This is a genomic window from Salipiger marinus, assembly GCF_035481585.1.
GTDB classification, from domain to species: Bacteria; Pseudomonadota; Alphaproteobacteria; order Rhodobacterales; family Rhodobacteraceae; genus Salipiger; species Salipiger marinus.
Map to the genome: position 1 here is coordinate 227350 of NZ_JAYKSL010000004.1, position 93225 is coordinate 320574.

At 66.7% G+C, this 93225-nt stretch carries 90 protein-coding genes, 2 tRNA genes and 1 riboswitch (1 of these 93 only partly in view); of the genes, 40 read left to right on the forward strand and 52 right to left on the reverse strand.

Annotated elements, in window-relative coordinates:
- From VK682_RS07600 to VK682_RS07615, 4 genes are all read right to left on the reverse strand, one after another.
- Positions 1-62, reverse strand: partial view of an exodeoxyribonuclease VII small subunit gene (locus VK682_RS07600; protein ID WP_089845879.1) — the start only. 181 nt of this gene lie to the left of the window's left edge; 62 of the gene's 243 nt are visible here — the first part of the coding sequence; the start codon lies at positions 60-62; the stop codon falls past the left edge of the window.
- A complete protein-coding gene (locus tag VK682_RS07605; RefSeq protein ID WP_230797369.1) occupies positions 59-985 on the reverse strand; it encodes a histone deacetylase family protein in 927 nt (308 codons plus the stop codon). Before VK682_RS07605 ends, VK682_RS07600 begins: the two co-directional genes overlap by 4 nt.
- Before the next feature lie 137 nt (positions 986-1122).
- Entirely contained in the window at positions 1123-1824 is a 702-nt protein-coding gene (locus VK682_RS07610; RefSeq protein ID WP_089845881.1) for a response regulator, read from the reverse strand.
- The gene (locus VK682_RS07615) at positions 1821-2330 is read right to left on the reverse strand and encodes a MarR family winged helix-turn-helix transcriptional regulator (RefSeq protein WP_089845882.1); all 510 of its coding nucleotides are present in this window, start codon (positions 2328-2330) and stop codon (positions 1821-1823) included. The genes VK682_RS07610 and VK682_RS07615 overlap by 4 nt, the downstream gene beginning before the upstream one ends.
- Before the next feature lie 156 nt (positions 2331-2486).
- Between VK682_RS07615 and VK682_RS07620 the strand changes: the two genes are divergently transcribed.
- A complete protein-coding gene (locus tag VK682_RS07620; RefSeq protein WP_230797370.1) occupies positions 2487-3356 on the forward strand; it encodes a branched-chain amino acid aminotransferase in 870 nt (289 codons plus the stop codon).
- 69 nt (positions 3357-3425) lie between these two features.
- On the opposite strand, the gene VK682_RS07625 is transcribed toward VK682_RS07620, so the two are convergent.
- The 5 genes from VK682_RS07625 to VK682_RS07645 form a co-directional block, all read right to left on the reverse strand.
- Positions 3426-4652 (reverse strand): PAS domain-containing protein, encoded by a 1227-nt coding sequence (locus tag VK682_RS07625; protein ID WP_324781625.1) that lies wholly within the window; start codon positions 4650-4652, stop codon positions 3426-3428.
- A gap of 107 nt (positions 4653-4759) precedes the next feature.
- Entirely contained in the window at positions 4760-5947 is a 1188-nt protein-coding gene (locus VK682_RS07630; protein ID WP_089845885.1) for an ABC transporter permease, read from the reverse strand.
- Positions 5948-5951: 4 nt separating this feature from the next.
- On the reverse strand, positions 5952-7586 hold the full coding sequence (locus VK682_RS07635; protein WP_324781626.1) for an ABC transporter permease: 1635 nt from the start codon (positions 7584-7586) through the stop codon (positions 5952-5954).
- Between the two features lie 95 nt (positions 7587-7681).
- Positions 7682-8788, reverse strand: a complete 1107-nt coding sequence (locus VK682_RS07640) for an extracellular solute-binding protein (protein WP_230797373.1) — start codon at positions 8786-8788, stop codon at positions 7682-7684.
- Positions 8789-8903: 115 nt separating this feature from the next.
- On the reverse strand, positions 8904-10007 hold the full coding sequence (locus VK682_RS07645; protein ID WP_089845888.1) for an ABC transporter ATP-binding protein: 1104 nt from the start codon (positions 10005-10007) through the stop codon (positions 8904-8906).
- Between the two features lie 419 nt (positions 10008-10426).
- Here VK682_RS07645 and VK682_RS07650 point away from each other — a divergent pair, with 419 nt between their 5' ends.
- Both VK682_RS07650 and argE read left to right on the forward strand, forming a co-directional pair.
- Positions 10427-11620, forward strand: a complete 1194-nt coding sequence (locus VK682_RS07650; protein ID WP_230797374.1) for a M24 family metallopeptidase — start codon at positions 10427-10429, stop codon at positions 11618-11620.
- The gene (gene argE / locus VK682_RS07655) at positions 11617-12777 is read left to right on the forward strand and encodes an acetylornithine deacetylase (protein WP_230797375.1); all 1161 of its coding nucleotides are present in this window, start codon (positions 11617-11619) and stop codon (positions 12775-12777) included. Before VK682_RS07650 ends, argE begins: the two co-directional genes overlap by 4 nt.
- An 84-nt stretch (positions 12778-12861) precedes the next feature.
- Here argE and VK682_RS07660 read toward each other — a convergent pair whose 3' ends face one another.
- Both VK682_RS07660 and ribA read right to left on the reverse strand, forming a co-directional pair.
- A complete protein-coding gene (locus VK682_RS07660; RefSeq protein WP_230797418.1) occupies positions 12862-13383 on the reverse strand; it encodes a L,D-transpeptidase family protein in 522 nt (173 codons plus the stop codon).
- Complete coding sequence (gene ribA / locus VK682_RS07665) at positions 13383-14474, reverse strand: GTP cyclohydrolase II (RefSeq protein WP_230797376.1); 1092 nt, start codon at positions 14472-14474, stop codon at positions 13383-13385. The genes VK682_RS07660 and ribA overlap by 1 nt, the downstream gene beginning before the upstream one ends.
- 160 nt (positions 14475-14634) lie before the next feature.
- Between ribA and VK682_RS07670 the strand changes: the two genes are divergently transcribed.
- Together VK682_RS07670 and VK682_RS07675 are read left to right on the forward strand one after the other, a co-directional pair.
- Positions 14635-15321 (forward strand): response regulator transcription factor, encoded by a 687-nt coding sequence (locus tag VK682_RS07670; protein WP_089845891.1) that lies wholly within the window; start codon positions 14635-14637, stop codon positions 15319-15321.
- 487 nt (positions 15322-15808) lie between these two features.
- The gene (locus VK682_RS07675) at positions 15809-16579 is read left to right on the forward strand and encodes a DUF2711 family protein (RefSeq protein ID WP_230797377.1); all 771 of its coding nucleotides are present in this window, start codon (positions 15809-15811) and stop codon (positions 16577-16579) included.
- Positions 16580-16594: 15 nt separating this feature from the next.
- Here VK682_RS07675 and VK682_RS07680 read toward each other — a convergent pair whose 3' ends face one another.
- The 4 genes from VK682_RS07680 to VK682_RS07695 all read right to left on the reverse strand — a co-directional run bounded on the left by VK682_RS07680 (position 16595) and on the right by VK682_RS07695 (position 20918).
- Entirely contained in the window at positions 16595-17002 is a 408-nt protein-coding gene (locus VK682_RS07680; protein WP_230797378.1) for an ester cyclase, read from the reverse strand.
- Positions 17003-17119: 117 nt separating this feature from the next.
- Positions 17120-19267, reverse strand: a complete 2148-nt coding sequence (gene pnp, locus VK682_RS07685) for a polyribonucleotide nucleotidyltransferase (RefSeq protein WP_089845893.1) — start codon at positions 19265-19267, stop codon at positions 17120-17122.
- 267 nt (positions 19268-19534) lie between these two features.
- Positions 19535-19804: a 30S ribosomal protein S15 gene (gene rpsO, locus VK682_RS07690; RefSeq protein WP_089845894.1), complete on the reverse strand. Its 270-nt coding sequence runs from the start codon at positions 19802-19804 to the stop codon at positions 19535-19537.
- Positions 19805-19940: 136 nt separating this feature from the next.
- Positions 19941-20918 (reverse strand): calcium-binding protein, encoded by a 978-nt coding sequence (locus VK682_RS07695; RefSeq protein ID WP_230797379.1) that lies wholly within the window; start codon positions 20916-20918, stop codon positions 19941-19943.
- Between the two features lie 157 nt (positions 20919-21075).
- Here VK682_RS07695 and VK682_RS07700 point away from each other — a divergent pair, with 157 nt between their 5' ends.
- Positions 21076-22050: a threonine ammonia-lyase gene (locus VK682_RS07700; RefSeq protein ID WP_230797380.1), complete on the forward strand. Its 975-nt coding sequence runs from the start codon at positions 21076-21078 to the stop codon at positions 22048-22050.
- Positions 22051-22065: 15 nt separating this feature from the next.
- Here VK682_RS07700 and VK682_RS07705 read toward each other — a convergent pair whose 3' ends face one another.
- The 13 genes from VK682_RS07705 to miaB all read right to left on the reverse strand — a co-directional run bounded on the left by VK682_RS07705 (position 22066) and on the right by miaB (position 33799).
- Positions 22066-22257, reverse strand: a complete 192-nt coding sequence (locus tag VK682_RS07705) for a Trm112 family protein (RefSeq protein WP_089845897.1) — start codon at positions 22255-22257, stop codon at positions 22066-22068.
- Positions 22254-22907 carry an LON peptidase substrate-binding domain-containing protein gene (locus VK682_RS07710; protein ID WP_089845898.1) on the reverse strand — a complete coding sequence of 218 codons (654 nt, stop codon included), beginning with the start codon at positions 22905-22907 and terminating at the stop codon, positions 22254-22256. Before VK682_RS07710 ends, VK682_RS07705 begins: the two co-directional genes overlap by 4 nt.
- Positions 22908-22934: 27 nt before the next feature.
- On the reverse strand, positions 22935-23846 hold the full coding sequence (locus VK682_RS07715; protein ID WP_230797382.1) for a thioredoxin family protein: 912 nt from the start codon (positions 23844-23846) through the stop codon (positions 22935-22937).
- A gap of 90 nt (positions 23847-23936) precedes the next feature.
- On the reverse strand, positions 23937-24725 hold the full coding sequence (locus VK682_RS07720) for an exodeoxyribonuclease III (RefSeq protein WP_089845900.1): 789 nt from the start codon (positions 24723-24725) through the stop codon (positions 23937-23939).
- 64 nt (positions 24726-24789) lie between these two features.
- On the reverse strand, positions 24790-25692 hold the full coding sequence (locus tag VK682_RS07725; RefSeq protein WP_230797383.1) for an EamA family transporter: 903 nt from the start codon (positions 25690-25692) through the stop codon (positions 24790-24792).
- A gap of 106 nt (positions 25693-25798) precedes the next feature.
- Positions 25799-26971 (reverse strand): methionine adenosyltransferase, encoded by a 1173-nt coding sequence (gene metK / locus VK682_RS07730; RefSeq protein ID WP_089845902.1) that lies wholly within the window; start codon positions 26969-26971, stop codon positions 25799-25801.
- 3 nt (positions 26972-26974) lie between these two features.
- A riboswitch (SAM-SAH riboswitch) is annotated at positions 26975-27023 on the reverse strand.
- A gap of 43 nt (positions 27024-27066) precedes the next feature.
- Complete coding sequence (gene lnt / locus VK682_RS07735; RefSeq protein ID WP_230797419.1) at positions 27067-28572, reverse strand: apolipoprotein N-acyltransferase; 1506 nt, start codon at positions 28570-28572, stop codon at positions 27067-27069.
- A gap of 16 nt (positions 28573-28588) precedes the next feature.
- The gene (locus VK682_RS07740; protein WP_324781627.1) at positions 28589-29554 is read right to left on the reverse strand and encodes a hemolysin family protein; all 966 of its coding nucleotides are present in this window, start codon (positions 29552-29554) and stop codon (positions 28589-28591) included.
- A 31-nt stretch (positions 29555-29585) separates the two neighbouring features.
- The gene (gene ybeY, locus VK682_RS07745; RefSeq protein ID WP_089845906.1) at positions 29586-30107 is read right to left on the reverse strand and encodes an rRNA maturation RNase YbeY; all 522 of its coding nucleotides are present in this window, start codon (positions 30105-30107) and stop codon (positions 29586-29588) included.
- A 68-nt stretch (positions 30108-30175) separates the two neighbouring features.
- Complete coding sequence (locus tag VK682_RS07750; RefSeq protein WP_089845908.1) at positions 30176-31156, reverse strand: PhoH family protein; 981 nt, start codon at positions 31154-31156, stop codon at positions 30176-30178.
- Positions 31157-31307: 151 nt separating this feature from the next.
- On the reverse strand, positions 31308-31625 hold the full coding sequence (locus VK682_RS07755; RefSeq protein WP_089845910.1) for a hypothetical protein: 318 nt from the start codon (positions 31623-31625) through the stop codon (positions 31308-31310).
- 13 nt (positions 31626-31638) lie between these two features.
- On the reverse strand, positions 31639-32250 hold the full coding sequence (locus tag VK682_RS07760; RefSeq protein WP_089845913.1) for an OmpA family protein: 612 nt from the start codon (positions 32248-32250) through the stop codon (positions 31639-31641).
- A 241-nt stretch (positions 32251-32491) separates the two neighbouring features.
- Positions 32492-33799, reverse strand: coding sequence for a tRNA (N6-isopentenyl adenosine(37)-C2)-methylthiotransferase MiaB (gene miaB / locus VK682_RS07765; protein WP_230797384.1), 1308 nt, complete (start codon positions 33797-33799; stop codon positions 32492-32494).
- Positions 33800-33912: 113 nt separating this feature from the next.
- Between miaB and VK682_RS07770 the strand changes: the two genes are divergently transcribed.
- Positions 33913-34782, forward strand: a complete 870-nt coding sequence (locus VK682_RS07770; protein ID WP_230797385.1) for a hypothetical protein — start codon at positions 33913-33915, stop codon at positions 34780-34782.
- Positions 34783-34795: 13 nt separating this feature from the next.
- Here VK682_RS07770 and VK682_RS07775 read toward each other — a convergent pair whose 3' ends face one another.
- Together VK682_RS07775 and irrA are read right to left on the reverse strand one after the other, a co-directional pair.
- The gene (locus VK682_RS07775) at positions 34796-35482 is read right to left on the reverse strand and encodes an FAD-binding oxidoreductase (protein ID WP_230797386.1); all 687 of its coding nucleotides are present in this window, start codon (positions 35480-35482) and stop codon (positions 34796-34798) included.
- Positions 35483-35568: 86 nt separating this feature from the next.
- Positions 35569-35985 carry an iron response transcriptional regulator IrrA gene (gene irrA, locus VK682_RS07780; RefSeq protein ID WP_089845920.1) on the reverse strand — a complete coding sequence of 139 codons (417 nt, stop codon included), beginning with the start codon at positions 35983-35985 and terminating at the stop codon, positions 35569-35571.
- Between the two features lie 181 nt (positions 35986-36166).
- Between irrA and fabA the strand changes: the two genes are divergently transcribed.
- From fabA to VK682_RS07835, 11 genes are all read left to right on the forward strand, one after another.
- Positions 36167-36676, forward strand: coding sequence for a bifunctional 3-hydroxydecanoyl-ACP dehydratase/trans-2-decenoyl-ACP isomerase (gene fabA / locus VK682_RS07785; RefSeq protein ID WP_230797387.1), 510 nt, complete (start codon positions 36167-36169; stop codon positions 36674-36676).
- Positions 36677-36692: 16 nt separating this feature from the next.
- Entirely contained in the window at positions 36693-37922 is a 1230-nt protein-coding gene (gene fabB, locus VK682_RS07790) for a beta-ketoacyl-ACP synthase I (RefSeq protein ID WP_089845925.1), read from the forward strand.
- A 14-nt stretch (positions 37923-37936) separates the two neighbouring features.
- Entirely contained in the window at positions 37937-38728 is a 792-nt protein-coding gene (locus VK682_RS07795) for an enoyl-ACP reductase FabI (protein WP_089845927.1), read from the forward strand.
- A gap of 657 nt (positions 38729-39385) precedes the next feature.
- A complete protein-coding gene (locus VK682_RS07800) occupies positions 39386-40009 on the forward strand; it encodes a hypothetical protein (protein WP_324781628.1) in 624 nt (207 codons plus the stop codon).
- A gap of 32 nt (positions 40010-40041) precedes the next feature.
- Positions 40042-42360: a UDP-forming cellulose synthase catalytic subunit gene (gene bcsA, locus VK682_RS07805; RefSeq protein ID WP_417750625.1), complete on the forward strand. Its 2319-nt coding sequence runs from the start codon at positions 40042-40044 to the stop codon at positions 42358-42360.
- The gene (locus VK682_RS07810; protein WP_230797391.1) at positions 42357-44585 is read left to right on the forward strand and encodes a cellulose biosynthesis cyclic di-GMP-binding regulatory protein BcsB; all 2229 of its coding nucleotides are present in this window, start codon (positions 42357-42359) and stop codon (positions 44583-44585) included. The genes bcsA and VK682_RS07810 overlap by 4 nt, the downstream gene beginning before the upstream one ends.
- Positions 44582-45655: a family 8 glycosyl hydrolase gene (locus VK682_RS07815; protein WP_230797392.1), complete on the forward strand. Its 1074-nt coding sequence runs from the start codon at positions 44582-44584 to the stop codon at positions 45653-45655. The genes VK682_RS07810 and VK682_RS07815 overlap by 4 nt, the downstream gene beginning before the upstream one ends.
- Positions 45652-47106 (forward strand): outer membrane protein assembly factor BamD, encoded by a 1455-nt coding sequence (locus VK682_RS07820; RefSeq protein ID WP_230797393.1) that lies wholly within the window; start codon positions 45652-45654, stop codon positions 47104-47106. The genes VK682_RS07815 and VK682_RS07820 overlap by 4 nt, the downstream gene beginning before the upstream one ends.
- 64 nt (positions 47107-47170) lie before the next feature.
- Positions 47171-48790, forward strand: coding sequence for an FAD/NAD(P)-binding protein (locus tag VK682_RS07825; RefSeq protein ID WP_230797394.1), 1620 nt, complete (start codon positions 47171-47173; stop codon positions 48788-48790).
- A gap of 80 nt (positions 48791-48870) precedes the next feature.
- Positions 48871-49800, forward strand: a complete 930-nt coding sequence (gene htpX / locus VK682_RS07830) for a zinc metalloprotease HtpX (protein WP_230797395.1) — start codon at positions 48871-48873, stop codon at positions 49798-49800.
- Positions 49801-49892: 92 nt separating this feature from the next.
- Entirely contained in the window at positions 49893-50618 is a 726-nt protein-coding gene (locus VK682_RS07835; protein WP_230797396.1) for a hydratase, read from the forward strand.
- A gap of 20 nt (positions 50619-50638) precedes the next feature.
- On the opposite strand, the gene VK682_RS07840 is transcribed toward VK682_RS07835, so the two are convergent.
- From VK682_RS07840 to VK682_RS07870, 7 genes are read right to left on the reverse strand one after another with little or no spacing between them, the layout of a single operon-like run.
- Complete coding sequence (locus VK682_RS07840; protein ID WP_230797397.1) at positions 50639-51376, reverse strand: aspartate/glutamate racemase family protein; 738 nt, start codon at positions 51374-51376, stop codon at positions 50639-50641.
- 11 nt (positions 51377-51387) lie between these two features.
- The gene (locus tag VK682_RS07845) at positions 51388-52719 is read right to left on the reverse strand and encodes an amidase (protein WP_324781630.1); all 1332 of its coding nucleotides are present in this window, start codon (positions 52717-52719) and stop codon (positions 51388-51390) included.
- Complete coding sequence (locus VK682_RS07850) at positions 52716-53603, reverse strand: polysaccharide deacetylase family protein (RefSeq protein ID WP_230797399.1); 888 nt, start codon at positions 53601-53603, stop codon at positions 52716-52718. Before VK682_RS07850 ends, VK682_RS07845 begins: the two co-directional genes overlap by 4 nt.
- Positions 53604-53607: 4 nt before the next feature.
- The gene (locus VK682_RS07855) at positions 53608-54408 is read right to left on the reverse strand and encodes an ABC transporter permease (RefSeq protein WP_089845947.1); all 801 of its coding nucleotides are present in this window, start codon (positions 54406-54408) and stop codon (positions 53608-53610) included.
- Positions 54405-55235: an ABC transporter permease gene (locus tag VK682_RS07860; RefSeq protein WP_324781631.1), complete on the reverse strand. Its 831-nt coding sequence runs from the start codon at positions 55233-55235 to the stop codon at positions 54405-54407. Before VK682_RS07860 ends, VK682_RS07855 begins: the two co-directional genes overlap by 4 nt.
- On the reverse strand, positions 55232-56308 hold the full coding sequence (locus tag VK682_RS07865) for an ABC transporter ATP-binding protein (protein WP_089845950.1): 1077 nt from the start codon (positions 56306-56308) through the stop codon (positions 55232-55234). The genes VK682_RS07860 and VK682_RS07865 overlap by 4 nt, the downstream gene beginning before the upstream one ends.
- 13 nt (positions 56309-56321) lie before the next feature.
- Positions 56322-57374 carry an ABC transporter substrate-binding protein gene (locus VK682_RS07870; RefSeq protein WP_324781632.1) on the reverse strand — a complete coding sequence of 351 codons (1053 nt, stop codon included), beginning with the start codon at positions 57372-57374 and terminating at the stop codon, positions 56322-56324.
- A gap of 227 nt (positions 57375-57601) precedes the next feature.
- Between VK682_RS07870 and VK682_RS07875 the strand changes: the two genes are divergently transcribed.
- Positions 57602-58912, forward strand: a complete 1311-nt coding sequence (locus VK682_RS07875) for an amidohydrolase family protein (RefSeq protein ID WP_324781633.1) — start codon at positions 57602-57604, stop codon at positions 58910-58912.
- 12 nt (positions 58913-58924) lie between these two features.
- Here VK682_RS07875 and VK682_RS07880 read toward each other — a convergent pair whose 3' ends face one another.
- A complete protein-coding gene (locus VK682_RS07880; protein ID WP_089845956.1) occupies positions 58925-59617 on the reverse strand; it encodes a GntR family transcriptional regulator in 693 nt (230 codons plus the stop codon).
- A gap of 135 nt (positions 59618-59752) precedes the next feature.
- On the opposite strand from VK682_RS07880, the gene VK682_RS07885 reads away from it, so the two are divergent.
- Together VK682_RS07885 and VK682_RS07890 are read left to right on the forward strand one after the other, a co-directional pair.
- Positions 59753-60688, forward strand: a complete 936-nt coding sequence (locus VK682_RS07885; protein WP_230797404.1) for an ROK family protein — start codon at positions 59753-59755, stop codon at positions 60686-60688.
- Entirely contained in the window at positions 60682-61776 is a 1095-nt protein-coding gene (locus tag VK682_RS07890) for an N-acetylglucosamine-6-phosphate deacetylase (RefSeq protein ID WP_230797405.1), read from the forward strand. Before VK682_RS07885 ends, VK682_RS07890 begins: the two co-directional genes overlap by 7 nt.
- Before the next feature lie 34 nt (positions 61777-61810).
- On the opposite strand, the gene VK682_RS07895 is transcribed toward VK682_RS07890, so the two are convergent.
- From VK682_RS07895 to VK682_RS07910, 4 genes are read right to left on the reverse strand one after another with little or no spacing between them, the layout of a single operon-like run.
- Positions 61811-62584, reverse strand: coding sequence for an HpcH/HpaI aldolase family protein (locus tag VK682_RS07895; RefSeq protein ID WP_089845960.1), 774 nt, complete (start codon positions 62582-62584; stop codon positions 61811-61813).
- A complete protein-coding gene (locus tag VK682_RS07900; RefSeq protein ID WP_230797406.1) occupies positions 62581-64101 on the reverse strand; it encodes a tripartite tricarboxylate transporter permease in 1521 nt (506 codons plus the stop codon). The genes VK682_RS07895 and VK682_RS07900 overlap by 4 nt, the downstream gene beginning before the upstream one ends.
- A gap of 12 nt (positions 64102-64113) precedes the next feature.
- Positions 64114-64569, reverse strand: a complete 456-nt coding sequence (locus tag VK682_RS07905) for a tripartite tricarboxylate transporter TctB family protein (protein ID WP_089845963.1) — start codon at positions 64567-64569, stop codon at positions 64114-64116.
- Between the two features lie 12 nt (positions 64570-64581).
- Complete coding sequence (locus tag VK682_RS07910) at positions 64582-65562, reverse strand: tripartite tricarboxylate transporter substrate binding protein (protein ID WP_089845965.1); 981 nt, start codon at positions 65560-65562, stop codon at positions 64582-64584.
- A 159-nt stretch (positions 65563-65721) separates the two neighbouring features.
- On the opposite strand from VK682_RS07910, the gene VK682_RS07915 reads away from it, so the two are divergent.
- The 7 genes from VK682_RS07915 to VK682_RS07945 all read left to right on the forward strand — a co-directional run bounded on the left by VK682_RS07915 (position 65722) and on the right by VK682_RS07945 (position 74255).
- Positions 65722-66738 (forward strand): LacI family DNA-binding transcriptional regulator, encoded by a 1017-nt coding sequence (locus tag VK682_RS07915; RefSeq protein ID WP_324781634.1) that lies wholly within the window; start codon positions 65722-65724, stop codon positions 66736-66738.
- A gap of 92 nt (positions 66739-66830) precedes the next feature.
- Entirely contained in the window at positions 66831-68444 is a 1614-nt protein-coding gene (locus VK682_RS07920; protein WP_230797409.1) for a BCCT family transporter, read from the forward strand.
- 138 nt (positions 68445-68582) lie between these two features.
- Entirely contained in the window at positions 68583-70082 is a 1500-nt protein-coding gene (gene arfA, locus VK682_RS07925; RefSeq protein WP_324781635.1) for an arabinosylfuranosidase ArfA, read from the forward strand.
- A 3-nt stretch (positions 70083-70085) separates the two neighbouring features.
- Positions 70086-71156, forward strand: a complete 1071-nt coding sequence (locus VK682_RS07930; protein ID WP_324781636.1) for an ABC transporter ATP-binding protein — start codon at positions 70086-70088, stop codon at positions 71154-71156.
- A 44-nt stretch (positions 71157-71200) separates the two neighbouring features.
- The gene (locus VK682_RS07935; protein WP_230797411.1) at positions 71201-72484 is read left to right on the forward strand and encodes an extracellular solute-binding protein; all 1284 of its coding nucleotides are present in this window, start codon (positions 71201-71203) and stop codon (positions 72482-72484) included.
- Positions 72485-72546: 62 nt separating this feature from the next.
- Complete coding sequence (locus tag VK682_RS07940; RefSeq protein ID WP_165616777.1) at positions 72547-73434, forward strand: carbohydrate ABC transporter permease; 888 nt, start codon at positions 72547-72549, stop codon at positions 73432-73434.
- Complete coding sequence (locus VK682_RS07945) at positions 73431-74255, forward strand: carbohydrate ABC transporter permease (RefSeq protein ID WP_089845976.1); 825 nt, start codon at positions 73431-73433, stop codon at positions 74253-74255. Before VK682_RS07940 ends, VK682_RS07945 begins: the two co-directional genes overlap by 4 nt.
- Before the next feature lie 46 nt (positions 74256-74301).
- Here VK682_RS07945 and VK682_RS07950 read toward each other — a convergent pair whose 3' ends face one another.
- On the reverse strand, positions 74302-75081 hold the full coding sequence (locus VK682_RS07950; RefSeq protein WP_089845978.1) for a FadR/GntR family transcriptional regulator: 780 nt from the start codon (positions 75079-75081) through the stop codon (positions 74302-74304).
- Positions 75082-75246: 165 nt separating this feature from the next.
- On the opposite strand from VK682_RS07950, the gene VK682_RS07955 reads away from it, so the two are divergent.
- Positions 75247-75330: transfer RNA gene (locus VK682_RS07955), tRNA-Leu, on the forward strand.
- 97 nt (positions 75331-75427) lie between these two features.
- Here the strand turns inward: VK682_RS07955 and VK682_RS07960 are convergent.
- Together VK682_RS07960 and VK682_RS07965 are read right to left on the reverse strand one after the other, a co-directional pair.
- Positions 75428-75503, reverse strand: a tRNA-Thr gene (locus VK682_RS07960).
- Between the two features lie 50 nt (positions 75504-75553).
- Entirely contained in the window at positions 75554-77209 is a 1656-nt protein-coding gene (locus VK682_RS07965; RefSeq protein WP_230798048.1) for an ABC transporter permease, read from the reverse strand.
- Between the two features lie 84 nt (positions 77210-77293).
- On the opposite strand from VK682_RS07965, the gene VK682_RS07970 reads away from it, so the two are divergent.
- Positions 77294-78175, forward strand: a complete 882-nt coding sequence (locus tag VK682_RS07970; protein ID WP_230798047.1) for a hypothetical protein — start codon at positions 77294-77296, stop codon at positions 78173-78175.
- A 106-nt stretch (positions 78176-78281) separates the two neighbouring features.
- On the opposite strand, the gene VK682_RS07975 is transcribed toward VK682_RS07970, so the two are convergent.
- Positions 78282-78539: a DUF2312 domain-containing protein gene (locus VK682_RS07975; RefSeq protein WP_089846064.1), complete on the reverse strand. Its 258-nt coding sequence runs from the start codon at positions 78537-78539 to the stop codon at positions 78282-78284.
- A gap of 121 nt (positions 78540-78660) precedes the next feature.
- Between VK682_RS07975 and VK682_RS07980 the strand changes: the two genes are divergently transcribed.
- The gene (locus VK682_RS07980; protein ID WP_089846066.1) at positions 78661-78876 is read left to right on the forward strand and encodes a hypothetical protein; all 216 of its coding nucleotides are present in this window, start codon (positions 78661-78663) and stop codon (positions 78874-78876) included.
- 78 nt (positions 78877-78954) lie between these two features.
- On the opposite strand, the gene VK682_RS07985 is transcribed toward VK682_RS07980, so the two are convergent.
- Positions 78955-79155, reverse strand: coding sequence for a hypothetical protein (locus VK682_RS07985; RefSeq protein ID WP_089846068.1), 201 nt, complete (start codon positions 79153-79155; stop codon positions 78955-78957).
- 209 nt (positions 79156-79364) lie between these two features.
- On the opposite strand from VK682_RS07985, the gene VK682_RS07990 reads away from it, so the two are divergent.
- The 4 genes from VK682_RS07990 (at position 79365) to VK682_RS08005 (ending at position 81616) form a co-directional block, all read left to right on the forward strand.
- The gene (locus VK682_RS07990; RefSeq protein WP_089846070.1) at positions 79365-80231 is read left to right on the forward strand and encodes an MBL fold metallo-hydrolase; all 867 of its coding nucleotides are present in this window, start codon (positions 79365-79367) and stop codon (positions 80229-80231) included.
- Between the two features lie 73 nt (positions 80232-80304).
- On the forward strand, positions 80305-80736 hold the full coding sequence (locus VK682_RS07995) for a YeeE/YedE family protein (RefSeq protein WP_230798046.1): 432 nt from the start codon (positions 80305-80307) through the stop codon (positions 80734-80736).
- A 1-nt stretch (position 80737) separates the two neighbouring features.
- On the forward strand, positions 80738-81175 hold the full coding sequence (locus VK682_RS08000; protein ID WP_230798045.1) for a DUF6691 family protein: 438 nt from the start codon (positions 80738-80740) through the stop codon (positions 81173-81175).
- Positions 81176-81184: 9 nt separating this feature from the next.
- The gene (locus VK682_RS08005) at positions 81185-81616 is read left to right on the forward strand and encodes a protein tyrosine phosphatase family protein (RefSeq protein WP_230798044.1); all 432 of its coding nucleotides are present in this window, start codon (positions 81185-81187) and stop codon (positions 81614-81616) included.
- Between the two features lie 17 nt (positions 81617-81633).
- Here VK682_RS08005 and VK682_RS08010 read toward each other — a convergent pair whose 3' ends face one another.
- The 5 genes from VK682_RS08010 to VK682_RS08030 all read right to left on the reverse strand — a co-directional run bounded on the left by VK682_RS08010 (position 81634) and on the right by VK682_RS08030 (position 87585).
- Positions 81634-82740 (reverse strand): flagellar motor switch protein FliM, encoded by a 1107-nt coding sequence (locus VK682_RS08010; protein WP_324781637.1) that lies wholly within the window; start codon positions 82738-82740, stop codon positions 81634-81636.
- 99 nt (positions 82741-82839) lie between these two features.
- Positions 82840-85521 carry an ATP-binding protein gene (locus VK682_RS08015; RefSeq protein WP_324781638.1) on the reverse strand — a complete coding sequence of 894 codons (2682 nt, stop codon included), beginning with the start codon at positions 85519-85521 and terminating at the stop codon, positions 82840-82842.
- A complete protein-coding gene (locus tag VK682_RS08020) occupies positions 85518-85793 on the reverse strand; it encodes a hypothetical protein (RefSeq protein WP_089846081.1) in 276 nt (91 codons plus the stop codon). Before VK682_RS08020 ends, VK682_RS08015 begins: the two co-directional genes overlap by 4 nt.
- Positions 85790-86176 carry a response regulator transcription factor gene (locus VK682_RS08025; RefSeq protein ID WP_089846083.1) on the reverse strand — a complete coding sequence of 129 codons (387 nt, stop codon included), beginning with the start codon at positions 86174-86176 and terminating at the stop codon, positions 85790-85792. Before VK682_RS08025 ends, VK682_RS08020 begins: the two co-directional genes overlap by 4 nt.
- 95 nt (positions 86177-86271) lie before the next feature.
- Positions 86272-87585, reverse strand: a complete 1314-nt coding sequence (locus tag VK682_RS08030) for a helix-turn-helix domain-containing protein (protein WP_230798042.1) — start codon at positions 87583-87585, stop codon at positions 86272-86274.
- 224 nt (positions 87586-87809) lie between these two features.
- Between VK682_RS08030 and VK682_RS08035 the strand changes: the two genes are divergently transcribed.
- The 5 genes from VK682_RS08035 (at position 87810) to VK682_RS08055 (ending at position 93044) form a co-directional block, all read left to right on the forward strand.
- Positions 87810-89171 carry a substrate-binding protein gene (locus VK682_RS08035; protein ID WP_089846128.1) on the forward strand — a complete coding sequence of 454 codons (1362 nt, stop codon included), beginning with the start codon at positions 87810-87812 and terminating at the stop codon, positions 89169-89171.
- Between the two features lie 83 nt (positions 89172-89254).
- Positions 89255-90286, forward strand: a complete 1032-nt coding sequence (locus VK682_RS08040; RefSeq protein WP_089846086.1) for a branched-chain amino acid ABC transporter permease — start codon at positions 89255-89257, stop codon at positions 90284-90286.
- A 2-nt stretch (positions 90287-90288) separates the two neighbouring features.
- The gene (locus tag VK682_RS08045) at positions 90289-91494 is read left to right on the forward strand and encodes a branched-chain amino acid ABC transporter permease (protein WP_089846088.1); all 1206 of its coding nucleotides are present in this window, start codon (positions 90289-90291) and stop codon (positions 91492-91494) included.
- Positions 91495-91504: 10 nt separating this feature from the next.
- Positions 91505-92260, forward strand: coding sequence for an ABC transporter ATP-binding protein (locus tag VK682_RS08050; RefSeq protein ID WP_089846091.1), 756 nt, complete (start codon positions 91505-91507; stop codon positions 92258-92260).
- Between the two features lie 28 nt (positions 92261-92288).
- A complete protein-coding gene (locus VK682_RS08055; protein WP_089846093.1) occupies positions 92289-93044 on the forward strand; it encodes an ABC transporter ATP-binding protein in 756 nt (251 codons plus the stop codon).
- Positions 93045-93225 lie beyond the last annotated feature (181 nt).

Below are 93225 nucleotides of genomic sequence, written 5' to 3' on the forward strand. Positions count from 1 at the left end.
ACCTGTTCCAGTTCGGCCATCGCCTGTTCAAAGCTCATGTCCGCGACGGGGGTATCAGTCATCTGCCTGCCTCGATCAGTTCCATCACATGCACCCGGGCGCTGTCCGCCAGAGCCGCCAGATCATAGCCGCCTTCCAGCACGGAGACCACCCGCCCCCGCGCCGTGCGTGCCGCAATCTCGCAGAGCCGCTGGGTGAGCCAGCCAAAATCCTCGGTCTGCCAGTTCAGCTCTGCCAAGGGATCGTCGGCATGGGCGTCAAACCCCGCCGACAGGATCAGCAGGCGCGGCGCAAACGCCTCCAGCCGGGGGAAGACCTGCGCCTCATAGGCGGCGCGCACCTCGGCGCCGGTGCTGCCGGGGGGCAGCGGGACATTCAGGATCGTGTCCTGCGCGCCGCGTTCGGAAGGATCGCCGCTGCCGGGCCAGAGCGGCATCTGCTGAGAGGTGATGACCAGCGCGCGCGGTTCGTCCCAGAGCAGCGCCTGCGTGCCATTGCCATGGTGCACGTCAAAATCGACGATGGCGACCCGGTCTAGCCCGTGATGGTCCAGCGCATGTTTGGCGGCGAGCGCGGCATTGCCGAAGATGCAGAAGCCCATGGGGGTTTCCGCCTCGGCATGGTGGCCGGGCGGGCGGGTGGCGCAGAAGGCATTGGCGAATTCCCCCGCGATCACGCCATCAACGGCGCGGAGCGCGGCGCCCACCCCGCGCCGGGCGGCGCGGACCGACCCCGGCGACAGCCATGTGTCGGCATCAAGCTGCGCATGGCCGCGCGCCGGTTCGGCGCGCGCCAGCCGGTCCAGATAGCGCTGGGGATGCAGCCGCAGCAGGTCGGCATCGCCCGCCTCGGGGGCGGCCAGCCGCAGCAGGTCCAGCGTCGCCAGCGCCTCCTGCACATGCCGCAGCCGCGCCACCTGTTCGGGATGGCCGGGGGGCGTCACATGCGCGAGGCAGTCGGCATGGGTGATCAGCGCGGTGGTCATGTGTGGCCCTCCTCCGGTTGCGCCAGCGCAGGCAGATGACCCCGGCGCGCGGGATCCGGCAAGCCCTTAGCCACAGATATGGCGCGGGACGGGCTGCAGAAAACCGCGCCGCCGCGGAAAATTGCACGAGGTGGCGGTCAGTCCGGGGCCAGCATGTAGCCCGCGCCGCGCACCGTCTGCAGATAGCGCGGCTGTTTCGGATCCGCCTCGATCTTGCGGCGCAGGCGGGTGATCTGCACGTCCACCGCGCGTTCCTGTGCCTGTCCGCGGTCGCGGCCCAGCTCCTCCACCAGCTTGGTGCGCGACAGCGCCTCGCCGGGGCGGGCAGAGAAAATCCGCATCAGCTGGCTTTCGGTGGCGGTCAGCCGCACCAGATCGCCGCCTTTCCACATCTCGCCGCGTTCGATGTCATAGCGGATCGGCCCCAGCGTCAGCAGCTTGGGCTGCGTCGCGTCGGAGGGCGCCTCGGGCATCCGGCGCAGGATCGCATTGATGCGCAGCAGCAGTTCCTTCGGCTCGAAGGGTTTGGACAGGTAGTCATCCGCCCCCGCCTCCAGCCCCTTGATGCGGTCCTCGGTCTCGCCGCGTGCGGTCAGCAGCAGCACCGGCATCCGGCCCGACTGACGGATGAAGCGGGTCAGGCTGATGCCATCCTCGCCGGGCATCATCACGTCCAGCACCACCATGTCGAAATCAAGCCCGGCCATCAGCCGCCTTGCATGGGCGGCCTCGCGGGCGGCGGTGACCATGAAGCCGTGGCGGATCAGGAACTTCTGCAGCAGACCCCGGATCCGTTCATCATCATCGACAATCAGCAGGTGGATGTCCGGATCGCTCATGTCCGGTTCTCCCGCAGCCGCAGATACTGCCGGTGCATGTCCGGATCCATCATCGCCTCCAGCACGCGGCGGAAGCCTGCCACCGCCTCCGGCCCGGCCTGGCGGAAGGCGGCGCGCATGCGGGCGCGCTGCGCATCCGACAGCTGCCGTTCCAGCTGGTCGCCCGCGGGGGTCAGGAACAGATGCCGCTCGCGCTTGTCGGCGCGGCCCACCCGGCTTTCCACCAGACCGTCCTCGACCAGCGTGCGCAGCACCCGGTTCAGCGACTGCTTGGTGACGCCAAGGATGTTGAGCAGGTTGTTCACCGTGGTGCCGGGGGCGCAGTGGATGAAATGGAGCGCGCGGTGATGGGCGCGGCCATAGCTCAGCCCCTGCAGGATGCGGTCGGGATCGGCGGTAAAGCCGCGATAGGCAAAAAACATCGCCTCGATCCCCTGCCGAAGCTGTTCGTCGGTCAGGTAAAGCAGCGCCTCGCCACCCTGTGCCTGCACGCCCGCTTCCGCCATCGTCGCCTCCTTCTGCCTGTCCAGCCCGTTTTAAGTCAGCCTTGTTGACATTCCAACAGCAAACTGCTAGCGAGTCTCAGTTTTTGCGCAATATTATGTCCTGAACGGACCTAACTGCCGCAACTTTTGAAAAGAACCCGAGGAAGGAGAGGGCTCATGGAAGGCGCATACGACAATCGCGACGGCAAGATCTGGATGGATGGCCAGATGGTGGAATGGCGCGACGCGCAGGTGCATGTGCTGACCCATGCGCTGCACTATGCCAGCTCTGTCTTCGAGGGGGAACGGGCCTATAACGGCAAGATCTTCCTCAGCCACGAGCATTCGAAGCGGCTGCATTTCTCGGCCGGCCAGCTGGATTTCGAAATCCCGTGGACGGCGGAAGAAATCGACGCCGCCAAGGATGCCGTGCTGAAGGCCAATGGCTTTACCAACGCCTATGTGCGCGCGGTGGCGTGGCGCGGCGCGGGTCCGGACATGGGCGTCGCCTCCAAGCGCAACCCGGTGCGGCTGTCGATCGCGGCATGGGAATGGGGCAACTATTATGGCGATGCCAAGATGAAGGGCGCCAAGCTCGACATCGCCAAGTGGAAACGTCCCTCCCCCGAAACCGAACCCAGCTTTGCCAAGGCCGCCGGTCTTTACATGATCTGCACCATGGCCAAGCACGCCGCCGAGGCAAAGGGCTGTTCCGACGCGATGATGTTCGACTATCGCGGCTATGTGGCCGAGGCCACCGGCGCCAACATCTTCTTCGTGAAGGATGGCGAGGTGCACACCCCCCTGCCCGACTGCTTCCTGAACGGGCTGACCCGGCAGACCGTCATCAAGCTGCTGAAGGAAAAGGGCGTCACGGTGCATGAGCGCCATATCGAACCCGGCGAGCTGGAAGGCTTTGAACAGTGCTGGCTGACCGGCACCGCGGCAGAGATCACGCCCGTGGGCCAGATCGGCGACTACACTTTCGAAGTTGGCGCGCTGACCCGCGACATTTCGGAAACCTACGAAAAGCTGGTCCGGGCCTGACGCCCTGACCCACTGAGACCCACTGAACAGGCCGGGGCGAGTCAGGTTTCGCCCCGGCCGCAGCGCCGGTCAGGTCATCGCGCGCAGCATTCCGGTATTGGACTGGATCACGGTGTTCAGTTCCACGATCTTGGCCAGCCGCGCCTCGATCTCGTCCTGCCCCGCATCCAGCTGATCGACGATCCCAGACAGCGAATCCCCGGTGCCGGTCAGTGCCGCACTTTCGATCTTGCACATCATGCGGGTGGAGCTGAGGCCGGTGACATAGCGTTTCATGTCCAGCACTGACCGGCCAAGCCGCATCGCCTCCATCTCCACGACCTTGAGCGCCTCCTGCGCAGAGCGCTGGAACATCCGTTCTTCGCCATCCAGCCGGGTCTTGTCATCGGCAAGATCGCTTGTGTTCTCGCCATGACGGGTGTCGTCGTTGAACATCTCGGACATTTCGCCCTGCATGGCCGCCGCGCAGACCAGAAACTGCCCGCGCTGGATGGTTTCGCGCATCCGCACATAGGTGCTGTCATCGCCATCGACAAAGCCGCGCACCCATGACGCCATTTCATCCAGCATGGAGCCATAGTTCACGGAAATGGCGCTGATCGGACCCCCGGCGTTTTCCAGCCGCGAGGCGAGGATCCGCATGTTCATCGGCACGGTGCGGATCGCCTTGATGATCTCTGTCATCTGGTCGGTCTGCGCCTTGATGTCCGCGATGGTGCGCGACATCACCAGAAACCGCTGCTGGCGCTGGTCCAGCTCGACGCCGATGCGCCGCGCCCGCTCCTCCATCTCTGTAGCGATGGCGGCGGCCATGAAGCCTTCGTAGCTGGCAAAACCGTGCTGGGCCAGCCGGTCCAGCAGCATCTGGGCGCTGCGTCCCGCCTGCAGCCCCTGTTCCTTTTCCGCCTGCAGCATGTCGGCATAGATGCCACGCACCTGCGCGAACAGATCCGACGACGGTTTCATCCGGACGGAGATATATCCGCCCTCAATCGGCCAGGCCACGGCAAAGACCCAGTAGAACCGCCCGTCCTTGGTGCGGTTCTTGACATAGGCGGCGACGTTCTTGCCGTCCTTCAGCCGTTCCCAGTACAGGTGGAACACGCCCTTGGGCATGTCGGGATGGCGCACGACCTTATGCGGGGCGCCCTTCAGCTCGTCCCAGGTGAAGCCGGAAACCCGCTGGAAGACGCTGTTGCCTTCCTGAATCACCCCGCGTTCGTCGGTGCGGGTGAAAAACAGTTCTTTCGCTTCGAAAGGCACCTCGCCCAGCGTGCTGTTCCGGGTCTGTGCCATGAGTTGCGCATCATGCTGCGTCATCGGTGCCTCGACTGCCATATCCCGCGTTCGAGGCACCATGCGCCGAGACCCGTTAGAGAATCGTTTAGACGCGCCGCTTTATGTCAGCCCGGAGACAGGCCGCGCAGCCGTTCGGAGCGGCGGCGCAGCATTTCCACCGTGGCCAGCAGGCAGATGGAAATGGCCACAAGGATGGTCGCGGCGGCAAGGATGGTGGGCGACAGCTGTTCGCGCAGGCCGGTGAACATCTGCCATGGCAGCGTCTGCAGTTCGGCGGATCCGATGAACAGCACCACCACCACTTCGTCGAAAGAGGTGATGAAGGCAAAAAGCCCGCCAGAGATCACGCCGGGCAGGATCAGCGGCATCTGCACCCGGAAAAACGTGGTGACGGGATTGGCCCCCATATTCGCCGCAGCCCGGGTCAGCGAGCGGTCAAAGCCCACCAGCGTGGCGGTCACCGTGATGATGACAAAGGGAATTCCCAGCACCGCATGGGCCAGCACCACGCCCCAGAGCGTGCCGACGATGTTGATCTTGGAATAGAAGAAATACATCCCCGTGGCCGAGATGATCAGCGGCACGATCATCGGCGAGATCAGGATCGCCATGATCGCCCGCCGCCCCGGCACATGCGACTGCGACAGGCCGATCGCGGCCAGCGTGCCCAGCGTCACCGAAATGATCGTGGCCAGCGGCGCGATGATCAGCGAATTGCGCACCGCCCGCGTCCATTCCGGGTTGGTCAGGAAATCGACGTAATGCTGCAGGGAATAGCCCGCAGGATCAAAATCCAGCATTTCCGGCGTGAAGGTAAAGAAGTTCTGCGCGTTGAAGGACAGCGGGATGATGACAAGGATCGGCGTGATCAGGAACACGAAGATCGCGCCACAGATCACCCGGAAGGTGTAGTGCCACAGCACCTGCCCCGCCGTGAGGTAAGGCACCAGCGGCATGCGGTAGCGGCGCCAGCCAATCCAGTAGACGAACCAGCCGAAGAACCAGCCGAAAAGCGCGCCAAGAATGGCGCCGGACACGCCGCTCATTGCATAGCCCGCCAGCAGCAGCAGCGCCACAAGCCCCCAGCGCAGCGGACGTTCCAGCGCGGCGGGCAGGGTCATGGCGGCAAAGCCCAAGGCCGCCAGCAGCAGCGCGCCGCCGAGGATGCCCAAGGGCACCGACCCGTTGGCCGCCCCCACGAACATCCCCGCAAGCGCGCCCGCGGCGGCCAGAGTGGGCAGGGTGAAAGACAGCGGCTGCTTGGCCGAGGGGGTGAGGATCACGGTGCTCATGTCTTTATCCCAGCTTCACGTTGTCGATGCCCACGATGCGGTCATAGGCCCAGTAGAGCACCAGCACGACCGCCAGCAGGATCGCCCCCAGCGCCGCCGCCAGCCCCCAGTTGAGCGAGGTGGAGATGTGATAGGCGATGCGGTTGGAAATGAAGGTGCCGGTGGTGCCGCCCACGATTTCCGGCGTGATGTAATAGCCGATGGACAGGATGAACACGAGGATGGACCCCGCGCCGATCCCCGGCACCGACTGCGGGAAATAGACCCGCCAGAAGGTGGTCCAGTTGGTGGCCCCCAGCGATTTCGCCGCCCGCACATAAGAGGGCGGGATGGTCGACATCACCGAATACATCGGCAGGATCATGAAGGGCAGCAGGATATGGGTCATGGCGATGATGGTGCCAAGCTGGTTGTTGATCATCGCGAGCCGCGCATCGTCCCCCACCAGCCCGAGCCAGACCAGCGTGTCATTGATGACGCCCTGCTGCTGCAGCATGATCTTCCACGCCGAGGTGCGCACCAGCAGCGAGGTCCAGAACGGCAGAAGCACGAGGATCATCAGCAGGTTGGCGCTGCGCGACGGCAGGTTGGACAGAAGATAGGCCACCGGATAGGCCAAGAGCACGCAGCTGAACGTGATGGCCAGCGACATGAACAGCGTGCGTCCGAACAGCAGCATGTAGATGCGTTCGTTTTCGGGCCGCTTCTCCATCCCCTCCGGCGTCAGCTGCATGTCCATCGCGTTCAGGAAATAGCCCGGCGTGTAATCGGGGGAGTATAGCTTCAGCGTCTGCCAGATCTGCGGCTGCACCCAGGCCTCGTCAATCTCGGCGAACCCGTCCCGGAAAGGCAGGCGGCTGAAGTCGGGGCTGTCCACCAGCGCATCGGCGGCGGCCAGCATCTCGGCCCGCGGGCCGTCATAGCCGGACAGATCCGCTGCGGCCAGATCCTGATAAAGTGCGGTATGCACGGCCGACCACGGCTCTTCTTCCAGCGGGCTGTCGCCCTCCTCGGTCTGGGTGAAGCGCGCAAAGGCCGCATAATGTTCGGCGCTGCGCGGCAGCAGGGTCTCTGCCCCCTCGCGCAGCTGGAATCTGGGCATGCGCCCTTCGCCGTCCCACGCGGCCTGTTCCGAAAGCCAGTCGGGATCGCCAAAGATCTCGGCCCAGGGTTCGGGCTCGTCCCAGTCGCCGTTCAGATCGGTGAACTGGTCCTGATAAAGCTCGCCCATATCCTCCAGCCCGCGGCCCGACTTGCGGAAGAGCGAGGAGGCGCCGGTCTGTTCGTAATTCAGCCGCGAGCCCAGCCGGGTATGTTCCTTGCGCTCTGCGGCCAGAAACAGGTCGTAATAGGCGGCTTCGAACACCGGCTCGTCGGGAACCCCCTGCCCGTCCCAGTCCGCCAGCAGGCGCGCGGTGCGCGGCATGGTGTTGGACACGATCTGGTTTTCCACCGACCGGAACAGCATGTCGGCGATGGGAGCGATGAAGGTGATCAGCACGAACAGCAGCAGCGGCGCGATCAGGGCCAGCGCGCGCATCTTCTGCATCCGCAGCGCGCGGGACAGGCTCTTTTTCAGCGGCGTGCCGTCAGCGGCCAGCATGGGCCCCCGTGATGCGGGTTGCGTGGCGTCGGTCATCCGGTCTCCGTGCGTTATCGGCGGGCTGCGGGAAATGGGGGTAAAGGGGGGATGCGGCGCGAAGGGCGCCGCATCCCGGTCAGCAGAGGGTCAGATCACTGCGCGAGCCAGGACTGGAACTTCGCGTCGATGTCGTCGCGGTAGTCGGCCCAGAATTCATACTGGGTGACATAGACGTTGGTCGCGTTGGCCGGGTCGGTCGGCATGTGCGGCGCCATCTCGATGCCCAGATCCGCATGCTTGCCCACCAGCGGTGCCGAGGAGGCGCGGGCCGGACCATAGGAGATGTAGGCGGACTGATCGGCCAGACGCTGCGTGTCGGTGGCGAATTCGAGGAAGTGCATCACACGGGCCAGACGGTCCTCGGGCAGACCTTCGGGCACGACCCAGCCGTCGAAATCCAGCATCTGCGCATCCCAGAGCATGCCGATGGGCTGGCCCTGCTCGGCGATGGCCGAGAACAGGCGACCGTTATAGGTGGAGCCCATCACGACCTCGCCATCGGCCAGCAGCTGCGGGGTTTCCGCGGCGGCGGACCACCAGATGGTGTCATCCTTGATGGTGTCGAGCTTGGCCAGCGCGCGGTCCTGCCCTTCGGGCGTGGCCAGCACGTCATACAGCTCTTCCTTCGGCACGCCGTCACAGATCAGCGCCCATTCCACATTCGCCAGCGGGCGCTTGTTCAGCGCGCGCTTGCCCGGATAGGTTTCGGTGTCGAAGAGCGCGCAGATGTCGGTGGGCGGCGTGTCGCCGACCATGTCGGTGCGGTAGCCCACCGTGGTCGAGAACACGATCTGCGGGATGAAGCAGTCGGAGACGAGCGAGTCGCCGAAATCGTCGGTGGGCGCGCTGCCGTCGTCGCCTTCGGCGAGCACCTCGTCGAAATCGATCTCCATCGCCAGACCTTCGTCACACAGACGGATGCTGTCGGCGGCTTCCACGTCCACCAGATCCCATGTGATGTTGCCGGCTTCGGTCATGGCGCGCAGCTTGGCCACCGCCTCGGCAGAGCTTTCGTCCCATGCGATGCTGACCTCGGGGTGCAGCGCCTGATAGGGCTCGGCATAGGCTTTGAGCTGGCTGTTCTGATAGGCCCCGCCCCACGACACGATGGTCATGGAATTGGCCATGTCCTGCGCAGCCACGGCGCCTGCCGCGACCGAAAGCGCGGTCGAGGCAAGAAGCGTCTTGGTCAGTTTCATCTGATACTCCCTTTGACACCCGTATTGTCGTGGGATCCGGGACACGGGCAAACCACCGGATCCTGTGATGCGCCGCAGGGCCGCCCTCCGCGGGGCAGCCGCGCGGGCCTCGATCTCAGAGCGCGTCCAGCGCGCGGCAGTCCTCGGGCAGCCAGCCGATCTCGATCTCCTGACCGGGCTTCAGCCGCACCTGATCGGGGGCGTTGCGGGTCTTGATGACGAAATCGGTATTGCCCGCCACGGCAAGCCGGGTGCGGAAAATGTCACCCATATAGATGAACTCCAGCACCTTGGCCTTCAGCGTATGGGCGCCGGGCCGCAGCCGCTCGCGGTTGTATTCCACCCGCTCCGGACGGATCGACACGCGGGTGCGTTCGCCCACCTTCGACACGTTCACGGGCTTGGCGTCGATGACCTCGCCATCGTCCAGCCGCACCGTGCAGATGTCGCCGCGCATCTCCTGCACCACGCCTTCCAGCGTGTTGTTCTCGCCGATGAACTGCGCCACGAAGCTGTTCTGCGGCTCTTCATAAAGCTCGGCAGGCGGGGCAAGCTGCTGGATGCGCCCGTCATTGAACACCGCCACCCGGTCCGACATGGTCAGCGCCTCGGTCTGGTCATGGGTGACATAGACCGTGGTGATGCCCAGCGAATGCGCCAGCGAGGTGATCTCGAACTGCATCTTCTCGCGCAGCTGCTTGTCAAGCGCGCCAAGCGGCTCGTCCATCAGCACCAGTTCCGGTTCGAAGACCAGCGCGCGGGCCAGCGCGATGCGCTGCTGCTGCCCGCCCGAAAGCTGCGCCGGACGGCGCCCGCCAAAGGCCCCCATCTCCACCATGTCGAGCGCGCGCTTGACCTTGGCCTCGCGGTCGGACTTGCCGATCTTGCGCACCTCCAGCGGGAAGGCGAGGTTTTCGGCCACGGTCATATGCGGAAACAGCGCATAGTTCTGGAACACCATACCGATGCCGCGCTTGTGCGGCGGGATGTTGTTGATGGGCTTGCCCGCCAGCTTGATCTCGCCATGGGTGGCGGTCTCGAACCCGGCCAGCATCATCAGGCAGGTGGTCTTTCCCGATCCCGACGGCCCCAGCATCGTCAGGAACTCGCCCTTGGGCAGGGTCAGGTTCAGATCCTTGACGACGAGCGACACGCCGTCATAGCTCTTTTGCACACGTTCGAAGGCGACGAATGCGTCGCTTGATCCGGTATCAGGCAAATCCGGCTCCCCGTTGATGTCCGCGGATTTTTTCCGCTGTCTTGTAGCCTGATAAAACCGCGTCGGAACCAATCTTGCAACCGTGTTGAGACAAAGCGCCGGGGATTCGGGCACTTGCGGGACAAGGCGACACATTTGCGGCACTTCGCAGTGAAAATGCGTCATCAGACAGACCCAAACGGGAAAACCGCCCGCACCCGTCCCGCGCTGCCCTAAGGTCACCCAGCAGGCTGCGGAGGGGATTTCTGCCCAGAATCGCCCCTGACCCCGCCATGACAGCCCCGGCGGCGCCCAATTCGGCGGCAGCGGGCGCTGAAAAGGTCAGAAAACGCGCAAGGATGCCGCGAAATGTCGTTTTCGGCGGGCCAAGCCCCCCTGTCATGGCGTGAACTGACCTCATCGGCAGCAAGGAGAGGCGCATGGACCACAAATTCCCCAAAGATCTTCCGTTCAGCGCGGCGGAATATGCCCGCCGCCTGTCGCTGACCCGCAAGGCCATGGATGTGGCCGGGCTCGACGCGCTCTGGGTCACCGATCCGTCGAACATGGCGTGGCTCACCGGCTATGACGGCTGGTCCTTCTACGTGCATCAGGGCGTGCTGGTGCTGCCCGATCAGGATCCGATCTGGTGGGGCCGCAATCAGGACACCAATGGCGCGCTGCGCACCGTCTGGATGTCCGACGATCATGTCTGGGGCTATGCCGACAATTACGTGCAGTCGCCCGACCGCCACCCGATGCGCGATCTCGCCGTGCGCATGGCGGGGCTTGGCCTCGAAGAGGCGCGCATCGGCGTCGAGACCGACAATTACTATTTCTCCGCCAAGGCGCTGATGGTGCTGACCGAAACGCTGGCCCGCGCGCAGTTCCCCGATGCCACGGCGCTGGTCAACTGGCAGCGCGGCATCAAATCCGCCGAAGAGATCACCTTCATGCGCCGCGCCGCGCGCATCTCGGAAAAGATCATCGACGGGCTGGTGGAGCGTGTCGAACCCGGCATTCCGAAAAACGAGGTGGTGGCAGAGATCCTGCGCGACGCGGTGATGGGGGCCGATGGCCACTGGGGCGATTACGCCGCCATCGTGCCGCTTTTGCCCTCGGGCACCGATGCCGCCGCCCCGCATCTGACATGGGACGGGCGCCCCTTCGAAAAGGGACAGGCCACCTTCTTTGAAATCGCGGGCTGCTACCGGCGCTATCATACGCCGTTCTGCCGCTCGATCTATCTCGGCACCCCGCCCGACTTCATCCGCATCGCCGAGGCCGCGCTGATCGAGGGGCTGGAGGCCGGGCTCGAAGCCGCCCGCGCCGGCAACCGCGCCTCCGACATCGCCCATGCGCTGGCAGCGCCGCTGGACCGGGCGGGCATCGAACGCGGCGCGCGCTGCGGCTATCCGATCGGGCTCAGCTATCCGCCCGACTGGGGCGAACGCACCATCAGCCTGCGCACCGAAGATGAAACCGTGCTGCAGCCCGGCATGACCTTCCACTTCATGCCCGGGCTCTGGATGGCGGATTGGGGGCTGGAAATCACCGAGAGCATCCTCATCACCGAAGACGGCGCGGCGGAATGTTTCTGCGACCGCCCCCGCCAGCTTTACGTGAAGCCATGAGCCTGCTGCCCCGTACCGAAGCGCTGCTGGCGCGCCTCATCGCCTGCCCCACCGTCTCCAGCGACAGCAACATGGAGATGATGGCGCTGATGGCCGACCATCTGGAGCATTTCGGCGCCCGGGTGGAGCTGTTCTCCGACAGCACCGGGCGCAAGGCCAATCTTTTTGCGACGCTTGGTCCCGACATCCCCGGCGGCGTGGTGCTGTCGGGGCATTCGGATGTGGTGCCGGTCACCGACCAGATCTGGTCCAGCGATCCCTTCACCCTCACCGAACGCGACGACCACCTCTATGGCCGGGGCAGCTGCGACATGAAGGGCTTCATCGCGGCGGCGCTGGCCTTGGCCGAACCCGTCTCGCAGACGCCGCTGCGCCGCCCGCTGCACCTGTGCTTCACCCATGACGAGGAGGTGGGCTGCCTCGGCGCCCGCGCGCTGGTGCCGGAACTGCAGCGCCGCGGCTATGCCCCGCGCATGGCGCTGGTGGGGGAACCCACCGGCATGCGGCTGATCGAAGGCCACAAGGGCTGCTGCGAATACACCACCCGCTTCACCGGGCTCGAAGGCCACGGCTCCGACCCCGATGCCGGGGTCAATGCGGTGCTTTACGCGCTGCGCTACACCCAGCGGCTGATGGATCTGGCGGAGGCGCTGAAAACCCGCGCCCCCGCCGAAAGCCGCTTCACCCCGCCCTGGACGACGGTGAATGTGGGTCGCCTCGCGGGCGGGGTCGCGCATAACGTCATCCCGGGCCGGGCCGAGCTTGACTGGGAAATGCGCCCCGTCCAGCCCGGCGATGCGGAGTACATGCGCGAGGCGCTGGCGCATTACGTCACCCATGACCTGCTGCCCGCCATGCGCGCCGTACATCCCGGCGCCGACATCACCACCGAGGTGATCGGCGAGGTGGCGGGGCTGATGCCCATGCCCGACAACGAGGCCCGCGACCTGATCTCGCGCCTGACCGGCAGCAACACCGCCGATGTGGTGCCCTTCGGCACCGAGGCGGGCCTGTTTCAGGACATGGGCATGTCGGTGGTGGTCTGCGGCCCCGGCGAGATCGCGCAGGCGCACAAGCCCGACGAATTCGTCACCCGCAGCCAGCTCGCGCAGTGCCTCGGCCTGCTCGAAGGCGTGGCCCGCAGCCTCGCCGCCTGAACCAGCCGGGCCCCCGCGCCCCCTTCATCTTGCCCCTAAACTCCACGGGGGTGCGGGGGTGTGAAACCCCCGCGGCGCAAGGCTTCAGCCCGCGCCGCGCCCGGCCAGATCCTGCGGCACCACCAGCCGCGTGCCATAGGTGATCCGCGTCACGATCCGCCGCAGATGCTCGGGGCGGAACGCGATGCATCCTTCGGTGGCAAAGCCGGGCCGCCGCCAGCGGTGCAGGAAGATCGCCGAGCCCCGCCCGCGCTCCGCGCGCGGCCAGTTCCAGTCGGTCAGCAGCACCAGATCATAAAGCGGATCGCCCCGCCGCAGCCTCTCGTGGCTGTGCGGATAGGGCGCGCGCACCATCAGGTTGTAATCCTCGTGGCGCGGGTCGTCGGACCACAGGTCGCCGGGCCGGATCGGCAGCGCCCAGTCCACAGGCCGCGCCATGCGGTCGGGCCGGTAAAGGCAGCCCACCAGCCGATGCACCCCCGCCGGGGTGGCGCCATCACCCTCGCGCTTGTCGGCCCGCACCCCGCCGCGCCCGATGCTGCAGGGCCAGAGCCGCCCGGCAAAGCGCAGCCCCTGTGGCGTCAGCACCATGTCCTCGGGCCGGATCACAGCAGATGCCCCGATTTTTCGGCCTTGGTCGCCAGATAGCGGGCGTTCTGCGGCGTATGCCCGACCTTCAGCGGCACGCGTTCGGCCACGGTGATGCCGCAGCGCTCCATCATCGCCATCTTCGCGGGATTGTTGGTCAGAAGCCGCACCGCACCAAAGCCCATGCGGCGCAGGATCTCGGCGCCCAGCCGGAAATCGCGCTCGTCATCCTCGAAGCCCAGCCGGTGATTGGCCTCCACCGTGTCAAAGCCCTGATCCTGCAGCGCATAGGCGCGCATCTTGTTGGCAAGCCCGATGCCGCGCCCCTCCTGATTGAGGTAAAGCAGCACCCCCGCGCCCTCGGCCCCCATCTGCGCCAGCGCCGCATTCAGCTGCGGCCCGCAGTCGCATTTCAGCGAGCCCAGCAGATCACCGGTGAAACAGGCCGAATGCAGCCGCGCCAGCACCGGCTGCGCCCGGTCGGGGCGCCCGATCTCGATGGCGTAATGCTCGTCGCTGCCATCCTCCGGGCGGAAGATATGCAACCGGGCATTCTCCGCCGCGCGCAGCGGCACCCGTGCCTGCACCACATGATCAAGCCGCGCCAGCGCCAGCATATGCGGCGCGGCAGCCTCCGCATCCACCAGCGTCAGCCGCTCGGCCTCGGCCAGCCGCTGCGGCGCGGCCAGTGGCAGCACCAGCGCTGCGGGCAGCAGGCGCGCGGATTTCACCAGCGTGATCGCCAGCCGGTGCAGCGCCACATCGCCGCCGCGCCGCGTCGCCAGCGGGCCCTTCATCGGCTTGTCCAGATCATCCGCCGGATCGGCGAGGGCCTGCAGCCAGCCCAGATCGGCCTCGGGCGGCAGGATCACCCGCGCCACGTCGCCGTCATAGGCGCGCGCCTTCAGCGTCTCGGCCCGGCGCGCGGTCAACACCAGATCGATCTCTCCGGGCTGGCTGCGCAGCACCGCAAGCCGCGCCGCCGACAGCGTCTCTGCCGCCACCACCAGCGCCCCGCCGCCCGCGCCTTCCAGCACCACGGGCACGCCCATGCGCAGGTCGGCGCGGGCGCGGGCAAGAATCTCTCCAAGGTCGGGGGCAAGCGGCATCTGTCGGTTTCCTGTCGCGGGGCGCGGGCGCTGCACCAAAGCAGGGCCACGGCTGTAACAAAACCCCGCCCTCAACACGAGGCCGTGAAAGGACTGCAGCAAAACTTGCCCACACGCAACGGTGTTTCCATTTGAAGGGGAAGGCAAATTGGAGACAGGCATGGCCCAGATCAAGAATATCCTTCTGGTGGACGACGACGACGACCTGCGCGAGGCGCTGGCCGAACAACTGGTCATGACCGAGGATTTCGAGGTGTTCGAGGCCGATGCAGGCGCCGCCGCCATGACCCGGGTCAAGGAACAGGTGCATGACCTCATCATCCTCGACGTGGGCCTGCCCGACACGGACGGGCGCGAGCTGTGCAAGCTGATGCGCAAGCAGGGGGTCAAGTCGCCCATCATCATGCTGACCGGGCATGACACCGACGCCGACACCATCCTCGGGCTCGACGCGGGCGCCAATGACTATGTGACCAAGCCGTTCAAGTTTCCGGTGCTGCTGGCCCGCATCCGCGCGCAGCTGCGCCAGCATGAACAGTCCGAAGACGCGGTATTCACAGTGGGGCCCTATACCTTCAAACCCGCGATGAAACTGCTGGTGACCGAGGATGACCGCAAGATCCGCCTGACCGAGAAAGAGACGAACATCCTCAAGTTCCTCTACCGCTCCGCCGAGGGCGTGGTGCCGCGCGACATCCTGCTGCACGAGGTCTGGGGCTATAACGCGGGCGTCACCACCCATACGCTGGAAACCCATATCTACCGGCTGCGCCAGAAGATCGAGCCCGACCCCTCGAATGCCCGGATTCTGGTCACCGAATCGGGGGGCTACCGGCTCGTCGCCTGAGAGTTCGGCGGAAATGTCACGCCTTTGGCGGATCCGCGCTCATCTCATGGATCGCGCATTGGTTGATCTGGGGGCTGGTGATACGCTTGTGGAACCTTTTGAGGGATCACGGGTTGACCCAGCGCCCCGGACGCAGACCCCAAGGCATCACAGATCCCGTTGCATGTGCGGGTTATCACATGCACCTCCCTGTTGGACCTGGCCGGGCGATCATGCCCGGCCTTTTTTTAGGCCCCGCACAGGCTTGCCCCCGCCGCGCCCTGCTCCGTGTTCCCGCGACGCCGCTCTGCATCCGGGGCTCCGGCATCCCCTCCGGAGCCCCGCAGGCCCGCCCTGTCCCCTCTGGCGTCCCCGGCTTGCGGCGGAGAGTTAGGGAAGAATGGTTAAAACTTCGCTAACCATTCGTCGGCCCCCGCACGCGCCTGCCCTGTGCAGCCCGGCCAAGCCGTGTTAGACACCGCCCGCTTCCGCCCGAAAGGACCGCATCTTGAACGATACGCCGCGCAGACTGACTCATCCCAACCTCAACGCCCCGGTGCTGGACTGGTGGGCGCGGGATTACGACCATGTCTTCGTGGTGCTCAACCCGTTCTTCCGCGTGCCCGGCACGCCGCCGGAATCCGTGCGCTGGACCACGGGCGGCGGCAGCATGCTGCTGGCCGACACCCCCGATGCCCTGACCGCCGAAGCCCCCGACGGGTTTGACGAGGTGGTGAAGACCACCGGGCGCCCGGTGCGCTGGTCGCATGTGGCCCAAGGCGTGGGCGCGATGGATTTCACCCATTTTGCCCGCACCGTCTGGCTGTGGGTGATCGGCGCCGAGGCGCCGGATCACGATCTGGCGCTGGCCGAAAAGCTTGCCCGCTACTGTCAGGCCGAAGGGCTCTACAAACCCGAGGAAGACTGGCTGCCGCTGGTGCTGGAACCGGCACTGGCCCGCTATCTTCAGGCGGTGGGCATCGACGAGGTGACGCTGTGGGACGAATGGCGCGAAACCTCGCTGCTCTGTCCTTCGGAGGCCTTTTCCCGGGACGAGCCGCCGGTGACGCTGGTGGATGAAGGCCCGGTCTCTGCCGTCTCGGCGCCGGGGCTGCTGCTGAGCTGGGCACAGAGCGATGTGGCCGGGCTGCTGGCCATCACCGAGGACATGCGCGCCCGCGTCGATCCCGCCCGCCATTTCGAAGGCTTCTGGGCCAGCGCCCGCACCGGCTCTGCGGTGTTCGATCCCGAAGAAACCGCCCCCGCCCTGCTGCACTGACCGCAGGCGCAGGGATCAGCCTGCGGACGGCGCGGCCCCGATCTGCGCCGCCACGTCGGCCTTGTCGATCACCGACCAGACGGCGCCGATACGCCCCCCGGCGATGTCGTAAAAGACATTTTCGGAAAACTGCACGCGGCGCCCGTTCACCGGCAGACCGAACAGCAGGCCGGTGGGGGTGCAGTCAAAGCCAAGCCGCACCGCCACCACCGGCGGCTCGCAGACCAGCTGCAGGAGGGTGAAGCGCAGGTCGGGAATGGCCCGCACATCCGCGACCAGCATCGCGCGATAGCCCGCAAGCCCCAGCAGCGCGCCGTTATAGCGGACATCCTCCGCCACGAAGCGGGGCAGATCGTCCCAGTCCCGCCGGTTCAGGCAGTCGATATAGCCGTGATAGAGGCCCGTCAGGTCTTGCGGTGTCATGGGCATCTCCCTCCTCATTCAGCGCAGACAGAAAGGCCCGGCAGTCTCCTGCCGGGCCTTGCGAAGATCGAACCGGGCCGCGCCTCCCAACGCGGCCCGATGAGGCCGGATGGCGGATTACTCCGCATCCTCCTTCTTCTGCTTCTCTTCCTCGGGCATGGCCTCTCCGGTGTCCTGATTGACAACCTTCATGGACAGGCGGACTTTGCCACGATCGTCGAAGCCCAGCAGCTTGACCCACACGTCCTGGCCTTCTTTCAGCACGTCGGACGGATGGTTCAGGCGGCGGTTTTCGATCTGGGACACATGCACCAGACCATCCCGCTTGCCGAAGAAGTTCACGAAGGCGCCGAAATCGACGATCTTCACGACCTTGCCCTTGTAGATCCCGCCCTCTTCAGGCTCGGCCACGATGGACCAGATCATGTCATAGGCCTTCTGGATCGCCTCGCCGTTGGCAGAAGCAATCTTGATGATGCCGTCATCGTTGATGTCGACCTTGGCACCGGAAACCTCGACGATTTCGCGGATGACCTTGCCGCCGGACCCGATCACTTCACGGATCTTGTCGGTGGGGATCTGCATGGTCTCGATGCGCGGCGCGTGCACGCTGAACTCGCCGGCTTCGGACAGGGCCTTCGACATCTCGTTCAGGATGTGCAGACGGCCGTCACGCGCCTGTGCCAGCGCCTGCTTCATGATCGCGGGCGTGATGCCTGCCACCTTGATGTCCATCTGCAGCGAGGTGATGCCCGTTTCGGTCCCGGCCACCTTGAAGTCCATGTCGCCAAGGTGATCCTCGTCGCCAAGGATGTCCGACAGCACGGCCCAGGATCCGTCATCTTCCAGCACCAGACCCATGGCCACACCGGCCACCGGCGCCTTCAGCGGCACGCCCGCATCCATCATCGACAGCGACCCGCCGCAGACCGAAGCCATCGAGGAGGAGCCGTTCGATTCCGTGATCTCGGACACGATGCGGATGGTGTAGGGGAAATCCGTCGCGGCGGGCAGGACCGCCTGCAGCGCGCGCCATGCCAGCTTGCCATGGCCGATCTCGCGGCGGCCCGGGCTGCCGACGCGGCCCACTTCACCCACCGAATAGGGGGGGAAGTTGTAATGCAGCAGGAAGTTGGATTTGAAGTTGCCGTGCAGCGCGTCGATGAACTGTTCGTCATCGCCGGTGCCCAGCGTGGTCACGACCAGCGCCTGCGTTTCACCGCGGGTGAACAGCGCCGAGCCATGGGTGCGCGGCAGCAGGCCGGTTTCCGACACGATGGGACGGATCTGGTCCAGCGCGCGACCGTCGATGCGGCGCTTGTTCTTCACCACATCCGAACGCAGCACGCTCGATTCCAGCTTCTTCAGCGCGGAGCCCAGATTGGCGTCAGCCAGCTGCTCTTCGTTCAGTTCCGCCTTGATGGCATCCTTGGCCGCCGACACGGCAGCAACGCGCGCCTGCTTGTCGCTGATGGCATAGGCTTCCAGCATCCGCGCTTCGCCCACGGCTTTGACCGCAGCGTAAAGCTCGGAATAATCCGGCGGGGTGAAGTCGAACGGCTCTTTCGCGGCGGCTTCGGCCAGCGAGATGATGAGGTCGATCACCGGCTGGATCTGCTCGTGGGCAAAGACCACGGCGCCAAGCATCTCGTCCTCGGTCAGCTCGTAGGCCTCCGATTCCACCATCATCACGGCGTCTTTGGTGCCGGCAACCACCAGATCCAGACGCTGTTCAGGGTTGGCGCGCAGCCCCTGCATGTCGTCCACGGTGGGGTTCAGCACATAGTCGCCGTTCACATAGCCCACGCGGCAGCCTGCGATCGGACCCATGAAGGGCACGCCCGACAGGGTCAGCGCGGCGGAGGCGGCGATCATCGCCACCACGTCGGGGTCATTGACCAGATCGTGGCTGAGCACGGTGCACATCACCAGAACTTCATGCTTGAAGCCGGGAACGAACAGCGGGCGGATCGGACGGTCGATCAGGCGGGCGGTCAGCGTCTCCTTTTCGGTGGGACGGGCCTCGCGCTTGAAAAAGCCGCCGGGCACTTTGCCCGCGGCATAGTATTTCTCTTGGTAGTGGACGGTCAGCGGAAAGAAATCCTGACCTTCCTTGGCTTCCTTGGCGAACGTGACGTTGGCCATGACGGAGGTTTCGCCCAGAGTGGCGATGACCGTGCCGTCGGCCTGACGGGCAACCTTGCCCGTTTCCAGCGTGAGCGTCTCTTCGCCCCACTGCATCGTTTTCGTCGTAACGTTGAACATTTCTGCATCCTGTAAGGGAGCACTCCCGGCCCTCCGGGTCTCCCGTTTTGCGTGGCGGCCCCATTGCCGCCGCCCCCAAATCCTGTCGCATGTGCCCGGGGGCCTTGGGCGTCACGTCTCAGATGTTGCGCGCATACAGGTTTTTCCCTCTCTTGGGAAGGGTGCAAACCGGCGCGCCCCTTTGACACAAGGGCTTTGCGCGCCCCTGAAACGCAAGACGCCCGCACCTTGCGGTGCGGGCGTTCAATCTGCCGTCAGGCGCGTCGCTTAGCGGCGGATGCCCAGACGCTGGATCAGCGAGGTGTACCGCGCCTCTTCCTTGGCCTTCAGGTAATCCAGCAGCTTGCGGCGCTGTGCCACCAGCTTCAGAAGGCCACGACGGGAGTGGTTGTCCTTCTTGTGGGTCTTGAAGTGTTCGGTCAGCGTGGTGATCCGGTTGGTCAGGATCGCAACCTGGACTTCGGGCGAGCCGGTGTCACCGTCCTTGGTCGCAAACTCTTTCATCACGCGGGTTTTTTCTTCGGGAGTGATCGACATCGGGATCTCCTTTCGGGTTGGAGGAATGGCGCAAGCCGGGATGTCGTCCAGCAGGGCCCATGGAGAAGTCCGGCGCGCATCGCCGGATGGGCGCCTTTACGTCAGATCGCCCCAAAAGAAAAGCCCAAAGCGCGGCTCAGCCGTCAAACTCCACCTCGCTTTCGCCGACCAGCAGGATCGCGTCCAGCGCGGGGGCGTCTTCGCTGGGCAGGACCGCCACCACGGCGCCATCCACCACCAGTTCCGTCAGCGCCGGATCCTCCGCGCTTGGCCGCAGCTCCAGCTCCGGCAGCGCAGCACCTTCGGTGTCGGGATAGACCACGATCATGCAGTCCTCGTCGGGGTCGAAATCCATCAGCTGCGCCGGATCGCCGTCGCTGCCCCAGTGCCCCAGCAGGAAATCATCGGCCCCGGCCCCGCCGCTGGCCACATCCCCCGCGCCGATCAGCAGGCTGTCATCGCCGTCATTGCCGTTGAGGTAATCCAGCACGGCATCCTCCTGCCCCGGCGCGGCCCCGAACAGAAGATCCGCGCCAGTGCCGCCGAACAGCGTGTCCTGCCCCGCCCCGCCGCTGAGCGTATCGTCGCCTTCGCGCCCGTGCAGCGCATCGTCGCCGCCACCGCCCAGCAGGCTGTCGCTGTCGAGCCCGCTTTGCAGCGTATCGGCGCCCTCGCCCCCGTCCAGCGTGCCGCCGCCATCATGGGCGAAAAGCAGGTCATCGCCATCAAGCCCCCGCACCAGATCGGTGCCGGCATCGCCATGCAGCGTGTCATTGCCATCGCCGCCCAGCATGGTATCGGCCCCGGCACCGCCCACCAGTTCGTCATCCGCGCCCAGCCCGTCCAGCAGGTCATCGCCGCCCGCGCCGCCCAGCTGGTCGGTCTGCGGCGTGCCGGTCAGGGTATCGTCGCCTTCGGTACCAATGGCGATCACCCCGCCGGGCGGGGCCTGATCGCTGTCGTCCAGCACCAGCGGGTCGCCCTCTGCCTCTGGCGCGTCATCGTCGGGCAGATCATCCCGCTCCTCGTCGTCTTCGGGCGTGGGGTCGGGAAAGCCGATGACCGCAAGCGATCCCAGCACCATCATGCCCACCATTCCCGCCAGCCAGACCATGACCCGAACCCCGCACAGACCCTGCCCGACATTGTCCCGCAGCCCACCTCCCCGGGCAACGCAAATCGCGGAGCAGGGTTAACGGCGGGCAGGCGTTGACACGCCTTCCAGTGCGGCCCAACGTCGCCGCAGACCAGAGACAAGAACAGGATCCCTCATGGACATCACCGCGATCGAAGCCGCCGCAGAGCGGCTCAAGGGCCATGCCCGGCGCACGCCGCTGCTTTCCTCGCCGTTTCTGGACCGGATCGCCGGACGGCGCCTGCTGGTGAAGGCGGAATGCCTGCAGCATACCGGCAGCTTCAAGTTCCGTGGCGCGTGGTCGGCGCTGTCCGCGCTGGATCCCGACACCCGCGCCAAAGGGGTCATCGCCTTTTCCTCCGGCAACCATGCGCAGGGGGTGGCCGCCGCCGCGCGCGCCTATGGCGTGCCCGCCGTCATCGTGATGCCCGCCGACGCGCCCGAAGCCAAGGTGGCGGGCACGCGCGGGCTGGGGGCGGAGGTGGTGCTGTATGACCGCGCCACGCAGGACCGCGACGCGCTGGGGACCCAGCTTGCCGCCGAACGCGGGCTGACGCTGATCAAGCCCTTTGACGAGCCGCTGGTGATCGCGGGGCAAGGCACCTGCGGGCTGGAGATCGCCGAACAGGCCGCCGAGGCGGGCGTGACGGAGGCCGACGTGCTGGTCTGCTGCGGCGGCGGCGGGCTGACATCCGGCATCGCGCTGGCGCTGGAGGCGCGCGCCCCCGGCCTGCGGGTCCGCCCGGCAGAGCCCGAAGGCTTCGACGACGTGAAACGCTCGCTGGAGGCGGGGCGGATCGAACGCAACGCCGCGCTGTCGGGGAATATCTGCGACGCGATCATCACGCCGCAGCCCGGCAACCTGACCTTCCCGATCCTGCACCGGCTCTGCGGTCCGGGGCTGGCGGTCAGCGAGGAGGAGGCGCTGCGCGCCATGCGGCTGGCCTTCCGCCATCTGAAGATCGTGGCGGAACCGGGCGGCGCCGTGGCGCTGGCGGCGGCACTGTTCCGCCCCTCGGAGATCAGCGGCGATGCGGTGATCTGCACCGTCTCCGGCGGCAATGTCGATCCGGCGATCTTTGCCCGCGCGCTGGCCCTGCCCGACGAATGACCGGGAAGCGGCGGATCAGTCCGCGATCCGCCGCGCCTCGTCCAAGAGCATGACCGGGATGCCGTCGCGGATGGGAAAGGCGAGCCCGGCATTGCGGCTCAGCAGTTCCTGCCGCTCCACATCATATTCCAGCACAGCATGGGTCACCGGACAGACCAGCGCCTCCAGCATCCGGCGGTCGAATCCGGCGTCATCGGCATGGGTCATTGCATCCGCTCCTCTTCGCCACCGCCACCCCGCAGGGCATATTCGATCAGGGTCACCAGCGTTTCGCGCCGCGTCTCCAGCCGGGGGGCTTCCAGCAGGGCCTGTTTGTCCTCGGGGGCGAAATCCAGCAGCATGGACAGCGAGTTGATGAGCAGCTCATCCTCGGCATCCTGCAGCGCGCTCCAGTCCGCCGACAGGTTCCGGGCGGAAAAATAGCGGTTCAGCAGCCGCATCAGCGCCTCGCGGTCAAAACCCTCGTCGCCCTCGGCGCCGGTGGCCTGATCGCGTTCGAACCCGTCCCAGCTGACCTTGCAGCGGCGATAGGGGGTAAAGCCCGTCACCTCTTCCAGCACCCGGTAGCGGGAAATGCCGGTCAGGGTGAGCATGTAGCGGCCATCCTCGGTTTCGGAAAACTGGGTGATCCGGCCCGCACAGCCGATGCGGTGCAGACCGGGATCGCCATCGCGTCCCGCCACCGCGTTCGGCTGGATCATTCCGATCACCCGCGTGTCGGTTTTCAGCACGTCATCGAGCATCGCCAGATAGCGCGGCTCGAACACATGCAGCGGCAGGCGGGAGCGCGGCAGAAGCAGCGCCCCCGGAAGGGGGAATACGGGGATAACTCCCGGCAGATCACGTCGTCGCACCATGCCTCCCCAGCTAGAGCGTCAGGCCGCTCAGGCAAATATCATCGAGCTGAGTTTGCGCCGACCGTTCAGCACCACCGGGTCATTGGCCTTCATCGCTTCGAAAATGGTGAAGAGCTGCGCCTTGGCGGCACCTTCATTCCAGTCGCGGTCGCGGCGGAACAGGTCCAGAAGCTGGTCGACCGCCTCGGCCACATCGCCGTGGGCATGCAGCGCCTTGGCCAGATCGAAACGCGCCTGCAGATCGTTGGGATTGGCCTCCACCTGCGCCTGCAGCTCGGCCACGGGACCGGCATTGGCGGCCTGCTTGGCCAGTTCGATCTGGGCATGCGCGGCTTCCAGCTCGGGCGCCTTGGAGATGGCCACGGGCGCGCCGTTCAGCACCGCCTCCGCCTGTTCGACATCCCCCAGCGCCAGCTGAACCCGCACCAGCCCGCCATAGGCGGCGGCATGTTCCGGCTGTTCTTCCAGAATGGCGGCGAAGATCGCGCCCGCATCTTCGGCGGCACCCTGCTCCAGCATCTCTTCGGCGGCGGCGATGGCCTCATCCAGCCCGCCAGAGGCATCACCCCCGGCCGCTTTCACCACACGTTCGATGAAGGCCTTGACCTCGGAGGCGGGCAGCGCGCCCTGAAACCCGTCGATCGGCTGACCCTTGTAGAAGGCGTAAACCGTGGGGATCGACTGGATGCGCAGCTGGCCTGCGATCATCTGCGCCTCGTCCACGTTCACCTTGGCCATGCGCACCGCGCCCTTGGCCTCTTCCACCGCCTTTTCCAGTGCGGGGCCCAGCGTCTTGCAGGGGCCGCACCACGGCGCCCAGAAATCGACGATGACGGGAACCTGCATCGACAGGTCCACCACCTCGGCCATGAAATCGGCCTCGCTCACATCCTTGACCAGCTCCTCTTTCGGAGCCTGCGTCTTGCCCAGTTCCAGCATCTTGCCCTCCGCCGGTTGCGGTCACGTTCCGGAGACAGATGGCGCAAGCGGCCTTGGGTTGCAAGGGGAAGCGCCCCGAAGCCGCAGTCCCTAAAGATCGAAGCTGGCAAAGACCGGCGCATGATCCGAAGGCTGGTCCCAGCCGCGCACCGCCCGCAGGATGCGCGACCCGTGTCCCGCCGACGCGATGTCCGGCGTGGCCCAGATGTGATCCAGACGGCGGCCCTTGTCGGCGGCATCCCAGTCCTTGGCCCGGTAGGACCACCACGAATAGAGCAGCCCCTCGGGGATGTCCTGCCGCGTGATGTCGACCCAGCCGCCCGCGTCCTGCACCTGCGCCAGATGCTCCACCTCGACGGGGGTGTGCGACACGATCTTCAGAAGCTGCTTGTGCGACCACACGTCATCCTCGCGCGGGGCGATGTTCAGATCGCCGACAAGGATCGACTTTTCCGGCGGCGCGCCATGGAACCAGTCGCGCATGCCGGTGAGGTAATCGAGCTTCTGGCCGAATTTCTCGTTCACGGCGCGGTCGGGCACGTCGCCGCCGGCGGGGACGTAGAAATTATGCACAGTCACGCCGTTTTCCAGCCGCGCCGCCACATGGCGGGCATGGCCCAGCGTGGCGAAATCCTGATCGCCCGCGTCCAGCAGCGGCAGCTTGGACAGGATGGCCACGCCGTTATAGCCCTTCTGCCCGCGTGCGACGACATGGGTGTAGCCAAGCGCCCGGAAGCCGTCGAGCGGCATCTTCTCCAGCGGCGTCTTGATCTCCTGCAGGCACAGCACGTCGGGCTGTTCCTCGGTCAGCAGACGGCTGACCAGCGCCTCGCGCAGGCGGACGGAGTTGATGTTCCATGTGGCAAGGGTAAAGGGCATGGCGGTCTCCTGATCTGGCGGGAAACTGGCAGGGCGCGGGGCCGGGCGCAACCCGGAAGCGGCGCTACAGCACCAGCACGAGGATCAGCACCGACAGCGACAGCACCCCGATCCCCACCAGTTCGCGCCGCGTGATCCGTTCGTGGAAGAACAGCACCGAGGCCATGAGCGAGAACACCAGCTCCACCTGCCCCAGCGCCTGAACATAGGCGGCGGTCTGCAGCGTGAAGGCGGTGAACCACGACAGGCTCCCCGCCATGGAGGCAAGCCCCAGCCAGATGGCGCGGCGCCGCGCGGCCCAGACGGCGGTGATCTGCCCCGGCTCCACCAGCCGCAGCCACAGCGCCATGGCAAGGCTCTGCGACAGGGTCACGCAGACCAGCGTGACCCCCGCCCGCAGGAACGGCGCATCCGACGCGATCTGCAGCGAGGCGCCGCGATAGCCCACCCCGGAAAAGGCAAAGAAGAACCCCGAAGCCAGACCCAGCGCCACCGACCGCGTCGCCATGCGGCGCAGCCAGTTGCCCGAAAGGCCCGGCGTTTCCGACAGCAGCAGCACCCCCACCAGCCCGACAAGGATCGCGCCCCAGCCAGCAGCGGACAGGTTTTCGCCAAGGATCGCCAGCCCGACCAGCGCGGTCTGGATGACTTCGGTCTTCTTGAAGGTGATGCCCACGGCAAAATTGCGCTGCTGGAACAGCATCACCACACAGATGGTGGCAAGGATCTGCCCCAGCGCGCCCATCATCGCATAGGCCCAGAAGGCAGGCGTCAGATGCGGCCAGTCCTGCCCCGTCCAGACCAGATAGCCCCCCACCACCAGCAGCGCCCCCGGGGAGGCATAGGCGAAGCGGGCAAAGGTCGATCCGGTGCTGCTGAGCGCACCCGTGCTGAGCACCTTGTGCAGCATGAAGCGCAAGGTCTGGAAAAACGCGGCAGAGAGCGTGACGGCGATCCACAGGTCCATCGCCGTGGCATGGCATGTGGCTCCGGGATTGACCAGATGCGCCAGATAAGGAAAGGGCCGGAGGTGTCCCCCCGGCCCCTGTCCCTGCGGTGGCGATAGCGGTGGCTCAGACCTCGCGGGCCAGAGCCTCGGCCAGATCGGTGCGTTCCCAGCTGAACCCGCCATCCGCCTCCGGCGCGCGGCCGAAATGGCCATAAGCGGCGGTGCGTTCGTAGATCGGCTTGTTCAGATCCAGATGCGTGCGGATGCCGCGCGGCGTCAGGTCCATGATGCGCGGAATGGCGCGTTCGATGGCGGCGGCGTCCACCTCGCCGGTGCCGTGGGTGTCCACATAGATCGACAGCGGCTTGGCCACGCCGATGGCATAGGACAGCTGCACGGTGCAGCGGTCGGCCATGCCCGCCGCAACCACGTTCTTGGCCAGATAGCGCGCGGCATAGGCGGCGGAGCGATCGACCTTGCTGGGATCCTTGCCCGAGAAGGCGCCGCCGCCATGCGGTGCGGCCCCGCCATAGGTGTCGACGATGATCTTGCGCCCGGTCAGGCCCGCGTCGCCATCCGGCCCGCCGATGACAAACGTCCCGGTGGGGTTCACCCACCATTCCGTCGCATCGGTGATCCAGCCCTCGGGCAGCACCTCGCGGATATAGGGCTCCACGATGCGGCGGATATCGTCCGAGGTCTGGCGTTCGTCGGTATGCTGGGTGGACAGCACCAGCGTGGTGATCCCCACCGGCCTGCCGCCTTCGTAGCGGACCGAGAACTGCGATTTGGCATCCGGACCCAGCAGCGGCTCCGCCCCCGATTTGCGCGCCTCCGCCAGCCGTTTCAGCACGGCATGGGAATAGAGGATCGGCGCGGGCATCAGTTCGGGCGTTTCGTTGGTGGCATAGCCGAACATGATGCCCTGATCGCCTGCGCCGTCACGGTCGCCGCTGACGCCTTGGGCGATATGCGCGGACTGTTCGTGCAGCAGGTTGGTGATCTCGCAGGTGGCGTGGTGGAATTTCTCCTGCTCGTAGCCGATATCCTTGATGCAGGCGCGGGCGATGTCGGGAATGCGCGCCATGACCCCGGCCAGCTTGTCCTGATCGGCAAGGCCGATCTCGCCGCCGATCACCACGCGGTTGGTGGTGGCGAAGGTTTCGCAGGCGACGCGGGCCAGCGGCTCCTCGGCCAGCAGGGCGTCCAGAACCGCATCGGAAATGCGGTCACAGACCTTGTCAGGGTGACCCTCGGAAACGGATTCCGAAGTGAAGATATAGTTCTGTCTGGACATGAGTGCTCCGTTGGATACCGACCGTCACGCCAGGAAGCCGTTGTGACGGGGATGTGAAGGCCCCTCGCTAGAGGTTTGCGGCAAGCGCGTCAATCTCAAACGCGCCGCCCCCAGACCGCCAGCGCGGCCCCCAAGAGCAGCAGCAGGGCAAGGGCAGGCAGATCGCCGGTCCGGCTGTAGGGGGTCACGCGCAGCGGCGGCGGCAAGAGCGCGTCCAGATGCCCGGCCTCGCCCAAGGGCAGCGACACCAGCACCCGCCCCGCCCCGTCGATCACCGCAGACACGCCGGTATTGGCGGCGCGCAGCAGCGGCAGGCCCTGTTCGATGGCGCGGATCCGCGCCTGCGCCAGATGCTGATAGGGGCCCGAGGCTTCGCCGAACCACGCGTCATTGGTGATCTGCAGCAGCAGGTCGGGCCGTTCGGCATAGCCGTTCACATCCTGCGGAAACACCGCCTCGTAACAGATGAGCGGCAGCGCCCGGCCCAGACCGGCGCCCAGATCCACCAGCTGCGGCCCCGGCCCGGCGCTGTAGCCGCCTTCGGCCCGCGCGGCGAGGCCGCTGAAATTCAGCCGCCGGAACAGCGGCTTAAGCGGCATGTATTCGCCAAAGGGCACAAGATGGTGCTTGTCATAGACCTGCAGCACCTCCGCCCCCTGCCCCACCAGCGCCAGCGAATTGTAGAAGGCCTCGTCCTCCAGCCGCTGGATGCCCAGCACGACCCGGGCGGGAAAGGCCGCCTCGGAAATGACGGCCAGCGCCTCTTCGGCATTGTGCAGCAGCGTGGGCACGGCGGTTTCCGGCCAGACGATCAGATCGGGCCGCGGCAGGCTGCCATGCGAGGGCGCGGCGGTAAATTCTACCTGCCGTTCAAAGAAGAACTGCATCCACGCCCGGTCCCATTTCTGGGTCTGCGGCGCATTGGGCTGGATCAGGCGCACCACCGGCTGGCCCTCCAGCGCCTGCAGCGGCGGGATCATCGCCTGCCCGCCCGCCAGCGCCGCGACCAGCCCGCCCGCGGTCAGCGCGGCCTGCAGGGCAGCGCCACGCCAGCGGCGCAATGCCGCGCCCCGCACAGCCCCTGCGGCCAGCGCCGCCAGCGCCAGCGTGGCCAGCGTCAGCCCGTGCGGGCCCAGCACCGCCACCCATTGAATCGCGGGGGTCTTTTCCCAGACATACCCCACCAGCCCCCAGGGAAAGCCGGTCAGCACATAGGCCCGCGCCAGTTCCGCCGCAGCCCAGGCCACGACCAGCCCCAGAAGCGGCGCGCGCCGCGCTTGGGCCCCGACCCAGAAAGCCAGCGTCCAGAACAGCGCCAGCCCCGCCGCCATGAGGATCAGCGCAAAGGGCGCCATCCACGCGGTGACGGCGGCATCCACCTGAAACGGCTCGGTGATCCAGTTGAGCGCAAGGCCGAAATAGCCAAAGCCCACACCCCAGCCCACAAGCGCCGCGCGCCGGGGGCCGGGCTGCGCTGCGTAAAGCGCCATGGCCCCGGCCAGCCCGGCCAGAGCCAGCAGCCACAAGTCCCATGGCGCCTGTCCCAGCGCCATGAGAAGCCCCGCCGCGATGGCCAGCGGCAGACGCGCCCAGTCCGGCATCCGCCGCGCCGGTCTGTCAGCCACGGGTGTCCCCGGCCCCGCTCTGCGCCGTTTCCGCCGCCGAAGGCGCGGGCAGCAGCGCAGGCGTGGCCGGCAGATCCGCCGCGTCAGAGGCGGGCGGGCGCACCCGCAGCCGCTTGATCCGGCGCGGATCGGCATCCACCACCTCGAAATCGATGCCCGCCGGATGGGGAATGACCTCGCCGCGCGCGGGCACGTGCCCGGCCAGCATGAAGACCAGCCCCCCCAGCGTGTCGATTTCTTCTTCGTCGATTTCGTCCGGATCGGTCAGGGCAAGACCGGTCTCCGCCTCGAACTCTTCGAGCGGGGTCTTGGCCAGCGCCAGCCAGCTGCCGGATTTTTCACGGAAGAAATTGCGACCCTCGGCGGTGTCGTGTTCATCCTCGATCTCGCCGATGACCTGTTCGATCAGATCCTCGATGGTCACGAGCCCGTCGACCCCGCCATATTCATCGATCACCAGCGCCATGTGCCGACGTTCCGTCTGCATCTTCTGCAGCAGCACGCCGATCGGCATGGAGGGCGGCACGAAGAGCAGCGGGCGCACCATCTTTTTCATGTCGAAGCTCTGCCCGGAGCCGTTGAAGCCGTGGCGCAGGGCAAAATCCTTGAGGTGAACCATGCCCACGGGCATGTCGAGCGTGCCGGAATAGACCGGCAGCCGGGTCATGCCGCTGTCGCGGAAGACCTTGACCAGCTCATCGCGGGTTGCGGTATCGGGCACGGCGATGATGTCCGCCTTGGGAATCGCCACATTCTCCACCCGCATGCGGCGGAGGTTGATGAGCCCGTGCGCGGGTCGCCACGCGCTGGTGCCAGAGGGCTGTTCCACGGCGTCGTCCGTATCGGCGCCACCGTTCAAACCCCCGAAAATCCGACGGAAAAATCCTGCCGGACGCTCTTGTTGCTCTGTCTGCTGCGCGCTTTGCGCTGCGTTAGACGAGCCGTCACTATCGCCCATGAGTCCTTCTGTTCCTGTGTGGTTGCGGGGCCTAACCGCCCCCGTCGCTGACATATGGGTCCGCGATGCCCAAATTGCCAAGTATTTCTGTTTCCAGACCTTCCATCAGCGTGGCATCCGCGTCACGTTCGTGATCATAGCCCAGAAGATGCAAGGTTCCATGAACGACCAGATGCGTGACATGGTCGCTCAGGCGTTTTTCCGCCGCCTCCGCCTCGCGCGCGCAGGTCTCATAGGCGATGGCAAGATCCCCCAGTTCGGTGGCGAAGGGTCCGTCCTCGGCCTCGGGCAGATCCGGCGCGGCCCCGTCCTCCTCTGCGCCGCGCTCTTCCGAGGGCCAGGACAGCACATTGGTGGGCACCGGCTTGCCGCGGAATTCGGCGTTGAGCTCGGCGATGCGGGCATCGTCGCAGGCCAGCACCGCGATCTCGAACCCGTCGGGATCAAGCCCGAGATGGGTCAGCGTGGCGCGGGCGGCGGTTTCCGCCAGCGGGGCGATCCCCGCCTGCTGCCAGCGGTCGTCTTCGATCAGGGTGTCGGTCAGATCTGGCATGAAACAAGCCGGGGGCGCTGCCCCCGGGCCCCCGGGATATTTGTGGTCAGAAGAAGCCGGGCGCGAGGTCAGACCCCGCGCTCCGCGTCTTTTTCGTAGGCTTCGATGATCCGGGCCACAAGGGGGTGGCGCACCACATCGGCGGAGGTGAAGTAGCTGAAGCTGATGCGCGGGATGCTGGTCAGCAGCCGTTCGGCATCGGCCAGCCCCGAGGCCACGCCGCGCGGCAGGTCGACCTGCGTGCGGTCGCCGGTGATGACCATGCGCGAACCTTCGCCAAGACGGGTCAGGAACATCTTCATCTGCATGGAGGTGGCGTTCTGCGCCTCGTCGAGCACGACGAAGGCATTGGCCAGCGTGCGCCCCCGCATGAAGGCCAGCGGCGCGATCTCGATCACCTTTTCCTCCATCATCCGGGCCAGCTGCTTGCCCGGCAGGAAGTCATTCAGCGCGTCGTAAAGCGGCTGCATGTAGGGATCGACCTTGTCCTTCATGTCGCCCGGCAGGTAGCCCAGCTTTTCGCCCGCCTCCACGGCGGGGCGGCTGAGGATGATCTTGTCGACCTGCCCGGTGATGAACATGTTCACCCCTGCGGCCACGGCGAGATAGGTCTTGCCGGTGCCCGCCGGGCCGATGCCGAAGCACAGCTCGTTCTGAAAGAGCTCGCGCACATAGGCCTTCTGCGCGTCGGTGCGCGGTTCGACCAGTTTCTTGCGGGTCTTGATCTCGACCTTGCCGCCCGCGAACATTTCCAGCTGGTCGCCGGTGTCGATCTCTTCGGCGCCAAGGCGGAATTCACGGTCGATGTCGGCGCGCCCCACCGGGCGCCCCTGTTCCAGCCGCTGATAGAGGGCAGACAGCACCGCCTGCGCGGCATCCTGCGCCTCGGCAGGGCCGTGCAGGGCAAGCTGGTTGCCGCGGCGCAGGATCTGCACCCCGGTGCGGGCTTCGATATCGGTCAGGTTGCGGTCGAATTCGCCGCACAGATCTATGAGGAGGCGGTTGTCCGGAAATTCCAGAATGGCTTCGGTCAGGGTGCCTGTGGTCACGCATGTCTCCTGCGCTTGGGACTGGCACAATGGTGCCAAGCCCCGGGGGGCGGGGTCAAGCCCACATCGGGAGGACCGGCGGGCGCGATAGACAAAAAGGCCGCGCGGAGCGGATCCACGCGGCCTGTGCAGAGGTTTGGGCGGGGGCAGGTCAGAGCGGGTCGCCGATGACCGAGGTGGAGCCACCCTTGAAATCCCCGGTGGCCACCGTGGGCGGGGCCACGCCGGAACAGACCGGCTTGCCGTATTTGTCGAGCCGCCGGGCCAGATAGCCTTCGACGCCGTCATCGGCGATCCAGTTGTCGCAGCCATCGGGATCGACCCAGACACCCCATTTGATCTGGCTCAGATCCTTGCGGTCCACCGAGTTGCGGTCCACGCTCTTGTCGGCGCCGATGGGCACATCGGTGGCGCAGGCGGAGAGCAGGGCAGCGGCGGCGAGCCCGAGGCTCAGTTTCACGAGTTTCATGTCCCGCACCTCCTCAGCGCACACACAGGATTTCGACGCGGCGGTTCTGCGCCATGCCCTCATTGGTGCGATTGGTCGCCACCGGGTAGACCTCGCCATAGCCGCGCACGTCGATCACGCGCGATCCGATATTGTTCGCGACGGCGGCCACCGAATTGGCGCGGTTGTAGCTGAGCCGTTCGTTATAGGCGTGGCTGGCGCGGGCATCGGTATGGCCCACGATGATGTAGCCGAAGGCATTGGCCTGCCGGAAGAACTGTTCCAGACGGGCGCGGGCCTGCGGATAGATCTTGTAGCTGTCGGTGGCAAAATACTGATCGGTGTTCAGCGTGCCGCAAACATTGATGTCGCGGCAGACCGGGCGGCCATCCCGGGTCACGCGGGACACGGCATAGCCTTCGACGCCGTCATCCATCACCCAGATTTCGCAGCCATCGGGCGAGATGGAAATGCCGGGGATATAACGTTCCCCGATGATGGTGCGGGTGTTCTGCGTCGAGATGACCGGATCGGCCATACCGCTGCTGTCTGCCGATGCGGGTGCCGTCGCCCCGGTGGCAGCCAGAGCGGCCAGTGCCACGGCGCAACAGGCGCCGCGGAAGGCTTTGGTAATGCGTTTTGCCACAGCCTCTGTCCCTATGTAAAAAGTTACGTCCCCCAAGCCGCGCGTGGCCCGGATTCGAGAGCGCGCGCAAACTCACTATATTCAAAAGAGTAGCAGTAAAATTGCGGCTGTGAAGAGAAAACCACCAGATATTGTGGCTCCCTGCGCAACAGCCCCGCAATGCTCTTCGCTCTGTTTCCCGAACGGGGGCAAAGCCCCACGATTTCAGAGGATCTGTGACAAAAACGCGGCAGGCCCTGCCTCAGACCAGCGCCGCTTTAAGCGAATTGGGGCCACTTTCCAGCACGCGCACGCGGCGCAGATCGCCGGGCGCCAGCCCTTCGGCGGTCACATGCACGGCGTGCAGGTAGTCGGATTTGCCCACCATCTGCCCCGGCATCCGCCCCGGCTTTTCGAAGAGCACGCTGACCTCGCGGCCCACCATGGCGTCCTGCAGGGCGCGCTGCTGGCGGGTCAGCAGGGCCTGCAGCCGCTGCAGACGTTCGTCCTTTTCGGCCTCGGCCACCTGCGGGCGTTCCGCCGCAGGCGTGCCGGGACGCGGCGAATATTTGAAGGAATAGGCCGAGCCGTATCCCACCGCTTCCACCAGATCGAGCGTGGCCTGAAAATCCGCCTCGGTCTCTTCGGGGAAGCCCACGATGAAATCGCCCGACAGATGCAGGTCGGGACGCACGGCGCGCAGCCGCCCGATCAGCGCCAGATACTGCTCTGCGGTGTGCTGGCGGTTCATGCGTTTCAGGATGCGGTCGGATCCGGCCTGCACCGGCAGATGCAGATAGGGCATCAGCTTGGCGCAGTCGCCATGCGCGGCGATCAGATCCTCGTCCATGTCATTGGGATGCGAGGTGGTGAAGCGGATGCGTTCCAGCCCGTCCACCCGCGCCAGATCGCGGATCAGCCCGGCCAGACCCCGGTCGTGCCCGTCATAGGCGTTGACGTTCTGGCCCAGCAGGGTGATCTCGCGCACGCCGCGTTCGACCAGATCGCGGGCTTCGGTCATCACGCGATCGGCGGGGCGCGACACCTCTGCGCCACGGGTATAGGGCACCACGCAGAAGGCGCAGAACTTGTCGCAGCCCTCCTGCACGGTCAGAAAGGCGGTGGGGCCGCGTTTCGCCTTGGGCCGCGCCTTGAGATGGACGAACTTGTCCTCTTCGGGGAAATCGGTGTCGAGCGCCCGGCGCCCCTGCCCCGCCTGCGCCTCAAGCTCGGGCAGGCGGTGATAGCTCTGCGGGCCCACGACCAGATCCACCAGCGGCTGGCGGCGCATGATCTCGGCGCCTTCGGCCTGTGCCACGCAGCCCGCCACGCCGATCTTCAGATCCGGTTTGGCATCTTTCAGATCCCGGTAGCGGCCCAGTTCCGAATAGACCTTTTCCGCCGCCTTTTCCCGGATATGGCAGGTGTTGAGCAGGATCATGTCGGCGTCTTCCGCCGAGGAGGTCTCCACATAACCCTGTCCACCCAGCGCCTCGGCCATGCGTTCGCTGTCATAGACATTCATCTGACAGCCATAGGTCTTGATATAAAGCTTCTTCGGCTGGGTCATCGGAGGCCTCCGGTCGCGGCGGTTCAAGCGCTGCGGATACCGCATTCCGCCCCCTGCTTGCAATGCACCAGATTTTTGCACAGGGTCGGCAGGGGTCGGGTGACGGGGATGTGATGCGGTATAGCGGGCTGGAGGCGTTCCTGCGGCGGGACCGGGGCCGACTGGGCGGCGGCCCCGTGGCGCTGATCTTCTGCGAGGATCAGGCCGAGATCGACACCACCCTGCGCCATCACCTGCAGCTGGGATTCCGCCCGGTGCTGGCCTTCATGGCGCCGCATCTGGCACTGGCACCGGATCTGACGGCGCAGGTGCTGCGCATCGACTGGGATCCGGCGGCGGACCGCGCCGTGCCGCATGCCGTCGACCGCCTGAGCGAGGCGGCGCCGGGGCTGTGGATGTTCTACTGCTACAATGCGGAATTCCTGTTCTATCCGTTCAGCGAAACCCGCTCCGTGCCGGAGATGCTGGCCTTTCACACCGAAGAACGCCGCGCGGCCATGCTGACCTATGTGGTCGATCTTTACGCGGGCGATCTGGACCGCAGCCCGGACGCGGTGTCGCTGGATGACGCATGGATGGACCGGACCGGGTATTATGCGCTGGCGCGGCCCGATCCCGCCCGCCACAACCACCCCAAGGAGCGGCAGCTGGATTTCTTCGGCGGGCTGCGCTGGCGCTACGAGGAACATGTGCCGCCCGAGCGGCGCAAGATCGACCGGATCGCGCTGTTCCGGGCCGCACGCGGGCTGCGCCTGCGCAGCGATCACACCTTCAGCGACGAGGAATACAACACCTATGCCTGTCCGTGGCATCACAACCTGACGGCGGCGCTGATGTCCTTCCGCACCGCCAAGGCGCTGAAGCGCAACCCCGGATCCAGCGAGAGCATCCGCAGCTTCCGCTGGCATGGCTCCGTCCGGTTTGACTGGCAGTCGCGCCAGCTGCTGGATCTGGGGCTGATCGAGCCCGGACAGTGGTTCTGAGCTAGGCGGCGGTTCAGTCAAAATCCTCGGTCACGATGCGGTCGGCGGGCACGCCGCGTTCCCGCAGCAGATCCGACATGTCCTCCAGCATGGCATCGGGGCCGCAGACGTAACAGGTGTCGCGGTCGGGCTGCAGGTAATCCTTGAGCAGCGCCGAGTCGATGCGCGGATGATAAAGCGCGCTGTCCTTGTCCTGAGTCACGATGAACCGGGTGCGCAGGCCGGGCATGTCCTCGAAAAAGCCCTTGAGGAAGATGTCCTGCTCGGTCTCGTTGGAAAAGATCAGCGTGTTGCCCTCCAGCGTTCCGGCCCGCGCGAGCTTGTCGCGCAGCACGGCGATGAAAGGCGTGACCCCTGCCCCGCCGGCAAGGAACAGACCGTCGCCCTCGTCCTTGATGGCGCCCCACGGATCCTCGACCAGCACGGCATCGCCGGGCTGCATCCGCGCGATGCGGGCAGTCATGCCTTCATGGCCCTCCGCATCCTCCGGATAGGTCTTGATGACAAACTCCGCAGCCTCTTCGGAGGGCAGCGAGGTGAAGGTGAAGGGATGCCGCGTCTCGCGCCAGCCATCGCGGTCCAGCGCCATGTCCACCGCCTGACCGGGGGTGAAGGCCAGCCCCTCGGGGCGGTCAAAGACAAGATGAAAAACGGAATGGTTGAGCGGCGTGATGCGCTGCAGGGTCAATCTGCGGGTCATGAAGTCTCCTTGCTGTAGGGCGCAAACGCGCCGCACTCCGGCAAGGTTCCTCTTCTACCGCTGCTGCCGCCGGTCCGGGGCCGCGCCTATTTGCGGCGCAGCCGGATCACCACGTCGACAGAGGCAATCTCTGCCCCTTCGGGCAGATCGGGCAGCTTGGCGATCACAAGCTGGTCCGAAGGCGCATCGGTCAGATGCCCGTCTTCTTCCCAGTAGAAATGCGGATGGTCATGGGTGTTGGTGTCGAAATAGCTGCGGCTGCCATCCACCGTGACCTCCTGCATCAGCCCCGCATCGCAGAAGGCGCGCAGCGTGTTGTAGACCGTGGCAAGCGACACGCTTTCGCCCCGCTCCTGCACGGAAGCGAACAGGCTTTCCGCTGTCACATGGCGGTTACGGCCATCGCCGACAAGCAGGGCGGCAAGCGCCACACGCTGCCGCGTCGGGCGCAATCCTGCCTGGTTCAGCCAGTCGCTGCCTCTTTGAATGGCGTCAGAAGTCATCGCCTCATCCGGTCACGTCGCTGCATCAGATCCATATAAGGTCTGAGCCTGTGGAATTTCAAACGGAAATGCGCAAAAGCTGGTGCGCACCCCGCGCCGATGCGCAGGCTTGCATGGCGCGGCGGCGCGGTGCTAGAGGGGGTCGAAACTTGAAACCCTAGGACTAAGAGGGCCTGCCTGCATGGCCGACTATCCCACCAGCTTCGGCAAGGAAGACCTGCTGAAATGCGCGCGCGGCGAACTTTTCGGCGCGGGCAACGCTCAGCTTCCTGCGCCGCCCATGCTCATGATGGACCGCATCACCGACATCTCTGGCGATGGCGGGCTTCATGGCAAGGGGCATGTGGTGGCGGAATTCGACATCACGCCGGACCTGTGGTTTTTCGAGTGCCATTTTCCCGGCAACCCGATCATGCCCGGCTGTCTGGGGCTGGACGGGCTGTGGCAGCTGACCGGCTTCAATCTGGGCTGGCGCGGCTGGCAGGGGCGCGGCTATGCTCTGGGCGTGGGCGAGGTCAAGCTGACCGGCATGGTCCGCCCTGACCGCAAGCTGCTGACCTACAAGATCGATTTCACCAAGGCGCTCCAGACCCGGCGGCTGACCATGGGGGTTGCCGACGGCATCGTCGAGGCGGATGGGGAAGTGATCTACCAGGTCAAGGACATGAAGGTCGCTCTGTCCGAGAGCTGATCCAGGGAGGATCAACATGCGTCGCGTCGTCATCACCGGACTGGGAATCGTCTCGTCCATCGGAAATTCCGCAACCGAAGTGCTCGCCTCGCTGAAGGCGGGCAAATCCGGCATCACCGCCAACGAGCAGATGAAGGAACATGGCTTCCGCAGCCAGATCGCGGGGGCTCCCGCCATCGACGTGGCGGATCATGTGGACAAGCGCGTGCTGCGCTTCATGGGCCCCGGTGCGGCCTATGCGCATATCGCCATGACGCAGGCCATCGCGGATGCGGGGCTGGAAGAATCCGACATCGTCAATCCGCGCACCGGTCTGGTGGCAGGATCGGGCGGGCCGTCCACCTCGGCGCTGCTGACCGCGCATCAGACCGTGCTGAAGACCGGCGGCACCAAGCGCGTCGGCCCCTTCGCCGTGCCGAAGGCGATGTGTTCGACCATCTCCGCCAACCTGTCGACCGCCTTCCGCATCAAGGGCATCAACTATTCCATCACCTCCGCCTGCTCGACCTCGCTGCATTGCATCGGCAACGCGGCAGAGCAGATCATGATGGGCAAGCAGGACGTGATGTTCGCGGGCGGCGCAGAAGAACTGGACTGGACCCTGTCCTGCCTGTTCGACGCCATGGGTGCCATGTCCTCCAAGTATAATGACACCCCCGAAAAGGCGAGCCGGGCCTTCGATGCCGGGCGCGACGGCTTCGTGATCTCTGGCGGCGGCGGCATCGTCGTGCTGGAAGAGCTGGAGCATGCCCGCGCGCGCGGCGCCAAGATCTATGCCGAAGTGACGGGCTACGCCGCCACCTCGGATGGCCATGACATGGTGGCCCCTTCCGGCGAGGGCGGCGAGCGGGCCATGCGGCTGGCGCTGTCCACCCTGCCCGAGGGCCGCAGCGTTGGCTACATCAACGCGCATGGCACCTCGACCCCGGTCGGCGATGTCGGCGAGATCGAGGCGGTGCGCCGCGTCTTTGGCGAGGGCAGCACGCCCCCCGTCAGCTCCACCAAATCGATGACCGGCCACAGCCAGGGCGCCACCGGCGCGCAGGAGGCGATCTATTGCCTGCTGATGCTGCAGGACGATTTTATCGCGCCATCGATCAATGTGGAAACGCTCGACCCCGCGCTGAAGCCTGCAGAGATTGCGACCACCCGCGTGGACAATGCCGGGCTTGATACGGTGATGACCAATTCCTTCGGATTCGGCGGCACGAATGGCTCGATGCTGCTGAGCAGATTTAACGGCTGAGGCAGGTTTAACGAATGAGCGAGCTTCTGAAGGGCAAGCGCGGGCTTGTCATGGGCGTGGCGAATGAGCGCTCCATTGCATGGGGCATCGCCAAGGCGCTGCATGGCGCGGGGGCAGAGCTGGCCTTCACCTATCAGGGCGAGGCTTTCGGCAAGCGGCTGGAGCCGCTCGCCGCTTCGGTCGGGTCGGATTTCATGGTCGATGTCGACGTGACCGACGACGCCTCGTTGGATGCGGCCTTTGCCGCGCTGGCGGACCGCTGGCCCAGCATCGACTTTCTGGTGCACGCCATCGCCTTTTCCGACAAGTCGGAACTGACGGGGCGGATCCTCAACACCAGCCGCGACAACTTCAAGCATTCGCTCGATATTTCCTGCTATTCCTTCATCGATGTCGCGCGCCGCGCGCATCCGCTGATGGTGGAAAACGGCGGCACCCTGCTGACCCTGACCTATGAGGGCAGCCAGCGCGTCGTGCCCAATTACAACGTGATGGGCGTGGCCAAGGCGGCGCTGGAATCGGCCACACGCTATCTGGCCAATGACCTTGGCCCCGAAGGCATCCGGGTCAATGCCATCTCTCCCGGTCCGATGAAGACGCTGGCGGGGGCGGCCATCGGCGGCGCGCGCAAGACCTACAAGTTCACCGACCAGAACGCACCGCTGCGGTCCAACGCGACGCTGGAGGCGGTGGGCGGCACGGCGGTCTATCTGGTGTCCGATGCGGGCGCCTGCACCACCGGTGAAATCATCCATGTGGATGGCGGTTTTCACGTGCTGGGAATGCCGCAATACGAATACCTCTGACCCGCTCCGGAGTGCGGCAGCAGCGGGCGACATAACGTCGCCCGAAAGTCATGCGGTATTGTTTGCATTATTTGCCCAAGCGGCATTATGATTTCTGATATAGTCTGAATGCTCCTGCGGTTCTGCAGGTAACGAGTTTTATTTTTTCCCGAAGCACGCCCGGTAAGCGGTCTTCGCCATTTTTGGTGAGTAATCAGGTGACGAACCGCAAAAACACGTCTCCGCCCAAGCGTCCGCGTCCCGACCGACCGGATTCGGACCCCAAGGGCAGGCCTTCCCGCCGCCATGCACCCGGCTGGTGGATCGCGCCTTTCGCGCTGATTGGGCTCTTGCTGTGGTGGGGTCTCTGGAAGCTGGTCCAGTACCTCTTTTTCTGATCCGCCCGCGCCCTGCCGCCGCGCCGTGGGACAGGCTTCGCTCCGGTCATTCCGCAACCGTCAAGAAATCACCACATTAACACCGCAAACTATGTGCTTCTGAATCCACAACTCTGCGAGAAGAGTGCGGCGCTGCTTACAAACACGGCCAAGATGTGAGTAGGTGATGCTAAGGGGTCTTATTCCAGTAGAGCATGGCGAGGGGCGTGGTTTGCGGAAATCTGCGAAGCAATCAACTGGACGTGCACGTCCTGCGCGCAAGGGTCTTCCCCGCGCGCTGATGACCTGTCTGGTTCTGCTGGCAGGTGCGGCCTGTTCCACCTTTCCCAAGACATGGAGCGAGTTTGACGACACGCTCGACCGCGCCCCCTATGTGCAGCAGGATCTGTCGCAGGCCTGGGTCGGCTATCCGGGGGCGCAGCTTGTGCTGGAACGCCGCTACCGCAATGTCAGCGAACAGCGCATCCTGCTGCCCAACACCACCACCCTGCCCGGTGACAATTTTGTCTTCATGATGACGCAGGGCAGCAACCTGACCTCGCTGGGCCGGTTCCAGCCGCTGACCATCTGGCGCCGCAATGGCGAGCCGCCGCTGCCCTTCACCAGCTTCCGCGATCTGACCATCACCACCGAAGAAGACGTGCTCGGCACCCTGCACTGGGCGCGCTGGACCAATGGCACGGATCTGACCTGCGTGCTGGCCTTCCGCAGGCTGGATGCCTCCTCCCGCGTGGTGCCCCCCGGCACCGGAGGGCTGGACGTGATGATGCGCAACTGTCTGCGCGGCAGCGTCGAAGAGGCGCTGCGACCGCTGGCCATGGCCAGCGCGGGCTTTGCCGGGGAACGTGGCGCATTGGATGGACGGCCTCAGATGCTGTCCCCGCTTGCGGCGCCCATCCCGTGAGCCGGACCGCGCGCAAAGCCCGGCCGGGGGCCATGCTGCTGATGCTGGTCTGGCTGGCCCTGCTGGTGCCGGTGCTGTTTCTGGCCGCGACCCCCACCGCAACCATCGTGCAGGGCCTGCTGGCGCTGACCGTGCTGGCGATCCTCTTCGCCCTGAAGCCGTTTGTGCAGAAAAGCCTGCGCGTGCGCTTTTTCGTCCTGGCGGCGGCCAGCACCTTGGTGCTGCGTTACTGGTTCTGGCGTCTGACCGAAACCCTGCCCTCGCCCGACGATCCGGTGTCCTTCATCGCGGCGCTGGTGCTGTTCGGGGCGGAATCCTTTACCGTGGTGCTGTTCTTCCTGACGGCCCTCATCACCGCCGATCCGACCACGCCGCCGCTGCCCAAGCGCATGCGCCGCAGCGAGGCGCCCACCGTCGACGTGCTGGTGCCAAGCTATAACGAGCCGCCCGAACTGCTGGCGGTCACGCTGGCTGCGGCCATGCAGATGGTCTATCCCGAGGGCCGCAAGACCGTGGTGCTGTGCGACGATGGCGGCACCGACCAGAAATGCGCCTCCCCCGATCCCAAGGCCGCCAAGGAAGCGCAGGAGCGGCGCGCGCAGCTGCAGGCCATGTGCGAACAGATGGGCGTGGTCTACACCACCCGCGCGCGCAACGAACACGCCAAGGCGGGCAATCTCAACTCCGCGCTGCACAAGCTGCGCGGCGAGCTGGTGCTGATCCTTGACGCCGACCACGTGCCGAGCCGAGAGTTTCTGGCCCGCACCGCCGGGTATTTTGTCGAAAACCCCAAGCTGTTTCTGGTCCAGACCCCGCATTTCTTCACCAACCGTGATCCGATCGAGCGCAATATCGGCCTGCCCGAGACCTGCCCCTCGGAAAACGAGATGTTCTATACCGAAATCCATCGCGGGCTGGACCGGCTGGGCGGCGCGTTCTTCTGCGGCTCCGCCGCGCTGATCCGGCGCAAGGCGCTGGACGATGTGGGCGGCATTTCGGGCCGGACCATCACCGAAGACGCGGAAACCGCGCTCGACATCCATTCGCGCGGCTGGGAAAGCCTGTATCTGGACCACGCGATGATCGCGGGGCTGCAGCCGGAAACCTTCGCCTCCTTCATCACGCAGCGCGGCCGCTGGGCCACCGGCATGATGCAGATGCTGATCCTGAAGAACCCGCTGTTCCGTCCCGGCCTGACCATGCTGCAGCGCGTGTGCTACCTGAACTCCATGAGCTACTGGCTGTTTCCGCTGGTGCGCATGATCTTCCTGCTCAGCCCGCTCTTCTACCTGTTCTTCGGCCTCGAGGTCTTCGTGGTGACCTATGACGAGGTGCTGGCCTATATCCTGCCGCATCTTCTGGTGGGCTTCCTGATCCAGAACGCGCTGTTTTCAAAGGTGCGCTGGCCGCTGATCTCTGAAGTCTACGAGATTGCCCAGACCCCCTATCTGCTGAAGGCGGTGTTCAACACCGTGCTGCGCCCCAACGCCGCCACCTTCAAGGTGACGGCCAAGGACGAGACGCTGGACAAGGATTTTATCTCTCCGGTGTTCCAGCCGCTGCTGATGCTGAACCTGCTGCTGTTCGCGGGGCTGGTGGCGGCGGCGATGCGCTGGTCGCTGTTTCCCGGCGACCGCACCGTGGTGCTGATCGTGGGCGGCTGGAACCTTTACAACTTCCTGCTGGCGGCGCTGTCGCTGCGGTCGGTCTTTGAACGGCAGCGGCGGCTGCAGAAACCCCGCACGGTGATCCGCGCCCCCGCGCGGGTCTGGCTGGCCGGTCAGCCCGAAGAGACGGCGGCCCCGGCCCTCGTGCGGTCGGTCTCTGGCAAGGGGCTGCGGCTGGAACTGCAGCTCGGCCCCGACACCGATCCGGCCCTGCTGGAGATCAAACCCGATGCCGAGATCATGGTGCATCTGGAAATCCCCAAGGCGCGCGCGCTGGAGCAGACGCTGCAGGGCAAGGTCACCCAGTCCGACCGCGGGCGGATGGGGGCGGAACGCCATGGGCTGGCCGTCACGTTTGACGAAAGCCAGATGATCGCGGCCAGCGCCATGACCGCATGGCTGGTCTATGGCGACAGCAAGAAATGGCATGCCGCGCGCAAGGCCGTACCGCAGCGGCGCGGGCTGGTGCCCGGCATCCTGTTCGTGCTGCGCAAGGCCATCGTGTCCCTGCCGGTGACGGTGATCGGGCTGCTGCGGGCGCCGTCTTCGGCGCGGGCGGCCAAGACCGATGACCGCCGCAGTTCGGTCGAACAGCAGGCCATCGACCAGTTTCTGGCCGATGATCCGCGCGACGATGACGGCAGCGGCTATTTCGACAGCGACGAAGCGGAGGTGCGGGCATGATCCATCGAACCCTCCGGCATCTGGGCGCGCTGGCGCTGCTGCTGGCGGCGCTGCCCGGTCAGGCGCAGCAGATCCGGCTCGACCCGCTGCCCGATGCGGGCCCCGCCGAGGTGGAAGAGGCGCGCCCCGTCGTGCCGCAGCAGCCCGCAGGCCCCCGCCTGCATGTGCAGGGCGCCAGCCCCGAGTCGCGCCCCGCCACCACAGCCGACGTGCTGCTGCCGCTGCGCGCGCTGGAACCGCAGCCGGGGCGCGTCACCAGCTACCGCATGGAAGGCGACGCGCCGCAGGCGGGCTTCGTGCTGTTCCTGCCGCAGGATTTTGACGGGGCGACGCTGCAGATCGCGACGCAAAGCTCCATCAACGTGCTGCCCGACCGCTCGCAGATCCGGGTTTTTGTCAATGGCAGGGCCATCGGCACCGCCACGCTGGAAAATTTCGACAGCGTGCGCGCCGTGTCGCTGCCGGTGCCGCCGGGTCTGCTGAAGGCCGGGCGCAATCTGGTCCGGATCGAGGCGCGGCAGACGCATCGCGTGTTCTGCGGCGCCGACGCGTCGTTCAGCCTGTGGACCGACATCGCGCTGGACCAGAGCGGCGTGCGTCTGGGATCGCAGAGCTTTGACACCAATCCGCTGGGCTTTCTGGCCGCCGTGGCCGCACAGGCCGCCCGGGGTCAGGCGCTGCGCGTGCATGGCACCGGATCCGCCGACCGCGCCGCCACCGTCGCCCCGGTGATCGCGCAGGTGGAAGTGGCCTTTGGCGGCACCCCGCCCCGCGTCAGCTTCGAGGATTACTATTCGGTCGGCACCACCCCGCCCGCGCTGGCGCGGGTGGCCGAACTGCCGCCCGGCACCAGCCCGCCTGACGGCTACGAATTCCGCAGCGGCGGCGATGGCGCCATCGTGATGGCGGTGGATCCCACCGCCTATGAGCGGCTCGCCGAGGTGCTGGCAGAGGCGGTGCCGCAGAATGGCACGGAACAGGGCCTGCCCGATCTGCCGCCGGGACGCTACGTCACCTTCGGCGAGCTTGGCTTTGACGGGCTGCAGGGCCATGGCCGCTACATCCGCGAAGGCGCGGAATTCCGGCTGCCCTGGGACTGGCTGCTTTTGGCCTCGCAGCGGGCGGAACTGGCGCTGAACTACCGCTTCGACACCGGCCTGCCCGAAGGCGCGCTGCTGCTGGTCAAGGTGAACGGCACCACGGTGCAGCTGCTGCCGCTGGACGATCCCGAAACCGCAGGCCAGACCCTGCCGATGCTGCCGATCCGCTTCCGCGCCTCGCTGCTGCAGCCCGGCGTCAACCGCGTGGATTTCGAGGCGCTGGTGCCCGGCGATCCGCCCGATCAGGCCTGCGAACCCCGCGCCAATCCGGTGTTCGAGGTGCTGGGCAGCACGCAGATCTTTGTGCCCGACTCGCCGCTGATGTCGCGGCCCGGCCTTGGGCGCACGCTGGCGCATCTGCGTCAGGAAGGCCTGTCGATCAGTGAAAGTGCCAAGCAGACGCTGCCTGCCGGGCTGCTGCTGCAGCTGGCGGCGGTGTTCCGCGGCCATCAGGGCACCGAACGCGCCCCCTCCGGGCTGGACCCGCAGCTGACGCTGGCGACCCCCGCCGATCTGGGCCTGATCGAAGGACCGCTTGCCGACCGCTACAGCGCCGATCTCCTGCACGCGCTGACCCGGGTTTCCGCCCCCGCCGTGGCCACGGCCCCCGTCGCCGCGTGGGACCGGGTGAACGAGGGCAACTGGCTGTCGGCGCTGCTGCGGCTTGACCGCATCGCGGCGCTGCCCGACCGCCTGCGCGAGGGCGTCACCTCGATGTGGCGCGGCGACGAACCCGACCTGCCGGAATGGCTGGCCGACCGCAGCGCGCAGGCGCTGCTGTTCCAGCCCGACATGTCCCGCCCCGACCGCGTCTGGCTGGTGGTGGGCCCCCGCGCCATGCCCGAAACCATCGTGGAAAGCCTTGCCGCCACCCATCGCCACATCGACGGCCCCATGGGGCAGGTGTCGGTGCTGACCGGCGAAGGGATCTGGGACAGCTGGGTTTCTCCGGACCAGCCGCTGCAGCTGCACGAGCCTCTGACGCTGGCCAATGCCCGCGCCGTGGCCGGAAACTATGCCACCACACGGCCGCAGGACTATGTGCTGGTCCTCATCACCATCACCCTGTGTTCAGCCTTTGTGGCCATGCTGATCGCAATCCTCATGCGACGGAGACGACCATGATACGGCGCAACCTGCTGGCCGGTCTTTGCGGACTGGCCGGAGCTTCGGTGTTTGGCGCGGGCGCCCTGCGCGCCCAGACGGCGGATGACATCAGCAATCTTGGCGACGTCTGGCGCGCATGGAAGGCGGCGCATCTGGCCTCCACCGGGCGGGTGATCGACCGGCTCCAGCAGAATTCCAGCCATTCCGAAGGTCAGGGCTATGGGCTGCTGCTGGCGGCGGTCATGGGCGATGCCCGCAGTTTCGAGCAGATGGAAACATGGACCCGCGTCAATCTGGCGATCCGCGCCGACACGCTGATGGCGTGGCGCTGGCTGCCCGACACGCCGGAGCGGGTGCCCGATCTCAACAATGCCAGCGACGGCGACCTGTTCCGGGCATGGGCGCTGATGAAGGCTGCCGATGCCTTTGGCGTGGCGGAATACCGCGACCGTGCCGCCGCCATCGTGGCCGATCTGGTGGCCTCCTGCATCGTCGCCCGGCCCGACCGCATCGGCATGATGCTGATGCTGCCCGCCGCGCAGGGCTTCCAGACCGATGAGGGCTTCATCTACAACCCGTCCTACGCGATGCCGCTGGCGATGATGGATCTGGCCAATGCCTTTGACGCGCCCGAACTGGCCTCTGCCGCCGATGGCGCGGTGCAGCTCATGCGCGATCTGGCCTCGGGCGGCGTGGTGCCCGACTGGGTGCTGCTGACCCCCTCCGGCCCCCGCGCCGCCGAGGGGTTTTCCTTTGACGCGGGCTATGAGGCCGTGCGCGCGCCGCTCTATCTGGTCTGGTCCGACATGGCCTCGCATCCGGCGGTGGCACGCTATGCGCAGGCGCAGGCCAATCTGCCGCCCGGGCTCGCCGCCACCGTGATCTCCCGCCAGAGCGGCGGCGTGCTCGCCACGGATGGCGCGGCGGGTTACAATGCCGTTGCCGCCTTGACCGCCTGCGCGGCCTCTGACCAGATCGGGTCGCGCATTCCGCCTTTTGCGCCGACCGACCCTTACTATCCCGCCACGCTGCATCTGTTCGCCCTTCTGGCACAGATGCACGCCGAACCGAGATGTCTGCCGCTATGACCCTGCTCCGCCTGTTCCGCCCCGCCCTTCTTGTGCTTGCGCTGCTGCCCGCCGGGGCCATGGCGCAGGATCCCGATGAACGCGACCTTCAGGCGCTGCGTTTCTACATCAACGAGAACAACGAACAGGCGATCCGGTCAGAACTGCGCCGCCTTCAGGTGCAGTTTCCGGAATGGTCCCCGCCGGACGATCTGTCCAACCTCAACCGCGACGTGCCCCCCGGGCTGGTCGACGGCATCTACCAGCTGATCGCCCGCGAGGATTTTGCCGGGGCCCGCGACCGGATCGAGGATGCGACACGCACCTATCCCAACTGGACGCCCTCCGCCGATCTGCTGCAGACCCTGTCCCTGGCCGAGGCGCAGCGCGAATTCACCGCTGCGGTCGATGCAGGCAATTCTCAGGCGGCGATCCGCATCGCCCGCGCCACCCCTGCGCTGCTGGTCTGCGAACGGGTGAACAACGCATGGCTTCTGGCCGAACAGTATCAGGCGGTGGGCCAGACCGACACCGCGCGCGGCATCTATCGCGGCGTGGCTGACAGCTGCACCACGCCGGACGTGCTGGTGGCGACGCTGGAAAAATCCGCCTCCGTGTCCAATGCCGCGCAGCTGCAGGAGATGGCCGCGCTGATGCGCAACACCGCCCCCGGCGTCGCCGCACAGATCAACGCCGTGGAAACCCGGCTGCTGGCCGGGCTTGGCGCCACCCCCGCACCCGGTGCCGCGCCCGCCGAGGCTCCCGTTGCCGCAGGCGTTCCTGTCACCGATGCCACCCGGCCCGAAGCGCGGCCCGCCACGCTGGGCCAGCCGCGCCCCGCTCCGGCACAGGCCCCGGCGTCGCGCACCATGGCAGCCCCTGCGCCCGCAGGCGCTGCACGCGCGGCACCTTCCGGCGGCGGGGCGGGTTATAACGCGGTGCTGGCCGCCGCGCAGGCCGGGGACTGGCGCCGCTGCCTGTCGCTGGCCACCGGGGCCAAGCAGCCCGAGATCGTGTCGCAGCGCGGCTGGTGCAACTTCAACATCGACCGCCCCATGCAGGCGCTGAAGGATTTTCGCGCCGCCGCCAGTTCCACCCGCGATGGCAACCTGCAGCGCGATTCCCTTTATGGCATGGCGCTGACCATGCTGCGCATGAACATGGTGGATCAGGCCGCCTCGGTTGCGGCGCAGACCCATTTTACCCCCGAACAGCGGCTGGAGATCGAGACAGAGATTCTCGACAAGCGCGGTGTCGCCGCCTACGAGCGGGGCGATTACCGCCGCGCCATCGCCTATTTCGACGAGGTGGAACGGCTGACCGGGCGGATGCGCCGCGATCTGGCCATGCTCAAGGGCTATGCCTATCTGAATTCCGGCCAGCGCGACCGGGCCCGCGCCCTGTTCCAGATGCTGCATGACCAGATGGCGACCGCGGAATCCCGCCGGGCGCTGGCGGCGGCGATCCAGTAACGCGGGACATCCCCATGACGCGGCCCATGTTCAGCGCAACCACAAAGACAGGGGCACAGGGCGGATGACATCGGACAAGGCGCCGCTGCGGGTGGCGGTGATCGGGATGGGCCCGCGCGGGCTTGGCGCGCTGGAAGCCTTGGCACGCCTGATGCCGCAGACCGCACGCCCCGTCACGGTGGAGGTGTTCGACACCGGCGCGCATCCCGGCGCGGGGCCGAATTTCGATCCCGAGGACAGCCCGCTCTGCCTGCTGAACACGCCGCTGCGCGCGCTGGATCTGGGCGCACCGCCCGGGGGCCCCGACCGGCTGGCAGGGTTTGCGGAGTGGAGCGGCAGCACCGATCCCGACAGTTTCCCGGCGCGCAGCCTGCTGGGCGGCTATCTGGCCGCGCGCTTTGATGCGCTGGTCTCCTCCCCGCCGGAGGGGCTGCGCCTTGCCCGGCGCAGCGCACAGATCACGGCGCTCGATCCTGTGCCCGAAGGCTGGCGGCTGCGCGGGCCCGAGGGCGGCTTTGGCCCCTATGACGAGGTGCTGCTGACGCCGGGCCAGCCCGCGACAGACCCCGATCCGCAGCTTGCGCGCTGGCAGGAGCATGCGGAGCGGACCGGCGCCGACCTGCAGCCCGCCTATCCCGCCCGCGCCCTGCTTGCCGCCGCCGAAGGCTGGGCCGGGCAGACCGTGGCGATCCGCGGACTGGGGCTGTCCACCTTCGACGTGCTGCGCCTGCTGACGCTGGGGCTGGGCGGCAGCTTTACCGCAGGCGGCTATGTCGCCTCGGGGCGCGAACCCGCGCGGATCCTGCCCTTTTCGCTGAACGGTCATCCGCCCGCGCCGAAGCCGCAGACCGCCGCGCTGGATGCCGCCTTTGACCCGACCGGGGCGGAAAGCGCTGCCTTTGACGCGGCACTGGCCGATGCGCTGGATCAGGCGCCCCGCGCGGCGCTGGAACGGCTCGCCACGGCCCTGCTGCCCCCGGCCCGCCGCATCCTGCGCGCCATGGCCAGCCCGGACCAGCCCGAGCCATGGCTGGAGACGGAACAGCACGACCCCGGCGCGCAGGACAGCGGCACGCCGCTGGAGGTGCTGCGCCACGGCATCGCCATGGCAACGGGCACAGCCCCACCCTCGGCGGGTTATGTCATCGGCCAGATCTGGCGCAAATGGCAGAACGCGCTGCGCCAAGGCTTCAACCCCGCGCGCTGCGATGCCGTCACCGCCGCCGCGATCCTCGGCTTTGACGAGGGGCTGAAACGCTTTTCCTACGGCCCGCCGCTGCGCTCCGCGCAGGAACTGCTGGCGCTGGTCGAAGCCGGGCGTGTCGATCTTTGCGCGGCGGAAGATCCGTCGATCACCCTGACCGAGCGCGGCTGGAGCCTGAGCACCGCGCAGGGGGCTGTTCCCGTCCGCGCCATGGTGGATGGCGTGCTGCCCGCGCCGCGGCTTGATGCCGTGACCGATCCGCTGGTGGCGGGGCTGTGGCAGGCGGGGCAGCTGCGCACGCTCTCCGAGGATCTGGGCGCCGAGACCGCGCCTGACGGGCAGCTGGCCGGCGCTCCGCCGGGGCTGTGCCTGCTGGGGCGCATGGCGCTTGGCAGCGTGATCGCGGTGGATTCGCTGCATGACTGTTTCGGCGCCGCGACAGATCGCTGGGCCGAAGGGCTCTGCGCCCGCCACCGCTGAACCGGCGCAGCCGTTGCAGCCCGCGCGGTGGCGCCTATATCAGCAACGGGAACCGGCCCGGCAACCAAGGAGAGCGAGCCATGGGGTATTTCAAGACGGCCCTGCTGATGGCGGCGATGACCGCGCTGTTCATGGGCATCGGCTATCTGCTGGGCGGGGGCGGCGGCGCGCTGATCGCGCTGGCGGTGGCCGCCGCGATGAACGTCTTCACGTGGTGGAATTCCGACCGCATGGTGCTGCGGATGCACAACGCCCGCCCGGTGGGCGCGCGCGACAGTTTCGGGCTGAACACGATGGTGGCGGATCTGGCGAAAAACGCAGGCCTGCCCATGCCCGCCGTCTATATCATCGACACGCCGCAGCCCAATGCCTTTGCCACCGGGCGCAACCCGGCCAATGCCGCCGTGGCGGTGACAACTGGCCTGATGCAGAGCCTCACGCGCGAAGAACTGGCGGGCGTGGTGGCGCATGAACTGGCGCATATCCGCAACCATGACACCGCGATCATGACGGTGACCGCCACCTTTGCCGGGGCGATTTCCATGCTCGCCAACTTTGCGCTGTTCTTTGGCGGCAGCCGCGAACGGCTGGGGCTGGTGGGCACGCTGGCGATGATGTTCCTTGCCCCCGTCGCGGCGGCGCTGGTGCAGATGGCGATCTCGCGCACGCGGGAATATGCCGCCGACAAGGCCGGGGCCGAGATCTGCGGCCAGCCGCTGTGGCTCGCCTCGGCGCTGGCGCGGATCCAGCAGGGCGCCGCGCGCATCGACAATGACGCCGCCGAACGCCATCCCGGCACCGCGCATATGTTCATCATCAACCCGCTGCACGCGCATAAGCGCGACAGCATGTTCGCCACCCACCCCGCCACCGAAAACCGCATCGCCGCGCTGCGCGCCATGGCGGGCGAGGCCGCAGAGCAGCCCGCTCCGCGCGAGGTGCGCAGCGCGCCCTCGGGCCTGCCCCGGGTGCCGCGCGGCGGCTCGCAGCGCAAGGGACCGTGGACCTGACACAGTTTTCCGGCGGACAGGGCTGGACCATGGCGCAGGCTTCGCCATAGTCCGGCCCGACCGGCCATCCCGGCCCAACCCGGAGGAACATCGTGACAGACCCCCATCCCTTCACCGAAGCGCTGCTGACCGCCTACCAGACCCGCACCCGCGTTTCCCCCGAAACCGGCCTGCCCCAGACCCGGGACGAGGCGCTGGCCGTGCAGGCCGCCGTCAGCGCCGCCCGTGGCGCCGTGGCCGGGTTCAAGGTGGCGGGACAGGGCGACGCGCCGCCCATCCTTGCCCCCATCGCCGCCTGCGACGTGGTGCAGGAGGGCGGCAGCCGTCCCTTGGGCGACCGTTTCGCGGTGGAAATGGAAATCGGCTTCCGGCTGGACAAGCCCCTGCCGCAGGACGGCTTCCCCGCCAACCCGCAGGAGTATTTCACCCCGCATCTGGTGCTGGAACTGGTCGACCAGCGGATCGACGGCGCGGTGGCCGAACAGCCCCTGCCCCGGCTCGCCGATGCGCAGCTGAACGCCGGTCTGGTGGTCGGCCCGGCGCTGGCGGACTGGGACGGGCGCGATTTCACCACGCTCACCGCCCGGCTGCAGGCCAATGGCACGGCGCTGCTGGACGGTGAGGCCACCGTTCCCGGCGGCTCGGCGCTGGCGCATCTGGAACTGCTCTGCGCCTCTGTGGGCGATCACTGCGGCGGGCTGGTGCCCGGCCAGATCGTCATCACCGGCTCGCTCTGCGGCTGCCCGTGGTTCGACACCCCCACCGACATCGAGGGCCATGTGGACGGGTTCGGCAGCATCCGCGTGCGTCTGGCCTGAAACGGGCCTGACCCGCGACCCTAACCCGCCGCGATGACGCGGCCCAAGGCAGGGGCAAGCCCGACAGAGGGCTTGCCCACCGGCTTGCAGGCACGCGCGCCAAAGCCCACCCGCAGCGAGGCCAGCGCCAGCGCCTGTGCCGTGGCGGCACATATCGGATCCAGCACCAGCGCGGGCACCTCTCCGGCGATCTCGGGCGCCAGACCTGCCAGCGGCGCGCCGCCAAGGATCACCACATCCGCGCCATCCTCGACCACCGCGCGCCGCGCCAGCGCCACCAGATCGGCGCGCAGCAGGTCGCGGGCGCGGCCCACATCGGGCTGATGCGTCTCGGGCGTGCGCACCCCGGTAAAGCGGGACGAAAGCCCGGTGGCAGCCACACAGTCGGCATACCAGCGGCGCATGACCGGCGAGAAGGTCACGATGGAAAACCGCTCTCCCATCATCGCGGCGGAAAGCACGGCGGCCTCGGCCATGCCCACCACCGGCAGGTCGAACAGGTCGCGCGCCCCGGCAAGCCCGGGATCGCCAAAGGCGCCGATGATCACCGCATCCATCCCCTGCTGGTGGTCCGCGATCATTTCCAGCGTGATGGCCCCGGCGATCTGGGCCTCGGCGCGGGAGGCGATATAGGGAAAGCCGCGCGGCGCGGTCAGCGGCACGATCTCGGCCCGGTCCCCCGCCACCTTGCGGGCCAGCGCCGCCATGCTGTCGGTCATGGCGGTGGTCATGTTGGGATTGACGAGAAGCAGGCGCATGGCGGGCACTTTCACAGGCGGGTCAGCAGAGGGGCAAGACGGTCGGCAGCGGCCAGCAGCGCCGCATCACGGCCCCGCGCCGCCCAAAGCTGCATCCCCAAGGGCAGCCCGTCGGTCGTGGTGCCGCAGGGCAGCGACAGCGCGGGACAGCCCGCGTGATTGGCCTGCGAGGTAAAGGCGGCGTGGTCGCGCGGCCCGCAGGGCAGCCCGGCAATGGTGGCAGGGGCAAGCTGGCCCACCGGCCATGCGGCGCAAGGGGTGGTGGGGGTCAGCCAGAGCGGGTGGCGGTCCAGAAAGGCGCCAAGGATTTCCGCCATCCGCGCGCTGGCCTGCCGCGCCTGCGTCACCTGCTGCGGGCTCAGCGACAGGCCAAGGGTGATCTGCGCGCCCAGATCGGGGTCGAACCGGCCGGGATCGCGCTGCCATTCGGCGCCAAAAAGCCGCGCCAGCCCCGCAAACTGCAGCGGCATCACGGCGGCGCCGTCAAGCCCCTGCCAGTCGGGCGCGGCCTCGGTCAGCTCATAGCCCGCGCGCTGCAAGGCCGCGAGGCTGCGATCATAGGCGCGCGCCATGTCCGGATCCAGCCGCTGGCCCAGCCCGAAATCCCGGCTGACGGCGAGTGCGGTGACCTGCGGCGCCACGTCGGGCACCCCCGCCAGCACCGCCATGGCCAGCCGCACATCCGCCACGTCCCGCGCGATGGGGGCGATCACCGAAATGCCCGCCACCGGCTCGTCAAAGCCCGGGCCGTAGGGGACCAGATCCTGCGACGGCTTCAGCCCCACCAGCCCGGTATGCGCGGGCGGACGGCGCGAGGATCCGCCCGCATCGGTGCCAAGGGCCAAAGACGCCATGCCCGCCGCCACCGCTGCCACGCAGCCCCCCGACGAGCCGCCGGGGGTGCGCGACAGATCCCACGGGTTGCGGGTGATGCCGTAAAGCGGCGTATGCGTGGCGCCCTTGCAGGCAAATTCCGAACAGGTTCCGATGCCAAGGATCAGCGCCCCTGCCTGCCGCAGCAGGGCCACGGCGCGCGCGTCTTCGGGGGCCACAAATTCCGCGAAGAGATGCGAGCCTTGGGTGATGCGCAGGCCCTTGACCCAGATATTGTCCTTGATGACCACAGGCACGCCCGCCAGCGGCAGCGCATCCCCCCGCGCCAGCCGCACCGCGACCTCTGCCGCCTCGGCCTGCAGATGCGGGTTGGTCAGGGTCAGGGCGTTCAGCGCCGGGTTACGGTCGGCCACGCGGGCCAGCGCCGCCTCCGCCACCTGCGCCGGGGTGACACGCCCCGCCCGCACCTCGGCGGCCAGCGCGCGGGCGCTCAGATCCATCACGCTCATGCCTTGGTCCCCCTCATTTCGGCCCAGCGGGCCGCGATCTCGCGCCGGGGCGCGATCCAGACGCCGGGGCGCGCGGCGATATGGGCCAGCACCGTCTCCAGCCCGGCGATGCGGCCGGGCCGCCCGATGATCCGCAGATGCAGCCCCACCGACAGCATCCGCGCGGCGGTGGCCCCTTCGGCCCAGAGCCGGTCGAAGGCCCCGATGACATAGTCGGAAAAATCCCGCGCCTGCACGAACCCGCCGCCGGGCGAAAAGCGCATGTCGTTGGTATCGAACGCATAGGGCAGGATGACGTGATCCCCCTCCATGCGCGGGATGTCATCGTCATAGGCATCGCTGTCATAGCGGAAGCCGCCATGCGCCTTCAGCAGCGCGCGGGTGTTGACCGACGCGGCAGAGCGGGTGTGCCAGCCCACGGGGGCCACGCCGCAGGCCCGGGTCAGCGCGGCATGGGTGCGGGCGATCACCTCGGCCTCGGTCTGCGGGTCCATATGGGCGTGACGTTCCCACCGCCAGCCGTGACAGGACACTTCATGCCCGCGCGCCACGATGTCCTGCAGCAGCCACGGCGCGCGTTCGGCCACCCGCCCGCAGGTGGAAAAGGTCGCGCGGGCGCCGCTGGCTTCCAGCGCGCGGACGATGCGGGCATAACCCTGCCGGGGGCCATAGGCGAAATGGCTTTCCATGCAGGGATCGGGCACATGCTCCACCTCCTCGCGGATTTCGTAGGTGGCTTCGTTGCGCGCGTCGCCATCGCCGATGGACAGCTCCGCCCCCTCTTCGACATTGACCACGAAGGACACGGCAAGCCGGGCGCCATCGGGCCAGCAGGGCGCGGGTTCGGCCCCGGACCAGCCCCGAAAATCGCGTCGGTCGCTCATCGGCTTACCCCTGGATCATGCGGTTGAGGCCCACGGTGCGCGCGCCGAAGACCAGCACGATGACCGCCAGCAGGATCAGCCCCGAAGACATGGCCGCCAGCGACGGATCCGGCTGTTCCTCAAGATATTGCAGCATCTTGATCGGCAGCGTCTTGTTGCGCGCATCGGTCAGGAAGATCGAGATCGGGTAATTGTCCATCGAGGCGAGAAAGGCGAACAGCCCCGAGGTCAGGTAGGCCGGGGCCAGATTGGGCACCAGCACCTGCAGGATGGCGCGCGGATAGCTCAGCCCCAGCGTGCGCGCCGCGTCGATCAGCGAGAAATCGAAGGCCGCCATAGAGGCCAGCAGCGTGCGCATCACAAAAGGCAGCGTGATGACGATATGGCCCAGCAGCAGCGACAGATAGGCGTCGCGCAGCCCGATCTCGCGGAAGAACTGCAGCAGCGCCACGCCCACCACCAGCCCCGGCATCATCAGCGGCGAGACGGCGAAGGTGGCGATGGCCTCGCGCCCCCGGAAATTGCCCCGCGTCACGGCGATGCAGGCCAGCGTGCCCAGCACCAGCGAGATGGCGGTGGACAGGGTCGCAAGGTTCAGCGACAGCACCACCGCATCCCAGAGCCCGGACCGGCGGTCCAGCGAGGCATACCAGCGCAGCGACCATTCCGGCGGCGGCAGCGTATAGACCGGCGAGGAGGTGAAGGAGGCCAGCACCGTGATGACGATGGGCAGCATCAGGAAGATGACGCAGCCGATGCCGATGATCCAGCTGAGGCTGCGGAAGATGCGGTCGGTCTGGGTCATTGGCGGGCTCCCAGCCTGCGGGCCAGCACGCTGGAGGACACGACCACAAGGATGGCGATGGCCAGCAGCACGGCGGAGATGGTGGAGCCCAAGGGCTCGTTGCGCAGATACAGGAACGACCGGGCGATCAGCATGGACAGCGTCTGCTGGCGTTCCCCCACGATCAGCGAGGGGATGACATACATCGAGATCGCCATGGAAAAGGTGAAGGCCGATCCCGCCACCACGCCCGGCAGGGTCAGCGGCAGCGTGACATGGAAAAACCGGAACCACGGCGAGGCGCCAAGCGAGGCCGCGGCCTCGGGCAGGCGGGAATCCATCTGGCGCACCACGGCATAGATCGGCAGCACCATGAAGGGCAGGAACACGTTGGCCGCCCCGACCACCAGCGCGGTTTCGGTAAACAGCATCCGCATCGGTTCGGTGATGATCCCCAGCCCCTGCAGCGCGGTGTTCAGAAAGCCGTTGGCGCGGAACAGGATGGACCATGCAAAGGCCTTGACCACCACGCCCAGCGACATGGGCAGCACCATGGCCACAAGGAACACGGTCAGCCACGGCCCGCGCGCGCGCGCCATGGCGAAAGCGGTGGGATAGGCGATCAGCAGCGCCAGCAGCGTGGTCAGCGCGGCAACGCGCAGCGTCCGCGCCAGCACCCCCATGTTGTAGTCATCGGCAAAAAACGCGCCATATTCGGCCAGCGACAGCCCGTCCGGGGTGCGCACGGATTTGGCCAGCAGCAGAAGCAGCGGCAGGGCATAGACCACCGCCAGATAGGCCAGCCCCGGCACTGCCAGCAGTGCTATGCGGTCGACGCGGGACGTCATGGATCCACCCCATAGACCAGCGTGTCCGCCACCGCCCAGCCAAGGCTGACCGTTTCGCCGCGCGCCAGCCCGGTGCGGATGCCGGGCAGTTCGCACAGGATGCGGTCCCCTTCGGGGGCGCGGCCATGCAGCATGGTCTTGGACCCCAGCACCATCACATCCTCCAGCGTGACCGACAGGGTATTTTCCCCCTGCCCCAGCGCCACAAGCTCTGGCCGCACCGCCAGCAGCGCGGCGCTGCCCGGGGCCAGATCGCCCGGCGCCCGCACCGGGCCAAGCGCTGTCTCAAGGCTCAGCAGATCGCCGTCGCGCGCGGTGACGCGGGCGGCAAGCCGGGTGGACAGGCCGACAAAATCCATCACGAAGGGCGAGGCAGGCCGGGCATAAAGCGTGGAGGGATCGGCGAACTGTTCGATGCGGCCCGCGTTCATCACCGCGATGCGGTCGGAAACCCCCATCGCCTCTTCCTGATCGTGGGTGACGAAGATGGCGGTGATGCCCCGGTCGCGCAGCAGCGATTTCAGCTCCACCTGCATGGTTTCGCGCAGCTTGCGGTCCAGCGCGGAAAACGGCTCGTCCAGCAGCAGCAGATCGGGGCCCACCACCAGCGCGCGGGCGACGGCCACCCGCTGCTGCTGCCCGCCCGACAGCGCCGCGATTGGGCGGTCGGCAAAATCGCTCATCCGCACCAGCCGCAACGCCTCGGCCACGGGGGCAGCGGTGGCGGATTTGGCGGTGCCGCGCGCCCGCAGGCCAAAGGCCACGTTTTCGGCCACGGTCAGATGCGGGAACAGCGCGTAACTCTGGAACACCACAGAGATGTTGCGCCGGTGCGCGGGCTGGCGCGTGATGTCGCGCCCGCCCAGCACCACCGATCCGTCATCGGCCTCCATCAGACCGGCGATGATGCGCAGCAGCGTGGTCTTGCCGCAGCCCGAGGGACCAAGGAGCGACACAAGCTCCCCCCGGTCCACCCGGAAGTTCATGCCGGACATGACCCGGGTGCCCTTGAAGGATTTCGCCACGCCCCAGACGTCAAGATAGTGGCGGTCGGCGGGAGAGATGGGGGTCATGTCCGTCATAGGATCAGATCGCCATCAGCTTGTCGAAACGGTCGATCCATTCGCGGCGGTTCTGCGACACGAAGGCCCAGTCGGGGCTGTAGATCTGCACGCCGTCCGGAATCACCGCGCCTGCGGTCACCGTGGTGTTGGCGGGAACCGAGGTGGCGAAATCGGCGATCGCCGCCTGCAGCTCCGCCCCCAGCATCTCGTTCACGTAACCGGCGGCAAGCTCGGAATTCGGCCCGCCCTTGACCAGACAGATGCCCGACGGCATGGCAAAGATCCCCTCCTGCGGGGCGGACAGATCCACCGGCACGCCTTCGGCCTTGCGCGGCAGCGCGTAGGACGAGAAACTGCCCGACAGCATCGAAATCTCGCCCTGCTCCAGCAGGTTGAAGGCCTGGCTCATGGTGGAATAGACCGACAGCAGATTGGGCTTCAGCTCTTCCAGCTTGGCGAAGGCTGCATCGATTTCATACTGCGCCTCGGCAAAGGGTTTGCCCGATCCCAGCATCGCCGCCATGAACAGCGTCCACATGCCTTCGGTGTTCTGCAGCGACGGGATAATGATGCGGCCCTGCGCCTCGGGGGACCAGAGCGCCTGCCAAGACGGCACGCCTTCGGTCAGGTCGGTGTTATAGGCGATGCCCGCCCAAGGCTGGAGGTAGTTGCACCACATGCCGTCCATATGCACCGCATCCGGGCGCAGGTCGGTCATGTTGGGCACGGCCTCGGCGGTGATGGGGGCCAGCAGATCCTCTTCGACCGCCTGAATCATCACCGGGTCGTCCATCTGCACCACGGAGAGATAGGGATTGTCGCGGTTCGAGGCCATCTTCTCGAGGTTGACCGAGGATTTGGTGCCTTCGAACAGGATGTCCGCACCGAGGGTCTTTTTCATGTGGGGCACCACCAGCGCCTCCATCCATGCGGTATGCGAGCCGGCGCAGCCCACCACCAGTTCGCTGGACTGCGCGCGCAGCAGGGCGGGCGTGGCCAAGGTTCCGGCGGCGGCAAGGGCAGAGGTTTTCAGAAGCGAACGGCGGGTCAGGCCGTTGCGGGAAATCAGGGTCATGGTTGGTCCTTCTCTGTCGGGTCAGGAGGCGGTGTCAGGGTGCACGCACCCGCGAAAGGTCCGGTTCTGCTGCCGGGCTTAAAATGGAATGCCATTTGACTTATGGGAAATGCCTCGCCACGCTGCACCTGATCCTCCGATCAAAACCGCTATAAATATGCAGTCTGTCCACAATTTAGGCAGCCCGTTCTGGCTGCTGCACAGGCTCTGACCAGAAGGAAAAGAAAATGGCATCCCATTTGCGAAACATCACTCTGCTGGATCCCGACTCGGGGATGACACGCGGCGTCGATCTGGTGACGGACACGCAGGGCCGCATCGCGCGGATCGGGCCGGATCTGCCCCCTGCCCCGGGCGTGCCGGTGATCGACGCGCAGGGCGCGCTGTGCCTGCCGGGCTTCGTGAACAGCCACAACCATTCGCCGCTGATGATCGTGCGCGGCATGATCGAGGATATCAGCTTTGCCCCCGCCTATACCCCCGGCGTGCCGCAGGGGCACTGGCTGTCGGACGAGGAGACGCTGGCGCTGGCCCGGCTGGGCGTGATGGAAATGCTCTGCGCGGGGGCCACCACCATCGTGGATTACTACCGCTGCCCCGAGGCGCTGGCACAGGCCGCAGCGGAATTCGGCCTGCGCGCGCAGGTGGGGGGCCGGGTCATGGACATGGACAGCGCCGCACTCGCCGAAGGCCGCTTCGCCCGCGATGACGCCTTGGGCGAGGCGACGCTGGGGGCGGCGCTGGCGCTGCGCGACAAATGGGCGGGTCATGCGCGGATCAGCACCATCCTTGCCCCGCACGCCCCCGACAGCTGCTCGCGCGAGATGTTTGCGCAGATGCGCGATCTGGCCACGGCCAGCGACACGCAGGTGCACACCCATCTGAGCCAGTCACAGATGGAGGTGGACCAGATCCGGGCGCGCGAAGGCATGACCCCGACCGAATTTCTGGATGATCTGGGTCTGCTGACGCCGGACCTGATCGCCGCGCACTGCATCTTCATGACCGACAGCGACGTGGCGCGGTTCGGGGCTGCGGGCGCGGTGGTGGCCCATGCGCCCATCGGCAATGCCAGCTTTGGCGCCGCCGCCCCGATCAAGGCGCTGGCCGAGGCGGGGGCGCGCATCACGCTCTGCACCGATACCAAATCCGCCGACATGTTCGAGGCGATGCGCATGGCGCTGGCCTCGGCCCGGCTGCGGGCGGGACTGTGTTTCGATCTGGACGCGGCGCAGGTGTTCCGCTGGGCCACGGCGGGCGGCGCCGAGGCGCTGCGCGGCCATGGTGCCACCGGGCGGCTGCGCGTGGGCGATCCGGCGGATCTGATCCTGCTTGACCCGCTGGCCGCCAACCTGCGCCCGGTGATCGACGGCCCCGGCATCGTGGTGCATTCGGGCAATGCCGCCAATGTCACCGACGTGATGGTGGCAGGCGACTGGCTGGTGCGCGACCGCCGCCCCACCCGTGTCGAGGCCAGCGCCGTGGTGGCCGAGGCGCAGCATGTCGCCGAAGGCCTGTGGCGCCGCGCCCGGGGCTGAGGGCCCGCAGGGTCAGGCGGCGGGCACCTCTCCCGCCGCCAGCACCTCGGCCAGCGTCTGCCCGGTATGGCGCAGATGCTGGCGCCAGATCTCTGCCGCCGCCGCCCCGTCGCGGCGGCGCAGCGCCTCCATCAGCGCCTCGTGTTCGGCCACCGCCTGCGCCAGCCGGTCGGGGCGCATGATGGCCAGAAACCGCCCGCGCCGCGCCCGCGCGATCAGCCGCCGATGCGTGTCGCTGATGATGGGATTGCCGCATTCCATCACCACGAAATCGTGGATCTCGGAATTGGTGTCGAAATAATCGGTGTGATTGCCGATCTTGTGAAAGGTCAGCATCTGCGCGTGCAGATCCTCCAGCCGGTCCAGCTGTGCGGGCGTGATCGTCTGCGCCAGCCGCTCTGCCGCAAGGCTTTCCAGCGCGGCGATGACCTCGAACAGCGCCAGCGCCTCGTCGGCGCCGAACTGCAGCACCTGCGCGCCCTTGTTGCGCGAAATCTCGATCAGCCCGTCCTGATGCAGCAGCTTCAGCGCCTCGCGCACCGGGGTCCGCGACAGGTCCAGCTCTGCCGAGATCCGCCGTTCCACCAGCCGCGCGCCAGGGGGGTAATCGCCCTTCACGATGCGGTCGCGCAGCACCTCTGCCACCCATTGCGCGATGGCGGTCAGGCTGTCGGACGGGCCGGGAGGGGAAAGAAGCGGCTGCACCGGAACTTGGTCCTGTCAAAACGGGATATGGCATTCCATCTTGCCCAAGCCCGCCCCGGATGCAAGCACTGCGCGCCTTGCGCTGCCCCCCGGTTTTGGCGCAGCAAGGGGCCAGAGCCGCCGTCAGGAGATGCCATGCCCCCCGCCCCCCGTTCCGACCTGCCCTGCGGTGGCCTTGACCTTGGCGGCACCAAGATCGAGGCGCGGCTGTTTTCGCCCGGCCTCGACCTGCTGGACACCCGGCGCATTCCCACCCCCACCGGCGGGCTGGACGCGCTGCTGGAGGCGGTGGCGGACCAGCTGCACTGGCTGGAGGCCGCATCGGGGCAAGGGGCGGCGCTGCCGGTGGGCATGGGCCTGCCCGGCGTGATCGATACGGGCGGCGGCCCCGCCTTTGCCGCGAACCTGCCCGTCGGGGGCCATGACCTGCCCGGCGCGCTGCGCCAGAGGCTGGGCCGTGCGCTGCCGCTGCTCAACGATGCGCAGGCCTTTGCCCTGTCAGAGGCGCGCGGCGGGGCGGGCGATGGCGCGGAGCGGGTCGCGGGGCTGATCATGGGCACCGGCATCGGCGCGGGGCTGGCGGTGCTGGGCCGCGCGCTGCCGCAGATCCAGCTGGCGGCGCTGGAGGTGGGGCATCTGGGCTGGCCCGCCCGGCTGGGGGATGCGCTGCCGCTGCTGGCCTGTGGCTGCGGGCGCAGCGGCTGTTTTGAAACGCTGCTCTCCGGTCCGGGGCTGGCCCGGCTGGCAGAGCACCGGCTGGGCGTGGCGGTCCCGCCCGAGGATCTGGCGCGGCGCGCAGCGCATGACCCGGCGGCGGAGGCGGTGCTGGCGCTTTGGGCCGATCTGGCAGCGGAACTGCTGCTGACCCTGCATCTGGCGCAGGATCCGCAGGTGATCGTGCTGGGCGGCGGGCTGACCCGCCTGCCGGGGCTGCTGGACCGGCTGGGCGCGGCGCTGGCCCCGCTGCGGCTGGGGCCGCTGCCCCTGCCCCGGCTGGCGCTGGCGGTCTTCGGCGATGCCTCCGGCGCACGGGGGGCCGCGATCCACGCGCGGGATCTGGCGCCATGCTGATCGCGGCGGATCTGGTCTGGACCGGCGACCGCTTTGAACGCGGCCTTGGGGTGGAGACGGCGGGCGACCACCTGCGCGCTCTGCGCCCGCTTGCCCCCGGCGAGATCCCGGACCGGCACGCCGCGCTGATCGGCCCGGCGCTGAGCGATCTGCAGGTGAATGGCAGCGGCGGCGTGATGCTCAATTCCGATCCCACGCCCGAGGCCATCGCCCATATCGTTGCCACGCAGCGCGCGCGCGGCACCGGCTGGGTGATGCCCACGCTCATCACCTGCGAGCCGGAGCGGATGCGCCGCGCTGGCAGGGCGGCGGCACGCGCATGGGGTCTGCCCGGCTTTCTGGGCCTGCATCTGGAAGGGCCGCATCTGAACCCCGACCGGCGCGGCACCCACAGCGCGGATCCCATGGGCCCGCTGTCGGAGACGACCCGCGCCGTGGTGCGCGATCTGCGCGCGCAGGGCATCCCGGTCATGGTGACGCTGGCGCCCGAAATCGCGGGACCGGAGGCGGTGCGCGAACTGGCGGCCATGGGCGCCGTGGTGTCGGGCGGGCACAGCGCGGCCACGGCCGAGCAGACCCGCGCGGCGCTGGCAGCGGGGATGAGTTGTTTCACCCATCTGTATAATGCCATGCCGCCCATGACCTCTCGCGCGCCGGGCATTCTGGGGGCCGCGATCAATTCCGACGCCTATGCCGGGATCATCGCCGACGGGCATCATGTCTCATGGGAGATGGTGGCGCTGGCGCTCCGCGCCCGCCCGCTGCCGGACCGGATGTTTCTGGTATCCGACGCGATGGCGACGATTGGCGGGCCGGACCAGTTCGAGCTTTACGGCGAAATCATCCGCCTGCGCGACGGCGCACTGGTCAATGCGGCGGGGGCGCTGGCCGGGGCGCATGTGGATCTGGTGACCAGCCTGCGCAACATGGTGACGCATGTCGGGGTGCCGCTGTCCGAGGCCTACGCCATGGCGGCACTGGTGCCGCGCGACGTGATGGGCCTGCCGCGCCCCGGTCTGCGCGAGGGCCAGCCGCTGGCGGAGGTGCTGGCGCTGGATGCGGCGCTGGAGCGGCTGCCGCTGGAGTGACCCCGCCCGGACGATGCCGGACGGGGCGCAGGCCTTAGGCCAGAAGCTCGGTCGCGTCCTTGCGCGCCTTGCGCGCGGCACCGGCCAGCAGGCTGATGTCATTGGGTCCAACGATGAAGTTGTAACCCGCATCGCGCAGATCGGCATAGGAGCGGCCCGCCCCTTCGATCGTGCCCAGCATCAGGCCCTTGTCGCGGGCGGTCGCCTCGACTTCGAGGATCTTGGCGCGCACCGACGGTTCGGTCAGGTTTTCGATATGACCCATGGAGGCGGCAAAATCGTTGGGGCCGACAAAGGCCATGTCGATGCCTTCGATGCCCGCGATTTCCGCCACGTCCTTGACCGTGTCGATATGTTCGATCTGCGCCATCAGCAGCAGTTCTTCGTGGGCGTCCTTGGCATAGGTCGTGACCGACCCATAGGCAGAGGCGCGCACGATGGGCGCGGCATAGCCCCGGCGCCCGCGCGGCGAATACAGGCAGAAGCTGGCGATGTCGCGCGCCATGGCGGCGGAGGTGACCATGGGCACCATGATCGACCGCGCACCCCGGTCCAGCGCGCGCTTCAGCGTCGCCTCGGAGGGATCGGGCACGCGCACCACGGCCTGACCGCCTGCGGCCTCGACGGCGCGGATCAGGCCCAGACCCTCTTCCAGCCCGGCGGCGCCGTGTTCGCAGTCGATCACGATCACGTCCCAGCCCGCATGCACGAGCAGTTCCGCCACCTCGGGGGAGCCCAGCTCAAGCCATGCGGCGGCGACGGTCTCACCCGCCTTCAGACGCGCCTTGAGCGTGTTCTTGCCAGTCATTTCTTTGCATCCTTCGCAGACAGAGTGTTGTGCCGCCCGATGATTTCCAGTGCGGCCCGGACCAGAAGCAGGCCCCAGACAATGAGTGTGACAACCCCCAGCACGGCGGCGGCGTCACGTTCGAAAAAGCCCATCAGGTTGCCCTGTGCCTTCATCATGGAGACCATGAAGTTGCTTTCCACCACCTTGCCAAGCACGATGCCCAGAATGGCGGGGGCGAGCGGAATCTGCGCCCATGCCATGGCAAAGCCCAGCAACCCCAGCACCAGCACGATCCAGATCGCCATGGTGGAGCCCATGATCGCATAGGCGCCGATCATCGACAGCATCAGCACCAGCGGCATCAGCACCGCGCGTGGGATGCGCAGGATATGCGTGGCCACCGCGACGGCCAGACCGCCGGTCAGCAGCATCAGCACGTTGGCGACAAGGAAGGCGCCGAAGATGGTGTAGACCAGCGTGGCATCGGTGGTGAAGATGTCCGGCCCGGGGGTCAGCCCCTTCATCAGCAGCACGCCGATGGCGATCGCGGTGACGCTGTCGCCGGGAATGCCGAAGACCAGCGCGGGCGTCCATGCCCCGGCCACTGCGGCATTGTTGGCGGCACCGCCGTCCACGATGCCCTCGATATGGCCCTTGCCGAACTTCTCGGGGGTCTTGGAGAACCGCCGCGACAGGGCATAGGCGATCCATGCCGCCACATCCGCGCCCGCGCCGGGCAGCGCGCCGATCACCGTGCCGCCCACGCCCGACCGCAGCACCGCCAGCTTGCGGTGCCAGATCTCGCGCCATGCGTCGCGCAGGCCGGTAAACAGCGGCTCGATGCTGATCCGGCCCAGCCGTGTCTCTTCGCCGCTGCCCGCGTTGCGCAGCAGTTCGGACAGGGCGAAAAGCCCGATCATGGCGGGGATGAAGCTGACCCCGTCATACAGATCCTCGAGCCCGAAGGTGTAGCGCGGATGGCCCACCGCCACGTCGATGCCCACGGTGGCAATGGCCAGCCCGATGAACAGCGAGGCGAAGTTGCGCGCCACCGAGGCGCCGCCCACGAAGACCGCACAGCTGAGCCCGAGCGTGGCGAGCCAGAAGGCCTCGTCGCTGGAAAAGCTCGCCGACAGCCGCGCCAGCTGCGGCGTGGCGAAGGCAAGGATGATGACGCCGATGATGCCGCCCAGCACCCCCGCGATCAGCGAGGTGAAGAGCGTGGTGCGCGGCTTGCCGTTCATGGACAGGATGTAGCTGTCCTCGACATAGGCGGCGGAGGCGGGCGTGCCCGGCATCTTCAGCAGCGCGCCGGAAATGTCGCCCGCGAAGATCGCGGTGGTGGTGGTGGCCACGATGGCGGCCACGGCCTGTGCCGGACCCATGAAATAGGTGAAGGGCACCAGCAGCGCCACCGCCATGGTGGCGGTCAGACCCGGCATGGAGCCCACGAAGGCGCCGTAAAGCGTGCAGAGCAGCACCGTCAGCAGCAGGTGCGGCTCCATCACGGCGGTGAAAATGGCGAGAACGTCCAAGTGGCGGCCTCCTTACCAGGCGACAGGGGACAGCAGCCCCCATGGCAGCGGCACGCGGAGCACGCTGTAGAAGATGTAATGCAGCACGATCGGCGCGAGGATCGCGACGCTGGCGCAGGTCAGCCAGCTGCCACCGAAGACGCGGACCACCACCAGCAGCGCCAGTGCCGTCGCGACATGAAAGCCGAGGACCGGCAGCAGGACCGCAAAGCCCGCCACCACCGCGCAGAGGATCAGCGCAGGCAGCCATGCGAAGCTGGACGCCTCCGATTCGGGCGCGATGCCGCGCCACGCTTCAAGAAGCACGCCCAGACCGGACAGGATCAGCCCGCCCGCGATGATGCGCGGAAACAGGTCGGGACCGAAGGTCACCGCGCCGATCTGCGGAAAGCCCGCCGCCACCACGATCATGGCGATGCCGAGGACGACAAGCGCCGTCCCCGTCACGATGTCTCTGACCAGAGTCATCCGTTTGCCCGCTTACTTCGCAAGGCCGACAGCTTGGATCACTTCGCCAAGGGCGGCGTCCTGCTGTTCCATGTAGGCGGCCAGATCGGCGGCACCCATGTCCACCACTTCGGCGCCACGGCTGGCCTTGAATTCCGCCCATTCGTCAGAGGCCACCACTTCGGCAATGGCTTTCTCGTAGGAGCAGACGATGTTCTCGGGCATCTCGTCCGGGCCGGAGACCGAGATATAGGCCGCCAGCGTCCAGCCGCTGTCCAGCGCCTCGGCGGTCAGCGGCACGTCGGGCAGAGCCGACATCGGCGCGTCATGCATATAGGCCAGCGCGCGGACTTCGCCGCTTTCCACCAGCGTCTTGCCTTCGGAGAGCGCGGGCGAGGCCACGTCGACACCACCGGCAACCAGTTCCTGCAGCGCGGGCGCTGCACCCTGCGACGGGATCCAGCGGATGGCGTCGGGCGCCATGCCTTCGGCGTTCAGCATGCCGGCAAGGGCCAGATGCCAGATGCCGCCCAGCGAGGTGCCGGAGGCGGTCAGGTCACCCGGATTGGCGCGGGCATGGTCCAGAAGCTCGGTCACGCTGGTGAAGGGGCTGTCCTTGCCCACCAGAACCGACGCGGGCACGATGTCGATCAGCGCGATCGGCGTGATGTCTTCCCAAGTCATGTCGGTCAGACCAACCCAGTGCATCGTGTTGATTTCCACGGTCACGGCGCCCACGGTGTAGCCATCGGGCTCTGCGCGCGAGATTGCCGAATGGCCGGTCACGCCGTTGCCGCCGGTGCGGTTCACCACGTTGAACGGCACGCCCCACGCCTGCTCCAGCAGGGTGGCCATCATGCGGCTGTTGGCATCGGTGCCACCGCCCGCGCCCCACGGAACGACATAGGTCACGGCGCGTTCAGGTTTCCAGTCGCAGCTGTCCTGCGCCAGAAGAGCGGTGCCCGATACGGCAAGAGTCGTGGCCAGCGCGGCCACCTGCACGGTCTTTTTCATGAATCGTCCTCCCAAGACGTGCTGCTTTGGAACCGAAGTCGCAGCATGGACCCATCTTGAAACATGGTATACCAGACTAGTCAATCGGTTGACTCGCCGCGTGACACCGGTTTTTCTTGTCTCACCTCACCCCAGCCTCACAGGTTCGTCAGACGCCACATGCCCAAGCGAACAACGCTGCGCGACATCGCCCAAGAGCTTCAGCTGTCGGTCTCCTCGGTGTCGCTGGCGCTGCGGGGCCATCCGCGCATTCCGGAAAACACCACCGAGAAGGTGCGCCAGACCGCGGCCCGGCTGGGCTATATCTACAACCGCGCCGCCGCCGACCTGCGCCGGGCGGAAAGCCGTCTGGTGGCGGTCTGCATCAACGACCTGTCCAACCCGGTGTTCAACGAATTTCTGGTGCAGATCGAGGAAGAGCTGCACAGTCAGGACCGCGCGGTGTTTCTGGGCGTGGCCCGCGAAAGCGCCGAGCTGCAGCGGCAGTTCCTGAAAACCGCGCTGGAACATGGCGTCAGTGGCATCATCCTTTGCCCGGTGCAGGGCACGGGCGTCGCCGATCTGGACATGCTGCTGCCCGCAGGCGACGGCACGGCGCCGGTGGTGCCGACGGCGGTGTTTTCGCGGCGGATCGCGGCGGCGTCGCTGACGCAATTCGTCAATGACGATCCCCTGACCGGACGGCTGGCGGCGGGCTGCGTGCTGGACGAAGGCCACCGCCGCATCGGCTGGCTGGGCGGCGGACAGGCCACCTCCACCGCGCAGGGGCGGCTTGCGGGCTGTCTTGCCCGGCTGAACGAAGCGGGCCTGCCCCCGCCGCAGATCCGCCACGGCCCCACCTCCCGCGCCTTTGGCCGCAGCGCCGCGCTGGAACTGCTGCGCGGGCCGGAGCCGCCCACGGCGCTGCTGTGCTTCAGCGACCTTATCGCCTTTGGCGCGCTGGCGACGTTGCGCGAACTGGGGCTGCGTCCGGGAATCGACGTGTCGCTGGTGGGCTGCGATGACATGGACGAGGCCGCCTTCACCGCCCCCGGCCTGACCACGGTGATGGTCGACAAGGCGGGGATCGGGCGCTCCGCCGCCCGCTCGCTGCTGGAGCCGCCCCGGCCCGGCGTCACCGTGCTGGCCCCCCGGCTGATCCGCCGCGCCACCGTGGGGCCCGCCCCGCGCGCCTGAGCCGACGTTACGTCACGCAGGGGAACCTTCGCCAAGATCACGGCGTTGTGAAGCGGAACCGCAAGCTTTTTATTCAGATCAGGACAGCTATTTTGGAAAAACTCGCGCACCGCCTCGGCCTAAAGACCGATCCGACCATTTTCTTTGTATCCGCAGGCTTTACGGTCGTATTCGTCCTTGCGCTGGTGCTGTTTCCCAACCCGATCGGAGATGCTTTTGCGGCGGGCCGGTCGTGGATCGTTACCAATCTGGGCTGGTTCTTCATCCTTGGCGTCAATGTCTGGCTGGGCTTCCTGATCTGGGCGGCCATGTCGCGCCACGGGCATATCCGGCTGGGGCCCAAGGGATCCCGCCCGGAGTACAACAACCTGTCATGGTTCACGATGCTGTTTGCGGGCGGCATCGGCACGGTGCTGATGTTCTGGGGCGTGGCCGAACCGATCAGCCATTTCGCCAACCCGCCCCTGCCCGGCGTGGTGCCCTATACCGAAGAGGCGGCGCGCGATGCCATGTCCATCGCGATCTACCATCTGGGCCTGCACACCTGGACCATCTTCACCCTGCCCGGTCTGGCCTTTGCCTATTTTATCAACCGCTATGACCTGCCGGTGCGGGTCAGTTCGGTCTTCTATCCGCTGCTGCGCGAGGGCATCCACGGCCCCATCGGCAAGGCCATCGACATCGCGTCGATCCTTGGCACGCTGTTCGGGGTCGCCGTGTCGCTGGGGCTGGGGTCGAGCCAGATCGCTGCGGGCCTGTCGGCGCTCTTTGGCTGGACCGATGGCACCGGGCTGAAGGTGGGCATTCTGGCCGTGCTGACCGTGGTGGCAGTGGGGTCGATCACCGCCGGGCTCGACAAGGGCGTGAAGCTGCTGTCCAATCTCAACATCGGCATGGCCGTGGCGCTGATGGTCTTCGTGCTGGTCACCGGATCCACGCTGTTCCTGCTGCGCGCCATCGTGGAAACCTTTGGCCTGTATTTCGAGAACCTGCCGCGTCTGGCCTTCTGGAACGACATGCTGGCGGATGAAAACCCGTCCAACGAGCCTTGGGGCTGGCAGGGGTCGTGGACCGTGTTCTACTGGGCATGGACCGTGACTTGGTCGCCCTTCATCGGTCTCTTTGTCGCGCGCATCTCGCGCGGGCGGACCATCCGGGAATTCGTGTTCGGCGTGCTGCTGGCGCCGTCGCTGTTCACCCTGATCTGGTTTTCGATCTTTGGCTGGCAGGCGATGGAGTTTGACGGGCTGGGCCTTGCCGCCCGCGCCGCGCTTGGCGATCAGGCCGGAGAGATCAGCGCCGCCGTCGCCGAAAGCGTGCCGCTGGCCATGTTCGCCTTTTTCGAACATTTCCCGCTGACCGATTTTGTGCAGGGCTTTGCCGTCATCATCGTGGCGATCTTCTTTGCCACCTCGTCGGATTCGGCCTCGCTGGTGGTGGACATGCTCTGCACCGGCAAGGCGACGCCGGGTCCGGTGCACCAGCGGGTGTTCTGGGGCGCCGCCGAAGGGCTGGTCGCCGCCATGCTGATCGTGCTGGCAGGCGATGCGGGCCTGACCGCGCTGCAGCAGGTGATCACCGTGGTGGGCCTGCCGATCTTCCTGCTGGTCTGCATGATGATTCCCTCGCTGATCCGTGGGTTTGCGCAGGAAGATATCGACCATGTCAGCATCGGCACCCGCCCCGAATTGAGCGATTTCGACTGACCTGACCTGATCTTCCCTGCAAGGTCTGACAGCCCCCGCAAGCCCCCGCTTGCGGGGGTTTTTGCGCATGGCGTTGCCGGGTCTTGACAGGTTGTACCTCTTGGTTGTTATTTGTAGGACAAATCAGAGGAGGAGCTGATGCGGGTATCTGCCGCCATCCATCGCGAATTCAGCATCGCACAGATCGACGACCGGCTTTATTCGGCTTTCATCGAACATATGGGCCGCGCGATCTATTCCGGCATTTACGAGCCCGGTCATCCGCAAGCCGACGATCAGGGTTTTCGCCGCGACGTGGCCCAGATGGTGCGCGACCTGAACATTCCCGCCATCCGCTATCCCGGCGGCAATTTCGTGTCGGCCTATAACTGGGAAGACGGCATCGGGCCGAAAGCGGATCGCCCCGTCCGGCTGGATCTGGCGTGGCGCAGCAAGGAAAGCAATCAGGTCGGGATCAACGAATTTGCGGTCTGGGCGCAGGATCTGGGCATCGACATGATGCTGGCGGTCAATCTGGGGTCGCGCGGCATTTCGGATGCGCGCAACTTCATGGAATATGTCAACCATCCGTCGGGCACGCACTGGTCCGACCTGCGCCGCAGCCACGGGGTGGAGCAGCCCTACAACGTCAAGATGTGGTGTCTGGGCAACGAGATGGACGGGCCTTGGCAGATCGGCCACAAGGAGGCCAAGGAATATGGCCGTCTGGCCGATGAAACCGCCAAGGCGCTGCGGCAGCTGACGCCGGGCGCGGAAATGGTGGTCTGCGGGTCCTCCAATGACGAAATGCCCACCTATCCCGACTGGGAACGCGGCGTGCTGGAAGAATGTTACGAGAATGTCGATTACATCTCGCTGCACAAGTATTTCGGCAATTCCAGCCGCGACACGCTGAATTTCTTTGGCAAGGTCGAGGAAACCGGGCGCTATATCCAGTCCATCGCCGGCGTGATCGACTTCGTGAAGGCCAAGAAACGCGCCAAGAATGACGTCCATATCTGCTTTGACGAATGGAACGTCTGGTATCACAAGCGCGAACAGGATTCGAAGAACTGGAAAAGCTGGGACTGGCCAGAGGCGCCCGCCCTTCTGGAAGAGGATTACACGTTTGAGGACACGCTGTTCGTGGCCTGCCTGCTCAACGAATTCATCCGCCGGTCCGACCGGGTGCGCATCGCCTGCATCGCGCAGCTCGTCAACGTGATCGCGCCGATCCGGGCCGAGGCGGGCGGCCCCGCATGGCGGCAGTCGATCTACTGGCCCTATCAGCTGGCCTCCATCGACGGGCGCGGCACGGCCCTGCGCGTGGCGGTGGACGGGCCCAGCTACAACTGCGCCGTGGCCGATGACGTGGATTATCTGGACGTGGCGGCGGTTGAAGGGGACGGCATCGTGACGCTGTTCATGGTGAACCGCCACTTGACCGAAGACGCGGATCTGCGGCTGTCGCTGACCGGCTATCCCGGCGCCACGCTGCTGGACCATCAGGTGATCCAAGGGCATGACCTGATGGCCACCAACGGCCCCGGACGCGAACCCATCGCCCCGCTCGCGGGCAGCGGTCTGGCGGTCGAGGACGGCATGGTGGGCGGCGCGCTTGCGCCGCTGTCCTATCACGTCGTGCGGATCCGGGTCTGAGCCATGGCGGGCGTCAAGCTGACCAATGTCAGAAAGTCCTTCGGCGCGCATGACGTGATCAAGGACGTGTCGCTGGAGGTGCCGAAGGGAGAATTCGGCGTCTTTGTGGGCCCCTCCGGCTGTGGCAAGTCCACCCTGCTGCGGATGATCGCGGGGCTGGAGGACACCAGCGGCGGGCGCATCGAAATCGGCGGGCGCGACGTGACTCACGTGGAACCCGCCAAGCGCGGCGTGGCCATGGTGTTCCAGTCCTACGCGCTTTATCCGCATCTGTCGGTGGCCGAGAACATGGGCTTTTCGCTGTCGCTGGCCCGCGTGCCGAAACAGCAGCGCGAGGAAAAAGTGCGCGAGGCCGCGCGCATCCTGCAGCTGACCGACCATCTGGACAAGAAGCCGTCCGCCCTGTCGGGCGGGCAGCGCCAGCGCGTCGCCATTGGCCGCGCCATCGTGCGCGAACCGGAGGTGTTCCTGTTCGACGAACCGCTGTCGAATCTGGACGCCGAACTGCGGGTGCAGATGCGGCTGGAACTGACCCGGCTGCACCGGCAGATCGGCGCCACCATGATCTATGTGACCCATGATCAGGTGGAGGCGATGACGCTGGCCGACGACATCTTCGTGCTGAAGGGCGGCCATGTGATGCAGGCGGGGCGTCCGCTGTCGCTTTATGACGATCCCGCCAACCGCTTTGTCGCGGGCTTCATCGGCTCGCCCGCCATGAACTTTGTCGAGGCCCGCGTGACCGCCAGCGACGCGCAGGGATTTACCGCGCGCGCCGCAGAGGGAGAGCTGCGCGTGGCGATGACCCGCGACACCCCCGCCCCCGGCACCGATCTGGTGCTGGGCATCCGCCCCGAACATCTGCAGCCCGCCGAACAGGGCCTGCCGGTGACGGTGGAAATGGCCGAAGAACTGGGCGGCAATTCCTATGTGCATGCGCGCAGCGCCACCGGCGCCGATCTGGTCTTCGAACGCCGCGGCTCGCGCGACCGGCTGGACGGGCAGCGCCTGCATCTGGGAGCGGATCCGCAGACCATCTACGCCTTCATCCCGGACGGGCAGAGGCTTCGCTAGGGACCAAGCCGCAGGAGGGCGGCCCCATCAAGGAGGAGGACACTATGACTTACAAGGCATTCATTCTGGCCAGCGCCGTGGCGGCGCTGCTGGCGGGCGCTCCGGCCAGCGCGCAGCAGACGGTGACGTGGTGGGATTTCCTGTCCGGCGGCGACGGCGTGCGGATGAAGGCGCTGATCGACCAGTTCAACAGCGAACATCCCGACATTCAGGTGCAGGCCACCACGCTGGAATGGGGCGTGCCCTTCTACACCAAGGTGCGCACCTCTGCCGCCGTGGGCCGGGGCCCCGATGTGATGACCTATCACCTGTCGCGCCTGCCGCTGGGGCTGGCCGAAGAGGTGCTGACCCCGATCACCGCCGAGGATCTGGACACGGCGGGGCTGGCGGAGGAGGATTTCTTTGCCACGGCCCTTGATGCTGGCAAGGACGCCGAGGGCGCGCTTTATGCCATCCCCTTCGACATCCACGCCATCGTTCTCTATTACAACGCCTCTTATCTGGAAGGCTCGCGCTTTCTGGATGACGAGGGCAAGCTGACCGGCATCGAAAGCCTCGCCGATTTCGAAGAGGCGCTGGCGCTCGCCGCAGAGAACGGCGCCGAATCCCCCGTGACCTATGCCACCGGCGATGATGGCGGCACCTATCGCGTGTTCTACACGCTGCTGGCGCAGCAGGGCGGCACGCTGATTTCCGACGAGGGCGAAATCCTGCCCGGCGACAGCACCGACAAGGCGGTGCGCGCGGTCGAGATCATGACCAAATGGCATCAGGAGGGCTGGCAGCCGGAACAGGCGCTCTATGAAGCCTCGGTCGCGCTGTTCACCTCCGGCAAGTCGGCCTTCCAGCTGAATGGCGTCTGGGAGGTGCCCACGATGACCGATCTGGAAGACGCAGGCGATCTGGGCTTCGACTGGGGCGCCGTCGAGATCCCGCAGCTGATGGACCAGCAGGTGACATGGGCCGACAGCCACGGCTTTGCCATTCCCGTGCAGGGCGACCAGCCCATGGATCCCGAAAAGCGCGAGGCGGTGATGACCGTGATCGGCTGGATGGAAAAGAACGCGATCCAGTGGGCCGATGCGGGCCATATCCCCGCCTACAAGCCCGTGGCGGAAAGCGAGGAGTTTGCGGCGATGCAGCCCAATGCCACCTATGCCTCGCTTGCCGACCGCGCCGCCTATGACCCCCGGTCGGAAATCGCGGGCGTCGCCTCCCCCGCCTATGACGTGGCGATCAACATCATCTCCCCCGCGATCCACGGCTATCTATCGCCCGAAGACGCGGTGGAGCAGATGAAGGCCGAGCTGCAGTCCCGCCTGCGCTGACCCCCTGCCCCCGCCCGTGCCTGCGGCGCGGGGGCATTCCTGACAACAGAAAGAGCCCCGCCATGGCCATGATCCGCAACCGGTCACGCCACCGCCTTGTGGCGCTGTCGCTGATCCTGCCCTTTGCCGCCATCTTCGCGCTGGTCTTTGCCTATCCCGTGGCCGAGGTGGTGCGGATGAGCTTTACCGACGCGCCGCTGATCGGCGGCGGCGACTGGGTGGGCTGGGACAATTACGCCCGCCTGCTGTCGGACCGGCTGTTCTACACCTCGCTGAAAAACAACGGCTATTTCGTGCTGCTGACGGTGGTGCCGACCACGGCCATAGCTCTTGCCATCGCGCTGGCGGTCAACCGGCTGTCGGGGCGGATGCAGGCGCTGGCGCTGGTGCTGTTCTTTACCCCCTATGTGCTGCCGGTGTCGGTGGTCACGCAGATCTGGGCATGGATGCTGGATTTCCAGTTCGGCGTGCTGCAGCCGGTGATCGAGTTCTTCACCGGCAAGCCGGTCCCGGTGTTCAAGAACCCCAACTGGGTGATGCCCGCCGTGGCGGTGGTGACGATCTGGTGGACCAATGGCTTCAACGTGCTGCTGTTCCTTGCCGGTCTGCGCAACATCCCCACCGAGCTTTACGAGGCCGCAGCCCTGGACGGCGCCACCCGGCGGCAGCTGTTTGGGCGCATCACATGGCCGCTGCTGTGGCCGGTCACGGCGCTGGTGCTGACGCTGCAGCTGATCCTGCAGCTGAAGATCTTCGATCAGGTCTATCTGCTGTCCGAAGGCGGGCCGTTCAATTCCAGCTATGTGCTGCTGCTCATGGTCTATCGCGAGGCCTTCCAGCTGAACAACGGCGGCTATGCCGCAGCGGTGTCGCTGGTGCTGTTCCTGCTGATCGTCGTCATCTCGATCCTGCAATTCCAGATCCTGCGCATCGGAGGGCGCAAGTCATGACCCGCCGCATCGAAAACCTCTCGCTCACCGTGCTGACGCTGCTGGCCGGGCTCATCTGGATCTTCCCGCTCTACTGGGCTTTCGTCACCTCGCTGCGCTCTGAAAACCGCGTGGTCTCCGAAGAGGCAGGCGTCTGGCCGGACGAGTTCAACCTGTCCTCCTATGTGGACGCGCTGTTCAACACCTCGCTGATGGACTGGTATGTCAATTCCATCGGCACCTCGCTCATCATCACCGCCATCGTGCTGCTGACCGGCATGATGTGCGCCTATGCGCTGAGCCAGATGGAATTCCCGGGCCGCCGCCTGCTTTACGGCATCGTGCTGGCCAGCTTCATGGTGCCCGCGCAGGCGCTGGTGGTGCCGCAGTTCATCCTGATGAACGATCTCGACCTCATCAACCGCTGGGGCGGCATCATCCTGCCGCAGCTGGTCGTGCCGGTGGTCATCATCGTCTACAAGCAGTTCTTCGACGCCGTGCCCAAGGAGATGCGCGAGGCGGTCACGCTGGATGGCGGCAGCGATTACACCCTGCTGTTCCGCATCTACCTGCCGCTGAACTGGGGCATCACCACGGCGCTTGGCATCATCACCTTCATCATGAGCTGGAATGCCTTTCTCTGGCCCTTCCTCGTCATCACGACCGAGGACATGATGACCATTCCCGTGGGCATCACGCAGGTGAACGATGCCTTCGGCGTGGCCTATGCCCGGATCATGTCGGTGGCGCTGCTGGCGGCGGCCCCGGTGGTCATCGCCTATCTGATCTTCCAGAAGCGCGTGACCGAGGCGGTGATGATCTCCTCCGGCGTCAAGGGCTGATCCCCTGCGGCCGGTCGCTCCCTGACGGCCGCTGCCCTGCCGGCGCTCAGACCTTGAGCGTCGGCAGGCCCAGATCAAACACCGTGGTGCCCCGCGAATCAAGCAGCGCCGTATCCACCAGCTCCGTCATCAGCCGCCGCGCCCCCGCCGGATCCCGCGCCTCGATCCGCGCGAAGACGGCGGCATGTTCCTCCACCGGGTTGCGGGTGTGCGGGTTGGGCATGTCGCGGTAGCGAAAGGCGGTGGTATGGGCCACCGCCGCGCAGATCCCCGCCTCCAGCGCGCCCAGCACCGGGTTCTGCGAACTGGTCAGGATGGCGCGATGAAAGCTGGCATCGGCATTGTGCCACGCGCTTTCCGTCATGTCGCAGGTCCGCATGTCATGCAGCGCGCGGCGGAAGGCGGCCAGATCGGCCTCGGTCCGGCGTTCGGCGGCAAAGGCGGCAGCGGGCGGCTCGATCATCGCCCGCATCTCGTACAGCGCGCGGATATACCAGTCGGGCGGCGCGCCGCTTTCAAAGCTCCAGCGCACCACATCCGGATCCAGCAGCGACCATTTCTCGCGCGGGGCCACCCGCGTGCCGCTGCGGGTGCGGGTGACCAGCATCCCCTTCCCGGCCAGCCGCCGCAGCGCCTCGCGATAGGCGCCGCGCGAAATGCCGGTTTCGGCAAGGAACACCATTTCCTTGGGCACAGGCTCGCCCATGGCGATCTTGCCCGCGACGATCTGCCGTCCGAGCCAGTCCGCGATGGATTCGTTCTTGCGCTTGTCCTGTGTCCGCATCGCCTCGACCAGCGCCACGGCCTCATCCGTTTTCTCTGCCATAGGTCCACTCTAGCCGCCCGCACGCCGCTCCGCAGCAGCGAAAACGCGGCAGGGGAGCCATGCAGGGCCGGAGACAGTCTGCCATAGCCTAAAACTGGACAGCGGCGCAGAATGAAGGTAGCGCAGAACCGCTGGATTCCGCCGCAGAGGCAACATCCAGCAGCGGCCCGCGTGGTGGAAAGGTAGACACAGGGGACTTAAACTCCCCAGACTTCGGTCGTGCCGGTTCGATCCCGGCCGCGGGCACCACCTTCACCGGAAAACACGCAAGTCGATGCCGACAGCCCCACCAAAGCCCCGAGCCGCCTGGGCTGCCAACCACAATCCAGTGAAATCGAAGGAAAACTGGTGCCCCCACACGGACTCGAACCGCGGACCTACTGATTACAAATCAGTTGCTCTACCAGCTGAGCTATAGGGGCACCGTGGGTGCAGGGATATGCCAGCCCGGCCCCGGACTGCAAGCCCGAAACTAACGGTTGGCATGCGCGAGCAGGCCTACGGCGGCGAGCCCCACGCCGATCACCAGCACTGCCGCCGGGGCGGCGCCGCCGAGATTTTCCAGCGACGCCTGTTCATGCACCCGCGTGGCCAGCGTTTCATAGTTGAACGGGCGCAGCAGCAGGGTGGCGGGCAGCTCTTTCACGCAGTCGACAAAGACCAGCAGCAGGGCCGAGGCCAGAGAGCCCCGGATCAGCGGATAGTGCACCTCGGCCAGCACCTGCCCCTGACTGCGCCCCAGCGACCGCGCCGCCAGCGCCAGATTCGGCGACACCCGCCCAAGCGCCGCATCCGCCGCTCCCTGCGCGATGGCGAAAAACCGCACGCAATAGGCCAGCACCAGCGCGAAGGCGGATCCGGTCAGCACCAGCCCGATCTCCTGCCCGGTCACGGCGGCCACGGTGTCCGCCAGCCGGTGATCCAGCGCGGCCAGCGGAATGAGGATGCCGATGCCCAGCACCGCCCCCGGCGCGGCATAGCCGATCGTGGTGACCGGCATCAGCCGGCGCGGCAGCACCCGCCCTGACACCCGCACGCCATAGACCAGAAACAGCCCGCCACACACGGTCAGCACCGCCGCGAGCCCGCCCACCATCAGCGTGTTCAGCCCCGCCCCCCAGAGCGCGGGATCGGCCCAGTTGCGGGCATGGTCCAGCGCATGCGACAGGATCACGCCGCCGGGCAGCAGGAACCCCAGCGCAAAGGGCAGCAGGCAGACCAGCAGCGCCGCCACAGCCGCCGCCCCCGACAGCGGCACGCGGGCCACGGGACGGTGCCGGATCGACAGGTTGAAGAACCGCATCCGGCGGCGCGAGGCTTTTTCCAACAGCACCAGCAGGATGACCAGCGCCAGCACCGTGGTGGCGATCTGCGCGGCGCCGCCTGCGTTGTTGCTTTGCAGCCAGACGCTGAAGATGCCGGTGGTCAGGGTCTGCACCGCAAAATAATCCACCGTGCCGAAATCATTGACCGATTCCATCATCACGATCGCCACCCCCGCCGCGATGGCCGGGCGCGCCAGCGGCAGGCCCACGCGGCAGAACCGCCCCCATGCCCCCGCGCCCAGCGACTGCGCCACCTCGTCGGCGCTGGCGGACTGTTCGCGGAAGGCATTGCGGGCCAGCAGATAGACATAAGGATACTGCGCCGCCGCCAGCACGAGGATCGCCGCCCCCATCGACCGGATTTCCGGAAACCAGTAGTCGCGGGCGGTCTGCCAGCCGAAAGCCTGCCGGAGCCCGGTCTGCACCGGCCCGGAATATTCCAGAAAATCCACCAGCGCATAGGCGCCCACATAGGCCGGAATCGCCAGCGGCAGCAGCAGCAGCCATTCCAGCCAGCGCCGCCCGGGAAACTCGTAGCGCGACACCAGCCATGCGGTCACCGTGCCCGCGACACAGGCCAGCGCCCCCACCCCCGCCATCAGCACCAGCGTGTTGCGCAGATAGCGCGGCAGCGTGGTGGAGATCAGATGTGGCCAGATGTTCTCGCTCGGGAAGAGCGCGATCCAGAGCACGGCAAGGATCGGCGCCACCACCACTGCCGCGATCAGTGCGGCCCCCAGCGACCATGGGTCAGGCAGGCTGGTCAGCCGCAGACGGCGGGCGGTGTGGTCGGCAAGGCTCATGCGGGCATTCTCCTGCGGCGGCCGCGTTCCCCTCGCGGCGAAAGGCCTTATAGTGCAGGCATCGCGCAACAAAAAGAGCAGGCGATGCAGGTCATTCTTCACTTGGGCGTTCACGGCACGGATGAGGACCGTCTGCTGAAGACGCTGTTGCGCAATGCCGATGACTTCCGCCGCGACGGAGTGGCGATCCCCGGGCCAAGCCGGTATCGCACCCTGCTGTCGGAGGTGGTGAATTCGCTGGGCGGCGCGGATCCGGCGGAAGACGCGCGCGAGGTGCTGCTGGACGCGCTGCTGACCGAGGATGCGGTCGATGTGCATCGGCTGATCCTGAGCCACGAGAACCTGCTGTCGGTGCCCAAGCTGGCGCTGGCGGGCGGGCGGCTTTATCGTCGCGCCGAAGAGCGGGTCTGTGCGATCCAGAGGCTGTTCCGCGGCGATGCCGTGGAGGTCTGGATGGGCCTGCGCGACTTTGCCAGCTATCTGCCCGCCGTCTATCGCGAAAGCCCGGCGCAGAGTTTTGACGCGTTTCTGCACGGCGCCGATCCGATGCATCTGCGCTGGTCCAGCCTGATCCGCCGCCTGCGGGAGGCGGCGCCGGAGGTGCCCGTCACCGTCTGGTGCAACGAGGACACGCCGCTGCTCTGGGGGCAGATCCTGCGCGGCATGGCCGGGATCGACGCGGAGCGCAAGATCATCGGATCCTTCGATCTGTTCGCCGACATCATCAGCCCGGAAGGCATGAAGCGGTTCCGCAGCTTCCTCAAGGAGAACGACAGCGTCACCGAAGCGCAGAAGCGCCGCGTGATGATGGCCTTTCTGGACAAATACGCCCTGCCGGAGGCGCTGGAGGAAGAGCTGGATCTGCCGGGCTGGGACGCCGCCTATGTGGACATGCTGACCGAGCTTTACGACGAAGACATGTGGCAGATCAGCCGGATGCCGGGCGTCACCCTGCTGAGCCCCTGATCGCGCGGCGACGGGCGGGCCGCTGTCCCGCAGGGGCGGGAAACGACGCGGGCGCGGCCCTGTCTCAGGTGCCGCGCCCGTCGGGATCAGGCCAAGCGGCGCGGGATCAGATCATCCCCAGCGCGGCTTTATACATTTCCAGCACGGCCTCTTCCTCGGCGATGTCGTCCTTGTCGCGCTTGCGCAGGGCGATGACCTTGCGCATCACCTTGGTGTCGTAGCCGCGCGCCTTGGCTTCCGCCATCAGCTCCTTCTGCTGCTCGGCAACAGACTGCTTTTCGATCTCAAGCTGTTCATATTGTTCGATGAATTGCCGCAATTCCTCGGCGGCCACGCCATAGGCGCCGGAAGTATCGTCCTGCATCTGCTGTTCTCCTGCCGGTATCGCGTCTGGTTACAGGCGGGCGCGCGCCCCATCAAGGGGTTGCGGCAGCGTGGGGGATGGATTACCGGGCTCCCGTTTGCGCAACGGGAAGGAACCGGGCATGGAATGGCTGATCTGGGTAGGCGCGGCGATGTCGCTGCTGGGACTTGTGGGGCTGTTCTGGTGCATCCTGCGCGTCTGGAGCGCGCGCCGCTCCGGGCTTGAGGATGCGGCGCTGCGCGAGGCGGTGCGCAAGGTGGTGCCGCTGAACATGGCGGCGCTGATGCTGTCGGTCTTCGGGCTGGTCATGGTGGTCGTGGGCATTTTCCTCAACTGACAGCCGTCACCTGCCCCGCCGCGTGACAGAGCCCGCCCGGCGGGCGGTGCTCCGTCTCCCGCCGCGCCGTGACGGCGCCTAGACCGGCAGGTTGTCCATCTCCGCCTCCAGCGCGGCGGCGGCCTCTTCACGGATCCGGTCGGCAAGTTCGGCGGGCACCGCCTGCCCCTGCGCGCGCAGTTCGGCGGCCCGCGCGGCGAGTTCGGACAGGGGCGCGGCATCCGCGCTTTCCGGCGCCTGATCTTGCGCCATGGTCCAGGTCTGCAGCGGATCGGTCATGAGCTGTCCTCCTTCATGAGGGGCCCCGCCGGGACAATGTCTGCGGCGCGGCCCCGATGGGTGGTGCCATCCCTGGCCTCATCGATGGCACGATCCGACAGAGTCTGCCCTGCCAGTCCCGGTCCTGCCATGATCCAGGTCAAGGACAGAAAGGTCTTGAAGACATATTCCATTATGATTATATGAACTCCGAACCGAGGGAGCTTTCCATGACCCAGCCCGATGTCACGGCCTTTTTCGACGAGGCCACCAACACGATCTCTTACGTGGCGCGCGATCCGGCGGGCCATTCCTGTGCCATCATCGACAGCGTTCTGGATTTTGACTACGCCTCCGGACGCACCGACACGCGCTCTGCCGATGCCATCATCGCTTTCGTGCGGCAGCACGGGCTGACCGTGGACTGGCTGCTGGAAAGCCATGTCCATGCCGACCATCTGTCCGCCGCGCCCTATATCCAGCAGGCCGTGGGCGGCAAGATCGGCATCGGCGAACGGATCACCGAAGTGCAGGACACCTTCGGCAAGGTGTTCAACGAAGGCACGGAATTCCAGCGCGACGGGTCGCAGTTCGACCGCCTGTTCCGCGAGGGCGACAGTTTCCATATCGGCCAGATGCGCGGTGACGTGCTGCACACGCCCGGACATACCCCCGCCTGCCTGACCTATGTGATCGGCGACGCGGCCTTTGTCGGCGATACGCTGTTCATGCCGGATTTCGGCACGGCGCGCTGTGATTTCCCGGGCGGGTCGTCGGAAACGCTGTTCCGCTCGATCCAGAAGATCCTGTCCCTGCCGGACGAGACCCGGATTTTTGTCGGCCATGACTACAAGGCACCGGGACGCGACAGCTACGCCTGGGAAACCACGGTCGGCGCGCAGAAAGCCTCCAACATCCATGTGGCGGCGGGCACCTCGGCGGAAGAGTTCGTGCAGATGCGCGATGCCCGCGACGCGACGCTGGCCATGCCGCGGCTCATCATCCCGTCGCTGCAGGTGAACATGCGCGCAGGGCAGATGCCGCCCGCCGACGCACAGGGCGACGTCTTTCTGAAAGTGCCCGTCAACAAGCTTTGACCCCGCGCGCGGGCGGGCCGCCACGGCCTGCCCCGCCGCATCGCATTTCCTTGGCATAGGACACGCAGATATCATGCAACTCGACTGGATTTGGGGCCTGATCGGCGGCATGCTGATCGGGACAGGAGGCGCCGTGTTCCTGCTGGTCAACGGCAGGATCATGGGCGCGTCCGGCATCATCGGCACGCTCATTGACGGGACAGCAGGCCGCAGCAGCGGCGAAAAGCTGAGCTTTCTTGGCGGGGTGATCCTGCTTCCGCTGCTGCTGACGCTGATCCCGGCGCTGCGGACGGTGGACACGCATATTTCGCAGATGCCGCTGGTGCTGGTCGCCGCGGGACTGCTGGTCGGGCTGGGCACGCGGCTCGCCAATGGCTGCACCTCCGGTCACGGGGTCTGTGGCATGTCCCGGCTGTCGGTGCGCGGCTTTGCCGCCACCGCCTGTTACATCCTTGCCGGGGTGGCGAGTGTGGCGGTGTTCCGCCATCTTCTGGAGGTGATCTGACATGGCACGACTGGTATTCGCCTTTCTGGCGGGGGGGCTGTTCGGCGCGGGGCTGTTCCTGTCCGGCATGACCGACACCGCCAAGGTGCAGGGGTTTCTTGACGTCTTCGGGGCGTGGGATCCGACGCTGGCATTCGTGATGGGCGGGGCGATGATCCCCATGGCGCTGGCATGGCTTTATGCCCGCGGGCGGCGGCACTCGGTGCTTGGCAGCGCGCTGCCCGCCGCACCGGAGCGCCGGATCGACCGTGGTCTGGTGCTGGGATCGGTGATGTTCGGCACGGGCTGGGGGCTGGCCGGGCTCTGCCCCGGACCCGCCATCGCCGCGCTCAGCTATGGCGGGCCGATGCTGTGGATCTTCGTGGCGGCGATGCTGACCGGCATGGCACTGGCCCCGATGCTGCGGACGAGACTCGACAAGATCGTGGCGGCGGAATAATCCGTCATCATGGAGCTTCGTCAGATCACCCCCCGCTACACCGTCACCCCGCAGATCGCGGTGGAGGATGTGCCCGCCCTGGCCGAGGCAGGCTTCACCCTTGTCATCTGCAACCGGCCCGACGGCGAGGTGCCGCCAGACCTGCAGGCCGAGGCCATCGGTGCTGCGGTCCGGGCCGCTGGCATGGCGTTCGAGGTGCTGCCGGTCACCCATGACGGGCTGACGCTGGACACGATCGAGCGGCAGGCCGCGCTGGTCGCGGACGCGCCCGGCCCGGTTCTGGCCTATTGCCGCTCTGGCACGCGCTGCGCCACGGTCTGGGCCATGGGACAGGCAGGCCAGATGCCGGTGGACGCGATCCTGTCCACCACCGCGGCGGCAGGATATCCGCTCGACGGGCTGCGCCCGACGCTCGACTCCCTCGCACAGCGCGAGACGTGATCCCCACCATCCCGGCATCAGCCGTCCTCCTCCATCGGGGCGGCTGAAAAATCGAAATCGCCCAGATCCTCGCCGCCCATCGCGGCGGAGAAGTCGAACTCCCCCGAATCGAACTCCATCGCGGGCAGATCGGGCAGATCGGCGGCCAGATCCTCGACCGGCGGCGCGGGCAGCGGAGCTGCTGCCATCGGCGGCATCACCGGCGCGTCGGTCACAGGGTCCGGATCGGCGGACATGGCTGCCGCGTCACGGGGCAGACCCGCAGGCCAGCGCAGCCGGATGGCCCGCATCCCGTTCATCTGGCCCAGACGTCCCCCCGCCACCGCATCCCCCTTGCCCGCGTAGAATTCCGCCCCGTCCAGCGCATCGCGCGGCAGCAGCAGCAGATCCCCCGGCTGCAGCGCCTGCGCCGCCCGCAGCGTCAGCCGGATCCGGCACAGCACCGCCTCCATTCGTGCGGGAAGCAGTTTCATCCGCTGTTCATAGGGACCGGGCGCGTCCGGCACTGGCGCCGCCGCGCTCTCCTCGGCCAGCCCCGGCTCCGGAAACAGCAGCAGAAGCTCGCCGCGCCGCCGCCCCAGCGCCAGATCGACCGACACCCGCAGCATCTGGTATTCCGGCGCATCAAGCAGCAGCGCGGCGCTGCGCGCGTCGTCGATCATGGCCCCGAACCGGAACCCTTCGAACCGGGAGCGGAGCGGATGATCCTCCAGATAGCGCACGAAGCGGTCCAGCGCGCCGTCGATCAGCGGCGCCATCATGGCGGCATCGGTCTGGGTCAGCGGCCGGTCGTCCAGCGGCATCTGGGTCACCTGCAGGATCGTCTGCACCTCGATCAGCCCGGTCATCACCTGACGGTCCACCGCCGCGATCCCCAGCACGCCCTCCGGCCCGTCCAGCAGCAGCAGCAGGGTGTCTGCGGGCAGGACGGTGACAAGGTTTTCCTGTTCGACCACTGATAGGTCGATCCCATGCGTCACCAGCGCCAGATCCCACAGCACATCCGCCGTGCGTGACAGCGCCCGACGCAGCGCCTTGGCGGGCGACATCGACCGCGCCTCCAGCGCGCGGCGTGCAGCACTCGCCTTCTGGCTAAGGACATCCTGTCTGGCCACTGCCGCCATTCCCATTCCAGCCCGTTCTCTGGCCCATCTGCCCTAGCTGTATGGCGGCAGAAGGTTACCAAGCGCTTTAACCCGGCGGAAAAACGGCAGGGCTTCGGCCTATTGCGCGGCCAGAGCCAGATCGGCGGGCAGAACCACGCGGAAGGCGGCACCACCCTGCCCGGGCAGATAGGCGATCTCTCCGCCCAGCCGGGTCACGATCTGGCGGCAGATGGCCAGCCCCAGCCCCGCGCCCCCCGCCTTCTGGTCACTCACCCGGCTGAATTTCTCGAAGATCATGTCCTGCGCCTCGGGCGAGATGCCCGAGCCGTTGTCGATGAAATCGATGATCAGCGGCACCCCCGGCGTCACGCGGATGTCCAGCCGGGGCTGGGCGGCGTCGCAGTATTTGCGCGCATTGGCGATCAGGTTGATGAAAACCTGACTGAGCCGGTCCAGATCAGTATGCAGGCGCACGCGTTCGGCCACCGGATCGCGCCGGATCAGCAGCCGCGCGCCGGCGTCATCCGCCGCCGCCGCCGCCGCCGCGCGGTCCAGCACATGGGCCAGCACGCCTTCGCGCAGGTTGAGGTTGACCTGCCCGTTTTCCAGCACTGACAGATCCAGAAGATCGTCCAGCAGCCGGGTCAGGCGGATCGCCTCGTCATGGATGATGGAGGCATATTTGGTTTGCTGCCCCGCACTTAGCCCGTCCGTGTCGCGCAGGATCTCTGAAAAGGCGCGGATCGAGGTCATGGGCGTACGCAGCTCGTGGCTGATCTGGCTCAGGAAGGCGTCTTTCTGCACCGAGAGCCGGGTCAGCTTGGCGTTGACCTCGCGCAGCTGTCCGGCGGTGCGGGCCAGTTCCTGCGACTGCGCCTCCAGCCGGGCGGAATATTCCATCATCTGCGCGGTCTCGTCGGCCACCGCCATCAGATCCTCGACCGAGACCGACATGCCGCCGACGATCTGGCCGACCATGGCATGGGCCGTGGCCGCCCCCACCGAGCCTGCCAGTTCACGCTCCAGCATCTCCAGAAAATCCGGCGTGGGTTCGGGCAGCGGACCCCGGGCGCCCTGACGCCGCGCCTCGCGTTCGAAGAGCGCCTGCGCGTCGCGCGCGCCAAGGATGCGCTGCGCCATGATCATCAGATCCTCGGTCTGCGCCACGCCGCCGGTCCAGCTGCGCGGGCTGGGGGAATGTTCGAAGACATTGACGAACTGCGCGCCCTGCAGCCGTTCCAGCGGCTGCGGAAAGCTGGCCAGCGAGGCGAAAATGAAGCCGCCGGTGTTCAGCGTCATGGACCAGAAAAACGCATGCAGCAGCGGATCCAGCCCCTCGATCCCGAACAGCGCCTGCGGGCGCAGCCAGCCCAGCCCGAAGGGCCCGCCCGTGACCCAAGGTTCGGGCAGGAACACCCCCGCGCCGAAGCTCGGCAGAAACAGCGTGTAGCCCCAGCAGCCGAAGCCCAGCGTCAGCCCGGTGAAGGCGCCCAGCTTGGACGCGCCGCGCCAGAAGATGCCGCCCAACATCGCGGGCAGCACCTGCGCCATCCCCACAAACGACACCAGCCCGATGGTGGCCAGCGCCTCGCCGCCGCCGGACAGGCGGTAATAGAGATAGCCCAGCATCACCACGCCGATGATCGACAGCCGCCGCGCCAGCAGCACCACGCTGCGCACGTCGCCCGACACCTTGGCCCCCGGTTCCGCCAGCCGCAGCCAGAGCGGCATCACCACATGGTTCGACACCATGGTCGAAAGCGCGATGGCCGCGACGATCACCATGGAGGTGGCGGAGCTGAACCCGCCAAGGAAGGACAGCACCGCCAGCCCGTCCTGCCCCTGCGACAGCGGCAGGGTCAGCACGAACAGATCGGGGTTGGAGCCTGCGGGCATCAGGTCCAGCCCGATGACCGCGATCGGCACCACGAACAGCGACATCAGCCCCAGATACAGCGGAAAGGCCCAGCTTGCGGTGCGCAGATGGGTTTCGTGGTCATTCTCCACCACCAGCACCTGAAAGATGCGCGGCAGGCACAGAAAGGCCGCCGCCGACAGCAGCATCAGCCCCGCCCAGCGCCCGCCGTCGATCTCCCACCTGCCCAGCGCCGAGGCGTCGATGCGCGCCAGCGTGGCGGAGAGCCCGCCGCCCAGCCCCCAGACCACGAACACCCCCACCGCCAGCAGCGCTGCCAGCTTCACCACCGCCTCCACCGCGATGGCCATGACCACGCCGTTATGGCGCTCGTTCGCGTCCAGATTGCGGGTGCCGAAGATCACCGTAAACAGCGCAAGCCCTGCGGCCACCCACAGCGCGGTGTGGCCCTTTTCCTCGCCGGGGGCGAGATCCTCGGCACTGAACACCTCGAAGCTCAGCGTGACGGATTGCAGCTGCAGCGCGATATAGGGCGTGGTCCCCACCACCGCGAGGATCGTGACCCCCACCGCCAGCAGGTTGGATTTGCCATAGCGCGACGAGATCAGGTCCGCGACCGAGGTGATGCGCTGCGACCGCCCGATGCGCACCAGCTTGCGCAGGATCCACCACCAGCCCACCAGCACCAGCGACGGGCCCAGATAGATGGTCAGGTATTCGAACCCGGTGCGCACCGCCGAGCCCACCGCACCGTAAAAGGTCCATGCCGTGCAGTAGATCGACAGCGACAGCGTGTAGACCGCCGGGGACCGCAGCCAGCGCACCTGCCCGCGCAGCGCCACCCGTTCGGCGGCAAAGGCCACCGCGAACAGGAAGACCGCATAGGCCAGACAGACCGCGACCAGCGTGTTGAGCATGGTCATTCGCCCGTCTCCGCCTCCTCGCGCCGGCCCAGCGCATAGACCAGCACCGCAGAGCCCAGCACCAGAAAGGCCCAGACCCCGAACAGGTAGACGATGGCGCTGGAGGAGCGCACGCCGCCCTCTTGACCCTGTGGCCAGAGCAGCGGCACCAGCCACAGGAGCAGGCCCAGAAACGGCAGCACCCGCGCCGCATCCATCAGCCGCCTGCGCCGGTAGGACTGCCGTTCCAGAAACACCGGCGCCCTGCGGCGGCGCGGCTCCGGCGGGGTCATGCGTCGCCGTTGAGCGCGCCGTCCATAAGCGCGCGCACGGTGTCCAGCATCTCGCTGTTGGAAAAGGGCTTGGTCATGAAGGCGCTGACCCCTGCCCGTTCCGCCATCTCGCGGTCGCGGGTCTGGCCGCGTGCGGTCAGCATCAGCACCGGCAGATCGGCCAGCCCCGCCTCCGCGCGCAGGTCACGCAGGATGTCATAGCCGCTTTTGCCCGGCAGCATCACGTCGAGGATCACCAGATCGGGCCGCGCGCCGCGCAGGCGCGCATTGGCCGTGGTCCCGTCGGAATGGGTTTCCACCTTCAGCCCCTCGCGGGACAGGATGAAGCTGATCGCTTCGATGATGTTCGGCTCGTCCTCGATCAGCAGCACATGTTTCGACATGGCACCCCTTCCTCCACGGCTGCGGGCTCTCCCCTTCCCGAAACCATGGATCAACTCCCCCGGAGCCCTTGTTATCGCGAATGTTACCGGCCCTGTCAAAACTCCTGTTGCCGGGCATCCCCCAGAAGCGACGGCTCGCGCCGCGCGGGGCAGCCCAGCCGCGCACAGATGCGGCAGGTGACCCCCACCTCTTCGGCAGGCTCTCCTCCGGCGGGGGCGGCGGCAGGGGCGATCATCATATGCGCCTCGAGGATCGGATCGCGGTTCGGCTCCGGCAGGGCGGCGGGCTGCGCCACGGCATAGGCCTGCACCACCGATCCCTGCCGCCCGGCAAAGCGCAGCCGCCGCGCCAGCACCGCCATGGGGCGGCTCAGCGCCGGAAACAGCGGCCAGAGCGGGCAGTCGGCGCCAAAGCGCGGGATCGGGAAATCCGGCAGCGGCTTGCCGAAGGTCAGCGCACCAGAGGCGTCGCAGATCGCCAGCCCCACCGGACCGCAGGGCGCATCGGCAGGCAGCGCCGCCAGACGCCGCATCATCCGCGCCGGGTCACTGTCGAACCGCCGCGCCAGCGCCAGAGGATCGGCACCCAGCTGGGCCACCGCCTCCAGCAGGGCGGGCAGCGGCAGGGCTGCGGCATCCGCTGCCTGACGGCGCAGCGCCCGGCGCAGCAGGGCCCGGGCGCTGTCCGACAGGTCGCGGCCCAGCCCCGCCGCCACCTCCTCTGGCGGCTGGCCCGCCTCCAGCGCCGGAAAGTGGTAGCCCGCCGCCGCGAACACCGCCGTCATCTCCTCCAGCGGGGTGACGCTTTCGGTGGCGCCCCGGCCTTCGCTGTCCAGATAGCTGACCAGCGCGCGGCTGCTCTGCGCCAGCCGGGCGCTGTCTTCGTAGATGTTGCGGTGAAAGCGGCGCTGCCAGTCGGGATCAATCTCTCCGGGTTCGGCAAGGATCGAGGCGGCGGAACGGATCGCGGTCACGGTGGACAGCATCTCGTGCAGGGTTTCGGCCAGATGCGGGTCATGGGCCAGCCGGTCCGACAGGGTTTCGACGCTGCGCTCCAGCATCTCCACCCGGCCCCGCGCCTCGGCCAGCAGCCGCGCCCAGCCCGGAAAGCGCCCGGCAAACTCATCCGCCCGGTCCAGTTCGGCGGTGCTGCTGCGGCTGGCGCTGGCCGCTTCGCGCAGCGTCGCGATCAGCGCGGCCTCGGCCCCTTCGGTCAGCATCGACGGTTCGACCCCCAGCACCTGCGCGATGTCCAGAAGCAGCTTGCCGCCGATTCTGCGGCGATTGTGTTCGATCAGATTGAGATAGGAGGCTGAAATCCCGGCCTGCCGCGCCAGATCCGCCTGTTTCAGCCCCAGAATGGTGCGCCTTTCGCGGATCCGGCTGCCTGTCAACGTGTCGCGCGGCATGGGGCTTTTCCTGTGCTATCAACGGCTTTCTGCAGCGCGATATAAAATTATTTACCACGCCGGATCACATCCTGTTCATTTGTTGACAAAAAAATCCTGAATTGCAAAGCTGTTGTTGCGGAATTTTCGGTCTTTGCCAGATACTGATTTTGCACGGAACCGTGCCCGCACGCCGAAGGGAAGAGGAGCCCGTCGTCGTGCAGATCACCAAATGGGAGGATTCAATGTCCAACACTCTGACACGCCGCGGCGTGCTGAGGTCGGGTGCCGTGGCCGGTGCTGGCGTCGCGCTGCCGACGATCTTCACCGGCTCATCCGCCTCTGCCTTCACCAATGAACCCACCGGCGACACCGTCACGCTGGGCTTCAACGTGCCACAGACCGGCCCCTATGCAGACGAGGGCGCGGACGAGCTGCGCGCGCTGGAACTGGCGGTGGAACACCTGAACGGCGGCGGCGATGGCGGCATGCTGCAGACCTTCTCCTCCAAGGCGCTGGACGGCACCGGCATCCTTGGCAAGAAGGTCGCCTATGTCAGCGGTGACACGCAGACCAAATCCGACGCCGCCCGCGCCTCCGCCAAGTCCATGATCGAAAAAGACGGCGCGGTGATGATCACCGGCGGCTCGTCCTCGGGCGTGGCCGTGGCCGTGCAGGGGCTGTGCCAAGAGGCGGGCGTGATCTTCATGGCCGGTCTCACCCATTCCAACGACACCACCGGCAAGGACAAGAAAGCCAACGGATTCCGCCACTTCTTCAACGCCTACATGTCGGCTGCGGCGCTGGCGCCGGTGCTGTCGCAGCTTTATGGTGACGAACGCCGCGCCTATCACCTGACCGCCGACTACACCTGGGGCTGGACGCAGCAGGAATCCATCGCCGCCGCCACCGAGGCCTTGGGCTGGGAAACCGTGGAGAACGTGCTGACGCCGCTCGCCCAGACCGATTTCTCCTCCTATATCGCGCCGGTGCTGAATTCCGGCGCCGACGTGCTGGTGCTGAACCACTATGGCGGAAACATGGTCAACTCGCTGACCAACGCCGTGCAGTTCGGCCTGCGCGAAAAGCAGGTGAACGGCAAGAATTTCGAAATCGTCGTGCCGCTTTATTCCGAACTGATGGCCAAGGGGGCCGGCGCCAACATCAAGGGCATCGTCGGTTCGCAGAACTGGGACTGGAAGCTGGAGAACGAGCGCGGCGCCAAATACACCGGCTCCAACGCCTTCGTGAAATCCTTCGGCGAGAAATACGGCTTCCCGCCCAGCCAGGCGGCACAGACCTGCTACGCGCAGGCGCTGCTTTACGCCGATGCCGTGGCCCGCGCGGGCAGCTTCAACCCCTGCGCCGTGGGCGAGGCGCTGGAGGATTTCGCCTTCGACGGTCTGGGCAATGGTCCCACCACCTACCGCAAGGGCGATCACCAGTGCTTCAAGGACGTGCTGGTGGTGCGTGGCGCGGAAAATCCCTCCGACGAATACAACCTTGTCGAGATCGTCGAGGTCACGCCGGTGGAACAGGTCACCTATGACCCCGAACACCCGATGTTCGCGGGCGGCAATCTGGGATCCTGCAACGCGGGCGTCTGACCCGCCGCACGGCCCTTCTCCGCGTTCCCGGCCCCGTGCCGGGAACGTCTTTCCCCGTATCCTCTGACCTCGAAGGCCGGGACATGGACGCCATCATCCTGCAAATCCTGAACGGACTCGACAAGGGCTCCGCCTATGCGCTGATCGCGCTGGGGCTTACGCTTATCTTCGGCACGCTTGGTGTCGTCAACTTCGCGCATGGCGCGCTGTTCATGATCGGCGCCTTCTGCGCCGTCACGCTCAGCCGCCTGCTGACGCTCAGCCATCAGGTCCTTGACGAAAGCCGCAAGGATTTCCTTGGCAATCCGCTGAAGGTCGACGTGCCCTATGTCACCGAATGGTTCGGAGAGACGACCGGCGCCGCCATCATCGACTGGGCGGTGCCGCTGGCCATCCTGTTTTCCATCCCCGTCATGATCCTGATCGGGGTCATCATGGAACGCGGGCTGATCAAGCATTTCTACAAGCGCCCCCATGCCGACCAGATCCTCGTGACCTTCGGGCTGGCCATCGTGCTGCAGGAAATCATCAAGTATTTCTATGGCGCCAATCCCATTCCGACCCCCGCCCCCGAGGTGTTCCGCGGGTCGTTCGATTTCGGCGTGCTGCTTGGGTTCGATCCGAACGCGGTGATCTATCCCTACTGGCGGCTGGTCTATTTCGGCTTTGCCGCGCTCATCATCGGCGGCGTCTTCGCCTTCCTGCAGTTCACCACTTTCGGCATGGTGGTGCGCGCGGGCATGGCCGACCGCGAAACCGTGGGCCTGCTGGGCATCAACATCGACAAGCGGTTCACCATCATGTTCGGGCTGGCCGCCGCCGTGGCGGGACTGGCAGGGGTGATGTACGCGCCGATCAATTCGCCCAACTATCACATGGGCATGGATTTTCTGGTGCTCAGCTTCGTGGTCGTCGTGGTGGGCGGCATGGGCTCGCTGCCCGGTGCGGTGCTGGCGGGCTTCCTGCTGGGGATTCTCGAAAGCTTCGCCTCGATGAACCAGATCAAGGCCATCCTGCCCGGCATTGACCAGATCATCATCTATCTGGTGGCCATCATCATTCTGCTGACCCGTCCGCGTGGCCTCATGGGCCGCAAGGGCGTGATGGAGGACTAAGCATGTTCGGTCTCGGCAAGAAAGACCTGTCCCTGTTCCTGATCGTCGTGGGGCTGGCGCTGTTCGCCCCCTTCCTCCTGAACCCCTTCCCCACCGGCAGTTCGCTGGCGCAGTTCAACGCGGGCTATCCCGACCTGATGCAGCGTTTCGTGATCTTCGGCATCTTCGCCATCGGCTTCAACCTGCTGTTCGGGCTGACCGGCTACCTGTCCTTTGGCCATGCCGCCTTTCTGGGCATGGGATCCTATGCCGCCGTCTGGATGTTCAAGCTGCTGAGCATGAACGTGATTCCGGCCATCCTGCTGTCCATGGTGGTGGCCGGGCTGTTTGCCGTGGTCATCGGCTATGTCAGCCTGCGGCGGTCGGGCATCTACTTCTCGATCCTCACGCTCGCCTTCGCGCAGATGAGCTACAACCTTGCCTATTCGGTGCTGACCCCCATCACCAATGGCGAAACCGGGCTGCAGATCACGCTCAACGATCCGCGCATCTTCGGCGTCAGCGCCACGGCGGATGGCGGCATTCCGGTGACCAACCTCTTCGGGCTGGAAATGCGCAGCGCCACCACGCTCGACATCGCGGGCTGGAGCTTCAGCTTTTCGGCGGGCTATTACCTCTGCGCGATCATGATGATCCTCGCCTTCTATCTTGCCATCCGCATCTTCCGCTCGCCCTTCGGGCTGATGCTGCGGGCGATCAAGTCGAACCAGCACCGGCTGAACTATACCGGTCTGAATGCGCGGCCCTATACGCTGGCGGTGTTTGTCATCTCCGGCATGTATGCGGGGCTGGCGGGCGGGCTGCTCGCCTCGATGGATCCGCTGGCCGGGCCCGAGCGCATGCAATGGACCGCCTCCGGCGAGGTGGTGCTGATGACCATTCTGGGCGGCGCGGGCACGCTGATCGGGCCGGTGCTGGGCGCGGGCTTCATCAAGTATTTCGAGAACATCTTCTCCAAGATCAATGACGGCGTGCTGCACAGCTGGTTCGCCTTCCTGCCCGACGGCATCGAAAATCTGGTGGTCGGGCTGATCCATCCCTTCGTGGGCAAGGGCTGGCACCTGACGCTGGGGCTGATGTTCATGCTGGTGGTGATCTTCCTGCCCGGCGGTCTGGTGGAGGGCGGCCAGCGCATCGGACGCCTGATGCGGCGGCGCAAAAAACCGGCGCAGGATCCGCGCAAGCCCAGCCCCAACCCCGCCGAATAAGGAGCACGTCATGGGTATTCTTGAAGTCAAGGACGTGAACAAGCGCTTCGGCGGGCTGAAGGCGCTGTCAGAGGTCAACCTGTCGGTGCGCGAAAACAGCGTGCATGCCATCATCGGCCCCAATGGCGCGGGCAAATCCACGCTGCTCAACTGTCTGGTGGGCAAGCTGATCCCCGACACCGGGTCGGTGCTGTTCGACGGGCAGTCGGTGCTGGGGCGCAAACCCTTCGAGATCAACCAGATGGGGATCTCCCGCGTGTTCCAGACACCCGAGATCTTCGGCGATCTGACGGTGATGGAAAACATGATGATCCCGCTGTTTGCGCGGCGGGACGGGTCCTTCCGCCTGCATGCCATCCGTTCGGTGCGGGCGGAACGCGCGCTGGTGGAACGCGCCGAACAGATGCTCACCGATGTCAAGATGATCGACAAACGCAGCATGCACGCGGCCTCCATGTCGCGCGGCGACAAACGGCGGCTGGAAATGGCCATGTGTCTGGTGCAGGAGCCGCGGCTGCTGCTGCTGGACGAACCCACCGCCGGCATGGCGCGCGCCGACACCAACAACACCATCGATCTGCTGAAAGAGATCAAGGAGTCGCGCAACATCACCATGGCGATCATCGAACACGACATGCATGTGGTGTTTTCGCTGGCCGACCGCATCACCGTTCTGGCCCAGGGCACGCCGCTGGTCGAAGACACGCCTGCCAACATCAAGGGCCATCCCAAGGTCCGAGAGGCCTACTTAGGCGAACACGCCTGATCCCCCCTGCTGAACGGAGCCCAACATCATGAATGTCAGACCGGATTTTTCCAAGAACGCCAATCAGGCCGAAACCGCCCCCGCCTTCCTGTCGGTCTGGGACATGCATTCCTATTACGGCGAAAGCTATATCGTGCAGGGGATCAGCTTCAACGTGCACGAGGGCGAGATCGTGGCGCTTCTGGGGCGCAACGGCGCGGGCAAGACCACCACGCTGCGCTCCATCGCCCGGCTGGGCAACCCGCAGGTGCAGCGCGGCGAGATCTGGCTGGATCACCAGCCGCTGCACCGCATGTCGTCGCATCAGGCGGCGGTGGCGGGGCTGGGGCTGGTGCCCGAGGACCGGCGGATCATTGCGGGCCTGACGGTGGAAGAGAACCTGCAGCTTGCCCAGATCGCGCCGCCGGTCGGCTGGTCGCTGGACCGGCTTTACCAGCTCTTTCCGCGACTTGGAGAGCGGCGCAAGCAGGAAGGTGTCACGCTGTCGGGGGGCGAACAGCAGATGCTGGCGATCGCCCGAGCGCTGGCGCGCGACATCAAGCTGCTGCTTCTGGACGAGCCCTACGAGGGGCTGGCCCCGGTGATCGTGGACGAGATCGAAAAAACCCTGCGCCACATCAAGGAACAGGGCATGACCACGGTTCTGGTGGAACAGAACGCGGTGCGCGCGCTGCAGCTGGCGGACCGCGCGATCATCCTCGATACCGGCTCCATCGTCTTTGACGGCACCGCCGCCGAGGTGCTGGAGAATGAAAGCCTGCGGGCGGAGTATCTGGCGATCTGACGGCGGGATCCCCGGCTTGCGACCAAAGCGGTCTTGATTTCCCGGTCCGGGCACGCATGCTCTGCGCAAAGAGGAGAGAATGCCATGACCCATCAGTCCACCTACCCGCCCTCGGCGGAATTTGTGTCGCGGGCGCACGTGGATGCGTCCGGGTATGAGGCGATGTATGCGCGGTCGCTGT

What these genes read in the sequence shown, in the direction of transcription:
- VK682_RS07605 (WP_230797369.1), bottom strand. Translation starts at nt 985, where the DNA reads ATGACCACCGCGCTGATCACCCATGCCGACTGCCTCGCGCATGTGACG.
- VK682_RS07610 (WP_089845881.1), bottom strand. Translation starts at nt 1,824, where the DNA reads ATGAGCGATCCGGACATCCACCTGCTGATTGTCGATGATGATGAACGG.
- VK682_RS07615 (WP_089845882.1), bottom strand. Translation starts at nt 2,330, where the DNA reads ATGGCGGAAGCGGGCGTGCAGGCACAGGGTGGCGAGGCGCTGCTTTAC.
- VK682_RS07620 (WP_230797370.1), top strand. Translation starts at nt 2,487, where the DNA reads ATGGAAGGCGCATACGACAATCGCGACGGCAAGATCTGGATGGATGGC.
- VK682_RS07625 (WP_324781625.1), bottom strand. Translation starts at nt 4,652, where the DNA reads ATGGCACAGACCCGGAACAGCACGCTGGGCGAGGTGCCTTTCGAAGCG.
- VK682_RS07630 (WP_089845885.1), bottom strand. Translation starts at nt 5,947, where the DNA reads ATGAGCACCGTGATCCTCACCCCCTCGGCCAAGCAGCCGCTGTCTTTC.
- VK682_RS07635 (WP_324781626.1), bottom strand. Translation starts at nt 7,586, where the DNA reads ATGACCGACGCCACGCAACCCGCATCACGGGGGCCCATGCTGGCCGCT.
- VK682_RS07640 (WP_230797373.1), bottom strand. Translation starts at nt 8,788, where the DNA reads ATGAAACTGACCAAGACGCTTCTTGCCTCGACCGCGCTTTCGGTCGCG.
- VK682_RS07650 (WP_230797374.1), top strand. Translation starts at nt 10,427, where the DNA reads ATGGACCACAAATTCCCCAAAGATCTTCCGTTCAGCGCGGCGGAATAT.
- argE (WP_230797375.1), top strand. Translation starts at nt 11,617, where the DNA reads ATGAGCCTGCTGCCCCGTACCGAAGCGCTGCTGGCGCGCCTCATCGCC.
- ribA (WP_230797376.1), bottom strand. Translation starts at nt 14,474, where the DNA reads ATGCCGCTTGCCCCCGACCTTGGAGAGATTCTTGCCCGCGCCCGCGCC.
- VK682_RS07670 (WP_089845891.1), top strand. Translation starts at nt 14,635, where the DNA reads ATGGCCCAGATCAAGAATATCCTTCTGGTGGACGACGACGACGACCTG.
- VK682_RS07680 (WP_230797378.1), bottom strand. Translation starts at nt 17,002, where the DNA reads ATGACACCGCAAGACCTGACGGGCCTCTATCACGGCTATATCGACTGC.
- pnp (WP_089845893.1), bottom strand. Translation starts at nt 19,267, where the DNA reads ATGTTCAACGTTACGACGAAAACGATGCAGTGGGGCGAAGAGACGCTC.
- rpsO (WP_089845894.1), bottom strand. Translation starts at nt 19,804, where the DNA reads ATGTCGATCACTCCCGAAGAAAAAACCCGCGTGATGAAAGAGTTTGCG.
- VK682_RS07695 (WP_230797379.1), bottom strand. Translation starts at nt 20,918, where the DNA reads ATGGTCTGGCTGGCGGGAATGGTGGGCATGATGGTGCTGGGATCGCTT.
- VK682_RS07700 (WP_230797380.1), top strand. Translation starts at nt 21,076, where the DNA reads ATGGACATCACCGCGATCGAAGCCGCCGCAGAGCGGCTCAAGGGCCAT.
- VK682_RS07705 (WP_089845897.1), bottom strand. Translation starts at nt 22,257, where the DNA reads ATGACCCATGCCGATGACGCCGGATTCGACCGCCGGATGCTGGAGGCG.
- VK682_RS07710 (WP_089845898.1), bottom strand. Translation starts at nt 22,907, where the DNA reads ATGGTGCGACGACGTGATCTGCCGGGAGTTATCCCCGTATTCCCCCTT.
- VK682_RS07715 (WP_230797382.1), bottom strand. Translation starts at nt 23,846, where the DNA reads ATGCTGGAACTGGGCAAGACGCAGGCTCCGAAAGAGGAGCTGGTCAAG.
- VK682_RS07720 (WP_089845900.1), bottom strand. Translation starts at nt 24,725, where the DNA reads ATGCCCTTTACCCTTGCCACATGGAACATCAACTCCGTCCGCCTGCGC.
- VK682_RS07725 (WP_230797383.1), bottom strand. Translation starts at nt 25,692, where the DNA reads ATGGACCTGTGGATCGCCGTCACGCTCTCTGCCGCGTTTTTCCAGACC.
- metK (WP_089845902.1), bottom strand. Translation starts at nt 26,971, where the DNA reads ATGTCCAGACAGAACTATATCTTCACTTCGGAATCCGTTTCCGAGGGT.
- lnt (WP_230797419.1), bottom strand. Translation starts at nt 28,572, where the DNA reads ATGCCGGACTGGGCGCGTCTGCCGCTGGCCATCGCGGCGGGGCTTCTC.
- VK682_RS07740 (WP_324781627.1), bottom strand. Translation starts at nt 29,554, where the DNA reads ATGGGCGATAGTGACGGCTCGTCTAACGCAGCGCAAAGCGCGCAGCAG.
- ybeY (WP_089845906.1), bottom strand. Translation starts at nt 30,107, where the DNA reads ATGCCAGATCTGACCGACACCCTGATCGAAGACGACCGCTGGCAGCAG.
- VK682_RS07755 (WP_089845910.1), bottom strand. Translation starts at nt 31,625, where the DNA reads ATGAAACTCGTGAAACTGAGCCTCGGGCTCGCCGCCGCTGCCCTGCTC.
- miaB (WP_230797384.1), bottom strand. Translation starts at nt 33,799, where the DNA reads ATGACCCAGCCGAAGAAGCTTTATATCAAGACCTATGGCTGTCAGATG.
- VK682_RS07770 (WP_230797385.1), top strand. Translation starts at nt 33,913, where the DNA reads ATGCGGTATAGCGGGCTGGAGGCGTTCCTGCGGCGGGACCGGGGCCGA.
- VK682_RS07775 (WP_230797386.1), bottom strand. Translation starts at nt 35,482, where the DNA reads ATGACCCGCAGATTGACCCTGCAGCGCATCACGCCGCTCAACCATTCC.
- irrA (WP_089845920.1), bottom strand. Translation starts at nt 35,985, where the DNA reads ATGACTTCTGACGCCATTCAAAGAGGCAGCGACTGGCTGAACCAGGCA.
- fabA (WP_230797387.1), top strand. Translation starts at nt 36,167, where the DNA reads ATGGCCGACTATCCCACCAGCTTCGGCAAGGAAGACCTGCTGAAATGC.
- fabB (WP_089845925.1), top strand. Translation starts at nt 36,693, where the DNA reads ATGCGTCGCGTCGTCATCACCGGACTGGGAATCGTCTCGTCCATCGGA.
- VK682_RS07795 (WP_089845927.1), top strand. Translation starts at nt 37,937, where the DNA reads ATGAGCGAGCTTCTGAAGGGCAAGCGCGGGCTTGTCATGGGCGTGGCG.
- VK682_RS07800 (WP_324781628.1), top strand. Translation starts at nt 39,386, where the DNA reads ATGACCTGTCTGGTTCTGCTGGCAGGTGCGGCCTGTTCCACCTTTCCC.
- bcsA (WP_417750625.1), top strand. Translation starts at nt 40,042, where the DNA reads ATGCTGCTGATGCTGGTCTGGCTGGCCCTGCTGGTGCCGGTGCTGTTT.
- VK682_RS07810 (WP_230797391.1), top strand. Translation starts at nt 42,357, where the DNA reads ATGATCCATCGAACCCTCCGGCATCTGGGCGCGCTGGCGCTGCTGCTG.
- VK682_RS07815 (WP_230797392.1), top strand. Translation starts at nt 44,582, where the DNA reads ATGATACGGCGCAACCTGCTGGCCGGTCTTTGCGGACTGGCCGGAGCT.
- VK682_RS07820 (WP_230797393.1), top strand. Translation starts at nt 45,652, where the DNA reads ATGACCCTGCTCCGCCTGTTCCGCCCCGCCCTTCTTGTGCTTGCGCTG.
- VK682_RS07825 (WP_230797394.1), top strand. Translation starts at nt 47,171, where the DNA reads ATGACATCGGACAAGGCGCCGCTGCGGGTGGCGGTGATCGGGATGGGC.
- htpX (WP_230797395.1), top strand. Translation starts at nt 48,871, where the DNA reads ATGGGGTATTTCAAGACGGCCCTGCTGATGGCGGCGATGACCGCGCTG.
- VK682_RS07840 (WP_230797397.1), bottom strand. Translation starts at nt 51,376, where the DNA reads ATGCGCCTGCTTCTCGTCAATCCCAACATGACCACCGCCATGACCGAC.
- VK682_RS07845 (WP_324781630.1), bottom strand. Translation starts at nt 52,719, where the DNA reads ATGAGCGTGATGGATCTGAGCGCCCGCGCGCTGGCCGCCGAGGTGCGG.
- VK682_RS07850 (WP_230797399.1), bottom strand. Translation starts at nt 53,603, where the DNA reads ATGAGCGACCGACGCGATTTTCGGGGCTGGTCCGGGGCCGAACCCGCG.
- VK682_RS07855 (WP_089845947.1), bottom strand. Translation starts at nt 54,408, where the DNA reads ATGACCCAGACCGACCGCATCTTCCGCAGCCTCAGCTGGATCATCGGC.
- VK682_RS07860 (WP_324781631.1), bottom strand. Translation starts at nt 55,235, where the DNA reads ATGACGTCCCGCGTCGACCGCATAGCACTGCTGGCAGTGCCGGGGCTG.
- VK682_RS07865 (WP_089845950.1), bottom strand. Translation starts at nt 56,308, where the DNA reads ATGACCCCCATCTCTCCCGCCGACCGCCACTATCTTGACGTCTGGGGC.
- VK682_RS07870 (WP_324781632.1), bottom strand. Translation starts at nt 57,374, where the DNA reads ATGACCCTGATTTCCCGCAACGGCCTGACCCGCCGTTCGCTTCTGAAA.
- VK682_RS07875 (WP_324781633.1), top strand. Translation starts at nt 57,602, where the DNA reads ATGGCATCCCATTTGCGAAACATCACTCTGCTGGATCCCGACTCGGGG.
- VK682_RS07885 (WP_230797404.1), top strand. Translation starts at nt 59,753, where the DNA reads ATGCCCCCCGCCCCCCGTTCCGACCTGCCCTGCGGTGGCCTTGACCTT.
- VK682_RS07890 (WP_230797405.1), top strand. Translation starts at nt 60,682, where the DNA reads ATGCTGATCGCGGCGGATCTGGTCTGGACCGGCGACCGCTTTGAACGC.
- VK682_RS07895 (WP_089845960.1), bottom strand. Translation starts at nt 62,584, where the DNA reads ATGACTGGCAAGAACACGCTCAAGGCGCGTCTGAAGGCGGGTGAGACC.
- VK682_RS07905 (WP_089845963.1), bottom strand. Translation starts at nt 64,569, where the DNA reads ATGACTCTGGTCAGAGACATCGTGACGGGGACGGCGCTTGTCGTCCTC.
- VK682_RS07910 (WP_089845965.1), bottom strand. Translation starts at nt 65,562, where the DNA reads ATGAAAAAGACCGTGCAGGTGGCCGCGCTGGCCACGACTCTTGCCGTA.
- VK682_RS07915 (WP_324781634.1), top strand. Translation starts at nt 65,722, where the DNA reads ATGCCCAAGCGAACAACGCTGCGCGACATCGCCCAAGAGCTTCAGCTG.
- arfA (WP_324781635.1), top strand. Translation starts at nt 68,583, where the DNA reads ATGCGGGTATCTGCCGCCATCCATCGCGAATTCAGCATCGCACAGATC.
- VK682_RS07930 (WP_324781636.1), top strand. Translation starts at nt 70,086, where the DNA reads ATGGCGGGCGTCAAGCTGACCAATGTCAGAAAGTCCTTCGGCGCGCAT.
- VK682_RS07935 (WP_230797411.1), top strand. Translation starts at nt 71,201, where the DNA reads ATGACTTACAAGGCATTCATTCTGGCCAGCGCCGTGGCGGCGCTGCTG.
- VK682_RS07940 (WP_165616777.1), top strand. Translation starts at nt 72,547, where the DNA reads ATGGCCATGATCCGCAACCGGTCACGCCACCGCCTTGTGGCGCTGTCG.
- VK682_RS07945 (WP_089845976.1), top strand. Translation starts at nt 73,431, where the DNA reads ATGACCCGCCGCATCGAAAACCTCTCGCTCACCGTGCTGACGCTGCTG.
- VK682_RS07950 (WP_089845978.1), bottom strand. Translation starts at nt 75,081, where the DNA reads ATGGCAGAGAAAACGGATGAGGCCGTGGCGCTGGTCGAGGCGATGCGG.
- VK682_RS07965 (WP_230798048.1), bottom strand. Translation starts at nt 77,209, where the DNA reads ATGAGCCTTGCCGACCACACCGCCCGCCGTCTGCGGCTGACCAGCCTG.
- VK682_RS07970 (WP_230798047.1), top strand. Translation starts at nt 77,294, where the DNA reads ATGCAGGTCATTCTTCACTTGGGCGTTCACGGCACGGATGAGGACCGT.
- VK682_RS07975 (WP_089846064.1), bottom strand. Translation starts at nt 78,539, where the DNA reads ATGCAGGACGATACTTCCGGCGCCTATGGCGTGGCCGCCGAGGAATTG.
- VK682_RS07980 (WP_089846066.1), top strand. Translation starts at nt 78,661, where the DNA reads ATGGAATGGCTGATCTGGGTAGGCGCGGCGATGTCGCTGCTGGGACTT.
- VK682_RS07985 (WP_089846068.1), bottom strand. Translation starts at nt 79,155, where the DNA reads ATGACCGATCCGCTGCAGACCTGGACCATGGCGCAAGATCAGGCGCCG.
- VK682_RS07990 (WP_089846070.1), top strand. Translation starts at nt 79,365, where the DNA reads ATGACCCAGCCCGATGTCACGGCCTTTTTCGACGAGGCCACCAACACG.
- VK682_RS07995 (WP_230798046.1), top strand. Translation starts at nt 80,305, where the DNA reads ATGCAACTCGACTGGATTTGGGGCCTGATCGGCGGCATGCTGATCGGG.
- VK682_RS08000 (WP_230798045.1), top strand. Translation starts at nt 80,738, where the DNA reads ATGGCACGACTGGTATTCGCCTTTCTGGCGGGGGGGCTGTTCGGCGCG.
- VK682_RS08005 (WP_230798044.1), top strand. Translation starts at nt 81,185, where the DNA reads ATGGAGCTTCGTCAGATCACCCCCCGCTACACCGTCACCCCGCAGATC.
- VK682_RS08010 (WP_324781637.1), bottom strand. Translation starts at nt 82,740, where the DNA reads ATGGCGGCAGTGGCCAGACAGGATGTCCTTAGCCAGAAGGCGAGTGCT.
- VK682_RS08015 (WP_324781638.1), bottom strand. Translation starts at nt 85,521, where the DNA reads ATGACCATGCTCAACACGCTGGTCGCGGTCTGTCTGGCCTATGCGGTC.
- VK682_RS08020 (WP_089846081.1), bottom strand. Translation starts at nt 85,793, where the DNA reads ATGACCCCGCCGGAGCCGCGCCGCCGCAGGGCGCCGGTGTTTCTGGAA.
- VK682_RS08025 (WP_089846083.1), bottom strand. Translation starts at nt 86,176, where the DNA reads ATGTCGAAACATGTGCTGCTGATCGAGGACGAGCCGAACATCATCGAA.
- VK682_RS08030 (WP_230798042.1), bottom strand. Translation starts at nt 87,585, where the DNA reads ATGCCGCGCGACACGTTGACAGGCAGCCGGATCCGCGAAAGGCGCACC.
- VK682_RS08035 (WP_089846128.1), top strand. Translation starts at nt 87,810, where the DNA reads ATGTCCAACACTCTGACACGCCGCGGCGTGCTGAGGTCGGGTGCCGTG.
- VK682_RS08040 (WP_089846086.1), top strand. Translation starts at nt 89,255, where the DNA reads ATGGACGCCATCATCCTGCAAATCCTGAACGGACTCGACAAGGGCTCC.
- VK682_RS08045 (WP_089846088.1), top strand. Translation starts at nt 90,289, where the DNA reads ATGTTCGGTCTCGGCAAGAAAGACCTGTCCCTGTTCCTGATCGTCGTG.
- VK682_RS08050 (WP_089846091.1), top strand. Translation starts at nt 91,505, where the DNA reads ATGGGTATTCTTGAAGTCAAGGACGTGAACAAGCGCTTCGGCGGGCTG.
- VK682_RS08055 (WP_089846093.1), top strand. Translation starts at nt 92,289, where the DNA reads ATGAATGTCAGACCGGATTTTTCCAAGAACGCCAATCAGGCCGAAACC.